Consider the following 115,343-nt stretch of genomic DNA (forward strand, 5'->3'; position numbering starts at 1 on the left):
TTTTTACGCTAATCAGTAAAAGGCTAACAAATATAATGGAAAAAAACATACTTCTCATATTATTCCGGCTGTCAGCAAATAATGAAATTTGAAGGCCTCTATTCTAAAGAGAGGCTCTATGCGCTATTGTCCGGTTAAAAATAAGGAGTGAGCAGCTTCAAAGGCTGTGGAGATTTCCCGTTTTTGATGCCCAGCAAGGCGCCAGTAAATTTTCAATACTACCTGGGAAGCCAAACCCGCATTGTCACCCTTTCATGCTTTTCCCATGATTTTCATTTTCCAATATGAAGTTAGAAAAAGTTTTGGTGATTCACAACAAGTTGTGTTTTTGATTTGATAACAATATGTGTGGCAATGGCAATATGGCCTGTTTATGGTTGATGGGGCGCTTTGTTTTTTTATAAAAGATTTTCATGCTACGCATAAGCGAGTTATATTCGCAGAAAATATTTACTGACTACTATTCGTATGGGACTAAACAATAGAACGGAGATGTCGTTTCTCGATCATCTTGAAGAGTTGCGATGGCATATCATCCGCTCCTTTGCGTCGATTATCGTATTTGCTGTTTTGGCGTTTGTATTTAAAAGTTTTGTGTTTGATGTGGTAATTCTTGGGCCAAGCCGTCCCGATTTTTTTACCAATCAATTTTTGTGCAATTTGTCTGCTACTTTTAATATGCCGGTACTTTGCATCAATCAGGTGCAGCTAAAGTTTCAGAATATTAACATGTCAGGCCAGTTTACAATGCACATCTGGATTGCTTTTGTGGCCGGAGCAATCGTATCTTTCCCATACATTTTCTGGGAGTTCTGGCGATTTGTTAAGCCAGCATTGTATGAGAATGAGGTGAAGCACAGCCGTGGAGCTATTTTCGCTGCCAGTATGCTGTTCTCGCTGGGTATTTTGTTTGCCTATTATTTGATAGCTCCTTTGTCGGTCTATTTTTTGGGTAACTATCAGGTTAGTGAAAGCGTCGAAAATATTATAAACTTTGGGTCGTATGTGTCCACCATCTCATCCATTGTACTTGCCAGCGGTGTGATGTTCGAATTGCCGGTGTTCATCTATTTTCTCAGTAAGGTAGGACTCGTCACCGCCTCCTTTCTTAAAAAGTATCGTCGGCATGCCATTGTTGTAGTGCTGGCTCTGGCGGCTATCATTACACCGCCCGATGTGATAAGTCAGATTATGGTATGCCTTCCGCTTATTGTTTTGTATGAGGCTGGTATAATAATTGCTAAAAGAGTAGAGAAGAAGAAAAAGCGCGAAATGGAATCCTAGCGTTGTGCGCTATTGAGTGCACAATGGTATAATATATCTTCAGAATGGAAAAGGATGGAATGTTGCTCTATACCAAAGATTTGGTTAAACGGTATAAAAACCGAACTGTGGTTAAGGGTGTCTCTGTTGAGGTAAAACAAGGAGAGATAGTGGGTTTGCTTGGCCCTAACGGCGCCGGTAAAACAACTACTTTTTACATGATGGTAGGGCTGATAACGCCCAATGCCGGAGAGATTTATCTGAATGAGGATAAGATTACCCGCGAGCCGGTTTACCGGCGGGCACAAAAAGGGATTGGTTATCTGGCTCAGGAGGCCAGCGTGTTTCGCAACCTCAGTGTAGAGGATAACATCAAGGCGGTGCTTGAGATGACAGATTTCTCAAAAGAGTATCAACGCCACAGAGTGGAGGAATTGCTCGAAGAATTTAGTCTTACACATATCCGAAAAAGCAAAGGCATACAACTTTCAGGTGGTGAGCGGCGACGCACCGAAATAGCCCGTGCTTTGGCAATAAATCCCAGATTCATCTTGCTCGATGAGCCGTTTGCAGGGGTTGACCCAATTGCCGTACGCGACATACAGGAGATTGTGGCTAAGCTTAAGTTTAAGAACATTGGCATTTTGATTACCGACCACAACGTACACGAAACGCTTTCAATTACCGATCGAGCCTATTTGTTGTTTGAGGGGAACATTCTTAAGGCCGGTACAGCCGAAGAGCTTGCCGAAGACCCCGATGTTCGCAGGGTTTATTTGGGTGACGATTTTATTCTACGCCGTCGTACCTTTGATGTAGAGAAGTAATTCTGACATCGCGAAACAATAATTTTGCTTTTTTGTAGATTTTTTTTGCCCGGATATTGTGAAATAACAAAAATGATTTTACCTTTGCACGGCGTTTTTGAGCGGACGTGGCGTAATTGGTAGCCGCGCCAGACTTAGGATCTGGTGCCGTAAGGCGTGGGGGTTCGAGTCCCTTCGTCCGCACAAATAAAATAAGGAAAACCGCCTGGCTAACGATGTATATCGAAAGTGAGGCGGTTTTTAAGTATAAAACGGTGAAGTGAAAGTTTGACGTAAGGTGTTGTGACATTGTAAATGCTTCATTACCTTTGCGGTGACTTTTATCAGCGTTTTGTTGTTTCAGGATTACTGAAACAACGGCTTGACAAAAGGTTCAAAAGCCTCCCGGTGGAATTGTCGGAATCGATACATACGGGTTAGGCATACTTGAAGCAGATTTGATTCCACATTTTTTTCACGGATTACATCAGTAGCCAATTAATTTATTTACTTAATTCTCATGAATATCACTAGGGAAAACATCGACGAGCTGAATGCGGTTATTAAGCTGACCATTGAGAAAAGCGATTATGAAACACGTGTGGCCGACGTTCTTAAATCTTATCAGAAGAAGGCGCAGTTGCCTGGTTTCCGCCCCGGAAAAGTACCTGCCGGACTTCTCAAAAAGATGTACGGCAACGCTATTTTGGTAGATGAAATCAACAAACTTGTTTCTGAAAAGCTTTCTGGTTACCTAACCGAAAATAAGTTGGATATTCTGGGTGAACCTCTGCCAAGCGAGTCGCAAGAACCTATTGATTTCGATACTCAGGATAGTTTCGATTTTGCTTTTGATATTGCACTAAACCCTGCTATCGAAGTAAAACTTTCAAAAAGGGATAAAGTGCCATATTATACCATACAGATAACTGACGACATGCTCGATGGTCAGGTGAAAAGCATGACAAGTCGTTTTGGAAGCAGCCAAAAGGTTGAGGTTGTAGGCGCTGAGTCATTGGTTAAGGGTGATTTTATTCAACTCGATGGCAACGGAAACGTACTCGAGGGAGGAATCGTGGCCGAAGACGCTGTGATGTCACTTGCCATTGTGAAGGATGAAGCTGAAAAAGGCAAACTACTCGGTAAAGCCGTAGGTGATGAGGTTGTGTTCGAACCCAAAAAATCATTCCCCAACGATACTGAGATATCATATTTGTTGAAGATTACCAAAGAGCAGGCCGCTGAAGTTTCAGGCGAGTTCCGCTTTGTTGTGAATGAAATAACCGAGTTTGTAGATCCCGAGCTTAATCAGGACCTTTTTGATAAGCTTTTTGGGCCAGGCGCTGTGACTTCAAAAGAAGAGATGGAAGCGAAAGTAAAAGCCGATCTCGAGAAAAACTTTGTGATGGAGTCAGACTATCGTTTTTCGATGGATGCGCGTGAGAAACTCACAAGCAAGATTGATGTTGCCTTACCCGAAGCATTTCTTAAGCGTTGGATGAAAGCAACCAACCAGGGCGAGAATAAAGTTACCGATGAGGACATCGACAGAGATATGCCAAAGTTCCTGGAGGACTTGAAGTGGCAACTTGTTAAAAATGAGATTGTAAAATCAAATGATATCAAGATTGAGCAGCAGGATTTGGTCGAATTTGCCAAAAAATCTGCCCGTCTTCAGTTTATGCAGTATGGCCTCTCCAATTTACCCGATGAGCATATCGAAAGCTATGCCATGGATATGCTGAAAAATCAGGAGCAAGGTCGTCGTTTCGCTGAGGGTGCCATCAACGAAAAGGTAATGGCATTCATTAAAGAAGCTGTAAAATTGGATGAGAAAGAGGTAACCCGCGACGAATTCAATAAATTGTTTGACAATAATTAACGTGGGAAAGGGTAGGGTAACCCAATGTTTTTAGTAAATTGGGTTTTGCTAACCAAAAAACAATTACAATGACTGATCCAAAAGATTTCTATAAGTACGCTACCAAACACATGGGCATCAATAGCATGATGATGGACAAATATATGTCTGTCGCTAACAGCTATATATCCCCAACCATTATTGAAGAGCGTCAGTTGAATATTGCCACCATGGACGTGTTTTCGCGTTTGATGATGGATCGTATCATCTTCCTTGGCTTACCCATCGATGATTATGTTGCCAATATCATACAGGCGCAGTTGTTATATCTTGATTCAAGCGACCCCTCAAAGGACATTTCAATCTATTTCAATACGCCTGGTGGTTCAGTGTATGCCGGTCTCGGTATATATGACACCATGCAGTACATTTCATCTGATGTGGCCACAATTTGTACCGGAATGGCTGCTTCGATGGGGGCAGTGTTGTTAACAGCGGGAACCAAAGGTAAACGCTCGGCTTTGAAGCATTCACGAATAATGATTCACCAGCCAATGGGCGGTGCGCAGGGGCAATCTGTTGACATTGAGATTACTACCCGTGAAATTGTGAAGTTGCGTAAAGAACTCTATACCATTATTGCAGATCATTCAGGCAATCCTTACAAGAAAATCGAAAAGGACTCTGACCGTGATTTTTGGATGACGGCTGAGGAAGCAAAGGCTTATGGCATGATTGATGATGTGTTGGTACGTGAGAAGAAGAAGTAAGGTTTTTTAATTGATAAAAGTTATGCAGAACCCGGTTGTTATGGCCGGTTCTGCATAATCTGTTATTTGAAGTAGAGTAAATTATATGGATAAATGTTCATTTTGCGGGCGTAGCCGTAAGGATACAAATCTGCTGATTGCCGGTGTGTCTGGACATATTTGCGACAGTTGTATTGAGCAGGCAAATGCCATATTGGAAGAGGAATTCAAGAAGAAGGACTCTTTTGATATGAAAGAAGTTGCACTGTTGAAACCTGCTGAAATCAAGAAGTTTCTCGATCAGTATGTTATCGGGCAGGACGAAGCTAAAAAGTATCTTTCAGTGGCCGTTTACAACCATTACAAACGGTTGATTCAGCCCGCTACATCAGACGATGTGGAAATTGAAAAATCCAACATCATTCTGGTGGGTGAAACCGGAACTGGAAAAACATTGCTGGCGCGCACCATCGCACGTATGTTGCATGTGCCTTTCACCATTGTGGATGCCACTGTACTTACCGAAGCCGGATATGTGGGAGAAGATATAGAGAGTATTCTTACACGACTGCTTCAGGCTGCTGATTACAATGTGGAAGCTGCCGAAAAAGGGATTGTATTTATTGATGAGATTGATAAAATTGCCCGCAAAGGCGATAACCCATCGATAACGCGCGATGTGTCGGGCGAAGGCGTGCAGCAAGGATTACTTAAACTTCTGGAAGGTGCAATTGTGAACGTTCCCCCGCAAGGAGGCCGTAAGCACCCTGAGCAGAAGATGATTCCTGTCAACACAAAGAATATCCTCTTTATCTGCGGTGGTGCTTTTGATGGTATCGACAGAAAGATTGGCCAGCGACTCAACACCAGAGTGGTGGGCTATAAGGCTGGCGACAACCGCGAAGCCATTGATCCGAGTAATTTATTGCAATACATTGCGCCCCAGGATTTAAAATCTTTTGGTCTGATACCGGAAATTATCGGTCGACTGCCCATTCTTACTTATCTGAATCCATTAGACCGTAACACTTTACGCCGAATTCTTACCGAACCAAAAAATTCAATTATCAAACAGTATGTGAAACTGTTTGAGATGGATAAAATTGAGCTGCATTTTAGCGAAGATGCACTTGATTACATTGTGGATAAGGCTGTGGAGTTTAAGCTAGGTGCCAGAGGATTGCGTTCGATATGTGAAACCATTATGATGGATCACATGTTTGAAAGTCCCGGCAAGAAGACAGGAAAACTCGAGATTACAATGGCATTTGCACGAGAAAAGATAGAAAAGGCAAATATTGCCCTGCTTAAAGCAGGATGATTTAGACTTTTGTTTTACAAATATATCAGGAAAGAGGTTGCTTTATATAGAGTAGCCTCTTTTGCATTTTGCAAATAATCTAGTTAAGAATCTCTATGAACTATATGGTGGTTTAGAATTGTGTTTTCTGTTGGCATCACATACAGTGATTATGCTGAGGCATTTTAAGAGATATTTTAGTGTTATGGCGCAATCATGTTGCCCGGGATGAGTGTTTGGCAATTTTCATGAAAAATATGCTATGATGGTAAAACCTTCCTTAACTTTATAAGTATGATAGGTAAGTTTAACCAAGATAGCATGCGGTGGATATTTAAACAGTTGTGTGTTTTTGGACTCTTGTTTTTCTCAATCGGTCTTTTGCCGGCGCAATATTTTGGGAGAAACAAGCCCTTCTACCGTACGTTTGACTTTTCTCTCGTTGAAACCTCCCATTTTCAGATATATCACTACTTCGATAATCCCTCTCAGGCAGAACAGCTTGCCGCTATGAGCGAACGATGGTATCGCTACCATGAACAGGTACTGCTTGATACTTTTAAGGTTCGCAGCCCCATCATCTTTTACGACAATCATGCTGATTTTCAGCAAACCACGGCCATTATGGGAATGATTGATGTGGGTGTAGGCGGTGTAACCGAAGGACTAAAGAACCGAGTGGTTATGCCAATGGGTTTTACATGGCAGCAAACCAATCATGTGTTAGGTCATGAGTTGGTTCATGCTTTTCAGTTTCATATGCTTATGCAAACAGAGGGTATGGGCTTGTCTGCCATGCAAAACATCCCGTTGTGGATGATCGAAGGCATGGCCGAGTATTTGTCGATTGGAAGCGTGGACGCCCAAACGACGATTTGGATGCGTGATGCTTTGATGCATAACCGGTTCCCTACACTTGAACAGCTGAGCAGTTCATATAGATATTCTCCGTATCGTTTTGGTCAGGCATTTTGGGCTTATGTGAGTTTTCGTTACGGGGAGCAGTACATTCCCCGACTTTTTAAAGCCACTGCACGACGCGGATATCGCAACGCCATTCGTGATCTCTTTTTTGTGTCGGCTGAAGAGTTTTCGGCCGATTGGGAGCGAACCATCCGGCAACATCTCTTTACCAACGTAAACGACAGTGTATACAACATCATCGGAAACCGCCTTGTTACAAAAAGGAATGGCGGTCGTTACAATTTGTCGCCATCGGTTAGTCCGGATGGTAAATACTTGATTTTTCTATCTGAACGGGATGTTTATGGTCTGGATTTATTTCTTGCCGATGCTTCGTCGGGTGAGATCATCCGAAAAGTCTTTACTTCGGCATCGCACAGCGATATAGATGCACTGAATTTTATGGAGACCGCCGGAACCTGGTCGCCCGATAACCGTTACTTTGCTTTTGTGGCTTACTCCCGCGGGCGGTCCACCATCATTATTTATGATGTAAATAAATTATCGGTTCATAAGGAGTTGGCGCCCAATTGTGTTACGGCAATAAGCTATCCGGCATGGTCACCCGATGGTCGTTATCTTGTTTTTACAGGACAAAAGGATTTGAGCAGCGACCTTTTTTTATATGATTTAAAGAGTGGCGAGTGTGAAAACCTTACCAATAGTCAGTGGGCGGCGATTCAACCGGCATGGTCGGCCGATGGACGTACCATTTGGTTTGCCACAGATGAGCCTAGCCAGTGGCAGAAATCACGTCGTGGTGCTTTTTATAACGTGGCTGAGTACAGTGTTGATACGAAGCACTCGCGTGTGCATTTCACCTTTGATGGGGCACGTAACCTTAATCCGGTGCCAACACCTGATGGACGCTCGGTGGTATTCTTATCCAATCGGGATGGCAGGCGCAACCTTTATAGCATGGAGATTGAAACCGGGTTTCTGATCCAAGTAACCGACTATCCAACTGGTATTACCGGACTCACTGAATTGGCTCCTGCATTGGGATTTGGAGGAGAGTTTCTTTTCTATACCCTGCTTTGGGACGGAGAGTTCCAGATTATAAAATCCTCTTTTCCCAATTTGCGTTCGATGGCGCGTCAGGTGTCAGATAGGGATAAAGATTACCGTGCTGCGCGGTTAATGCCCTATTCGGTTAACCTGTCGCAAGTGGAGCAGAACCTGATGACGATGTCGACCAATGGGGACTTTCATGAGGTTTTAATGGAAGAGAGGCCATTGCGTTCAAGGTTAAAAATGGATTATCTGGGCAACATGGGTGGAGGCGTTATGGCTGGACGTTTTGGTACCGGAATGGCCGGAAGCATCGAAGCCCTTTTCAGTGATATGCTTGGCCGAAACATGTTGTATTCCGGGTTGAGCATAAATGGACAGATTCAGGATTTTGGCGGGCAGGTGGCCTACATCAACCAAGAGCGCCGATTACGAAAAGGGGTCAGTCTTTCGCATATTCCCTATCGCAACGGATACTATACCGTGGAGCCGATAGAGAGCGGAGCAGATGAAAAGGAGATGGTTTTCTATTCACAGCGTTTGTTTGAGGATAAGGTGTCATTGTTTACTTTTTGGCCACTAAACAGATACCGGCGTATCGAAGGGGGGATGTCATACGCTTTTTACAGATACCGCATGGAGCGTATCCGTGGACACTCATATTACTATCCATCATACGCCTCAAAGGGTGAAAGGGTGCCTGCTCCACCATCTTTTAATGCAGGTACAATTGATGTGGCTTATGTTTCAGATAATTCAGTTTTTGGATTCACATCTCCGGTAAACGGACACCGGTTTCGTATTCAGGGTGAGCATTATTTCGATGGACTTGACTATACCGGGTTATTAATTGATTACCGAAAGTATCTGTTCATTAGACCGCAAAGCGTGGCATTCCGGTTTTACCATTACGGACGGTATGGCGAGAAAGAGTCGGACAGGCGCCTATATCGATTGTTTCTGGGTTATCCGTGGCTGGTAAGAGGATACAATTCAGGCTATTTTTATACCGATGAGACGCGTAAAGGAAGTTCAATCAGCATCAATCAGGTATTGGGTTCTCATTTGCTGGTTGCCAATGCCGAGTACAGAATGCCGTTTAGTGGCCCAACAGATTTGTCATGGTTTAGATCCGGTTTTGTTGTGAGTGAGCTATCTCTTTTCATGGATGGCGGCGTAGCCTGGGACAGCGAAAGTCGGCCGGTTTTAGCAATGACCAGCAACAGCGACCGCAATCGCATACCGCTCTTAAGCACAGGGTTGAGTATGCGATTTAATCTGTTTGGCATGTTGGTACTTGAAACCTATTATGCCGTACCATTTCACCAGCTTAAATTTCATAAGGCGGAGATTGGTTTTAACATTATGCCGGGCTTCTGATTTATAATGAATCCAAATTACAGAGATAGGTATAAACAAGATAAATGTTAATTTGTGTTTCCTCTTTTTTTGCTACATTTAGAATAAGCTATTCAGTACAGGATGGATTGGAGTGCCGGATAAAACTGAGTGGTTGTCAATGATACGATTTGTCAACAGTGGCGCCATTTTATAAATGGTGGTCACACACTTTATATCCTTAGTACTAACTTAACTCATCTATTATGCTTAGTTTCATTTTTGCAATTGTTCCGGCAGCATCATTACTAGCCTTAATTTTTGCCTATATTTTTTTCAGGCAGATGATGAAGCACTCAGAAGGTACAGATAAAATGAAGCGTATTGCAGAACATGTGCGCAAGGGGGCATCTGCCTACCTTAAGCAGCAATACAAAATTGTACTTGTCGTATTTATTATCATTACCATTATTTTTTCTTTTCTGGCTTATTATTTAGGCGTACAAAACAAATGGGTGCCTTTTGCATTTATTTCGGGAGGTACTTTCTCGGGACTGGCCGGCTTTTTTGGAATGAAAGCAGCCACTTTTGCTTCGGCACGCGTGGCCAACGCTTGCCGGACATCACTTAACGACGGACTGAAACTTGCTTTTAGGAGTGGCGCCGTGATGGGGCTGGTTGTTGTGGGGCTTGTGCTTCTGGATATATCCATTTGGTTTTTGGTGCTTAACCATTTTATACCCGAAATGGATGGAGGCTATAAACTAATGACCATCTCTGCAATCATGCTCACCTTCGGCATGGGTGCTTCCACTCAGGCGCTCTTTGCCCGTGTTGGAGGTGGTATTTACACCAAAGCTGCCGATGTGGGTGCCGACCTTGTTGGTAAGGTTGAGGCAGGGATTCCTGAAGATGATCCGCGAAATCCAGCTACCATTGCCGATAACGTAGGCGACAATGTAGGTGACGTGGCCGGTATGGGTGCCGACCTGTTTGAATCGTTCGCGGCATCCATTCTGGCTACAGCGTTACTAGGCGCAGCGGCATTTATGAACTATGAAGAGATTCAGCTCAATGCTGTGTTGGCACCAATGATTATTGCGGCCGTGGGTACGCTGCTGTCAATAGTTGGCGTGTTTATGGTACGTACGCGCGAGGGTGCTACGCAAAAAGAACTTTTAAGAGCCCTTGGATTTGGCGTAAATGTGAGTGCCATGTTAATTGTTGTGGCATCGTTCTTTATTCTGAGATACTTGAATTTGCCCAATAGTGTCGGCATTTGGGGATCTATTGTAGTTGGCCTTCTGGCTGGCATTGGCATCGGACAATCTACAGAGTATTTCACCGCATCGGCATATAAACCCACCCAAAGAATTGCAGCGTCGGGACAAACAGGGCCTGCAACGGTTATTATCAATGGCCTCGGAACGGGACTTATATCAGCCGCTATTCCTTTAATTATTATCGTTGTCGCAATTACGCTGGCATACTCATTTTCAACAGGTTTTGATTTTGGAATGGGTAACCTGAACAAAGGCCTTTATGGTATCGGCATTGCAGCCGTTGGTATGCTGTCGACCCTTGGCATCACACTTGCAACGGATGCCTACGGGCCAATAGCCGATAATGCAGGCGGAAATGCAGAAATGAGTGGCCTTGGTCCCGAAGTGAGGAAGAGAACCGATGCGCTGGATTCGCTCGGAAACACCACTGCTGCAACAGGGAAAGGTTTTGCCATTGGAAGTGCCGCACTTACGGCTTTGGCTCTGCTCGCCTCCTATTTTGAGGAGGTGCGTATGATGTTTGTTAAGTTTCTCGACCGACCGAATGAACTGATCAATGGCGTTCCGGCGGTGGATGCAGCGTTTATTGATTTTGTGCAGCACTATGAAATTCATTTGATGAACCCAACCGTGATTGTCGGTATGTTTTTGGGTGTAATGGCCGTTTTCGTCTTTAGTGGAATAACCATGAATGCCGTTGGACGTGCTGCTCAAAAAATGGTGGACGAGGTGCGCAGGCAATTCAAAACTATCCCCGGAATTATGGAAGGAACAGCTGAACCGGATTATGCCCGTTGTGTAGAAATATCGACCAAAGGCGCTCAGAAGGAGATGTTACTGCCTTCAATCATTGCTCTGCTAATACCGGTGATTGTGGGTATTGTGTTTGGGGTGCCGGGCATTGCCGGCTTGTTGCTTGGAACTATCTCGAGTGGCTTTGCTCTGGCCATATTCATGGCAAATGCGGGAGGGGCATGGGACAATGCCAAAAAGTACGTTGAAGAGGGCAATTATGGGGGTAAAGGCTCTGAAACACATAAGGCAACAGTAATTGGTGATACTGTTGGCGATCCGTTTAAAGATACCTCAGGGCCAAGCCTTAACATCTTAATTAAGCTCATGGTGATGGCAGCTGTGGTAACTGTTGGGGTTGCGGTGTCGTATCACCTGATTTAATTATGTCAGAAATTATGTTTTTGATTTAACCCGGAGGTGAATTGCCTTTGGATTTAATTCTTTATCAAACAATAAATTAGGTTAGAGGCCAGATGGATATGTCATCTTTCTGGTCTCTAGTCTGTTTTCAGTTAATGATATCCATTACGAATAATGAGATTACCCGATTTTTCAAATGTTGAGATAGCGCATAACCGTATTCGGCCATTCGTAAACCGAACAGTGGTAGTTGAGAGTAGCGTGATAAACCGGATGTTCAGGGGGCGCTTTTTCTTTAAATGTGAAAACTATCAAAAGGCAGGCGCATTTAAGTTCAGAGGTGCAGCAAATGCGGTATTTTCCCTTTCTGAGGAGGAAGCCAGGCGGGGAGTGGCGACGCACTCATCAGGTAATCATGCCGCAGCATTGTCGTTGGCCGCCTCATTGCGAGGTGCAGCAGCACATATTGTGATGCCGGATAATGCACCTGAAGAAAAGATATTGAACGTCAGGCGGTATGGTGGGCTGATAACATTTTGTGAGCCTACGCTTGCCGCTCGTGAGGCCGGCCTGGAAGAAGTTATTGCTAAAACGGGTGCTGTGTTTGTTCATCCATACAATAATTTTACTGTGATTTGCGGGCAGGCCACTGCTGCAAAGGAGTTGATTGAAGAGACCGGATCTCTGGATGTGGTGATGGCTCCTGTGGGTGGCGGCGGTTTATTAAGTGGAACATCGGTGTCGGTGAAGGCCATGTTACCTGATGCGCTGGTGATTGGAGGGGAACCCCTCAATGCCGATGACACCTGCCGCTCCCTCAAAGCCGGAATTATCCTACCTTCTGTTAACCCCGACACGATTGCTGATGGGCTGCGTACTTCTCTCGGAGAACTCTCATTTGCAATAATTCGGGAGAATGTAACTGATATTTTTACCGCCACTGAAACATCGATAAAGGCAGCCATGGTGTTGTTGCGCCGCCATGCAGGTATTTTGGCAGAACCGTCTTCAGCTGTGCCTTTGGCTGCAATCATGGAAAACCGCTCATTTTTCGAGGGACGGCGTACGGGCATCATCATCAGCGGAGGGAACTTTAACCCTTCACGATTCCAGTTTTGGGACGATGATTTGGTTGAAGGTGCATTATAGCAGCGGACTCACGAGTCTGGCAAACGACTCTTTAATTTTCATTACTTTGGGACGGGTAACCCATTCGTCCATAAAAATCTGGCGGCTGTTGTTTTGATCTTCCCTGAATGATTCACGTAGCTCTTTGGTGCTCTCTTCGTCAAATACAAAGGCAGTTACCTCAAAGTTTTGTTCAAAGCTTCTGAAGTCCATATTGGCAGAGCCTATCACCGACAATGCATCATCAACAATCATCACCTTGGAATGCAGAAATCCTTTTTGGTAAAAGAAGAACTTGACACCTGCCTCCAACATCTCACGGATGAATGACCGTGACGAGAGCAGTGTTACAAATGCATCGCTTCTTTCGGGGATTATGATGCGCACATCAACACCACCCAACGCGGCAGTTTTCAAGGCAAGCAAAACACTCTCGCTGGGCGTGAAATAAGGTGTAGCAATGTATACATACTTCTTTGCTGAGGCGATGGCCTGAAATATCCCCATCATTATAGCCGGCCAGTCGGAGTCAGGACCACTGGCCACTATCTGCACCATTTTTTGTCCTGTTGGCTTGCGCGATGGGAAGTATTTTGGGTCGTGCAATTCGGTTTGGCTCACAAAAAACCAGTCTATTAAAAACACAGTTTGTAGGGTGTTTACGGCATCACCTTCAATTTTCATGTGTGTGTCGCGCCAACTGCCATATTCGCTGCTGCCGTTCATGTATCGGTCGGCAATGTTTATGCCGCCCAAAAAACCTATTAAGCCATCAATCACAACAATTTTACGATGATTGCGGTAGTTTACTTTACTTGTCAGGTTTGGGAAACGCACTTGTAGAAATGAGTAGGCCTGTATGCCGGAATCCCACATCTCCTTAAAAAAGGGTTTTTTCAGTTCCCAGCTGCCTACGTCGTCAACTATGAGACGCACCTCCACACCTTCTGCTGCTTTTCTTTTCAGAATACTGATGATGCGTCTGCCTATCACATCATCGGCAAAAATATAGTATTCGAGATGGATAAATATCTTGGCATTTTCCAGTGCATCGAGAATGGATTCAAATGTGGCAGTTCCATTTTGTAGTATCCTGATGCTGTTTCCAACAGTTACCACTGCATTGCTGTTGTTTAGGAGCAGGGTGATGAGGTTGCGTTTTTCTTCCAGTGCCTGTGTGTCAAACATTTCACCCTCAGAGAGTCTGTGTATCTGAGCATGCGCAAGGCTCGTGAGCCTGTCATGGTTTCGCAGTCCCTTACGCGCAATTATTTTCTCTTTGCGAAAGTTTTGTCCGAAAAAGATGAAGAAGATGAAACCTACAACCGGAAGAAGTATGAGCACAAGCACCCAAGAGATTGTTTTAAGAGGGTTGCGGTTTTCGAGAACGGTAAACACAACCACTATGAGAATGCTGATGACATAAACCATCAGAATTACCGGGTTGATGATGTTGATTATGGTCTGGAATGTTTCCATGTTTTACCGTGCTGAATTTTATTTCCTTAATTTAAGAAATATTACGATACACAAGAAGCTTGCTGTCCTTAAAATTTTCCTGGTATAGAGGTGTTTTTTTTATCGAGGGTGCTTTTATTCCATTTTCAAACCATTTGTTGCCGTGAAATACCCGGGCTTCATCCCATAAATCCATGTCAATGAACGCCCTTAGGAGTCTGGCGCCACCTTCAACTATTACGGATTGGATGCTGCGCTTCCACAGCTCATCCAAAATAATGGGTATGGGCGATGCGTCATCCGGAATGATTATTTTCTCTGTATGTTTACTGTCATCTTCATCTTTGCCGCAGAATAGAATGGTGGGCGCTTCTCCACTAAAAAGGGATAGATAATCGGGGAGTTTATTGTTGCGATCCAGAACCAGCCGCAGAGGATGAGAGCCACTCCAGTCGCGCACTGTGAGCGAAGGGTTGTCCTTAAGCGCGGTGACCGAACCTACCAATATGCTTTGCTCACGGCTTCTCCAAAGGTGCACTGCACGACGGGCAAATTCGTTGGTTATCCACGTGGGTCTGCTGTTGGGCATGGTTTCGCGTTCAATGTCGAGAAATCCGTCCTGCGATTCTGCCCACTTAAGTATGATGTAAGGTCGTTTCTGCTCATGAAAGGTAAAGAAACGCCGGTTAAGCTCGCGGCTTTCGCGTTCAAGTATGCCTGTAATTACCTCTACACCCGCCTCCTTAAGCATTTTTATCCCTTTGCCTGCTACTTGTGAAAAGGTGTCGACGCAGCCTATCACCACTCGTGGAATTTTCTTCTGGAGGATAAGCAGTGAACAGGGTGGCGTTTTGCCAAAATGGGCGCATGGCTCCAGATTCACATAAAGGGTGGAGCGTGAGAGCAGCTCCTGATTTGCCACTGCATTAATGGCATTTACTTCTGCATGAGGACCGCCGGCCTTCAGGTGGTAGCCTTCGCCTATTATTTTTCCGTCAAAAACCACAACTGAACCAACCATAGGGTTTGGCCAGGTTAATCCTTCGGCATGCTTAGCCAGTTCAAGGCATCGCCCCATAAAGGCGTCATGGTTTTTGTGTGCTTCAGAAAGTGACATGGGACTACGAATTATCAATCTCTTATCCGTTATTAAACAGCATTGTTTCCTGTTTGGCTAAGATAATGTTTATTTTTACATCGATATAGGTGTTTGCTGATGTTTAGAAGGATTATAACAACTCTTTTGTATGGCGCAGTAACCAACAAACGACTTCTTTTTTATGTCCCTCTAATCTCGTAAAAGGAATTCAGATGCTTTATAAATCTGGTACTCCTTTATCTAAATCATAAGTCCTAGTAAATTAGTAGTTTAGTTCTTTTTTTGTTCTCATATAATGGCCGAAACAGTAGGTGACTATTTAGTTAGAATTGATGTTGCGCTCGAAGGTGTTGTTGATAAACAAGAACGCCGGCAGTTTGCGCTATTGCTTTTTGAATTTTTGCGGGGATATTCGCGAGCCGATTTGGTGCTCCGGGAGCATGAAATATTAACCGACCAGGAAATTTATTTTCTCAATGATGCCATAGTCCGATTGAAGGCTAATGAACCAGTTCAGTATATTATTGGGCGTACCGAGTTTATGGGACTGCCCTTTAATGTTGACAAGCGGGTGCTTATTCCCCGTCCCGAAACCGAAGAGTTGGTGTTATGGATTTTGGATGAAGGCTGTGATGAAAAAATCGACTTGCTCGATATTGGCACAGGCAGCGGATGTATTCCCATCACTTTGAAAAAACATTGGCCCAAAGCTTATGTGGAGACGTGGGATATTTCAGAAGATGCGCTGGAACTGGCCGCCTCTAATGCCCGGCTTAATGAAGTGGAGGTTCAGTTCAACTGCAAGAATGCCCTTGCGGAGGTTGCTCCACCTCAATCTTTTGATATAATTGTAAGCAATCCGCCATACGTAACAGATAAGGAGAAAACGTTAATGGCGGACAATGTGTTGGATTTTGAGCCTCATTTGGCGCTGTTTGTTGCCGATGACAAACCGCTCATGTTTTATGATGCGATAGCATTATTGGCCACACATGCCCTGCGTAAAGGCGGCAGGCTCTATTTTGAAATCAACGAAGCCTACGGATCAGAGACTGTGAATATGCTGAAACGTCTTGGATTCTCAGATATTGAACTCCGTAAGGACCTGTTTGGAAAGGACAGAATGGTTCGGGCTATATGGCCGGGCGTTTCATAAACCACTCTTCGTTCAGGAACTCCTGACTCATTTGAATGGCTTCATCAAAAAAGAGGAAGAATAGATTCTGAAGATAATCATAATGATGCTCCAACTGCTCCATCGCCCAGTTGCTGTGGTCGGGTAAGGAGGAGTGACCTGCCATGATGTGTAACGTCTTATGAACGCCTTCCATTTTACGATAAAATTCCATCATCCTGCTTTGTATCAAAAAGGGGAGAAACTGTTTTACAACGCCGGGTAAGGTGAAATAATTCGTCATCAGTATGCGGTGCGATTGCGATACAAAATGTTTGAGTGTGTCATCTGAATAACGCTCCCAGTTGGAGGCCAGAAAATGATCGTAAATCACATCCGTTACCACGCCAGAATAACGTTTGTACATCGGTTTAAATATTGTCCCGCTCTCTTTTGATGATGGATGCTTGTCGGTGAATGCATCGATTTGCCGATGCAGAAGAATGCCTTTTTGTATGGGTGATGAATATCGAAGGTAGTTGCGTCCTTTTACATAGTCGCCTATAAAATTGCCAACTTTTACGCCCGGATTGGTACCTGAAAGATATAGATGTGCAAGATAGTTCATGGTGGTTCTGCGGTATGCAAATTTATAAATATATGAAAAAAAAATGTGCCGGCATGTAGCGAATTAACTGTTTCTTAACAGGTTGATTTATGACAAAAACAGGTGATTGCTTTAAAAGGTTTTGGTAACTTGGTTAAAATGAACACAGACAGAAGGATAAACGCCTCGGTGTTTTCCGTAATGTATGATTGTTGTCTGTGAATGATAAACCAAAATAAACTTTTATGAGAAAGGCAATAATTATAGGGGCTGCCGGAAGGGATTTTCATAATTTCAACACCTTCTTCCGCAACAACAATGACTATCAGGTAGTGGCTTTTACCGCTGCTCAAATCCCTGACATAGATGGTCGAAAGTATCCGGCCGTGCTTGCTGGTAAGTTGTATCCCAATGGCATTCCAATTTATGCAGAGAGTGATTTGCCGAAGCTAATAAAGGAATATGGCATTGATGTATGCGTATTTTCATACAGTGATGTACCCTATTCAAAAGTGATGGCTGTTTCGGCGGTGGTAAATGCTGCGGGCGCCGGTTTTATGTTGCTGGGGCCTAATGATACGATGCTGAAGAGCACCAAGCCGGTGATAGCCGTTTGTGCGACGCGCACCGGATGCGGCAAAAGTCAGACATCACGCCGTGTAATAGAGTTGTTAATGGCTCGTGGACTCAAGGTCGTGGCTGTGCGGCATCCCATGCCTTATGGCGATTTGGCCAAACAAAGTGTACAGCGATTTGCTACGGTTGATGATTTGGAACTTCACCATTGCACCATCGAAGAGATGGAAGAGTATGAACCGCATGTGGTTCGAGGCAATGTGATTTACGCAGGCGTGGATTATGAAGCCATTCTGCGCGAAGCAGAACGCGACCCCGATGGTTGTGATGTCATTCTTTGGGATGGCGGAAACAATGACTTTCCGTTCTACAAGCCTGACCTGATGATTACCGTAGCCGACCCACACCGTCCCGGTCACGAAATGTCCTATTATCCTGGAGAAGTAAATCTGCGCATGGCCGATGTAATTGTCATCAATAAAATTGACAGTGCCGACGCTGCTGGTATCGAAACGGTGCGTCAGAATATCCGCATTGCCAACCCTTCTGCATTGGTAGTTGATGGGGCATCACCCATTCGCATCGACCACCCTGAACTGGTTACAGGTAAACGTGTGTTGGTAGTGGAAGATGGCCCAACGCTCACGCACGGCGAAATGAAAATTGGAGCCGGTATGGTGGCTGCACAGAAGTTTGGAGCTTCAGAAATTGTTGACCCACGTCCATACGCCGTTGGTAAACTGGCAGGCACATTCAGGCAGTATCCCGAAATTGGCGTCCTTTTGCCTGCCATGGGCTATGGCAAAGAGCAGATCAAAGACCTGGAAAAAACCATTGAGGCTACACCGTGCGACAGTGTCATCATTGGCACACCAATCGATTTGTCGCGCATTTTGAAGATAAACAAGCCTGCTACGCGAGTGCATTATGATTTACAGGAGATTGGTCAGCCTGATCTCACGCACGTGCTCGATGATTTTCTCAAAAGGATGGGCTGAAAAGCAGATGTTTTTATCTTTTGATTCTTTGGCAAATTGTCTTATTTTTATCCTTGCTGAATTGAGGCAGGATAAATAATAAAGATATGTAGTGATGCCTTTGGCAGAAGTGTACTACTTCTGTTAAAGGCATTTTTTAATGTTGTTGAAGAATGAGTCCAATAATGATGTTTTTGGTAGTTGTAGTGGCCGTTGCGCTTCTTCTACTTCTTGTGTTAAAGTTGAAAATCAATGCATTTATTGCATTGCTCATCACGGCAATGTTTGTTGGCGTGGCTACTGGTATGCCGCTCAATGGGGTTATTCAAAGCATCCAGAAAGGCATGGGCGGCACCTTGGGCTTTGTGGCTACGGTGGTTGGTCTGGGAGCTATTTTTGGTCAGATGCTCGAAAGTTCAGGTGGGGCAGAAGCGCTTGCCCATTATCTGGTAAAAAAGTTTGGACAGAAACGGGCGCCGTATGCCATGGTACTGTCTGGATTCTTCATTGGCATACCGGTTTTTTTTGATGTGGGCTTCATTATCCTTATTCCCATCGTGTATGCTTTGGCCCGAGACACTAAAATGTCGTTGCTTTACTATGGCATTCCGCTTTTGGCCGGATTGGCCGTAACGCACTCATTTATCCCACCCACGCCAGGTCCTGTGGCTGTAGCTGAAATTATAGAGGCACAATTGGGGTATGTCATTTTCTTTGGTTTTCTTCTGGGCATTCCGGTAGCACTGCTTGCTGGGCCTGTTTTTGGCCGGTACATCAGTCGCAAGATTATGGTGTCGCCACCCGAAGTGTTTGAGGAGAACGATTCTCTCACTCAAAATCAACTGCCCAATTTTGGCCAGGTGATACTCATCATCCTTATTCCTTTGGTTCTGATTCTGATGGCAACGGTCACAGGTGTGCTGGTGCGAAAGGAGGTAGTCGCTGAAGGATTACTTCCGGAAATAATTGGCTTTATCGGGCATCCCTTTTCGGCGCTTATCATTGCCACATTAACTGCCATTTGGTTTTTGGGTATCAGGCGTGGTTTTCAGCGGCGCGAAATACTTGATTTAAGCACCAAAGCACTCGGTCCAGCAGGAGTTATCATTCTGGTGACGGGCGCCGGAGGTGCACTAAAGGAGGTTTTGGTTGACAGCGGCATTGGTGAAATGATTGCCACCACGCTGGCCGGTTCGTCATGGTCGCCCGTGCTTTTGGCATGGACGCTGGCCGCACTGGTCCGCATTACACAGGGATCGGCCACCGTGGCTATGATTACTGCTGCCGGAATCATGGCGCCGATTATCGGTGCTTTTGAACTTAGCGAAGCGCACCGTGCACTGGTGGTGTTGGCCATATCATCCGGAGCAACCATTCTTTCGCATGTGAACGACAGTGGCTTTTGGCTCGTGGGGAAATATTTCGGAATGGATGAAAAACAGACATTGCAATCGTGGACGGTGATGGAAACCATTATTGCTGTGTCGGGATTGATATTGACTCTGATTGTGAGTTTCTTTGTGTAGTATTTCTAACATAAAATCTTCTAATATGATTCTGTTAATTGTGATTGCCGTTGTAGCATTGATGCTCATCTTGTTATACAATGGGCTTATTCGGAAAAAGAATGAAGTTGACAATGCTTTTGGAGGAATGGATGCGCAACTTAAGAAGCGCTATGACCTGATTCCAAATTTGGTGGCTACCGTGAAGCAATATGCGGCTCACGAAAAGGAGTTGCTCGAGAAGGTGACTCAGTTAAGGTCAAAGGCTTTGGGCGGTAACCTTTCTGCCGATGACAAAGTGGATATTGACAATGAGATTTCAGGCGCTTTGCGAAGTATTATGGTGGCTGTGGAGAACTATCCCGTCCTTAAAGCCAGTGACAATTTCATGAATCTACAGCGAACGCTCAACGAGGTGGAATCGCAGATTTCGGCTGCACGCCGTGCCTATAATGCGGCTGTTACCGATTACAATAATGGCATTGAAACGTTTCCCGGCAATATGATGGCAGGTATGATGGGGTTGCAGCGCAAACATGTGTTCGAGATTCCTGAGGCTGAGCGTCAGAATGTTAATGTAAAGGATTTGTTTAATGGATAAGTCTCAGAGTCACTCTGATTTGGAGCATCTGTTTGAGCAACGCATACAACCAAACATCTCAGAATTGGTCGGATTGCGCGATAAGGTAAAATCGATGTGGTACATTGGTGTATCTTTAGTTTTACTGATTGTCCTTTCTATATGGGGATTGGCTGAGAGTGGTGGAGCTGTTTTGATAATTTTGCTCGTAGCGCTGATTATTGGTTTGGTCGTTGTTATCTCGAAGGGCTACTCCGCCTGGAAAAAATATCGGACCGAGTTTAAGCTCAAGGTTGTGGCTGAAATTGTTAAAGTCATTAACCCTGCGTGGAGTTACGCACCCGATGGCTTGATAAGTGAGCAGGTGTACCATCAGAGCAATCTGTTCAGAACGCGTTATGACCGCTATCAGGGTGATGATTTGGTTAAAGGTGTGTTAGACAAAACCGACTTTGAATGTTCTGAACTTCATACCCAGTATAAAGAGGTGACAACCGACAGTAAAGGCCGACGGCGGGAGCGTTGGGTGACGATTTTCAGAGGACTGTTTTTTCATGCCGATTTTAACAAGGATTTTATCGGGCGCACCTATGTATCGCCCGACGTGGCTGAGCGGTTGTTGGGCCGACTGGGGCGAAAGTTGCAAAAGGTTTCCGGTCCAGCTCCTCTGGTGGTGCTCGAAAACGTTGAGTTTGAGAAAGCGTTTGTTGTTCTCGCTACAGATCCAATCGAGGCGCGGTATATTCTCACACCGGTGATTATGGAAGCAATGCTTAACATTCGTCGAATTTACAATTGCGAGGTGCATTTCTCATTTATCGGGTCACGGGTTTATTGTGGATTGTCCATGAATAAAAACCTTTTTGAGCCACGCTTGTTTGGGCCTGTGGTAAATCTTCACGATGTGGCCAATATGCATCATCTTTTTAGGGTGAATGAAACCATCATTCATGAACTAAACCTGAATACCAGAATTTGGACAAAGAATTGATACAGTGCATGGTTAGCAACTCAACACTGGTTTTGTATCTGTTTTTACGGATGTGCACTGAGCATAATATTTTGATTTTACGGGTGAGCATATCCGCTTATCAGGGTTAACCTTATCTAACAGCGTAAGTTGCTGCATTTGCCCTTGCTGCTCTTAAACACAAACCTACTATTTCTAATATGGAAAAAAGGCAGTAATTTTGCGGCCTGTAAACTAGAAATATAAATCGGTTACATTATGGCAGATAAATCAAATCAACCGCTGTTTAGCGAATTCCCACCCGTGTCCACGCAGGCATGGATGGATAAAATTACAGCGGACCTCAAAGGAGCTGATTTTGAAAAAAGGCTTGTCTGGAGGACCAATGAAGGATTCAGTGTACGTCCTTTCTACCGTCAGGAAGATTTGGAACCACTGAAATACCTGGATTCACTTCCCGGTGAATTTCCATTTGTACGCGGCACAAAAACCTGCAACAAATGGTTTGTACGTCAGGACATCGTTGTGAAAGATGCCGCGGCTGCCAATGCCAAAGCATTGGTGTTGCTTACAAAAGGAGTTGACTCCCTGGGTTTTGTTTTTGAGGATGAAGCCCTGGTTACTGCGGAGAACATTAAAACCCTTTTGAAAAACATCCTTTCAAACGATGTGGAATTGAACTTTAAAACCCGTCATGGCAACAAGAAACTGTTGCAACTGGTAACTGAAGAGTTCAAAGCCCAAAACCGCAAGACGGATGAAGTTAAAGGTTCTGTTGATTTCGACCCCATCGGCAATCTGACCATTGGCGGTAAAATCTGTGAAACCATTGAGAAATCTATGGATTATGTGGCTGAAATAGTTACCGAAGGAAAAAAGTTGCCCTTGTTCCAGGTGGTAAACGTAAATGGCCGCTATTTTGGTAATGCTGGTTCTTCTATCGTACAAGAGCTGGCATTTTCCTTGTCTGTGGGTAATGAATATTTGAGTCAGCTCACCTCCCGTGGCATCTCTGCCAACGATGCAGCAAAAACCATCCGCTTCAATCTTGGCGTAGGTTCAAACTATTTCATGGAGATTGCCAAATTACGTGCCGGACGTATGTTGTGGGCTGCCATCGTAAACGAGTACAAGCCCGCCGGTCGCGAGGCCTGCAAAATGGTGGTGCATTGCGAAACCAGCGAGTTCAACAAGACTGTTTTCGACCCCTATGTGAACATGTTGCGTACGCAGACCGAAGCCATGTCGGCTTCTATTGGTGGTTGCCACTCGCTTACTGTTCAACCTTTTGATAATGTATTCCGCGATTCCAATGAAACTGGTGAGCGCATTGCACGCAACCAACAACTTCTGCTTAAGGAGGAATCGTATTTTGATAAAATAGTGGATCCTTCGGCCGGTAGTTACTACATCGAAACATTGACCGACAGCATTGCCACTGAAGCATGGAAACTTTTCCTTGCCGTAGAAGAAAAAGGCGGCTACCTGAGTGCGCTTAAGGAAGGATTTATTCAGGCACAGATTAAGGAGTCGGCTTCTCAAAAGAGTAAAGCTCTGGCAAGTCGTCGCGAAGTGCTGCTTGGCACCAACCAGTATCCCAACACATCGGAGGTTATGGCTTCGGCCATCGATGCTGCCAAAATCAGCAAACAAACTCCTGCTGCTGGTGATGTTGAGCCAATCCGCCTTATGCGTGGTGCCGAAGAGTTTGAAGCATTGCGTCTTGCTACCGAGAAAGCATCCAAACGTCCAAAAGTATTCATGCTAACCTATGGCAACCTGGCCATGCGTTTGGCACGCTCACAGTTCTCTGGTAACTTCTTCGGATGTGCCGGTTATGAGATTGTGGACAATCTGGGCTTTGCCACTGTTGAAGCCGGTGTGGATGCAGCCATCAATGCCAAAGCCGACATCGTGGTGCTTTGTTCTTCAGACGAAGAGTATGCCGATGCAGCTCCTGTGGCATTTGAGAAACTTGGCAATAATGCAATCCTTGTAGTGGCCGGCGCTCCCGCATGCACCGACGACCTAAAGGCTAAAGGTATTGAGCATTTCATCAACGTGAAAAGCAACGTACTCGAAACGCTGCAAGGCTTTAACAGTTTACTAAAGATTTAAACGCAGAGACGCCAAGACGCGGAGTAATTATGACCAAAGACCAACTTAACGAACTCTCTACCTTGATTATTGGAGCTGCTATTGAGGTTCATAAGGAAATGGGTCCCGGATTACTGGAATCTGTTTATGGAGCTTGTTTGGTTAAGGAACTTAAAGGAAGAGGTCTTTTTGTTGAAGAACAGGTTATGTTGCCACTTATGTATAAAGGAGAGGCATTAAGTAAAGAATTTGTTCTTGATATTTTGGTTGAAAAAGAGATAGTTATAGAGTTAAAGGCCGTGCAGGAAATTCATCCAGTACATGAGGTTCAGCTAGTTACTTATTTAAAATTAGCTGGGAAAAGATTGGGATTATTAATTAATTTCAATGTTCCGGTACTTCATCAAGGTATTTGCCGTAAGGTTAACAAGCTTTAGATTAATTTTCTTTGCGACTCTGTGTCTTTGCGTTAAAAGAAAGTATGTTATGAGACCAGATTTTAAAAACATCAGTATAAAAAAAGAAGCCTGTGCGGCCAATGGTGCCGAGTGGGCTCAAAAAAACGGGATTAAAAAGGACTGGGTAACGCCGGAACGCATTCCCGTGAAAAGAGCTTATACCAAGGATGACCTGGCTGGGATGGAGCATTTGAATTATGCTTCGGGTCTGCCGCCATTCCTGCGTGGCCCTTACTCAGGTATGTACGCCATGCGCCCCTGGACCGTTCGTCAGTATGCCGGTTTCTCTACTGCTGAGGAATCAAATGCGTTTTACCGTCGTAACCTGGCAGCCGGACAAAAAGGGCTTTCAGTGGCATTTGACCTCGCCACCCACCGTGGATACGACTCTGACCACGAGCGTGTGGTAGGTGATGTGGGTAAGGCCGGTGTGGCCATCGACTCAATCCTCGATATGAAAGTTTTATTCGATGGTATTCCTTTGGATAAGATGTCGGTATCGATGACCATGAACGGAGCTGTTCTGCCTGTGATGGCGTTTTACATTGTGGCCGGTCTGGAGCAGGGATGCAAACTGGAAGATCTCTCCGGAACCATCCAGAACGACATCCTCAAGGAGTTTATGGTGCGTAACACCTATATCTATCCGCCTGAATTCTCCATGAAGGTGATTGCCGATATTTTTGAATATACTTCTAAGTATATGCCCAAATTTAACAGCATCTCCATTTCTGGATACCACATGCAGGAGGCGGGTGCTACTGCCGACATCGAGCTGGCATACACCCTTGCCGACGGACTGGAGTATCTTCGCACCGGTGTAAATGCCGGATTGAGTGTGGATGCTTTTGCGCCGCGTCTCTCTTTCTTCTGGGCCATCGGTATGAACCATTTTATGGAGATTGCCAAGATGCGCGCTGCCCGTATGTTGTGGTCAAAAATAGTGAAGCAGTTTGGACCAAAGAATGAGAAGTCTCTGGCTTTGCGTACCCACTCACAAACGTCTGGTTGGTCACTAACCGAGCAGGATCCGTTTAACAACGTAGGTCGCACATGTATTGAGGCCATGGCGGCTGCTTTAGGTCATACCCAGTCATTGCACACCAATGCATTGGATGAGGCCATTGCGCTGCCTACCGATTTCTCGGCACGTATTGCCCGAAATACACAAATCTACATCCAGGAAGAGACTCAGGTTTGTAAGGCCATTGACCCATGGGCAGGCTCTTACTATGTGGAGTCATTGACTAAGGAGTTGGCCGACAAAGCATGGGCGCTTATTCAGGAAGTGGAAGAGATGGGTGGTATGGCCAAGGCCATTGAAACCGGTATTCCAAAAATGCGCATCGAAGAAGCTGCTGCCCGTACGCAGGCTAAAATCGACAGTGGTAAACAAACCATCGTGGGTACCAACCGCTACCGCCTGGAGAAAGAAGATCCCATCGACATCCTTGACATCGACAACACAGCAGTGCGTAAGTCGCAGATTGAGCGTCTTCAAAAGCTGCGTGCTGAGCGCAACGAGGAGGAAGTGCAGGCCGCACTTAAGGCCATTACCAAGTGCGTGGAAACAGGTGAGGGTAACCTGCTAGAGCTGGCTGTGGATGCCGCTAAGAAACGCGCTTCTTTGGGTGAGATTTCTTATGCTTGTGAAACCATTGTAGGAAGATATAAAGCCGTGATACGTTCAATAAACGGAGTTTACTCATCAGAGGCCGGCAATGATGGCGAGTTTGAAAAAGCTCAGCAACTGGCTCGTAAGTTTGCCGATATGGAAGGCCGTCAGCCAAGGATTATGATTGCCAAAATGGGTCAGGACGGACACGACCGCGGTGCCAAAGTGGTAGCCACCGGTTATGCCGACATCGGCTTCGACGTGGATATGGGACCTTTGTTCCAGACACCGGCTGAAGCTGCAAAACAGGCTGTTGAAAACGACGTGCATGTGTTGGGCGTATCTTCATTGGCTGCCGGACACAAAACACTCGTGCCACAAGTTATCGAGGAGCTGAAAAAACTTGGACGCGAAGACATCATGGTGATTGCCGGTGGTGTGATTCCTGCTCAGGATTATCAGTATCTTTATGATGCTGGTGTGGTTGGTATCTTTGGTCCTGGTACTTCAGTTGCCAAAGCCGCCATCGACATACTGAACCTGCTGCTTGAGGCGCACAGCGCATAATTTTCCTTAAAGATTTATTTATAAAACCCCCGTTTGCAGGTTAATGCAGACGGGGGTTTGCATTTGTCTTACGGTAGTAAATTGTAATTCGCTTTGGCTTAATTGACATTCTCCCAATATTTTTTACGATTTTTGTGGGAAAGAGCTAGAAACCGGTAGCGTATGACTACGAAATCATCTTCAAAAAGGCCTGTAAGAGCAGTGGTCATCTCGGATGCCCACCTGGGAACCTACGGCAGTAAGGCGGAACAGTTGCATGCTTACCTAAAAAGCATCAGACCACAAACGCTTGTTCTTAATGGCGATATTATTGATGCCTGGCGGTTCTCTCCGGGATATTTTCCTGCCGCCCATCTTAAAGTGGTTCGGTATTTGTTTAAAATGCTGGAAGAGGGAACGGAGATTATCTACATCCCCGGCAATCATGATGAAATAGCCCGCCGTTTTACCGGGATAGATTTTGGCCGGTTTAAGATAGACAATAAACTGTTGCTTACACTTGACGGCCGTTCAACCTGGATATTTCATGGTGATGTGTTTGATGTGGTGATGCACCACTCCAAATGGCTCGCAAAGATGGGGTCTGTGGGATATGGCATTCTGACCGGCATCAACCGCATGGTAAATGCCATTTTGGTTTTCTTTGGACGAAAGAAAATTTCGCTGGCCGGAAAGATAAAAGATAAGGTGAAAGGCGGCAATAAAGAGACCGTTACCAAATTCGAAGCGATGGTAGCTCGTCTGGCCATCCGTAAAGGATACCATTATGTGATTTGCGGACACATACACCGTCCGGTGAAGAAGCGCATAATGACCCCAATTGGCATTGTGACCTATCTGAACTCAGGCGATTGGGTGGACAACATGACCGCTTTGGAGTTTGAAGCTGGTGACTGGCACCTTAAACATTGGGATGCGTCAATGCTTGGCGTGGTGGAGGATTCAACGGTAGAGGAGATTGTTTCGGAAACCACCGAAGAGATTTTTCTCAGGGCTTTTAAAGAGATATTGAAGAGTTGATAAACTTTGCGTTATGATTAGCTGTTGAGTATGCAGTGAATCATAAACCAAATAGATATAATGGAATATAGCGAAGATTTGTGGGATGAGATGGTGCTCAGAGTGAGCAAACATTTTAATGTGACAGCTGATTTTGACTTTATGCTGTTCGTAATAGGCATTCAGGAGTTGGGTACCGGAATGACCAAGTATACCCGTGACGAGAAGTGGGACATCATCAACCTTGGGAAATGCAGACTCTTTGCCAACCTGGGATATCTGGAGCAGTCCGGCAAGGATGAAGACGGATGGCCCTGTTTCACAGAAGTGAAAAGTGTCAAAGGGTTAACCCCTTCCTTTCAAAACCATATCCTTAAAAAAGCGATGTTGGAATATTTTTCAGAAGTATTAAATTGATTGTGTAATAGTTTTAATGAGATAGAATGAAACGTCTTTTGTTTGTTGTGATGATGGTTGCGATGTCGCAACTCTTAGTTTTTTGCCAGTCGGCAACTGCTACCACAGGCTCTTCTTTGGTGCTGATTGAAACGCCTTACGGAGAGATAAAAATCAGATTGTATGATGAAACACCGCTGCATCGGGATAATTTTTTGAAACTGGTGAATCAGGGTTTTTATGACGATTTGCTATTTCACCGGGTCATCAATGAGTTTATGATTCAGGGTGGAGACCCGCAATCACGTGATGCCGCTCCATCGGCCCGACTTGGTGCCGGCGACCCGGGGTATAAGATAGATGCAGAAATTATTTACCCTCAGTTATTTCATAAAAAGGGTGCCCTGGCAGCAGCCCGTCAAGGCGATCAGGGGAACCCGCAAAAGCGTTCGTCTGGCTCTCAGTTTTATATTGTTCACGGAAAAGTTTTTTCACCCGAAGAGCTGGAACAGATGGAAAGTGCCATGACCGACCGACAGTACCAAATGTTGATGATGCGCTACATGGAACCTTTCAGACAGCGGTTTATGGAACTTCAGCAAGCTGGCGATCGTGAAGGATTTCAGGCTCTGATGCAAAAAATATCGGAAGATGCAGCTGCCGAAGCTGAGGCAATGCCCTCTTTTCAGTTCTCCGATGCGCAGCGTGAGGCATACACCACCATTGGTGGAACACCGCAGTTGGATGGTGAATATACTGTGTTTGGCGAGGTTGTTGAAGGACTTGATGTGATTGATCAGATTGCTGCCGTTGAAACAGGTTTGATGGACAGGCCAGTAAAAGATGTAAAGATGAAGATAAAACTGATTAAGGAGTAGTGCGTATGAAGCATTGGTTGACGTGGGTTGGTGTTTTTTTGATGATGTGGGGATGGTTTGAACCATCACTTGCGAACGAGCCTGTGCATTATGTGACCATAAAAACCAATATGGGCAACATGAGGGTGATGCTATATAACGAAACACCTCAGCACAGAGATAATTTTCTGAGATTGGTGGCAAGCAAACACTTCGACGGTACGCTTTTTTATCGCGTGATTGAGAATTTTGTCATACAGGGTGGATCGCAGGATTCACGAAATGCCCCACCTGGAAGACATATTGGCTACGGTAGCAAGTCGGAAGTGATAAGTTCGGAGTTTGTTAAAGAGCGATTTCATAAAAGAGGTGCCATTTGTGCACCTCGCCAGCCCGAGCACATCAACCATTTTCGTATGTCCGACATCTCGCAGTTTTATATTGTGAAGGGGCGCGTATTTACCAATGATGAGTTGGATATTCTCGAAAAGCGGGTGAACAACCCCATCCTTAGAGACTTGCGAGAGAAGTATTATGTGCCGCATGTGGAAGAGTTAAATAGACTTAGAGAAGAGGAGCCGCGTGCATTCAACGAGTTAATAAGAGAGATTCGCGCAAAAATTGATTTGGAGTTCAGCCTGGCTGACCATCTGAAATTTACCGATGCACAGCGCGACGCATATACTACTATTGGCGGACTTCCAGATTTGGATGGTGATTACACCGTATTTGGTGAGGTAGTTGAAGGACTGGATGTCATCGACCGCATTGCTGCTTTAAAAACAGACCGAAACGACCGGCCGCTGACCGATGTGGTCATTACCATTGAACGCCGTTAGTTGATGAAACCATAGATATGATAAAGTATCTCTATCTGCTTTTTTCCTTTTTGGTGCTGTGGGCCTGCAAGCCTTCGGGACAGAGCCAGCCTGCCCAGCAGGAAATTCAAAAGCTGCGAGGGTCCTATACCGACAACGTGGCTGCAATGGTTGATATACATACTTTTGATCATTATACCAGAGCGTTACAGCGTGGATTTGGGTTTTATATTGGCTCAGAAACTGTTATAACCAATCTGAGCCTGATTCAGGGTGCCTATCGTGTGCGTATGGCCTCGCCCGGAACACAACAGTTTTTTGATGTGGATGGGTACACAGCTTATGATTTAGCCAATGATCTGGTGGCACTTAAGGTACGCCGCAAGAACAGTAATTATCTTCAGCCAGTTGAGCCAATCACCGGAGTGGATACACTTTATACTTTATTAAGGCCTGCCGGAGATTTGCTGGTTCGCTGTGTTGCTGTGGATGGTTATGTGAATCACGACAGTATCGGCTATTACCAACTGGCTGCCTCCATGGAGATTGGTAAACCTGCTTTTTACGAAGATCATGGTTTGGCAGGTATTGTGCTGATTCAAAACATAAATGGGAATGATGGCCAATATATGGTAATGGATGCCAAATTACTCAACCGGTTTTTGGCTTTACAGGATAGTCCCCGGCCGGTTATCGAGCTTAGCAACAAGAGCGATCGTGTGTACCCCTCGCACACAGCCATTAGTGGTTTCCGAATAGTTACCAATATGGGCAATATCAATATCAGGCTGTATAACGAAACGCCTGAATACCGTGACAACTTCATTCGCCTGGTGACGGATAATTATTTTGACAGCCTGACTGTACACCGCGTATTGAGAGGTTTTCTTATCCAGACGGGTGCTGCCGATACGCGTGATGCCGGACCAAATGATGTGGTGGGCTGGCAGGGGCCGGGATACACATTGCCAATGCGCATTGTGCCAGGGATTTTTCACAAACGTGGCGCCATTGCATCTTCAAAACTTCCCGGTGCACGCAATCCCAAAGACGAATCAGATGGGTCGCAGTTTTACATTGTTTCGGGTCGCATCTATCGCCCCGAAGAGTTAGATGATTTGGAGATACAGAAACGTATAACGTTTACTGCCCGCCAAAGGGAGGTTTATACCACACTCGGCGGGGCGCCGCATCTCGACAATGATTATACAGTTTTTGGAGAAGTAACCTCCGGAATGGAATTGGTTGATCGCATCTCAATGCTCGAAACCTACCAGGGAGACCGCCCTGTGAAGGACGTCCGCATATTGCGTGTGGAAACCATTTGGCGTTAACTAGTCTGCCAGATCTATTTCATCCGACGATTTCAGCACTTCAATTATCGAAGGATAAGTGTTCGCTTTGAAATCACTCAGCGAGGATGGATTCGCCCAGAAAACCGACTCTATATTCTCAGATGTTTGTGGCGACGGGGTTTCTGTACCCTTATAGCTCATCTCAAACCATTTGGTCTCTTTGAAAATGTGTTGTTCTCTAAGGTGATAAGTGTGATAAGTAGAGGTTAGCTTTTTAATGATTGTAACACCCGATATCCCGCACTCTTCTTCAACTTCACGTATGGCAGCAGCCTCAAAGGTTTCATCCGGCTCAACTTTGCCTTTGGGCAAGTCATATACCCCCAGGCGTTTGATTGCCAAAAAACGGTTGCCTTCTGCATTCCATACCAAACCCCCTGCTGCCGGCAGATTCTTAAAGCACAATCTGAAATTTTGCAATAGTTCAAATACGTTGTGGTGATATATGAACGCTTTACCTATGGATGTATCTCTGTCAAAATTGGCAATAAACTGTAAAAGTTCTCCCTGATTGGCATATTTTAGAATGCTGCCGAAGTCATCGGTCAGGTCAATATCTATCCGGTTCGTAAGATAAATGAGCCTATCCTTGAAAAAGATTTTATACATTTGCGTAATGAAATAGAGTGTGAATTTTTATTGCCATCAGACGATTCGATTTAATCAAATGTCTGGTTTCCGCAAAGAATTACGTAAATATTAGATTCATTCCTAAATATCCGTCTTGTGAAAACAACAGAAGCTACCATTGCCGCTCAGCTATTGCAAATAAAAGCAATTAAATTGCAACCCGCAAACCCCTTTACATGGGCATCCGGCTGGCTGTCGCCCATCTATTGCGACAACCGCAAAACATTGTCCTATCCCGAAGTGCGTACTTTTATCCGTGATGGATTTGCCGAGTTGATACGTGAGAAGTTTGCCGGTGCCGATGTTATTGCCGGTGTAGCAACCGGAGCCATTGCTCAGGGCGCTCTTGTGGCCGATGTGCTAGGAAAACCCTTTGTGTATATTCGTTCATCACCCAAGGGACATGGGCTTGAGAACTTAATCGAGGGTGACCTGAAACCCGGCCAGAAAGTGGTTGTGGTAGAGGACTTGATTTCAACCGGCGGCAGCAGTCTCAAGGCTGTACAGGCCGTACGCGATTTTGGTGGCGAGGTGATGGGAATGGTTGCAATTTTTACTTACGGGTTTAGTGTGGCGGCCGAGAATTTTGCCAAAGAAGGTGTTGAACTCCACACGTTAAGCAATTATCAGACACTCATAAATGTGGCTGTTGAGACAGGTTATGTGAGTTCCGATGACTTGGATGCATTGGATGCCTGGAGACAGAACCCCGCTCAGTGGAATAAGTAAATCAGAAAAATGACAACATTTGAAGGACCTATACAAACTATACCACATTCTTCGGATGTGGTATTTAGTTTTTTGTCCGATTTCAACAATTTTGAATCGCTTTTACCTGCCGGGAAGGTTTCCGGATGGGAAAGTACTGGCGATACTTGCCGCTTTAATGTGGAGGGTATAGGGGAAATTGGGTTGCGAATTGTAGATAAAGATGCGCCCAAAGCCATTAAATATACCGCAGATGGTAAAACGCCTTTTAACTTCTTCCTTTGGGTGCAATTAAAGCAAGTTGCAGACGCCGATACGCGTGTGAAGTTAACCATTAAGGCTGATCTCAATCCTATGCTAAAGATGGTCGTAACCGCTCCGGTAAATAAGTTTCTGGAGGTTGTCACAGGCGCCATTGCCAGCTATCCCTACCAGACAACGGGATGAGTGGTTTACTTTGAACGGAGCCTAAAGTATGAATGAAACTTCTTTGAAAGCGTATCTGCGAATCTCATTCGTTTCAGTGGCTAAAAGAAGGTGCCCATCCGGTTCAATGGTGTGTATGGATGCCATAAATTCACCTGTTGCATCTTTGAATCGATACGTGCCACGGCTACGGTATAGTTGCCCGAAGTAGTCATCCGTCAGAACCGCATCGCCCTCTTCCAGCCATTGTGCGTACCGGTTGATAAAACAATTCATATAATCGTTCATCATCTGGTTGATGTCATAGCTGACGCCGGTAATCTGTTTGAGCGATACCGGATTTGGGGCTTTGGATGTGAACTCCTCCTGATTTAGGTTTAACCCAATGCCGATGATGGAGCTGTTGATGTGATTCCCAATTAAGCTATTCTCGATTAATATGCCTGCTACTTTTTTGTCGCCGGCGTAGATGTCGTTGGGCCATTTAATTGAAAAGCCCTCTGCCACTGTAGAAAGAAGATCCATCATGGCCACCGTGACAACCTGAGTAATCCGAAACTGCTCTCGTACATCCAAAAAATCGGGGCGAATGATAAACGAAAATGTGAGATTCTTACCTTTTTCACTCTCCCATTTATTGCCTGGCTGACCACGACCTGCGGTTTGGTGGTCTGTAATAACCACTGAAAACTCAGGTAAGGCGTTGTCGTCGTTGAGCTGTTTCAGCATCAGGTTGGTCGACTCAATGCTGTCAAAGCGCAGTATCTGTGGATTGTCGTTCATCAATCGTAATTCTTGAAAAGTATAGCGTGGGTCAGATATGTTTTCATCGTCGAAAATAGGTAATAAAATCTTTGGAAAGTGTTATCTTTGAACGTTTTTTTACTTGTTTCCACCTGTTTGGGCATAAGTGAGGTGAAACAATGTGAGATTGAAAACTAATTTATTGTAAATCTGTTTATAAAGGAGTAGCAAAAACATAATGATAGAAAATCAGGAAAATCTGACAACAAAACAGCTTGTTGACGCCATTGTTGAAGGGATACAGGATAGAAAAGGCGGCAATATCACCGTTCTCGACATGACAGTTCTTGAGAACACCATCACCAGTTATTTTGTGATATGTGACGGTACAAGTAATGTGCAGGTGGATGCCATTGCCGATTCGGTCGAAGAATATGTTCGTGAGAATCTTGGCGAGAAGCCGTTTCATGTGGAGGGACGTACAAATGCACAATGGATACTGCTTGATTATTTGGATGTTGTGGTGCATGTGTTTCAGCGTCCGGTGAGGGAGTTTTATAGTCTCGAATCGCTATGGGCGGATGCCCCTCGTACCGACATCCCCAACTTGGACTAGGTGCCCTTTTGGTGAGTTTTGATTTGTAGATGACACTGTAATCCGACGAGATGGATGAGTACGGTTTTTAGTTGCTGTTTATTTTAGATGAAGATATTTAGATGCGAAGTCATGCGTAATCCCGGGCATCGGAATAAAGCAAAATAACACTTGATGATTTCCACCGCTCCTGGCCTGCCATTTAAATCCACTTTGTCTAAACGCTTAACTGCTTAACAGTTTGTTAACTAAATGGTTGCTTGATCTGATGTTTCGTGATAGTCTATCAGAAGGATGTCATTTTACGACTTAGGCGTACAAGTTGTGTAGTTTGCATTAAAAATCTGCGCTGATAAAACGTTAAGAATTAAATACTAGAATAATAATGGCAGAAGAGAAAAAGAATCCGGATGGGGAAAAATCCGGACCCAAGTTGCCTCAGTTCAACGCTTATTGGATATATGGCATTATCCTGATTTCCCTGGTTGCGATTAGTCTTTTCAACATGGGACAAAGCCCCCAGAGTGTGCCCTGGAGCGAGTTTGAAAGCAAAGTATTGCCCGGAGGTGATATTAAGCGGGTGGCAGTGATTTTGAATGAAGGAAAAGCAGAGATTACATTTAAAGAGGAGAGCCTCGAAAAGTATAACGAATTCTTCAAAGATCAGCAATCGGTGCCGCGTACAGGCCCTCACATGGTTGTGAAGATTCCATCGGTTGATAAGTTTGAAGAGGCCCGCAAACGGGTTGAGACCGAATTAAATATTGCGGTGCCCATCGAGTACGAAGAGAGAACCAATCTTTTCAGAGATTTCTTTGTAATGATGTGGCCCATTTTATTGATTGTGGCTATCTGGATATTTATTTTCCGACGAATGGGCGCACAAGGCGGTCCCGGGGGGGGAGGTAACATCTTCAACGTTGGAAAATCCAAGGCACGCATGTTCGATAAGGAATCGGGCGTAAATGCTACCTTTCAGGATGTGGCTGGTTTGGCAGAAGCAAAAATTGAGCTCGAAGAGATTGTCGAGTTCCTCAAAAAGCCTGAGAAGTTCACGGAGTTGGGTGGTAAAATACCCAAAGGCGCATTGCTTGTTGGCCCTCCCGGAACCGGAAAAACACTTCTGGCACGTGCGGTGGCCGGCGAAGCCAATGTCCCATTCTTCAGCATGTCGGGTTCCGACTTTGTGGAGATGTTTGTGGGTGTAGGTGCATCACGCGTGCGTGATCTCTTCAAAAAAGCCAAAGAGAAAGCGCCTTGTATTGTTTTTATTGATGAAATTGATGCCATTGGCCGGGCGCGTGGAAAAAATGTGAATTTCAGCGGTAATGATGAGCGCGAGAATACCCTCAATCAGTTGTTGACCGAGATGGACGGGTTTGCCACAAACAGCGGTGTAATTATTCTAGCGGCTACAAACCGTGCCGATATATTGGATCGCGCGCTTATGCGTGCAGGTCGGTTCGACAGACAGATAAGCGTGGAGTTGCCCGATTTAAATGAACGTAAGGCCATCTTTGAGGTGCATTTGCGACCATTGAGATTGAACGAAGATGTGAAATCGGAATTTTTAGCCCGTCAAACTCCTGGCTTTTCAGGTGCTGACATCGCAAATGTATGTAACGAGTCTGCCTTGATTGCTGCCCGAAAAAACAAAAAACTTGTTGAGAAAGAAGATTTTCTTGATGCAGTTGATCGTATCGTGGGCGGTTTGGAAAAGAAGAATAAAATCATCTCTAAAGATGAAAAAAGGGCTGTTGCTTTTCACGAAGCCGGCCATGCAGCCATAAGCTGGCTCCTTGAGCATGCACACCCATTGGTGAAAGTTACAATTGTTCCGCGCGGAAAAGCGCTCGGTGCAGCATGGTATCTGCCTGAGGAACGCTCGCTTAATACCGTGGAGCAGATGCTTGATGAGATGTGTGCCACCCTCGGAGGTAGAGCAGCTGAAGACCTGGTTTTTGGACGTATCTCCACAGGTGCACTAAATGATTTGGAAAAAGTTACCCGTCAGGCTTATGCAATGGTTTCTTATTTTGGTATGAGCAAACGCATTGGTAACCTCAGTTACTTTGATTCATCAGGGCAGAATGAGTATGCCTTTAACAAGCCATACAGCGAGCGCACAGCTCAGCTTATCGATGAGGAGGTTTCTCGTATTGTAGAAGAGCAATATGAAAGGGCTAAGCGTATTCTCGCCGATAATTCAAGTAAACATGTGCAGTTGGCCGAGTTGTTGCTTGAGCGCGAAGTGATTTTTAGCGAAGATTTGGAGCAGATATTTGGCAAGAGGCAATTGAGCGATCATGTCATTCAGGAAGATTCAAATGGGAGCCGCAAGCCTGCTGAAAAACCAGTTGCAGATATCGAGCCCAAAGAGGACAATAATAGTCAGGCATAGTATTTTGATTACGATGTATGACGAAGCCGAATTCCAGAGAACGTATCCTGAGTAGATTACGGCAAACCAATGACTTTGCATGGGAGGCGCCATATGTGGTGCCTTCACCTGTCATTGATGTGATGCCTGCACCGGAGAACCTGGTTTCTACATTTAAGCAAGAGTTGGACTTAATTGGAGGTGAGGCTTTTTTGGTGGAAAATCAAAAGGATATGTTGTCCGGTTTGACAGAAGTTCTTAAGTCAGCAAACATTGCATCAGTTTGCTGTGAAGATGCGCATATTGGTGAAATACTCAGTGAAGCCGGAATTTTGGTAAATCAGGATTATTCTAGTTTGGTGGCCGTTACCGGGTGTGATTTCCTCGTGGCCAGAAGCGGTTCGGTGCTTGTAAGCAGTCTCAGTGGTAAGGGACGGAAGGTTCATGTGTCGGCTCAAACACACATCGTCTTGGCTGGCGCATCACAAATTCGCCCTTTTATCCGCGATGCCATCGCTTCTTTTAAGATGAAGTATGAGAATTTGCCATCCTGGTTTACGCTTATTACAGGCCCTAGTCGTACTGCCGACATCGAAAAAACACTTGTGACAGGCGTTCACGGCCCCAAAAGGTTGATAGTTTTCATAGATGTTGCATCTTAAATTTTTAAAAGTCAATCTTTGTGTTAATTTTGCACCTTTCAGAAAGGTTGTTATATTTATTGTTTAAATGATTGTCTTGCCGGAATGTTGCTGGCTTTTAGTGCGTATGATGCAAGAAGGATCATGACATAATTCTTTCTGGTTTCAATATATTTCAGGTAAAATGAGCAATTTCTGGCAGCGTACTTTAACAGGAGTGATTTTTGTAGTCGCAATCATCGGTGGGATGTGGTGGCACGCTTATTCATATTTGCTCATCTTCTTCACCGTTGTGCTACTAGGCATGCTCGAGTTTGTTGAGATGGTAAAAGCACGACCTGTAAGTGCCCAAATTGGATGGGCTCTTGTTCTTGGGATATTCTGGTATGTGACCTCCTTCTTTGTGCTCTCAGGCGATATCTCGGCCCGTTGGCTTATGTTTGTAGTGCCAATGATAATGGGGGTATTCATGACCGAACTCTTCCGAAATTCAAACACGCCATTACTTAATATTGCCTGCACGTTGATAATTCCATTCTACGTGGCATTGCCCTTCTCTTTTTTGCATTTTCTGGTTTTTAAATCAGGGGTTTATGATTACGGGTTATTGCTAGGATTTTTTCTCCTGATATGGGCCAATGATTCTGGTGCCTATCTGGTAGGTGTTAACTTTGGAAAGCACAAGCTTTTTCCGCGTATTTCACCTAACAAAAGCTGGGAAGGCGCCATTGGAGGGTTTGTGTTTACGCTGATAATAGCATTTATACTTTCGCATTTTGATAGTGACTTAATGGTAATTCACTGGTTAATAATCGGTGTTATTGTTGCAATAATGGGTACTTTTGGCGATTTGGTAGAGAGTATGCTCAAACGCAGTGTCAACGTAAAAGATTCCGGCTCACTGCTCCCGGGTCATGGTGGCGTACTGGATCGTTTCGATGCCGTCATTTTTGCCGCGCCTTTGGTTTGTGGATACTTTATCCTTATCCGGTTTTTATTTAACTAAAATCATTTAATACTTTAATTTATATGACAATCCATAAAGAGGGATTCAAGATCCTGGGCTTTACTTTCATTTTGCTGGCGCTAATAAATTTGGCGTTGGCGTGCATTTTTGCGACACCGGTAAGTGTGTTGCGCTGGTCATTGCCATTGTCTTTTTTACTCTTCTTTTTTGTTTTGAATTTTTTCCGCAGTCCCAAGCGCGAAGGATATTTGCATGAGAATGCCATTATTGCGCCAGCCGACGGAAAAATTGTTGTGATTGAAGAAGTAGAGGAGAATGAAGTTCTGAAAGGGAAAGCCATAATGGTTTCCGTATTTATGAATGTTTTTAACGTACATATCAACTGGTTTCCATTGAGCGGTGTGGTTAAGTATTTTCGCCACCACAATGGTCGTTTCATGTCAGCTTGGTTGCCAAAAGCGTCTACCGAAAACGAACGTACTACTGTTGCCATTGAACACCCAAGTGGTAAAACCATTGTGGTTCGTCAGATAGCCGGAGCTGTGGCACGACGCATTGTGTGTTATGCAGTTGAATCGGAAAAGGCACAACAAGGAAGCCAGATGGGTTTCATTAAGTTTGGCTCACGTGTAGATGTGTATCTGCCTGTTGGTACCCGTATTGATGTTAAACTTGGCCAGAAAGTAAGAGGTAAACAGACCATTTTGGGCTGGCTGGAGTAGTCGCATTATATAAACGTATTTTTTGCCACAATGACAACTCTTCGAGGGTAGTCATTGTGGTTTTCTTTTGTAGTAATTTTTTGTATTATATTTAAAAGTGAAGATATGTTGAAAGAAGTATGCCCGAAAGATGTTGCTGAAGTTTATGAAACATCAATTGTACAGCAAACTGCTTTCTGGTCCGAAGTGAAACGCAACATGGGCGTAGAGTCGATGGCTTTTAATTTTAAATTCAGCAAAGATGATTTTCTCAGGGTTGAACATACCTCTGACACTGATGTGTCGGATATTCTGGTTGTTAATCAGCGCTTAGACAAAAATCACTCTATTGCCTATGTGCCTTATGGCCCCGAACTTGAGCCTGTGGATGGCGCCGAAGGTGTCTTTATCGAAGAGTTATCTGAATGTTTACGTGAATATTTGCCATCCGATACCATAATGATTCGTTACGACTTGTCGTGGGAGTCTTTCTGGGCACGCGATCCGGATTATTATCATGATGATGGCATTTGGGCTGGGCCACCGGATGTTCCAATGCAGGAGCTACGGTTTAATTTCGACACTGTGAATTGGAATATTAAAAAGGCACACACCAATATTTTGCCGGCACACACCATTTTCCTTGATTTAACCCTACAGGAGGATGAGCTTATGGCATCCATGAAGCCCAAAACCCGTTACAACATTGGCTTAGCTCAACGCAAAGGAGTGACAGTGCGTGAATTGGCGATGGAGGATTTGGATGTTTGGTATGAATTGTACCGGCAAACAACAATTCGAAATGGCCTGTTTCTTCATCCGCGTGACTACTTTGAGGCGGTTCTATTGGCGCGTGCCAACAATACCGCATCTCCTGCACAGGTGAAGTTGCTGCTTGCCGAGGCTGAGGGTATGCCCTTATCTGCAATGTTTTTGGTACTTTCGGGTAAACGGGCAACATATCTTTATGGTGCATCTGCCACGGTGAATAAAAACTTTATGGCAAGTTATGCGTTGCAAAAAGAGGCCATGCTCATTGCCAAAGCACACGGATGTAAGGAGTACGACCTTTTTGGTGTCTCCCCCGGACCCGATGAATCTCATCCAATGTATGGTTTGTATCGATTTAAAACAGGTTTTGGCGGCAGGATGTTTCATTCGCTTGGTAGTTGGGACTATCCATTTGATGAAAAGGTGTACGGGTTTTATACGGCTCATGAAATGACGGCTGCAGGTTACCATATCCGATAAAAGTGCGTTTCTATGGTTGATGGTTTGTTGATACGAAATACCGATGGCTCCAGTAGTGAACTGGAACAGGCTGTTGCGCTCCTTAATTCAGGTTTGGGAGAGGGGTATTATACACTTAACCATATAAGTGCTGCGCTTCTGAATGAAAAGGGTTCTTTCTTGCTTGTAGCGATGTTAAATGCCGATCTGGCAGGTGTTTTTTTCGGCGAAGTATCTCAGCCTGATAAAGAATCACCGGTAATTACCAAAGTGCGCAATGCAGGCTTCGTTTTACCCACCTGCTACATTGGGTTGATGAGAGGGCTTGTAGTATCTGCAAAACATCGCAATGCCGGCGTTGGTAACGCTTTGTTTGTATCGTCAATAACTGAGTTTGTAAAACGGGATGTCCAATGTCTTGTTGGCACTCTTTGGAATCATCCCCAAAATGCCGTGGAGACGTTTTTTTTGAATACTGGATTTGCTTTTTTGGGACAAGTCACACGTTTTTGGTGGGCAGATAGTGTTCAATACCAATTTGCATGCCCTGTTTGCGGAAATCCATGTCAATGTTCTGCTTCGATATATTTGAAGCAGAACATTGAAGCAGGTTAAATTTTAATGCCGATAAAAACTACATCGTCCACTTGTTCCTGTTCGCCTTTCCAATTGAAGAAGGTTGCACGGATGATTTTCATCTGTTCCTTCATTGGCAGATGGTGAATGTTTTCAAGCATTTTCCGGACATTGGCAGTCATGAACTTCTTTCCGTCGGGACCGCCAAACTGGTCGGAATAACCATCAGAGAAAATGTATAAGGTGTCGTTAGGCGCAAGTTTGTACTCTATATCTACAAATTTGCTCTCGTCCTCCATTATCGAATCACCGATGCTACGTCTGTTGCCTTTGTAAGTAACCATTTCACCATTAATAAATAGGTATACTGGTCGTTTGGCCGAGGCAAGGCGTACTTTTCCGGTGTGTCTGTCTATCTCAACCATAGAGATGTCCATTCCATCGCGAGTGGTGTCTTTCAGGTTTTTCTGGAGCAGGATTTTTATCTCCATATCCAGAAGTGTGAGTATTTGAGATGGCGCGTGCACATCGTTGCGCTTCACAATGTCGTTAAGCAAAGTTGACCCAATCATCGACATAAAAGCACCCGGCACACCATGACCGGTACAGTCGGCAGCACACACCAGATATTTATCTCTGAATGGATGGAACCAATAGAAGTCGCCGCTTACAATGTCTCGCGGTGCAAAAAACACAAACGAGTCGTTGAATTGCTCTTCAAGCAACTCTATTGGGGGCAGAATTGAAGATTGTATGCGTTTGGCATAGTTGATACTATCGGTGATGTCTCTGTTTTTGCGTTCAATCTCTGCTTTTTGCAGTCTCAGAATAACGGTCTGTGAGTTTACTTCACGTTGCAGGGCTTCTTTCTGCCTGCGCAAATTTCTTTCTCTGATTACGATTATAAGGTAGACCGAATAAGAGAGTACGAACAGAACTATCAGATAGAACCAAGCTTTTTTCCAAATTGGTGGCGCAATAACAATGCGAATAGAGAGTGGATCCCGGTTGTAAATACCATCGGAGTTTGATGCCCGTATCTGTAACAGGTATTCTCCGTCCGGCAGGTATTCATATTCACGGAAGGTGGTATTGCCCAGATTGACCCATTCGGCAGGAGCCGAGTCGCCTTTGCGTTGCAGCTTGTACTGGTACGTTACATCTTTGGGATTCTTAAAGCTTATGCCGATAAACTCGAAACGAAACTTATATCTCTCACCATAAGGATAGGGAAGATCAATTAAATCCGTTGCGACATGCTCAACACCTGATACCTTGATGGAGGTGAAATTGAGATTTGGTGCCACCCTGTTTTCAATATCTTTTTCGGGAAGATAGTTGATTACGCCCTGGCTGGATGCAAACCATAGGTTTTGGTTCTCATCGGCAACAACCTGATAAAAGTCGGCACCAAGTTCCTGTTGGTAGTCAAAAACACGGATTCTTCCGGTATTGAGGTCGATACAGCTTAATCCCGGGAAATGCGTTACCCATAAACGGTTAAATCTATCCGGTACAATGCCATAGCAGAAGTTTTTGGCGAGTCCTTCCGGCACACCCAGATGTGTTTGTGAGTCTTCGGTGTATTTTATAACGCCTTTACCGTGGGTAGCCAGCCAGATGTTTCCATTGTTGTCAAATGTCATTCCATACACATCGGTGGGTGTGTCGGTGATGCGGTGTACTTCAATGTTGTTGGATTCGATGCGGCAAACACCGCTGTTTTTTGGGCCTATCCAGATGTCTCCGGCAGGCGATTTGTAAACAAAATTGATGTTGTTATGCGGGAGGCCGTTTTCAGTTGTGAGATGTGTCACGGTTCGCTGTCGGGTATCCAGTTTGTAAAAGCCTCCTATTGTTGCCAGCCATATTTCATCGCCATCACCAGATATTCCATTGATTTTTTTACCTGTTAGTGTGGACGAGTAGTAGTATGAACTAAAACTGAAAGCTCCTTTTTTTCTAAAGAAAAGGCCATTGTTGCCTGTGGCTACCCAAATAGTGCCTTGCTCATCTTTATAAAAACCAGTTATTTCATCACGTGGGAGCCCCATTGCCACGTCGTAAAACTCAAAATCGGTAAAGCAGTATGGGTCGGCCAGAAGGAGTCCGTTCTCCAAACCAATCCATAGCTGACTGCCATCCAGAAAAACGCTTCTGGCTTTGTTGTCCTGAAAGCCAATTACCGACAGGTCATAGAATATCATGCTCTCGTTTGTAAGCGAAGATACACCGCCACCGTAGGTTGCAAACCAGTAGTTTCCCTCTGTGTCGGAAAGAATGCGCTTTACAAAATTGTTGCTAAGTCCGTTGGTCGACGAAAAGGTGAAGGAGTCGGAAAACTCCTTTTTTACGGGGTCATAAAAGAGTTGAATTACGCCATTACCCCAAGTTGCCAATAAGAGGTGCCCTTCGTCTTTCTCTTCAATGTCCTGAATGTTTTCATATTCGAGGTTGAAATGGATACAAAGGTCGTTGTTGATAATGTGAGATGCTTTTGAAACTCCGGGGATAAAGTGAAAGAAACCTTCATCTTCTGTTCCTATCCAATATTCACCTGTAACACCTTTACGCTGTTTAATTACCGTAATTGTGGTGGAGGGTATTTCAAAAAAGCGCTCTATACTTTCAATTTTACCATCGTTGGTAACGTTTAGTTTTAGAAGCCCATCGGAGGTGCCAAGTAATACCTGATTGTTATCGAGCGGAAAAATGCTGTAATAAAGCGTGTAATCCAACTGACCCATGTCAAACCATGTGGTTATGTTCATGTATCGGTCAATTTTCACAAATCCACTATTCTGAATAACTGCCCAGATGTTGCCATGGCTGTCCTGGTTCATGTTGCGGATGGGGCTGTTGGTACCTGGAATCTCAATGGGGGTGAAGCGTCCGTTGTTAAAAACAGAAATGTTCCCATTGTTATGCCCAATCCATACTTTCCCATCGCGAGCTACTAAAAGGGACATGATGAAATCATCTGCCAGCGAATCTCTTTTGGTGAACGACTCAAAACGGATACCGTCATACCTCACCAATCCTTCGCCAGTGCCAATCCAGAGAAAACCATCCTTGCCCTGCTCCAGTGAATAGATGAAATTCTGGGGCAGACCCATATATGAGTCGTAGTGTTTGAACTGAAACGTCTGTGAATGCGCGTTCCAGTTCATGAAAATGCTTAACAATACTGTTAATAGAAAAAACGTCACCTTTTGGGGCTGGTATATCATCTTACAGGTGTTTTCGGTTTTATACCTATGCTGTATTTATATTTTGGGATTCCACCAATTGGAATACTGTAAAACGGCATCAATTCTCCATATTGGTTTTCCAGATAAATGACCACGTTATTGTTTTTGATATTGGCACGGCGGTCTTTTATCATTTGTATGTCGAGTGAGCTGTTAATGTCGTCTTTTGTAATTTCATGGGTGCTGGTAGCCCAATTGTTGTCGCCCGATACGGCCATGCGTTCACCATTCTTTGATGGTGAAATGATGCGGATGATGCCGTCATTGTCCCAGTCGAAATTGCTTTGTTTGATTGCTACCACTCTGTCGTCAATATACGGGTAAATGTGTGAAACTTCATTTACATTGTCGTGCAATCTGAACTTGTATTTGAAATAAAACGCAAAAGCGCCTTCTATCGCTCTGTTTTCGGTGTTGCTCGTGCTAAGAAACAGGCGGTATAAATTGCCGTCGTCGCCTTCAAGGCCTTCCACCACCAACTTGAATACATAGCCACCATATTCGGGTAACAGCTCGCCCTCGGAAGGGTTAAAAGGGCCAAAAGTAAACCATCTGCCATCCCAACGGGCATCGTTGCCGAAGGTTCGCGAACCCAACAAGGTTCCGCTGCGGAAATTTCCGTCACGTTTGATTCTTCGTGCATCCTCGTGCGAACAGGCTTCCTTTCCGCCATAAACAGAAAAGTTTGTTCGGGTGTTCCATTCTCCTTTTTGCTCGTCGAGTGTGCCCCCCACATCGGGGTCAAATACCCGGATAAAGATTGGCTGAGTAAATGTTTCTGGCACCGAGAAGAAGATGATTTGAATGAAGTCGTCATCGCCCCAGGCTTTATCCCCGTCTCTTCCAAAGGTGACCAGGGCGGGGATGTTTTCATCTACCGCCGGAACCGGCTGGGCACGTAACAACGGTGCAGCTATAATTATCAGAAATAAAAGAAGTTTGTATCTTGCTTTAATCATCTGGTCTCTTGTTAGTTTACGATTATTGTGCGGTATGAACAGATTTGGTTTCCGTCCCAGTATGCTTCACATTTCACCCTATACTCTCCTCTCTTACGGAAAATATGATGTACGGTTTCCCCTCTGCGTCGTTCTCCATCACCAAAATCCCAAAAATATTGTACATCGGAAACATCACCAAAGCCCGAAAGTGTTGCTTGAAGGGTGATGGATTCGCCTTGTTTGGTGGTTTCAGGGAGCGTGAAGTAAACCTGCTGAGCCAGATCGAGCATCAGTTCGTAATTGGCAACAGAATAGAGTTCCTCACGTGTGACAGAGTCAATCACGTTTAACGATATCTCAAAAAAGCCCGGACCGGGGAAGCAGTGATCCACCGACTCGCCAAACCCTACGTGTCCGTCGCTAAATTCCCAGCGATACTCCACCGCAACAGAATCATTGTCGATGGCGCTCTCCTCAAAAAAGGTGAAGCAGAAAAGATCTTCGACTACCTCGGTTGGATTGACGCAAAAGAGAATTTCATACTGAAAATGGTATATGTTGTCGATTCCGCTTCGGTTGGATGCAAAATATCCTGAGGTTTCATCATTCATAATGAAACAACTGAAATCGTCAAATTCACTGTTGATGGGGGCATTCATTAGAACGGGAGTTGACCACCCCTCTTCCTGGCGTATGGTATAGAAAATATCCATTCCGCCAATGCCTGCATGCCCGTTGGATGTAAAATATAGTTTTCCGGATGGATGATAGAATGGGAACAATTCTCGTCCGGGTGTATTAACTGTTTCGCCCAAATTTTGTGGCTCGCTCCATCCGGCGTTTGTTCTGCGTGCAAAATAGATGTCGGTTTCTCCATAACCGCCTCTTTTGTTTGAAACAAAAAAGAGCATGGTACCGTCGCTGCTCAAGGAGGGTTGCCCAACGGAATATTCGCCAATGGATAATGGTATTTCAGCGGGAAGACTCCAGCCGGAAGCGGTCTTTTCAAGCAGGAAAAGTCCCAGTTGAACCTCTCCGGAGGTTTTTCTGGCCTGCCGTAGCGATTGGTTTTTTCCAAGAGTTGATATCATCTGCTGGCCGTTACCTGAAATGGTTACCGACCCGGCAGTAAGGGCTTGATTTCGAAAGGCATCAAACGGTGTGACTCTGCCGGTTTTGCCATTTGGCAGTATGGGACTTTGATATAGTTGATAAAGATGCTCGTTGTTTTGGTTGAAAACGTTTACAAACACGCTGCTCTTCCGGTTGGATATGAAATAGATGGTTGAATCGTGCACAAAAGGAGCAATTTCGCTTGAGGTTGCAGAATTGAGCTTCAACGGTGTGATGGAAATGTCCTGTGCAGCAACTGTATTACTTGTCAGCAGACCGATGAACAGTATAAACAAGGTGTAGTATATGGTTGAATTGGTCATGGTCGGTCAATTAAAAGAACTTAGGACTCACGGTTTGTATCTTATAGCCAAAATCAAACTGGATGGATACTTCATGGCTGCCATTGTTCAGAAATCCTAAATCACCCGTTGGGTAGTCGTAGCTGTAGGCAACTCTGAATTGTGGTGACACCTGCCATCCCAAATGGGCAATCCATTCCTGATTGGTGCGATAGGTCAGACCTGTCCACACTAGTTTGTGTATGATGATGCTTGCGGACAAATCGAGTATGGTAGACTCTTCTGAGTTGAATCTTAGCAATGCCGATGGCTGAAATGATACCGCTTGTTCGGGAGCAAATAGGTATCCGGCAGTGATGAGAAAATCGGTTTTTGAAGGTTCGAAAAATGGAGACTCTTTCTCGAATGCACTTTTGTAAAAGAGGTCCGAAACCGAAAAACCAGCAAAGAATCGACTGTTATACCACGCTACACCAAATCCGGCCTGAGGGTCAATTTGGGTTTCATTCTCTCCAAAGGCGTCATCGCCGGGCTCTAATAGCATGATGTCATCCCACCCCGATTTTGACGAAACAAATCCTGCATTGATACTAAATGCCAAGCGAGAGTTGTTTTCCATTCGAATACGATAGGTATATGCAGCAGAAAATCCGGTGTTTTGTGCTATGGCAAATTTCTCGTTGAAGAGAGTGAATCCCAAAGCGATATTGTCGTTTTTAAGCGGGGCATGAGCCGAAAGGAAGTGGGCATAAGGTGAATTTGGCACGTTTATCCACTGTTTTCGGTAACCGGCAAACATGGTCATTGTTTCTCGGGAGCCAGCAAATGCCGGGTTTATGGCAAACTGATTGTGCATATACTGACTCATGGGCAGCTTTTTTTGAGCGTATCCATCCGTCTGTAACAGAATCAGGAGCAATATGGTTATGGTTAGGATGTATTTCATGTTGTCCTGTTTATCTTAATGAACGTTTAATCACGAGGAAGTCCTTTATTGGGGTAATTCCATCGCCTTGAAAGATGAAATAGTAATAACCATCGGGTACTGGTCTGTTGTTCAAATCGTTGCCATCCCAATTGTCAAAGTCACGCGTTTTGTAAACTACTTCACCGGCCTGGTTAAAGACTATCAGTTCGTTGTTTCGGATAGATGAGGCGCCTAATATGGTAAAAGTATCATTTGTACCATCGTTATTTGGCGAAAAGCCGGTAGGGTGTTTTAAGCCTTTCACCACTATGGTGATTTCATCTGAAACTGTTGGGCAATTGCCATTGGTAAGGCTCCAGCGTAAAGTGGTAGTACCAAATGTAAGATTCTCCACAAGGCTTTGCGCATCGTTTGCATTCACCACGGAGCCATTACCGCTAATAACAGTCCATTGTCCCTGCCCAAAAGAGGGCTCTTTGGCGTTGAGGTATTCAGAAAATTTATGATAGAGTTCCATGTCTGAGCCAGCATCTGCGTCTGTCTGTAACGGGCTTTGGTAGAAGGTAATCGTTGTCTCATCAAAAGCGGTGCACAAACCGTTTGTTTCAGTCCAACGAAGTGTTATCGCCTGGTGACCTAAAATATTATTTACAGTAAAGGTGGATAGGGGCGATGTGGCATCACTGAATTGGTCTGTGTCAGAATCGCCTGATTGTATCGTCCAGATTCCGGCATTCAGAGGTGTGGATGCTGCAAGGGTAGCCTGAATACCACAGATTTGCTGGTCGGCACCAGCATTTGGGGCAGGCATTTTATCTACCGAGAGCAAAAACGTCAGGTTATCGAAACTGGTGTTACAGCCGAATTTATCAGTGATTTTGGTTAATGCATAAGTAGTTGTAGCCAATGGCGAAAGGGTTTTGGCCTGATTGGGCGTAGCGGTGTTGATCTCTTCAAACGAACTGTTGTTTTCGAGACGGATGATCCATGGGGCATGCTGAGAGTTAGTGGATATGTTTAAAATGGCGCTGTTTCCTTCACATATCTGGCTGGTCGATAGTGTTGCATGCAAATCAGGCTCATCTACAAATTGAATAGTGACCTGATCAGATTCAATACAACCATTGTTGTTTACTTCCCATGTGAAAGTATGAAATCCGGAGCCGGGAACTGTAACTGTGCTGTTGGGCAGGCCTGCCGATGCAAACTGCACCAGGGCGTTGGTGCTTTTCCATGTGCCGTTGCCAGTAGAAGGTGCTTCTGCGTTCAAGGTGTGCGATAATCCGCAGGCATGCATGTCGATTCCCGCATTTGCTTCCGGCTTAAGGTTTACCACAGTTGCTGTGCCATGCATCCGCTCAGATGGAGCCTCGCAGTTGTTGTTATCACTTACTGAAACGAGTGTGAATGTGGTTTGTCCGATAACGTTTCGGGGAATATTGATGTTGCTGTTAGCCTGGTTAGTAAGTGGGAAATTGCTGGTGCCGTCGGTATAAACCACATTCCAGGGGCCGAAGCCTTCTAATACGATGTTTATTTCAGCCATTCCTTCACGGCATATTTCAGATGAAGTGCTGATTGTAGCGGCAGGTGATCCGTTAAAATTGATGGTTACATCGTCATGACTCTCGCAAGCACCATTGGTTTGGATAAACCGTAATGTGAAACTGCCTGCAATGGAAGCGGTTATTGTTGCATTTGGGTCGTTTGAGTCGCTAAAGGTAAGCCCTGCAGGCACACTCCAGTTATAGGTGTTGCTAAGTGAAGATGGGCTCGCCAACAGATTGGCAGAGAATCCGCACACAGTTTGATCAACACCTGCATTGGGTACCGGTGTTTCATCAATAGTGAGTATGGCTGTTCCGGTTACGTTTGTAGAAAAAGAGGGTGAAGGATAGCTGCTGTTTCGCGCTGCAACAATTCTTATATTTACCTTATTGCTGTGTGAGATGCGGTCGAAACTTCGTGAAAGGGTATAAACCCCATCCACCAAATCCTGTTCGTAAATGCCTGATATGGATATCCATCCTCTCTCTATTAGTTCGTTATTTCCATTTGTATATAAAATTTCTGCATTGAATGGACCCGTTCCATAGAACCGTATTTTTACCTCAATATTACCACTTTCACACACAGATTTGTCTGCTGTTATTAGCTCAGCCACAGGATTTTCTTGAGCCTTCAGGGTGTGGACGCCTGAAAGTAAAAAGAATACTGTGATAATTATAAGTCGCTGCCACATCGGATTGTCCATTGAATAATACAAGCTAGCCCTTATGAAATCAAGTTTCAGAAGGGTTAAAAATTAGTTTTAAAAAGCTGGGATAGGAGGGTAAGGTGATATAAATAACGGCGCTACAAATGAATTATTATGTAATCATTTGCGCCTATCACATTTATACTGCGATGTAATTTTATGAATTTTTAACTTGAAAAAAAAGCGTATGCCACAAAATAAGCGGTGAACGTTATTGTAATTATGGTGAGCATTATCTTTTTTATGACAAACGACGGTAAAAAGAATACTACCATCTAAAGATGGAACGCTCGCGTGGCGGGTTTCTACGCAGTTCTTCGCGCTGAAATGACCTAAGCCGGTCAACAAAAAGTTCTCTGAAGTTTTCTTCAGGTGCAGGCGCTGGCGAGAGGGATAGTTTTCCGTTGGGATCTATGAGGTAATATGCCGGAACAGCCTGAATGTTATAATCGAACAGAACCCGGGGCGATGCACCGAAATGCAGAAAATCCCATTTGTATTGCTTGTTATTTTTCAGAAACAGCTCCATGTCCTCATAATGATCATCGATTACAATGGTTACAAGTTGCAGTTCTCTTCTAAAGACGCGCTGAAACTGTTCCAAAGTTTGTAAATCGCGCAGGCAATTGAAACTTTTGGTATGTACAAAATTGAGATATACAAACTTTCCTTTAAAATCCTCAAGTTGTCTGCGTTTTCCATCCTGATCAATCAGGCTGAAATCTGGTGCATCGGTACCGGGACGCAGCAACGCCATTTTTCTGTAGAACTGAGTAGCCAAAGCTCTTGTGTTGGCGGTGGATGCGTAGTCGCGCGCTGATGCCGTAATGGCCAAAATGGTGTTTTCTGCCAAATCCTTTCGATAAAATGCCTCGTACAGTGCAAACAACACCACCGATTCGTTCAGTTCTCTGTTGTTGGTAAACAATGTGTCTTTGGCAGCGTTATTGGCAATGGAGTCAAATCGCTCCCTGTTGCGAATGCTACTCAGAAGTGACTCTCTGGCATCGTCGGAATATTTTCCGGGAAAGAATCCGGTGAAAAGGGTTGTGAAAATGTCCCAGAATGCGGGCAAGTTGTAGTTTATGGGGCTATGGCTCAGATATTCGGATATGAATCGTCTGTCTTGCCTTCTAAGCGTCATGTGCCACAATTTCAAATACCTTAACTCTTTGTGCCGGTCAAAGGTGGGGTGACTGAAGGTAAAAAGCGTGTCGAGCCGGGTTTGTATTTCTTTTGCTTTGTCGGCATTGGAATGCACGAACAATTCAACAGCATTGCCATGAAACAGGTAATCAAACATTGCATCAAACTCGGTGATGTTTCGGTTGAGCAGCTGTGCTTCCCGGTTGGCTATGCCAAGCATGACCTCTTCGGGCTGAAAATGCGGATTTATTCTTTCGGATTGCGTACGCGGCTGAAAAGGTGGAAATACAAGTTGGTAGCTCTTACCCGGTTCTATGTATGCCGATGCTCTGAATCTTCCCAAATCGGCAAAAATATAAGTGGGTTCGGCAAGTGCAAATGTGAAATCAAAATGGCCATTGTCATCAATACGCATCGATGCCACTGGAACTGACTCCGGAATGATGAAGTTGGAATAACGTTCGAACACCAGATTGATACCGGCATACTCAGGCTGATGGCCTGTGAAACGCACGCTGTCGGCAGGCACATCGGTAGTTGCCGAAGCCTGCGCCAATATCAATAGCATTAGTCCGCACAGTATTCCGCTCTTTCTCATTATTTATTTTTTGATGCGATAATAAGACGGTAAATGATGTCGGGAACAAACTTGGAAGCATCGCCGCCATGCATAATGATGTCTCTTACAATAGATGAGTTTACCGGCGTATGTTCGGGGGTTGTAAGCAGGAAAACCGAATCGATACCGGTCATTAGCCGGTTGGTTTGTGCGATGGCACGCTCATACTCAAAGTCGGCCGCTGTGCGTATGCCCCGAAGAATGAAATCAGCGTTTTTCTCCTTGGCAAATTCAACGGTTAGGTTTTCGTAAGGCTCTACAAGAACACGTTTTTCATCGGCAAACTGGGCCTTGATTAACTCCACGCGCTGTTCAATATTGAAGAAATACCTTTTTGTGGTGTTGTGTCCCACTGCAATGATGATTTTATCAAACATATTAAGGCCTCGGCGAACAATGTTCTCATGCCCTACAGTGAATGGATCAAACGATCCGGGAAATATGGCTATTTTATCCATTACATGTGATTTTAATTGGAATGGTAAAAATGGGAGAAATTAGTTGAATGAGCAAGTAGTTTTATCATCTGGCAATATTCTTAGTTTTTACTATTTTTATTTCTCCTATCCGAAATTAATCTGAAATTAAAACTTATACCACTTTGGTAAGATTAGAAGACTTCAGATTAAAGTGTTGATTGTAACATGTTTTTGGTTATAAGGTTTTGATACATCACTGTTACATTTTTGTGTGGTTAGGTTGATAATTATCTGAAAGGTAAATGAATTAAATACTTGTTTTTTAGTGTTATGGAGCAACTTACATTAACAACACCTGCGCTATTGTTTTCGGCCATTTCTCTGATTATGCTGGCTTACACCAATCGGTTTTTGGCTTATGCAGCACTGGTTCGAAGTTTGCACGACAAGTTTATCCTGTCGCCCGACGACAATATAAAGGCGCAGATTACCAACATGCAGAAGCGTTTGCAGTTAACCCGCATCATGCAAATACTAGGCATCTCCAGCTTGTTGCTGTGCGTGTTATGTATGTTTTTGGTGTATGTGGAGTGGCAGATGTTGGCAGAGGTGGTTTTTGGAGTGGCATTGGTTCTGCTCATCCTCTCGTTGGCTTATAGTATCAGGGAAATTCAGATTTCGGTTAAAGCGCTTGACTTGCACTTGAGCGATATGGAACGAATGGCGTAAATCGTGTTTGAATGTTGCAAGAAAACGCCGTGTATGGCATTTTCTTGCATACATTATATTACAATACACCTTTGGTGCTTGGCAGCTGGTTGCTGAAGGGGTCTTTGCGGATGGCTGCTTTGATGGCTTTGGCAAGTGCCTTGAAGATGCCTTCAATTTTGTGATGCTCGTTAGCGCCTTCGGCTTTGATGTTTAGGTTGCTGAGCGAGGTGTCGCTGAAGCTCTTAAAAAAGTGGTGAAACATCTCCGTAGGCATATCGCCAACTTTTTCGCGCTTAAACTCTGCATCCCAAACCAACCAAGGGCGGCCACCAAAATCGATGGCCACTTGTGCCAGCACATCGTCCATTGGCAGGCAAAAACCATAGCGATCGATGCCACGCTTATCGCCCAGCGCCTTTTTAAAGGCTTCACCCAGCGCCAGACCTGTATCTTCAATGGTGTGGTGCTCATCTACATGTAAGTCACCGTTCACCTGTATGGTGAGGTCGCATCCTGAGTGGCGTCCAATCTGTTCCAGCATGTGGTCGAAAAAATGCAGTCCTGTGTTGATGTTGCATTTGCCGGTACCATCCAAATCAAGTTCTATGTGGATGGTAGTTTCGGATGTGCTGCGATCTACCACTGCCGTGCGGTCGGTGCGAAAGAGGAATGCGGTAATTTCATCCCAGTTGTTGGTAATCAGTTGACAGTGTTCCGATAATCCAGACGTTTCCAGCATCTGTTTTCCCTGCTCGGGTGATTGCACCAGAATGGCTTTGCTGCCGAGGTTTTTGGCCAGTTCCACATCGGTGAGCCTGTCGCCAATCACAAAGGAACCGGCAAGGTCATACGCATCGGTGAAATACTCCGTTAACATGCCGGTTCGCGGTTTTCTGGTGGGTGCGTTCTCTTCCGGAAATGAGCGGTCGATGTGAATTTTTTCAAAATGAATGCCTTCCCCTTCCAGTGTCTTCAGCATTTTGTTGTGTGCCGGCCAAAAGGTCTCTTCCGGAAACGATGGCGTTCCCAGACCATCCTGATTGGTTACCATCACCAGCTCAAAATCGAGGCGAGATGCTATCAGGTGCAGGTTGCGGATTGCTTTTGGGTAGAACTCCAGCTTTTCAAGACTGTCAATCTGAAAGTCGGTAGGGGGTTCTATAATAATTGTGCCATCGCGGTCGATGAAAAGGACTTTTTTTTGCATGGTGTTATTCTGATAAGATTCTTGATTTTAGCCAAATTTCCAGATAGTTTATCCAGTATGCAACGGGAGAAGCCGGTCGGAATCCATATCCGTGTCCACCTTCGGGCAGGATGATTTTGGTTACATCGGCTCCTGCTTGGTGCATGTTACGTGCAAACAACTCGCTGTTGTCAACCGGTACGCTTTTGTCATCAAAAGAGTGAATCAGTAATGTGTTAGGCATTTCCCCACCGACCTGTTTCTCCAGAGAAAATTGTTGGATGAGGTTTGCGGATGGTGTCAGGCCCAAAAGTCGCTCCCGGCTTCCTGCGTGGGTATGTGACTCTTCCATGGTTATCACCGGATAGACGAGTATGGAGAAGTCAGGGCGTACATTAGAGGGCTTCAGGTGGGTGTTTACCGGAGAACCAAACAGCGTAGCAACAGAGGCTGCCAGATGCCCGCCTGCCGAAAAGCCCATGATGCCTACTCTGGCCGGATCTATGTTGAATTCTGCCGCATGGCTCCTCACATAATGAATGGCTTGCTGACCATCCATCATTGGCACAAACGACCGGTTGTCAACAATCTCCGGGTCGGGTAGCCGGTATTTAAGCACAAATGCTTCAAAGCCTAATCTGGTGAACCATTCTGCTACCATTGTTCCTTCGTGACTAAAAGCCTGACGGGAATAACCACCGCCCGGTACAATGATGATTGCCGGCCTGGGTTTGCTGCTTTCCACAGCGCTAAAATGGTAAAGTTCAGGAATTGAAACGTTAGAAACGTTGTTGCCGTCCCACATCTCATTTTTGTTGTTCTCCGGTCTGTTGTAGGGCGGCACATCATCCCATAACGGAATTCTTGTCTGGGCGCTTGTTGTCATCGCTATAAATACTATGATGCATGTGGTGAATAGTTGTTTCATGCAAAATGGATTGGTTCTTTTAGATGTCTCAACATTTCCGGCTTGCAAACTGAAATTGCATTTTTTAATTAAAGTTTAATCAACTACTGTAGGCTTTTAGCGCTTTAAGCAACGTGTTGTTCTCATCAGGAGTGCCCACAGTGATGCGCAGACAACCTGCACATAGCGTAACCGACGAGCGATCGCGTATGATGATTTTCTTGTCTGTGAGGTAGTTGTAAATCTTTTTTGGCTCAGCTGTTTTAATGAGCAAAAAGTTGGCATCCGACGGATAGATGTGCTCAACCAATTCGAGTTTAACAAGTTCATTGGCCAATGTTTGGCGCTCCTTAAGCAACAGCGTAACCCACTCATCGGTTTGGTTTTTGTGTTCTAAAAGTTCCAACGCTTTTTTCTGAGTAAGGATGTTCAGGTTGTACGGGTACTTAATCTTGCTCAACACTTTGATTATTTCCGGGCTGGCAAAAGCCATTCCTAACCGAATACCTGCCATTCCCCATGCTTTTGAGAAGGTCTGTAATATCACCAGATTTTGATACTGGTTCAGTTTCGAAAGAAAACTCTTTTCCGGAGCAAAATCAATGTAAGCCTCGTCAATTACTACTATGCCATCAAATTTGTTAAGCAGGGATGTAATGTCTTCTTCTTTGAAGCAATTGCCGGTTGGGTTGTTGGGCGAACAGAGCCATATTAATTTGGTGTGCTGATCAACTGCTTGTAGAAGCTCCGTTACATTTAGTTGGAAATCAGCAGTAAGCGCAACTTTTTTTACTGATATGTGGTTGATGTCGGCGGCAACCTGGTACATACCGTAGGTTGGGTCAATGGATACCACGTTGTCTATCCCTGGCTCGCAAAAGGCTCGATAAAGCAGATCGATGGGTTCATCAGACCCGTTTCCCAGAAAAATAGTGGACGGATCTACCTGTTTCAGTTTGCCAATTACAGCTTTTAGCTTACGCTGATACGGGTCGGGGTAGCGGTTGTAGGGTTCATTAAATGGATTTTCGTTGGCATCCAAAAAAATTCCTTCGCTTCCGGTATATTCATCACGTGCCGATGAATAGGGTTTTAAATTTTGTATGTTGGCGCGCAATAATTGGTTGAGCGGCTTCATTCGTTTGTGTTTTAGGTTGTTATGTTTTGAGCGCAGTGGTTATCTGTGCTCGGTTATTTTAGGCTTTCAAGTCTGATGGTCACGGCATTTTTGTGAGCTTGCAGCAGTTCTGCTTCGGCCATTTTTTCAATTACAGGACCCAGTGATTTCAGCCCCTCTTCCGTTATCTCCTGAAAGGTTATTTTGCGGATGTAACTGTCAAGATTTACCCCTGAAAAGGCTCGTGCATGACCGTAAGTTGGCAAAGTGTGATTGGTTCCCGAAGCATAATCACCGGCACTCTCAGGTGTGTAGTGCCCAATGAATACCGAGCCGGCATTTATCACTTTTTCTGCCACCCCGGCAGCATTTTTTACCGATAGGATAAGGTGCTCGGGTGCGTAGAGGTTGCTCATCTGCATCATCTCGTCGAGGGATGTAAGCAGGATGGCACGGCTGTCGTTAAGTGCACCACTTGCTCCGGCCTCACGGGGCAGAACCTTGAGTTGATTTTCCACCTCCACAAGGGTTTGGTCGAGCAGTTGTGGACTGGTGGTGAGCAGTATTACCTGACTGCCGGCGCCGTGTTCGGCTTGCGATAGCAGGTCGGCTGCTACAAAGGCTGGATTGGCTGTTTCATCTGCCATCACTAGCACTTCTGATGGGCCTGCCGGCATATCGATGGCAGTGTCTTTAAGGCTCACCAATTGTTTGGCTGCTGTCACGTAGCGATTGCCCGGGCCAAAAATTTTATAAACCTTTGGAACCGAATCGGTACCATACGCCATGGCGCCAATGGCTTGGATGCCACCAATTCTGAACACCTGCCTGATACCTGCCAAAGAGGCGGCATACAAGATGGCCGGATTTATCCTGCCGTCTTTATCGGGAGGTGTGCATAGCACTATCTCTTTACAACCTGCAATTTTAGCCGGTAGCCCAAGCATCAAAACCGTTGAGAAAAGGGGTGCAGTTCCTCCGGGCACGTATAATCCTACTTTTTCGATGGCTACACTTTTTTGCCAGCAGGTAACGCCCGGTTGCGTTTCTACCTTGGTTTGAAGCTGCCACTGGCTGGCATGAAATTTCTCCACATTGCCCGCCGCCACCTGAATTGCAGATTTTAGCTCATCGGAAAGAAGCGTCTCAGCCCTTTCAATTTCCTGTGGCGTAACCAGCAGGTCGCCACCGGCATAACCGTCAAATTTCTCGGTGTATCGCCGCACGGCCATGTCTCCATCCTTACGTATCTCTTCAAGGATGGAACCTACACTCTCATAAAGCCCTGATACATCACTCTCCGGACGTTGAAGTATCGTGGCCCACTCGGATAGTGGCGGGTTTACAAATCGTTGCATCTCAGTTTGGTTTTAGAGAATCATTTTTTCGATGGGGATAATCAGAATGCCTTCGGCACCATTGGCTTTGAGCTGGTCAATAACCTCCCAAAATTTGTTTTCCTGAATAACGGAGTGGATTGAACTCCATCCCTCTTCGGCCAGTGGTAGTACAGTGGGGCTTTTCATACCCGGTAAAATGTTTACAATTTGACTTACCTTGTCATTGGGGGCATTAAGCAGAATGTACTTATTGGAGTTGGATGCCTGAACTGCATTAAAGCGGAAGATAAGTTGATCAAGTAACGCCTTCTTCTCGGCGGATAGCTTCTTATTTGCCACCAGCAATGCCTCGGATTGCATCACCACTTCAACCTCTTTCAGGCTGTTGGCTACGAGCGTACTGCCTGAGCTAACGATGTCAAAAATGGCATCTGCCAAACCAATACCAGGAGCAATTTCCACTGAGCCGGCAATCTCATGGATGTCGGCCGAAATGCCTTTCTCCTTGAAGAATTTTTTAAGAATCTCAGGATACGAAGTGGCAATTTTCTTGTTGTTGAACCACGTTAAGTCGGTGTAATTTTCGCTTTTGGGGATGGCCAGAGACAATCGGCATTTGCTAAAACCAAGACGCTTCACAATTTCCAGTTCAAAACCCTTCTCAGCATATTCGTTCTCGCCAACTACACCCAGGTCTGCCACGCCATCGGCTACCGTTTGTGGTATGTCATCATCGCGCAAAAAGAGCGCTTCAACCGGATAACCTGTGGCTGATGCAATCAAGCGGCCGCTGCCAAGGTTGAACTTTATACCTGACTCCTTCATCAGAGCCATACTGTCGTCGTGTAATCTTCCTTTTTTCTGTAAAGCAATTCGTAATGTTGTTTCCATGTGTCAGTTATTGGTATATTTTATAAACAATTACAAAACAAAAAAGGCTCACCACAGCGGGCAAGCCTTACGTTATATTATGCACACAACAAGCCCACCCCTTAAGTAAGGAGATGATGATGAGCGTTGATGTGATGTGTAAAAATCATAGGTTCAAATCTTGAATCATTGCAAAACTATGATTTTTGCTTTGTAATTCCAATTTTTTCTGTCGCAAATCTGACAGTTTTTTATGAGAATGTGTTTTGATAGTCTGATTTTCGCATCACCTATTTTTCTGAATGGTGTTTTGTGTGCCAAGAAATGATGCGATTTTGTCAAAGTGATATGAAATTTTATCAAAATGCAATTAGTCAGCTTTTTACTGATGTATCGAATTGGAATTAATCGTATTTTAACTTGTTGAAATATCAGTTATGAAGCAGTTATTTTTAATTCTAATTTCTTTCATTGTGGGCTCGTGTATAACCAAACCTGGCGCAAATGATTCGTTGAGGTTACTCGTTTTTACCAAAACAAACGACTACCGTCACGAGGTAATTCCCTTAAGCATCGATGCCATGCGGGATATATGTAAAAACAACGGTTGGCTGATGACCCCTACTGAGGATTCTCTCATGTTTAGCGCTAATGCTCTTGAAGCTGTTGATGTAGTGGTGTTTATGCACACTTCCGGCGATGTGTTGGGGGAAGCTGAACGCGAGGCTCTGAAAAATTTCGTAGAGAGGGGTGGCGGATTGGTAACGATTCATTCGGGAACGGCAACACAAAACAGCTGGAGCTGGTATGTGAATGCTGTGGGAGCCATCTTCACAGGCCATCCGCCGGTGCAACCCGGCAAATTATTCATTGAAGACAGAACGCATCCCGCTACCTCATTTCTACCTGATTCTGTATGGATTCTGGAAGATGAATGGTATAGTTTCGACCGCAATCCGCGAAACAATGTGCATGTGCTCATCTCCATTGATGAAACATCTTACGATGTGGATGACAATCGCTGGTTTCCGGATGCCCAACAACGTATGGGTGACCATCCTTTGGTCTGGTGTCAGGAAGTTAAACAGGGCAGGGTGTTTCAAACTGCTTTGGGTCATGAGCCGGCTCTATATGCCAATCCGTTGTTTTTGAAACATCTTGAAGGTGGTGTTAAATGGGCTGCCAATCTGGTAGATTAAGCATTTCAAGTGTCCTTAGGTTTTATCGTTACAACAACCAAATTTTAATCTATATGAAAATCACAATTACACATTTTTTTGTGTTTCTAATTTTATCAATTATGGTGTCCTGCACAAAAATGTCAGACCAAACGCCTGTGGTGATTGAATTAAACGAAGGATGGACTTTCGCACAATCAGGGACAGAGCATTGGATGCCTGCTTCGGTGCCTGGTACAGTACATACCGACCTGATGGCCAATGAGGTGATTGACGACCCTCACTACCGTTTGAACGAGAATGATGTGCAGTGGATTGAGAAGGAAGACTGGATTTATAAAACTGCCTTCGATGTTGAGGAGTCTCTTTTGTTGAACAACCGGCTTGAACTGCACTTCGATGGTTTGGATACTTATGCAGATGTGTACCTTAATGACAATCTGATTCTTGAGGCCGACAATATGTTTGTGGGTTGGCAGGTAGATGTGAAAGAATTTGTTCAGGCTGGTAGAAATGAACTGAAGATTTATTTCCATTCGCCGGTGCAGCGTGGATTGACCAAGCTACAAGCGCTGGACTATCTGATTCCCTCAATTAACGAGCAGGCGCCTGTTAATGAGCGTACCAGTGTATTCACCCGAAAGGCCCCATTTCACTATGGATGGGATTGGGGACCTCGCTTGGTTACTTCCGGAGTGTGGCGCCCGGTAAAGCTAAAAGCCTGGCACGATGCGATAATTCAGGATGTGTACATAGAAACACGCGCTGTTTCTAAAGAGCTGGCATCGCTTTCCGGTAAAGCAACGGTTGATGTGGAAGTTCCCGGTCGATACACGTTGTCATTATTAATCAACGGCAAGTCATCAGGTGTAAAACAAAAATTAAGCCTCGACAAGGGCATTAATGAATTCAACTTCGATTTTGACATTAAAAATCCCAGCTTGTGGTGGACAAATGGTCTTGGCGAAGCTTATATGTATGATTTTACTTTCAGTCTGGAGGGTGTTAACCTCGTGGCCGACAGGTATAACCTCGCTTATGGTGTGCGCACTTTACATCTGGTGCAGGAGCCTGACGAGGCTGGTCGTAGTTTCTATTTTGAACTGAACGGTGTCCCGGTGTTTATGAAGGGTGCCAACGTGATTCCTTCCGAAACGTTAACGCCATCTGTTACCCCTGAGCGATACAAACGATTGATTCAGGATGCCGTGGATGCCAATATGAATATGTTACGCGTTTGGGGTGGCGCCATTTATGAAGAGGATTACTTTTATGAGCTGTGTAACCGAAACGGTATTTTAATCTGGCAGGATTTTATGTTTGCCTGTAACCTTCAACCAGGTGATGAGGCACATCTTGACAACATCCGTAAGGAAGCAGAATATAACGTAAAGCGATTGCGCAACAATGCCTGTCTGGCTCTTTGGTGTGGCAACAATGAGAACCTGCACGGCTGGTTTGACTGGGGTTGGAAGGATATGTATGCGCCTGATGTTCGCGAGTTTATGTGGCGTACTTATGAACGCATTTTTTATGAGATTTTACCCGAAGTGGTGGCTAAGTATGATCCCAAAAACAGCTACTGGGCATCATCTCCGTCTTCTCACGGTAATGGATTGGCCGACCGCAAATCGGGTGATGAGCACGACTGGACAATCTGGTTTGGAGAAAAGCCTTTTTCGGCATACGGTGAGAATTTGCCCCGCTTTGTAAGTGAGTATGGCATTCAGGCATTTCCCGGTATGCATACCATTCGTGACTTTTCAGTGGAAGGTGATTGGGATATGAACTCACAGGTGATGCGTCATCGCCAACGTGGAGCAATGTCTTATATCGCCCCTGGTTTTGATGGCAACGATATGATTAAGAGATATATGGGTCGATATTACAACGTGCCGGATAGTTTCGAGCATTTTGTTTACGTGAGCCAGTTGCTGCATGCAAAATGTTATCGCACAGCCATTGAAGCACACCGACGTAATATGCCCCATTGCATGGGATCTCTTTATTGGCAGTTAAACGACAGTTGGCCAACCATATCATGGGCCACAGTTGACTATTATGGCCGTTGGAAAGCTGCGCACTATGCCGTTCGCAAAGCCAATGAAGAGATAATTGTTTCGGTTGAGGTGAAAGATGATCATGCGCGAATTTTTGTGGTGAGCGACAGGCTTACATCCGTGGGGAATGCAAGGCTGCATGTTCGCCTGATGGATTTCAGCGGCCGGGAAATTCACTCCATCAATCAACCTGTAAAAATAGAGGCCAACACATCTGCTGTGGTGATGGAGAGTGGATTGCAGGAGCTAAAGCAGCATTTTGCACTTAATTCGGTGTTTGCACATATAGAATTAAAGGAGGGCGCTGAAACTTTAGCCGACAATATTGTCTATTTCTGTGAGCCGAAGGAGATGGTTTTGCCCTCTGCCAAAATATCTTCAAGCATAGAAAAAACGACTGATGGATACACCCTTACATTCACGTCAAGTGTATTGGTGCGCAACTTATTTGTAGACACCCCTTATGCCGATGTGTTTGCTTCGGACAACTATTTTGACCTGGTGCCGGGCAAACCAAAAACCATAAGGCTTGTAACCAATCGTGTACTTCATGTGGATGACGACATTTTCTGGCTTTCGCTAAACGATTTGCAGTAGTTTCCTCATTAATAATGATTGAAAAAGTGGCGCCCCTGTAAGGATAACTCCAGACAGGGGCGTTTTTTTGCAGATGTTTTTTGTTCGGGTATCTTTTTGAGGTATTTAGTTTTTGTCAGGTGCAAACTGCATGTCTTCCGTTTTGATATGATGGGTTATCCAATCTTTTATAAAGTTGGTCACTTCTACCGAGATTAACAGTTTGCCTTCAGATATTTTCTGATAAAACGCCTCTGCCTTCTCCGCAAATGCCCGGTGTTCCTTTATATGGTTATCAATGTTCTTAAAACCGGAAGCGATGTTACTTTTGGGCCACGAAGACAGCGTATTGTTTGTCCTGTGTCTTGATGTGATTGGTGATCCAGTTCTTTATAAAGTTGGTTACTTCAACAGATACCAAGAGTTTACCCTCTTTTATTTTTGACTGAAACGCTTCCACTTTTGAAATAAACTCCCGGTGTTCGTTTAAATGGTTTTCAATACCCGGGAAACCTATTTTTTGCATGTATATCTCCTCGTTGGCAAAATGTGTTTTGGTGTAAAACACAAGGTTGTCAATCAGTTTTCCCATGCTATCACGGGATGCGTTTTGCCGCAGACCTTCGTAAAAATCGTTAAGTGCTGTAAATAGCGACTGATGTTCATTGTCGATGGCGTCATTGTTAACGCTGAATTCGTTGTTCCACTGTATCATATTACTATTATATTAAAAAAAATGGATGGCTATTTGCCATCCACGAAATTTGCATATTGTTGGTCAACGCCTTTAATGTGGTTGATGAGCCAGGTTTTTAAGAAGTTGGTTACCTCAAGTGAGAGTATTAATTTGCCCTCTTTAATTTTTTCCTGAAACCCGGTGAGTTTGTCAATGTAAAAGGCGTGTTTCTCTTGATGGTCGGCCAGATCAGGATAGTTGATGGAGCGCATGAAGGCTTCTTCGCTGGCAAAATGATAGTTGGTGTAATCCAGCATCTCCTGCACCAGTCCTTCGAGTTTTTCTTTTGACTTGCTCATCATCAATCCATCGTAGAAGTTATTCAGGATGGTTATCCATTTTTGATGTTCTTTGTCCAGGTTTTCGTTTCTTACCGAAAGATCCTGATTCCATTGAATTAGCATAGCGTATGTTTTAGATGTTTGTAAAGATACTGAAAAGGCTGATTTCGAAAATGCGCAAATGTCATTTTTCATCATGTGGCAACTTTTCTTTCGTATTAATTCACTGCTTATTTTCCATATAATTGGTGGGCTGAAGATATAAAACATGCACTGTTTCGGATAATTTAATCATAAACCATTAGTTTTGTAGCAAATATTCTGAATCATGCGAATCACTCGTTACATCCCCAATGCGCTTACCAGTGCAAATTTGTTTCTAGGTGCTGTTGGCACATATCTGGCAATTGCAGGCAGACCCGACTTAACTGCCTGGTGCATTCTTTTGGCAGCATTGTTCGATTTTATGGATGGATTCGCCGCCCGATTGTTAAAAGCATACAGCGATATAGGCAAAGATTTGGATTCACTTGCCGATTTAATCAGCTTTGGTCTGGCGCCGGCTGCGGTATTATCTTCTATGTTACACTTTTATTTCACCGGTGTTTGGGGTGGGTTGTTTTTTGCGTTGAGCCAAACGCAACAACTGATACTGCTGTTGCCATTTATACTCACCGTTTTTGCCGCACTTCGATTGGCAAAATTCAATAACGACACACGCCAAACCGAAAACTTTATAGGCCTTACAACCACAGCAACCGGTATGTTCACCGTATCACTGGTTTATCTTGTTTACGGTGCCGATGGATGGGTGCTTATCTTTACCAATATGTGGGTTGTGTTAGGATTGGTAGCCCTTTTTTCGGCATTGCTTGTCAGCGAAATTCCCATGTTCTCACTCAAATTTAAGAGCTTTGGTTGGCGCGGAAATCAGAATCGTTATCTATTGCTTCTTGTTTCTCTGGTGGCTTTGGCTTGGTTGGGAGTAGGTGGTCTGGCAATAATAATACCTGTTTATGTGCTCTACTCTGCCATATTGATGTTTGTGAAGTAGACAAAAATAAGCCCTGAAATTTTCAGGGCTCGTATTATACTTACATATCAGTTCTGTGAAGCTTTTTCTTCTGCTTCCGTTACCTCTTTCCACTTTCTGTCAAAATAACGGATGGCCCAGGCCGATGCATAATATCCGGCTACAATCACCACTCCCCAGACAGAATACCATATCAATGCTGTTAAATAACTCATTTGGCTTGGTTTGTACGTTAATAAATATGAGAGTCACCAGATGTGAGCTCCTCCTTGCTTATCTTTTGCTTATTGATAGCGCGCCATGCATACCAAATGTAGGCAATCACAAAAGGCACCATCAGCGAAACATAGCTCATTGCAGTTAGTGTGAAATGGCTGGATGAGCCATTCATGATGGTTATGGAGCTTTGAATGTCATAGCTTGATGGATAAAATGCCGTGTTGTTGAATCCTGCTACCAGAAATAAAGCAAATACTGTCAGAATTACACCGGGGCCTGTAAACCAGATGCCATTGGATGTTGGCGTTAACAAGGATAGGCCAATGCCGTAAAGCACCAGAACAACTCCAATCAGGAAAAGGATAAGCACAACAGGCATTTCGATGAAGTTCAGGAAATACTTGTTTGCCTGCATAAATATCTCTCCAGTTTCCGGATTGATGGCATATCCTTCGCTAAACATCAGCCAAATCACAAATGTCAGGAAAAACACCACAAACGGAATGGCATTTTGCCAAAGTGATTTGGTGATTCGTTGCTCCAGAGCAGGTTCGTCCACGCTGTTTTTGAAATAGAGCAATCCCAGCGTGCGGGCCAGAAACAGCACCGCCAGTCCCAGCGAAAGGTTGTGTGGGTTTAGCAGTAATTCAAGCCCTCTTGAGGAGGCTTCCCAACGCGACTGGTTGTACTCGTTTATTGAAAATGGTGAGCCGGTGAAAAATGTGGCCACCACTACACCCAGAAGAAAAGTGCCTACCGCACCATTGATAAAGAGAAATACCTCATAGGTGCGTGCACCAAGGAAATTCCCCGGACGCGACCTGAACTCGTACGAAACAGCCTGTATGATGAAGGCGAACAGAATCATCATCCATACCCAATAGGCGCCACCAAAACTGGTGCTGTAAAAGAGCGGGAACGATGCAAACATGGCGCCTCCAAATACCACAAGCGTGGTAAACGTGAACTCCCACTTGCGTCCAAGCGTGTTAATGAGAAGGGTGCGTTCAACTTCCGTTTTTCCCAAGGATAAGAAAAGTGTTTGGCCGCCCTGAACAAACATTAGGAAAACGAGTGCTGCACCAAGGATGGATACAATCATCCACCAATATTGTTGTAATGCAAGATGCGATAGTGTTTCAAACATTATTTGGGTCCTCCTTTTTTTTGGGTCCTATTTTAATTTGCGTTACCATAATCTTGATTTTTGCGATGAACAATATTACGAAGATGGCTGCAAACAAGAATGAGGTGATCATTACAGCCTTTGCATCAATATGTGTCACTGCGGTCATTGTGGGCATCAGATCCTGAACAACCCAAGGCTGACGACCCACTTCGGCTACTATCCAGCCCGATTGGGAGGCTACATAAGCCAATGGTATGCTCCATACGGCGGTCCAGAGTAGCCAGGTCTTGGTATGTAATTGATTGCGCATCACCAGAAACAGGAAAACGGCAAACAAGACAAGAAAATAACCTCCCAGGATTACCATTATGTGAAAAGCATAAAAGGTAAGGGAAATGGGAGGCACCATTTTAAAGGCATTTTTCTCAAGCTGAACCGGATCGGGATCATAGAAACTGCCGTAGCCGAAATATCTGAAATAATTGTCGATGAAGTCCTGATCCCTGAACTTAGCCTGTAAAAGTTGAAACTCTTCACCGTTAGGGTCTGCCTTTTGAGCCTCTTTGTAAGCCGAAAGCATTTGCTGCGCTTCATAACCGCGACGAATTTTTTCGCGGTATGGCATAATGCCATGCTCTTCGTTGCCCATGATGAGGTCCTTAATGCCCGCTACATAGCTGTTTGGGTCGCCATAAGCCAGAAATGAAAGCATCGATGGAATCTCAACTTTTAACCAGAACTCGGCATGACTGTCCACATCCAGATGTTTGTGCAGGTCTTTTCCCTTAAGCACTCCAAAGGCCACAAGCGGGGCATTGGTGCGTCCCTCGTAAAGCGCCTCCATGGCTGCAAACTTCATGGGCTGTGTTTTTACTATCTCCTTGGCGGAGCTATCACCCGTGCCAATCAGAAACAATGTGCTGATAAGCCCAAATACCGAGGCTATTACAATGCTCCGTTTGGCAAAAAGCTGTTCGCGCTTTTTAATCAGAAACCAGCTGCTGACACCTATAACAAACAAGCCTGCCAGTACGAATCCGGATGTGATAGTATGCAAAAACTTGTTTACGGCCGTCTCAGAAAACAGAATGGCCCAGAAGTTGACCATCTCATTACGCACTGTTTCGGGGTTGAACATGGTGCCCACAGGGTTCTGCATCCAGGCATTGGCAACCAAAATCCAGACCGCCGAGAGGCTTGCCCCAATAGCTGTGAGCCAGGTTGCCGTAAGGTGGAAGCGCTTACTCACTTTGTCCCACCCAAAAAACATTATTGCAATAAAAGTACTCTCCAGAAAAAAGGCCATGATACCTTCGATGGCGAGTGGAGCGCCAAAAATATCTCCCACAAACCAGGAGTAGTTGCTCCAGTTTGTTCCGAACTCAAATTCGAGGATGATACCGGTGGCCACACCAATGGCGAAGTTGATGCCGAAGAGTTTCATCCAGAATTTTGTGATTCTTTTCCACTCTTCATCGCCGGTTTTGTAATAAATGGTCTCCATGAAGGCCAGCATATAAGCCAAACCCAGAGTTAGTGGTACAAACACCCAGTGAAACATAGCCGTGAGCGCAAATTGCCCGCGCGACCAGTCAACTAGTGTAAAGTCAATGTTCTCAAGCATTGTATAAAGATTTAAGGATTGGTTGAATTTTTAATGAAACAATTGGCTCCATCAGTACCAGGGATAAACATTGGTTTTATCGGATATCGAAGGTGCAGGCTACCGATGAGCACACTGGTGTGTATTGCTGCAGCAGTAACCCAGATGGAGTGAATCCACTCGGTCATTTTATTAAATCCGTGTATGAAAAAATCAAAAATGCGTTTAAATATGGACATGAATTGATTTTTTTAAGCAAAATAGGAAAAAATCCCGATTATTAAGGCTGTTTTACAGCAGCATCTCGAGTCGCAAAATAAATAATTATTTCGGTAATAGGATACTTAATTGAGAGTTTTCTGTAACCTATAATTCAATATTGGTCAATTTGCAGCATACTCTGTCCGAAGTGAAAATGGCGAGAAGTTATTCTAAGTCTCTGGGAACGTGAGTGTGTTGACAGTTTACACCATTCGTCTTATTATAAGATGTCCTTTCTGTACTCAATCCGTTTAGCCGGTATGTCGTAGATCTCGGTAACCCGCGTCTCTTCGTTGTAGCCATGTTTTTGGGAGAATCTCAGCATAGCCGGATAAACTTTAAAGATGCCTACCATCACCGAAAGGGCGCCTTTGTAAGAAAACTCAGTGACGAGATAGTCACCATGCGGAATTATTTCAATTTTATATTTCTCACCTACTGAAGCGAGTAGCGCGCTGTCAGCCGTTTCAATGATGCATCCGATGTGCGATCGCAGTTTCTCTTTTGAGGTGGTTCGAGGATTGTCATAATAAATACCACAGCCTTTGAAGGTTTCAATATGGAAATTGTTTAACAAGTCATAGTAAACTCTATCCATCACCTCAGGCGTTTGCTTGTAGTCGCCTGTTACCTCTTCGTAAACGAAAATTTCACCACCCGCTGGCAGACGTTTGACTTCAATTTTTTTGAATACATCGAAATAGGCAAAAAATGCAACGATGACAACAATAGCTATAATGACGATAATGAGTAACGTTTTCATATCCGGAGTTAATTTTGTGGTGTGTGGCTGTGAATTGATTTATAGTATGGATTCAAGAATGCCGACAGCGCTTTCGACGCAGGGTGAGCAAATTTTATTTTTTAAGTCTTCGTCTTTAAATTTTTCTTGACCTTCCGGTGTTCGAAGGCTGCATCCCAATAGTTCCAGACAGCATGTGGTATGATGTCTGGCTTTGAAAGCGGTTTCGAAGTTCTGAACGAGGGTGTAGGTGCATTCCCTCGAGTTGCCATCGTCCGGAGCTTCTTGCCCATGTTTTAAGCCAATTACCATATAGGCGCCGGTAACTGCCCCACAGGTTTCGCCCAATCTGCCCATACCTCCGCCAAAACCACATGCAAGTTTTAATAGTTTCTCCTTGGGCACATCAGATATGTCGGCAAAAGCTGCCACAACTGACTGGCTGCAGTTGTAACCGTTAAAAAAGTGATGAATGGCAATACTTTTTTTGTCTGGCATTGGGTTGGATTTAATTGTATCGGTGTTTTGTGTCGCAGATTCTTTTTAGTGTGTTAAATTTACGCAATTTAATTTTCTGGAAACAGTATGAAGCTGTTTAATTTATGTCTGTTTTCTTCATTTGATTATTGTATAAAATGATGCTCGGCCAGATTAGTCGATGATATGCTTTACTGTTTGAAAGTTAGCTTTAATCAGCGGTTGTCTGGCGCAGTTTAAATCACACAAAAACCATTGTATGATGTGCAAAATTTGTTATCTCTTTAGTATGCTTCTTTTGGTTGGCTTTGTTGCTTCATGCGGCTCATCGCAAGTTCAGGATACTACTGTGCCTCTATATATTGGCACATACACTTCCGGCAGTTCGGAGGGTATTTATATGGCCCGGTTTGATACGGTGAGTGGCAAGGCTGACAATCTCCAATTGTTGGCATCTGTTGACAATCCAAGTTTTTTAACGCTTGATGCGAATGGGAAGCTACTGTTTGCCGTTAGCGAACATACCAACAATAAGCCAAATCTCTACAGCCTGCATCGGGGGCGTAGCTGGGAACTGGCAGATAGTTTGGCCACCGGTGCACTCGCTTCATGCTATGTAAGCATTGTAGGTAAAGAGATGCTTGCCATTGCCAACTATGTATCGGGCGATGTCTCTTTTGTGTCGTTTAATAACAAAGGACGTTTTATTGATGAGGTTGCTGTGTTTAAGCATGTTGGTTCAGGTGCCAATGCGGCACGTCAGGAAGCTCCGCATGCGCATGCCATTGTGGCCGATAAGGAAGGGCGATTTGTCTATGCTGCCGATTTGGGCATCGATAAAGTGATGATTTATGAAAGAGTGGCTGATACATTTGTGCCGGCAGGTGAGCTGGTGGCTGCTCCCGGTGCCGGACCACGACATATTGCTGTGCATCCGCAAGAGAAAATTTTGGCCGTGATAAATGAGTTAAATCTCACCATCGACTTTTACCTTAAGGATGAACGTGGCGCTTTTACCATCTATCACAGCACGGTAAGTCTGTTGGGCGATGAACATGACAATGGCAATTCAGCAGCAGACATTCATTTCTCTCCCGATGGCCGTTTTTTGTATGGTTCAGTGCGCGGTGCCGATAAAATTGTGATTTTTCAGGTGTTTGATGGGGATGATTTAAATGTTCGCCATCGTGGCGATGTGAGCGAAGGCATCAATTGGCCTCGCAATTTCACCATCGATCCAAATGGCAGATTTTTACTCGTAGCCAATCAGAACGGAAACAGTGTGGTTGTGCTTCACCGCGATGCCGAAACAGGCATGCTAAGGCCGTCAGGGCATCGCCTCGAAGTGTCTATGCCGGTTTGCCTGAAGTTTTAATGTATAGTCGGCTGGTGTTGAGTGATGGTGTTTAGCTGTGTGGATATCTTTGCACCGAAGTTATCTTATCAATATCTTTGCCCTCCGGTATGAAAGAAAAGGAAAAAGACGATGGATTTTTGCAGCAGTTTAAATCTGAAGCACAAAACAAAGCGCGTGAGAACAAATTGTTTCTCGAGAAGTTGAGAAAGAAAAAGCCTGCTGATTTGGATCTCACGGCTGAATCCTTGCACATAGCGGTTTTTGAAAAGCTTGATTGTTTGCAATGTGCCAACTGTTGCAAAACCACAAGCCCCATCCTCATAGATCGTGACATCGACCGCATTGCCAAGCGGTTGAGATTAAGGCCTTCCCAGTTGATAGAACAGTTTCTCAGACTGGACGAGGATGGCGATTATGTGTTCAGGGAGGCTCCCTGCCCGTTTTTGTTGCCCGATAACTATTGTCTCATTTATGAGGACCGTCCCAGAGCCTGTCGTGAATATCCGCATACCGACCGCAAAAGATTTCACCAGATTCTTAACCTCACCTACCGCAACACTTTGGTGTGTCCGGCTGTTTTACAGGTTGTAGATGGGTTGAAGAAGAAATATTCCAATCTTTAAGTGGGCTTGTTGACAATGAAATTTTATTTTTGTCGTTAATCAATTTGTGTAGTCGCATCGATTTTGTAAACAATTAATAGCCACATTGAAAAATAAGTTTCTATATACCATCCTTTTGCTGGTGTTTTCACTTACTCAGGCAGTAGCACAGCGAGGAGGTGAATCATTGTTTGGAATCCTTCATCTTACACATTCGGCTCGCATGGCTTCCCTGGGCGGTAACCAGGTTGGTTTGGATGGACATGATTTATCGATGCTCATTCACAACCCGGCAATGCTTAACTCCGGATTTTCGCGTAATGTATCGTTAAGCTATGTGCCCTATATGGCCGACATAAACTATGGCTTTGGTGGCATTGCATGGGATTTTGAGGGTGTGGGTACTTTTGCGTTGGGATTTCTTCACGTTGGATATGGTTCTTTTGTAGCTGCCGATGAGTCCGGTATCATCACCGGCACTTTTTCTGCCGGCGAATCAGTCATGCAGATAACTTATAGCCGCCCGCTGTCGGAGCGATGGACTGCTGGCTTCTCTGTAAAGCCTCTCTACAGTCGTTTGGAAGCTTATGACTCTTGGGGTATTGCTGTGGATGGGGGGCTCTTTTATCGCAACCCCAATGGCTTATTCACCTACGGTATGGTGATTCGTAACTTTGGCCGTCAACTTACTTCATACCATGATGGCCCGCTTGAAAATTTGTCACCCGATTTGCAACTTGGCGTTTCATATAAGCTCGAGCACGCGCCATTCAGATTCTCGATGACCGTGCAGGATTTGTTGTCAGGCTCACTCGATTATGACATTCCGGATTCGGGTAACAACAGAGTGGTTTTTGGTGATGGTTCAAACGATGATGACTTGCTCGATAAGATGGTAAAGTATCTGACCCTTGGTGTTGAATTTGTGCCAACCAACAATTTTTATGTGGCCGCAGGGGTGAACCCCCGCCGCAGGCAAGAGCTTAGAGTCGAAAGCCGAACCTCAACCGTAGGTTATACATGGGGGTTTGGATTTAAAATATCCAAATTCAACTTTTCTTACGGCTCGGGTCGTTACCATTTGGGTGGCTCATCAAATCACTTTTCCATTACCACCAACCTCTCGTCCTTTTAATTTGGCGGAAATCAATTTTTCACTGGTTGGTTTTTTTTACCTTTGTAGCTTGTTTGGCAGTCTGGCTTGTAGTATTTGGTTTTATGTGAGATGAATATGTTTAATATGGCTGTGAGTTTTTAGGCGTCATCTAACCCGCTGAAATTCTAACATATTTCCATTTTTTGATTAAACAGACTTTAGTGGAATACTCCAGGCACCAATCTTTTTGGGCAGATTTGCACCATATTTTTTAACCTCCTGATTTGAATTAGCATCAGAACTATGAGTAAAAACATAAACCAGATTATCGTGGCCATCGATGGTCACTCATCGTGTGGCAAAAGTACCGTGGCAAAGGAGATTGCCGCAAAATTTAATCTTACTTATATCGACACTGGAGCAATGTACCGCGCCGTCACCTATTATGCATTGCAAAATGGTATTATTCAGGAGGGTTTCATTGATACGGATAAACTTGCGGCTTCCATTGATGATATTCACATTCAGCTAAAAAGAGATTCTTTATCTGGCAATGTGGTGACTTACCTGAACGGTGAAAACGTAGAATCGGCCATACGTTCGCTGGAGGTTAGCAACCACGTGAGTGCCATCAGCGCATTGTCATTTGTGCGGAAACGTCTTGTACAGCTTCAGCAGGAGATGGGACAGCAGGGCGGCGTGGTGCTTGATGGTCGAGACATCGGCACTGTAGTTTTTCCCAATGCCGAGCTAAAGATTTTTATGACTGCATCACCTGAGATACGTGCTAAGCGCCGGTTTGATGAAATGACGCAAAAAGGTGAGCAGGTGGACTTTGAGAGTGTTCTGCAGAACGTTATAAGTCGTGACCACATTGACAGCACGCGCGCCGAAAGCCCGTTGAGAAAAGCTGATGATGCGCAGGTGCTGGATAATAGCCATCTTACCCGTGAAGATCAACTGCAATGGGTGATGGATAGGTTGATTGAAGGGGGATGGCTAAATAATCGGTAAGTTTATGCAGTATGGTTAAAGCTTCATCACAACAACCTTCGGTTCTCATTGAGATTGACTCCAAATCGGGATTTTGTTTTGGCGTTTCGCGTGCTGTGAAATTGGCCGAAAGTGAAATGCAGAAGGGTTCAGCGTTGGCCTCTTTGGGCGATATTGTGCACAATGATGAGGAGATTAACCGATTGAAGCAAATGGGGATGCAGTCTGTAAGCCTTTCAAATGCAGGTGCAATTCAGGAGGATACGGTACTTTTTCGTGCCCATGGTGAGCCGCCTTCTTCTTATGATGCCATGCGGCAGGCGGGTAAAAAGGTGGTTGATGCCACATGCCCGGTTGTACTTAAGTTGCAGCAACGCGTGCGCGATGCCTGGCAGCAGTTGCGTCTCGAAGGCGGTCAGCTGGTTATTTATGGAAAACAAGGTCATGCCGAGGTTATTGGTCTTGTAGGCCAGACTAATGGCGAGGCACTTGTGGTTCAAACCGAGTTTGACCTTGCGTTGATTGATAAGAGTAAACCGACAGTGCTATTTGCACAAACCACCATGAGTTATGAAGGTCTGGAAAGAATGGAAGCTGCCATCCGCAATCAATTAGTGCCTGGGGTAGCCTTTCATACACATAAAACCATCTGCGCACAAGTAGGCAACAGGGTTCCACACCTTAAAGTTTTTGCCGCCAATTACGATGTTATCTTTTTTGTGGGAGGGGAGCACAGTAGCAACGGGAAAGTGCTTTTCACGGTTTGTGAAAAAGTGAATCCCCGAACATTTTATATCTCCTCTCTTACCGATATAAATGAGAACATGCTGACACCCAGACCTCAGAAAATTGGGGTGTGTGGTGCTACTTCTACGCCCCAATGGCTTATGGAACAGGTGGCCGACAAGCTTCGTGTGATGCTTGGGCTTGCTTGAATTGCCACTCTTGTAGTTAAACATCATTGCAATCCACTTTCTGAAAGTTCGCTTGATGCACTCTATAACTTTATCAACGCGCTTAATCCTTTCATAATGGTTTATAGTCGCAGTTTTAAGATTTTTCTGTCCTGTTTTTCCGTGTTTTTTACCGTGTGCGAGAACGGTAAATTTCTTAAGTTGAATAATGGCTGTAAAGTATTGAATTGTAGAGCCTTTGTTTTTGAGTCGGTTGTTAAGAAATATTAACCTGATTATTTTTTGCACGAAATAATTCACGAATCACTAATCTGATTATATCTTTGTAGTACAAAATCCTGTTTTGAGATTGCAATCTTTAATCGCGAAGGCGTTTGAGCAAGCAGAGAGTCTTTTGGTCTCACGTTTTATTGAGGTGGCGGCTAAAGTTCAGATAGAGCGTTTTTTAGTTGGTGACAGAATGGCGCGTTTTGCCAACGTGATGGTTTAAGTATCTGAGCGCAGCATAACAGAATATGGTTGATTTCTTCTGGGCGTTATCGATAACGGGGCTGAAAATGGATTTTGTATATTGCAGAAAAACACACATACATCATAAACAGAGAATAGAAATGAAATTAAATCGTCAGACAGCAACTGCTGCAAATGTTTATCCCACAAGGATATTGCAGTTTGGTGAAGGGAATTTTTTGCGTGCATTTACCGATTGGATTGTTGACAAGATGAACAAAACCATCGACTTTAATGCAGGCGTGGATGTGGTTCAGCCTCTGGCAAATGGCATGGTCAACATGCTTAACGACCAGGATGGCCTCTATCATGTGTATCTGAAAGGAATTAAAGATGGGCAACCGGTTCAGGAGTACACGCTCATCGACTGTATCAATGCCGGTATCAATCCATATACCGAGTATGAGAAATATGAGCAGTCAATTCTTAATCCCGATCTGAGATTTGTGGTTTCTAACACCACCGAAGCCGGTATTAGCTGGGATGCTAATGACAAGCTGGATATGACCCCTCAGAACTCTTTCCCCGGCAAAGTGGCTGCTTTACTCTATAAGCGTTACAAAGCTTTTAGTGGCGATGCTTCAAAAGGTTTGATTTTTTTCCCTTGTGAGTTGATCGACCGAAATGGCGATATCCTGAAGAAGTTCGTGCTTCAGCATGCTGGAAATTGGGGACTCGAGAAGGAGTTTATCAGCTGGGTGAATGAATGTTGCTGCTTCTGTAGCACTTTGGTCGATCGCATTGTGCCCGGATTCCCAAAGGATGACATCAAACAGATTCAGGAAGAACTTGGTTTTGAAGATAATTTGGTGGTAGTGGGCGAATATTTTCACTTCTGGGTGATTGAGGCTCCCGAGTGGGTGAAGAGTGAGTTTCCTGCTGAAAAAGCCGGGCTCGACGTGAAGTTTGTTAAAGATATGACCAAGTATCGCGAGCAAAAAGTTCAGGTGCTTAACGGATGTCATACCGGTAGCTATGCGGTTTCTTTTCTTAGTGGCATAGATACTGTGCGTGAGGCATTTGAAAGTTTGGATACGGGAGCTTTCATGCGCGACCTGGTTTACGATGAGGTGTTACCTGTGCTGGATGGCACCGAGGAGGAGCTTAAATCGTTTGCCAAAAAAATTCTCGAGCGTTTCAGAAATCCATATATCCGTCACCAATGGCAAAGCATCGCGCTTAATGCCATGTCGAAATGGGAAACAAGAAACCTCCCAACGTTGTTAAACTATTACGAGAATCATGGCATGTTGCCACAAAAGTTGGTTTTCTCGCTTGCGGCAATGATTGCCTACTTTAAAGGAGAAGCCGACGGGCAAAAGTATCCTGTTCAGGATGACCAGTGGATTCTCGACTTTTATCAGGAGGCCTGGGCTGCCTGCGATGGACGCCCAATCTCAATCTATCAGCTGGTTGAAAAGGTGTTGAAGCTTGAAAAGGTTTGGAAACGTGACCTCAACGAGGTGCCAAACCTCACCATCTCGGTAAGTCATTACCTTTTCCTGATTCAGCAGGTTGGAATGAAAAAGGCGGTAAAAGGGGTGCTTAATCCCAATAACCCGCTCATGAAAATGTCTTAAACCTAATTGAATGGCAAACAAGGCAGAAAGAAGGGGTTTTTGTTTTTCTGGCGACAGTTTATTGGTGTGTTGTCCTTTTCTTTCTGCCTTGCCATTTGATGGTTCAATAACAGTGTAGATTCGCGGAAAACCCGCGTCAATTTAAAGATAATACCATGGCTAAATTTTTATTGGTAAACCCCAACGACAACGTGGCTGTTTGTCTCGAGGCAGGCAAGGCCGGTGAGCGCATCGAAGTAGGAAATTACCAGCTTAATCTGGTGGATGACGTTCCGGTTGGACACAAGGTGGCGCTCAAAACCATTGGGCAGGGTGAAGATGTGATAAAGTACGGGGCGCCTATTGGTCATGCCACCCAGGAGGTTACTGTTGGAAAACATGTGCATACGCACAACCTAAAAACAAACTTGTCGGGTAACCTGGTTTATTCCTTCAACCAAAAGTTGAATCAGTTGCGTTATGGTAAGAGAGACCTCACGTTTAACGGCTTTAAGCGGTCAAACGGCAAGGTTGGCATTCGTAACGAACTCTGGATAGTTCCCACCGTGGGATGTGTTAACGGACAGGCTCAGCAAATCATCGACCGTTTTGTGCGCGAGATGAACCCGACAGACATCGACAGTGTTGAAGTTTTCAAACATAGCTACGGTTGTTCCCAGTTGGGCGACGACCACGAGAACACGCAAAAGGCGCTGGCCGATGTGATAAATCATCCCAACGCCGGAGGTGTACTGGTGATTGGACTTGGTTGCGAGAACAACCAAATCAAACATCTTAAAAAGTTTATTGGCGATTACGATGAAAGTCGCGTTCGCTACATGGTGGCTCAAGAGGTGGAGGACGAAGTGGAAGCCGGATTGGCCATGCTCAAAGAGATTTACGCCATCATGCGTCAGGATAAGCGCGAAGCAGTGCCAGTTTCTGAACTGAAAGTAGGTCTTAAGTGTGGCGGTTCCGATGGATTTTCAGGCATAACTGCCAACCCGCTTGTGGGTGCCTTCTCCGACTTTTTGGTGGCGCAGGGTGGTACTACCATCCTCACAGAGGTGCCTGAAATGTTTGGCGCAGAAACCATCCTGATGGAGCGCGCCATCAATAAGGAGGTTTTTGAGAAAACCGTAAGCCTCATCAATGATTTTAAGGATTACTATAATAAACACAATCTGCCCATCTATGAGAACCCATCGCCCGGAAATAAGGACGGCGGTATCTCTACCCTGGAGGACAAATCATTGGGTTGTACGCAAAAAGGCGGTACTGCAACTGTGGTAGATGTGCTTAAATATGCCGAACCAATCCGTAAAAATGGCTTAAACCTGCTGTCGGCCCCCGGCAACGACCTTGTGGCTGCTTCAGCGCTTGGTTTCAGCGGATGCCAGTTGGTGCTTTTCACCACCGGCCGTGGTACGCCATTTGGTAGTTTCGTGCCTACAATGAAGATTTCGACCAACTCGGATCTTTACAATAAAAAGAAGAACTGGATCGATTTCAACGCAGGGCAGTTGCTTGAAGGCAAAACCATGGACGAGTTGCTCGAAGATTTTATTCAGTATGTGATTAAAGTGGCCAACGGAGAGAAACTTAACCACGAGAAAAGTGGATTCCGCGAAATTGCCATCTTTAAAACCGGTGTTACGCTTTAATTTAAGGGTTAGTTATAGTTGTGAAAGAGGGTTGGTGCTTATGCATCAGCCCTTTTTTTTGTCTGTTTTTTTTATGAAATTGCTTGTGATTGCGACCATATTTTAAAATGATGATTAGTTGTTAGAGCCAGAGTGGCTTGAGCACCTTCAAAGAGTCTTTTTGATGTCCTGAAAATTATTCAACTATCTATGCACAACTTTTGGCTTCCATTTGTAGCAATACTGGCCTTGGTGTTGCTGGCTTCCTGCGATCCATTTGGCACCAAACACAAGGAGTCCGATGTTTTGTACCGTACTGCACAAACTGTGAATGTGCCTGATGTCCCGGATACCCTGCACGTGATGACGTGGAACGTAAAATTTGGAGGTGGACGCATCGATTTCTTTTTTGACTGCTTTGGCGACCGGGTGGTGATGTCACAGGATGAGGTGATTCGGCATCTTACGGATGTGGCCGATTTTTTAAATGCCACCCAGCCCGATCTGTTGTTTATTCAGGAGATTGATGTGGATAGCAAACGTTCGGCATTTGTGGAGCAATTGGAGTGGTTGCTCAACCATACGCATCTCAATTATGGTGTTTATGCGTCTCAATGGAAAGCCTCATTCATCCCTTCTAATGGGTTGGGGCGGATGAATTCGGGGGTGGCAATACTCAGCAGATGGCCACTTTCCGATGCCCGACGCATTGCTCTGCCTTTAATAAAAGAGCAAAATCCTTTGGTCAGGTATTTCTACCTAAAACGGTGCTTGCTCGAATGCACCATGGATATCAATGGCGGGCAGGTCACTTTGCTAACCACACACACAGAACCCTATGCTGCCGATGGAACCAAAAAACGACAACTCGACCAGATTTTTAACCGCCTTGTGGAACTGGATGATGCTGGTGAGGCCTTTATTCTTGGCGGAGACTTGAATGCATTGCCTCCCGGAACTACTAAAGTGAAGGGTTTTCCTGACTCTGTATGTCCACCCGGAAAGTTTGATGCCGACGATTACTCTGCCGAAAGCGATTGGTTAATACCTTTTTATGAGCGTTTCCATTCTGCTGTGCCGCTCACTGTTTATCAGGCAGACAATGTTCCCTACTTTACACACACTGTGGATGGTAACGGTTTCTGGAACCGAAAACTCGATTACATTTTTTCCAACAGGTCTTTTGTCGAGGGGAGCGATGTTACCTGGCAGGATGCGCATCAGGGTGGGTATGCCACCATGCCTCTTTCCGACCATTGTGCAGTAAGTGTAAAGTGGATGTTGAAATAATCGAAGTGTTTAGGTTATTCATTGCATTTGAATAGGCAGCCTAAGTTGGTAAGAAAAAACGTTATTTCTACCTTTATCCTGATCGAAATATTTTAAACTTATTGATATGAATTATAGAAAACTCGGGAAGACCGGATTCAATGTGTCTGAAATCTCGTTAGGTACGTGGCAGGTTGGTGGCAAATGGGGTTCAGAATTTGACAATGCTTCGGCTGATAAAATCATCAATACAGCCATCGACAGGGGAGTGAATTTTATTGATACCGCCGACGTATATGAAAATGGTCTGAGCGAGAAGGCTGTGGGGCGCGTGGTACGCTCCAGGTCTGAGAAGGTTTACGTGGCCACCAAATGCGGACGACAGATCAACCCTCACGTAAATGAAGCGTATCAACCAAAAGTGTTGCAACAGTTTGTGGAGGACAGCCTTCGTCGCACGGGACTGGAGAGGCTTGATCTGATTCAGCTGCATTGCCCGCCCACAGAAGTGTATTATCGGCCTGAGATTTTCGAGATGTTTGACAGATTGAAGGAGCAAGGCAAAATTGCCAATTTGGGCGTGAGTGTGGAGAAGGTAGAGGAGGGTCTCAAAGCCATCGAGTTTCCCAATGTGACTACGGTACAGATAATTTTTAATGTTTTCCGTCAGCGCCCGGCGCAGCTTTTCTTTGGCGAAGCCGTAAAGCGCGATGTAGGTATTATTGTAAGAGTGCCTTTGGCCAGTGGCTTACTCACCGGACTATTTAACAGGCAGACAACTTTCACTCCCGGCGATCACCGCACCTTTAACCGCAACGGCGAAGCATTTGACAAGGGCGAGACTTTCTCTGGCATCAATTATGACCTTGGATTAACTGCTGTGGATGAGCTTAAAGCGCTCTTTCCAGATGTTAAGAATTTGGCGCCGGTTGCGCTGCGATGGATTTTACAGCACAGCGCCGTGAGTTGTATCATTCCCGGTGCATCAAAGGTGGAGCATGTGGATTCTAACTTGTCGGTTTATGATTTTCCGTCGCTTACCCCTGAAAAAGTCAACGAAATCAACAATATCTATAACCGATACATCCGCAACGAAGTGCACCATTTATGGTAGCCTAAACCTTGGCGGACAAATAAAAACTCCGGGAACAGCTTCAAATGAGCGCTTGTTCCCGGAGTTCTATTTTATGTCGATTGGAGACTATTTGTACTCGTCCCAGCTTTTTATGGAGATGTCATCCATACTCATTTTGCAAAATGCATTGATGAAGGCACTTGCCAACCTAGCATTAGTGATGAGCGGGATGTTAAAGTCGATGCTGCTGCGACGTATCTGGTAGCCGTTCTTCAATTCACCCTTGGTGAGGTTCTTTGGAATGTTCACAACCAAATCGAGCTTTTTATCGCGGATATACTCCATGGTGTTGGGGCTCTTTTCCGGCTCGTCGGGCCAGTGAAGCAGGGTGGTTTCAACACCGTTTTCCTGGAAGAATTTGTGTGTACCGCCTGTGGCAAAAAGGTTGTAACCTTTCTCCATCAGCATTCGCGCGGCCGATAGCAACTCAATTTTGTCGCGCAATGGGCCCGACGAAATCAACACATTCTTTTTGGGGATGCGGTATCCAACCGATAGCATGGACTGAAGCACCGCATCGTGAATGTTGTCGCCAATACAACCCACCTCGCCGGTGGATGCCATGTCAACACCCAGCACCGGGTCGGCCTTTTGAAGGCGTGCAAACGAGAACTGTGGGGCTTTGATGCCCACGTAATCAAGTTCGAAAAGACTCTTGTTGGGTTTTTCTACCGGAAGGCCAAGCATTACACGGGTGGCTATGTCGATAAAGTTGACCTTAAGCACCTTTGATACAAATGGGAAACTTCGTGATGCGCGCAGGTTACACTCAATTACTTTAATGTCGTTGTCTTTTGCCAACAGCTGCATGTTGAATGGACCGGAAATGTTCAGAGCAGCCGCAATTTTGCGTGTGATGCGTTTTACGCGACGAATGGTTTCCACATAGAGCTTCTGCGGTGGGAACACAATGGTGGCATCGCCCGAGTGCACACCTGCAAACTCGATGTGCTCCGAGATGGCGTATGCTATTACTTCGCCGTTACAGGCCACGGCATCAATTTCAATCTCTTTGGCTTGCTCAATAAATTCGGACACCACCACCGGGTATTGCTTCGACACGTTGGCAGCAAGTTCCAGAAAGTGCTGAAGTTCGTCACGGTTACTCACCACGTTCATGGCAGCACCTGACAGCACGTACGAAGGCCTTACCAGGACCGGGAATCCTACCTCGTCAACAAAAGCATAGATGTCTTCTATCGATGTCAGTTCGTTCCATCTGGGCTGGTCAATGCCAAGCTCGTCGAGCAGTGAGGAGAATTTCTGTCGGTTCTCTGCTCTGTCAATATCTTCCGGCGAAGTTCCCAATATGGGCACATTCTGACGGTGTAAGCGCATGGCCAGGTTGTTGGGTATCTGCCCGCCCATGGAGATGACCACCCCTTTGGGAGCCTCCAGATCCACGATGTCAAGTACGCGTTCCAGCGTAAGTTCGTCAAAGAAAAGTCGGCTACATACGTCATAGTCGGTGGATACAGTTTCGGGATTGTAATTAATCATTACCGAACGGAAACCTTGCTCATTCACAGTCTCAACTGCGTTCACACTACACCAGTCAAACTCCACGCTGCTCCCGATGCGGTATGCGCCTGAGCCGAGTACCACCACCGAAAGTCCGTCCTTTTCAAACTCTACATCGTGCGTGCTGCCGTTGTAGGTCATATACAGGTAATTGATCTGCGCCGGAAATTCACCCGCCATGGTGTCAATCTGTTTCACAATGGGAAGGATGTTTCTGCTTTTTCGGTGGGCACGCACCTCTAACAGGCCTTCTTCCATTTTCAGGTTGGATGTTTTTAACACCGTCCGGGCAATCTGGAAGTCGGAGTAGCCAAGTTTTTTGGCTTCAATTAAAAGTTTATCCGGCAGGCTCTCCAGGGTTTGGTATTCACCAAGTTTGTTTTTCAGGTCGGTGATGTTCTTTAGTTTCTCAAGAAACCAGCGGTCGATGCGGCTAAGTTCATGGATCTCGTCCACGCTCATGCCTTGTTCAAGCGCTTCGGCTATTGCAAAGATGCGTTGGTCGGTTGGTTCGGTGAGTTCGGTGCGTACATCCTTATCTTTTAGCGGCTGGTTGCCAACAAATCCGTGCATCCCTTGACCCACCATGCGCAAGCCCTTCTGGATAACCTCTTCAAAAGTACGACCAATGGCCATGATTTCGCCCACGCTTTTCATGCTGGAACCAATCTGGCGCGATACGCCTGTGAATTTGTTAAGGTCCCAGCGTGGTATTTTACAAACCACATAATCTAATGCAGGCTCAAAAAATGCCGATGTAACTTTTGTTACGGAGTTTTTAAGCTCATGCAGACCGTACCCGAGGCCAAGTTTTGCAGCCACAAAAGCCAGTGGATAGCCGGTGGCTTTTGATGCCAGCGCGCTTGAGCGCGACAAGCGGGCATTCACTTCAATCACGCGGTAATCTTCGGAGTAGGGATCAAGTGCATACTGAACGTTACATTCGCCTACGATGCCAATGTGACGCACAATCTTAATTGCCAGTTCACGAAGCTTATGATATTCTGAGTTGCTCAATGTTTGAGATGGTGCTACCACGATGCTCTCGCCGGTGTGGATGCCCAGCGGGTCAAAGTTTTCCATGTTACATACCGTGATGCAGTTGTTGTAGGCATCGCGCACCACTTCGTACTCCACTTCCTTCCATCCTTTGAGCGACTCTTCCACAAGAATCTGTCCTGAGTAGGAGAAGGCGTTGTCGGCTCGCATTTTAAGCTCTTCAGGGCCGGAACAGAAACCGCTGCCCATTCCGCCAAGGGTATATGCAGCACGAACTATAATGGGGTAACCAATTTTTTCTGCTGCTTTTAGCGCATCGTTTACGCTGGTAACGGCAATGCTTTTGGGTGTTTTTACATCAATTTCGGCCAGTTTGCCCGCAAATATCTCACGGTCTTCCGTGTCGATGATCGATTTTACTGGTGTGCCCAGCACCTCCACATTGTATTTTTCCAGAAGCCCCTGCTCAAAGAGCTGCACTCCACAGTTCAGTGCGGTCTGACCACCAAAAGCAAGGAGAAGTCCATCTGGCTTCTCCTTCTTAAATACTTGCTCAACAAAATATGGGGTAACTGGTAAAAAGTAAATCTTGTCGGCCAGTTTTTCCGAGGTCTGTACGGTGGCAATATTGGGATTTATTAATACCGTGTAAACGCCTTCTTCTTTTAAGGCTTTAATGGCCTGTGATCCGGAATAGTCAAACTCACCGGCTTCCCCAATCTTAAGCGCGCCTGAGCCAAGGATGACCACCTTTTTTACGTCTTTCTTCATTGTTGAGCTATGTTTAATTACAAGATTACCAATTGTATTCTCTCCGGGTTGCAAATTTACATCATCTTTGACCAAAAATCAGCATCCTGCGTGATGTTTTTGCATATTTTATGAATAAATATTTCAAATGGCGCATCTGTAAAGCATTTAAAAGCGTCTGATTTCGATTCTGGTTTGGGATGAATAACATCTATTTTTACTAATAAATTAAAAAAATGGGTCTTTTCTTTTTGAAATGCCATTTTTTGCATAATTTTGCACTTTTCCCGAATATTTATTCACTCGTGAAAATTGAGTATCTTGAAAAAATGATTATCCGGTTCAGGACGTTTACCTGTAAACAATTTGTAATCACTAATTAATACAGAATCTTCGGTTATGAAGATTAAAACTCAAAGGCTTAATGCCATCGTAAACCTGATCGAAAACCACAAAGTGGGGAGTCAGGAAGATTTATTGATACTGTTGGAGAAGGGAGGTTTTAAAACCACTCAGGCTACCTTGTCGCGCGATTTAAAGGCTCTGAAAGTGGCCAAACAACCTGATCAGGATGGTGGGTATGTATATGTATTGCCTGATAGCAACGACCAGGACGAGCCGGTGGTTACCCACGAAGAGTTTCCGCTTAGTGGTATTCTCTCAATTGAGTTTTCAGGCAACCTGGCTATTATGAAAACCCGCCCCGGGTTTGCAAATGGCGTAGCCTCCGTTATTGATAGTCATGGCCCTTTTGAAATATTGGGAACCATTGCAGGTGATGACACAATTTTAATCATCAGTCGTGAAAGTGTGTCACGCGAAGAGGTTATAGATTCACTTTCCCTGTTTGTGCCGGGAATTGGAGACAAGATAGTTTTGTAATCGGACGCACAACGCCCGTTAGTATATTTAAAAACCAGGACAATTATTATTAGTCATAAATGAACAACGAAGTAACAATTCATATTGCTTCAGAAAAGCATCTGCCTTATGTGGATGTGATACTGCATACGATTGCTGAGGCGGCAAAGGTGAGGGGAACAGGTATTGCCAAGCGGAATCCTGAATATGTGCGTCTGAAGATGGTGGAGGGCAAAGCCATTATTGCGCTTGCCGGGGAGGAGTTTGCCGGTTTCTGTTATATTGAGTCATGGGGTCACGATAAGTTTGTGGCCAACTCCGGTTTAATTGTTGCAGATAGTTTCCGTGGCCAAGGCTTGGCCCGGGATATCAAGAAAAAGGCTTTTGAACTTTCCCGCGAGAAGTATCCCCATGCAAAAATATTCGGTTTAACAACCGGGCTGGCAGTAATGAAGATTAACTCCGAGTTGGGTTACAAACCTGTTACTTTTTCGGAACTTACCGATGATGAACAGTTTTGGAAAGGATGTCAGAGTTGCATCAACTATGATATTTTGATGCGTACAAATCGCAAACACTGCCTTTGCACAGGTATGTTGTACGATCCCGAAAAGGAGGAGAAGAGCAAAAAAGCACCCATCCCTGAAAAGAAACTGAAAGTGTATGAGAGATGGCTGCAGTTTAAGCGCTTTGTATTTTTGAAAGGTCGCAAGAACACAAACGGGAAGAAGAATTTCTTCCAAAAATTGGTGGCTGTTTTTGTGTAGCCTTAATCATAATCACTTGAATTAACCACTATCAACAACATATTTCCCATTGGGGAACAAAAAAACAGGTCTCATGAAGGAAAGAGTAATTGTAGCATTCAGCGGTGGATTGGACACATCTTACTGTGTAAAGTACCTTGCCAAAGAAAAAAATCTGGAAGTGTATTCGGCAATTGCCAACACAGGAGGTTTCTCTGATGCTGAGCTCAAAGAAATTGAAAAAAATGCCTACGCCCTAGGTGTGGTAAAACACGTAACTTTGGATGTTACCGATGTATATTACAATAATTGCATCCGCTATATGGTTTATGGCAACATCCTTAAAAACAATACTTATCCTTTGTCGGTGTCGTCAGAGCGTATTTTTCAGGCTTTGGCCATTGTGGACTATGCCCGCGAAACCGGAGCTCAATATATCGCACACGGGAGCACAGGTGCAGGTAACGACCAGGTGCGTTTCGACCTTACATTCCAGATACTTGCGCCGGAAATCAAAATTCTTACCCCAATCAGAGATCAGGTGCTTAGCCGTGAGGCTGAAATAAACTATCTTAAAAACGAAGGCGTGGAGCGCGACTGGACGAAGATGGCTTACTCTATTAACAAAGGTCTTTGGGGAACCAGTGTTGGCGGAAAAGAGACGCTTACATCTGACAAAGCGCTGCCGGCCGGGGCGTATCCATCACAACCCAAAAAGGAGGGCAGTGAACGTCTTGAACTGGAGTTTGTAAAAGGTGAGCTGACAGCCGTAAACGGAAAAATATTTGCCAAAAAGGTTGATGCCATTCGCGAAGTGGAGCGTCTTGGTTCTGCCTATGCCATTGGTCGCGACATTCACGTGGGGGATACCATTATTGGCATCAAAGGACGTGTTGGTTTTGAAGCTGCAGCTCCCATTCTGATAATTAAGGCACACCACTTGCTCGAAAAACACACGCTTACCAAATGGCAGATGTATTGGAAAGAGCAGTTGGCCAACTGGTACGGCATGATGCTTCACGAAGCCATGTACTTGGAACCCGTAATGCGCGATGTGGAGGCATTTCTGGAGCACAGTCAGGTTAACGTTACCGGCAAAGTCTTCATCGACTTACACCCTTATCACTTTCAGATGGTGGGTGTCGACTCTGCGCATGATTTGATGAAGAGCGATTTTGGCGAGTACGGCGAAGTAAACAGAGCTTGGAACGGGGACGATGTGAAAGGTTTTACCACCATAATCTCCAATTCGTTGAAGATATTTAATAATGTGAACAAAGGACAATTGGATATCAAATGAAGATAAGAGTTGGGATTGCAGGTGGTGCCGGCTATACGGCCGGAGAGTTGATTCGCATTTTACTCGGTCATCCAAATGCTGAGCTTTCATGGATACTCAGCGGCAGCCATGCCGGACAGCCAATATCCAAAGTGCATACCGATTTGCTTGGCGATACCACGTTGAGCTTTTCAGAGGAGCCTGATTTTTATTCAGTAGATGTGGTGTTTCTCTGTATGGGGCATGGCAAATCGGCCGCTTTCGTAAATGACAATGCCATACCCGGAAACGTGAAAATCATTGATTTAAGTCACGATTATCGGTTAGATGCACCGGATAACGATTTTGTTTACGGGCTGCCCGAGATGAGCCGCGATAAAATCAAGAAAGCCAGCCGGGTTGCCAATCCCGGATGTTTTGCCACGGCCATACAGTTGGCATTGTTGCCGCTGGCCGCAGCTAATTTGCTCAATGAGGTGCATGTACATGCCATTACCGGCTCAACTGGCGCGGGACAAGCACCATCTTCCACAACCCATTTCAGTTGGCGTAACAGTAATATTTCTATATACAAAGCCTTTGAGCATCAACACTTAAAGGAAATAGGGCAATCGCTCAGGAGATTGATGCCTGGTTTTGATAAAGCGCTGAATTTTGTGCCATTGCGAGGCGATTTCACGCGTGGCATACTGGCGTCCGTTTATCTGGATTGCAACTTGTCCATCGATGAAGCACGCCAGATGTTTGACGATTATTATGCAGATGCACCGTTTACTGTGCGATCGGATCAGGACATTGACCTGAAACAGGTGGTCAATACCAATAAGTGTTTGCTCTATCTTGCTAAATATGAGGGTAAACTACATATCACCAGTATCATCGACAATCTTACCAAAGGGGCTTCAGGACAAGCGGTTCAGAATATGAATCTGATGTTTGGACTGGACGAAAAGGCTGGATTGTATCTGAAGCCATCGGCTTTTTAAGGTTGGCTCATTTCTGTTTTTATTGTTTGATTTTTTGATGAAGTCTGAAATGCAATTATTTGATGTATATCCACTCATGAACGTAACACCCGTTAAGGCTGAAGGATGCCTGGTATGGGACAATGCCGGAAATGAGTATCTTGATTTATACGGCGGTCATGCTGTTATTTCTATCGGTCACTCGCATCCGCATTATGTGAAGCGGATGACTGACCAGCTCAATAAAATTGGTTTCTATTCCAACTCGGTACAAAACCCAATGCAGGAGGAGCTGGCTTTGAAATTGGGACAGGTGAGCGGTCTTGTGGATTACAGTCTTTTTCTTTGTAATTCTGGTGCCGAGGCCAACGAAAACGCGCTTAAACTGGCATCCTTTCACAATGGTAGAAAACGTGTGGTGGCTTTTAGTAAGGCGTTTCATGGTCGCACATCTGCGGCTGTTGCTGCTACCGATAACCCGAAAATTCAGGCTGGTGTAAACAAAGGGCACGAAGTTGTTTTTCTTCCGCTCAACGACATTGAAGCTGTAAAAAGTGAATTGGCCAAAGGTGATGTGTGTGCCGTAATCATTGAAGGCATACAAGGCATTGCTGGCATTGTGGTACCCAATACCGATTTTCTGAAAGCACTAGAGACGCTTTGCCGGGCGCATGGTGTGGTTCTGATTCTGGATGAAATTCAATCAGGATATGGTCGTTCGGGGTCATTCTTTGCTTTTGAGGAAGCTGGCATTTTACCTGACCTTATCACAACGGCTAAAGGAATGGGCAATGGTTTCCCCATTGGCGGACTACTTATTTCACCTGCTTTTGAGGCATCACATGGCTTGCTGGGAACCACATTCGGAGGTAATTACCTAGCTTGTGCCGCCGGTTTGGCTGTCCTCGAAGTTATCGAAAACGAGAAGCTTCTCGAGAACGCTCAAAAAGTTGGTGATTATCTCATTTCTGAATTGAAGAATTTTGACAAAATACGGGAAGTACGCGGGCGAGGCTTGATGATTGGTCTTGAGTTTGACCAAAGTGTGGCACCCATTCGCAAAACGCTTGTCGATGAAAAACGAATCTTTACCGGGGTTTCATCAACCAATATTATCCGGTTGCTGCCTCCATTAACATTAACACAAAACATGGCGCAACATTTTCTCGAAAGTTTAAATGATGTGCTGAAAAAAGTATAATATAGATAACTTTACCCTCAAACCCTGCTCAAAATGATTAAATCTTATTGGAATGAAGAATGGCGGGAAATTGATTTTCCTTCCGGCGCCCTTCGTAAAAAGTATGCCATTAGTAGTTACGGCCGCGTGATTAGCTATAAGGATGTGATGGCCAATGGCGAATTTGTAAAAGGAGGTTGCCTTAAAGGCTATAAAACGCTGCCGCTAAGGCCATTTGGAAAGTCAACAACCTATTACGTACACAAACTTGTAGCCGAGTATTTTCTTGAACGTAACGGCGAGCATCAAAAGTTTGTGATTCATCGCGACTTCAACAAAGCCAATAACTTTGTTGATAACCTCAAATGGGCCGATAGCGAAGAGACCTTTGCCCATCAGCAAAAGAACCCGATGGTGATCGAAGGCCGCAGGAAAAACAAGGAACGCAAGCCCACCGAAGGGCCTAAGCTGACTGCCACGCAGGTTATGCGACTAAAAAAGAAACTGCTGGATCCGGAGCGCAAAACAAAATTACGAATTATTGCACGTCAGTTTGGCGTAAGTGAGATGCAGTTGCACCGCATTCGCAAGGGCGAAAACTGGGGGCACGTTGAGGTTTCCTGCAAAGATAAAGAGGACCCAATTCCCGGGTGGGAGTAAAGTTTTGGGTAAAAAATTTTGATAAACCGGGCACTTTAACTTTTTTAGAGTGTTATTGTTGCTTATTGATATTTAACGACATGATTGACGGAAAAATAGCCATTGTTGGAGGGGGAAACCTGGGCTCAGCCATTGCTAAAGGATTGGTTTTTACTCAGTCGGTAAAACCGGAATCAATTTGGGTTACACGCAGAAGGGCTCAGCTGCTTTCTGGTCTGACTCAGTTAGGCGTCACAACAGGGGCGGATAATCTTGCGGCTGTTAAGGATGCTCAAATCATATTTTTGGCTGTTAAGCCTTATCAGATGCGCGAGGTAATATCCGAAATAGAACCTGTAATTGCATCTGACGCAATTATCATCTCTCTGGCTACCGGAATCGACAACCGCACCCTGCTTGAGCTTACTGGTGGCCGAAACGCTGTTTACCGTGCCATGCCTAATACTGCAGTGGCCATTGGTCAGTCAATGACTTGCCTTTCGGGATTAAATGCTTCTGCACAACAGGATGAAAAGGTGAAAGTGCTGTTCGAAAAACTTGGCAGCGTGCTTTTCATTCCCGAAGAGCTAATGGCCGGAGCTACTGTGCTGGCAGCATGCGGAATTGCTTTTGCGCTCCGCTTTATCAGAGCAGCAACGCAGGGAGGCATCGAAATAGGTTTTGGTTCCGAGTTGGCACTTAAAATTGCATCCCAAACGGTAAAAGGTGCTGCACATCTTATTATCGAAGGTGGCACACATCCCGAAGCCGAAATTGATAAGGTTACCACACCGCGCGGAATTACCATTTCGGGATTGAACGAGATGGAGCATCAAGGGTTTAGTTCGTCTCTTATAAAAGGGCTGATGACATCCTTCCAGAAGATTGAAAACAGTAGTAAATAGTTAACTAAACTGCGAAAACAAGGGCGTGTATAAGTCGATTACCATAAAAATAGGTTCAAATGTGTTGACCCGTCCCGACGGGAAACTGGATCAGCTGCGCATCGGTCATATTACCGACCAGATTGCGTATTTGCATAAAAAAGGCGTGAAGGTGATTCTTGTGTCATCGGGAGCTGTGGCTTCCGGACGCAGCATGGTTCCTTGTCCGCCCAGAAAGGATCCGGTCTCCGAACGCCAACTGCTCTCATCGGTTGGGCAGGTTAAGTTGCTTTCCATTTATTCAACATTGTTTGAAGCACATGACATCACCATAGCGCAGGTTTTGGTAACCAAAGAGGATTTTCGTACCCGGGAGCATTATCTTAACATGAAAAACTGTCTCTCGGTGTTGCTCGATAACAACATTGTTCCCATCATTAACGAGAACGATGCTGTATCGGTTACTGCGCTTATGTTTACGGATAACGATGAGTTGGCAGGTCTGGTGTCCACAATGATGAATACGCAGGCATTCTTTATTTTGAGCAACGTGGATGGCGTATTCAGCGGCGATCCTAAGGATAAGGACTCTTTTCTCATCGAAAAAATTGAAAGTGCTGCTACCGACCTTTCGGCCTATGTTACTACCCAGAAGAGTAATTTTGGACGGGGAGGTATGCTTACCAAAGGCAGAGTGGCACAAAATACCGCTGCTGCAGGTATTGCCGTTCACATAGCCAATGGCACCCGCGACCATGTGATTGCCGATCTGGCCGAAAACAACGAGAACGTACCTCATACCCGTTTCATACCGGGAACACCACGCCCGGCAGTGAAAAAGTGGATGGCCTACTCCGCAGGTTTTACCAATGCCGAAGTTCACATCAACGAAGGTGCCCGCAACGCGCTCTACTCGCCAAGAGCTACCAGTTTGCTCTTAGCTGGCGTGGAGAAAATGTTAGGTGATTTTAAGAAGGGTGATCTATTGCGAATAATCGATCACAATAAAAAACTCATCGGCATTGGCAAGGCACAGTACGACCGTAAAAAGGCTGATGAGCATATAGATGATCATAAATACAAGCCTTTGGTGCATTACGATTATTTATTTCTGTTTCCTTAAGTACGCAAGTATAAGTTTTTTTTGATATTACATACAATGAGCACATTGTCACAAATAGTTAAAGCAAGGGAGTCGGCTCAACTGATGGTGCGAGTGGATAATGAAGCCAATCGAAAGGTATTGCTGGATTTGGCTGATAAAGCCGAGCAGAGTATTCCGGAATTGCTTAAAGCCAACAAGTTGGATTTGGATAAGATGCCTGCAACTGATCCGCGCTTCGATCGCCTGAAGTTAACTGAAGAACGTATTAAAGGCATTGCCTCAGATTTGCGCAATGTTGCCAATATGAACTCACCCATTGGCGATGTGCTGGAGCAACGTTCCATGCCAAATGGACTTGAACTGAAAAAAATACGTGTGGCCTTGGGTGTGGTGGGTGTTATTTATGAAGCGCGCCCCAACGTAACATTCGATGTGTTTGCGCTCTGTTTTCGCACGGGCAATGTGGCAGTGCTAAAAGGTGGGCAGGATGCATGGAATAGCAATTGTGCCATCACCAAATTGATACATGAATGTCTCGTCTCAAATGGCATCTCTCCTGAAGTGGTTCAGCTGTTGCCGCCCGAAAGGGAAGCTGCAACCGTGCTAATGGAAGCAGTGGGTTTGGTTGACGTGTTAATACCCCGTGGCTCACAAGGACTCATAAACTCTGTGCGCGACAACTCAAAGGTTCCTGTTATCGAGACTGGTGCAGGTGTGGTTCATACCTATTTTGATGAGTCAGCCGATTTGGAGTTGGGTAAAAAGGTGATTTACAATGCCAAGACCCGGCGCGTTAGCGTTTGCAATGCGTTGGAATGTCTGGTAATACACAGCAGTCGTTTGAATGACCTTGCTGCTCTGGTGGCTCCAATGGCCGATAAGTCGGTTTTAATCCTGGCCGACAACAACGCTTTCGAAGTACTTAACGGGAACTATCCGGACAATTTGTTGCAGCCTGCTTCATCCGACGCTTTCGGAAAGGAGCATCTGGATTATAAATTATCGGTTAAAACGGTGGATAATATGGATGAGGCGCTGGCACACATAGCTAAATACAGCACCAAACACAGCGAGGCTATAATTACCACAAGCCAAACCAATAAGGATCGCTTCTTTAAAGAGGTTGACGCTGCGGCGGTATATGCAAATACATCAACGGCTTTTACCGATGGGGCGCAATTTGGCATGGGTGCCGAGATAGGCATCAGTACGCAAAAACTGCATGCCCGTGGACCTATGGCATTGCCCGAACTTACTAGTTATAAATGGTTGATTGATAGTGACGGTTTAACCAGACCATAAAAAACATCTCCTATGAAAAGATTTTTAACTCCTGCCGACCTGGGCGACCTTCGCAAGGCACTTGAGGATGCTAAGAGCGTAAAGAACAACCCCTATGCCGATCAGGCTCTGGGACGTAATAAAACCTTGTTGCTGATATTCTTTAACTCCAGCTTACGTACCCGTTTGAGCTCGCAACGTGCCGGGTTTAACCTTGGTATGAATGTAATTGTTCTCGACATCAATAACGACGGATGGAAACTCGAAACAGAGTTTGGGGTAGTGATGGATGGCGATAAGCCGGAGCACATACGTGAGGCAGTGCCTGTTATGGGACAATATTGCGACATTATTGGTGTGCGCTCTTTTGCCCGTTTCGAGAGCAAGGAGGATGATTACAGTGAGAAGATTCTGAATCAGTTTATCGAACTGTCGGGAAAACCTGTAATCAGCCTTGAGTCTGCTACGAGGCATCCGCTCCAGGCTTTTGCCGATCTCATCACCATCGAAGAGTATAAAACAAAACCTCGCCCCAAAGTGGTACTCACATGGGCACCTCACCCCAGAGCGCTTCCGCAGGCTGTTCCAAACTCTTTTGTGGAATGGATGAAAATTGCGGATGTGGATCTGGTTGTTACCCATCCCGAAGGCTATGATTTGGCGCCTGAATTTATGGAAGGTGTAACGTACGAACCCAATCAGCAAAAGGCTTTCGAAGGCGCTGATTTTATCTATGCTAAAAACTGGGCGAGTTTCAACCAGTATGGCCAAATACTTAGCAAGGATCGTTCATGGACGGTGGATGAGGCTAAGATGGCGCTTACAAACAATGCAAAATTTATGCACTGCTTGCCGGTTCGCCGAAACATGATTGTGACCGATGGGGTAATTGAAAGCCCTAACTCCATTGTGGTTCAGGAGGCGGCTAACCGTGTGGTGTCGGCACAGGTGGTTTTAAAGCGGATGCTCCAGACCATTGCTGAGGCTTACGATTAAAACTGTTTTTGTTGATGGCACTGTTTTGTGTGAAACAAAGTGTGGCCTTTGCTTAGTGCTCAGACTTGCACTGCCTTATGGTGTTCTGAAGAATTATACATCAAAGATTTCTATTCGATGCAGGATTTAACAATAGTAAAAGTTGGTGGAAAGGTTGTGGAGGAACCGGAAAGCCTGAAAAAGTTACTCAAGGATTTTTCGGCCATGCCATCACCCAAAATTCTGGTTCATGGCGGTGGACGTTCGGCAACAGCTATGGCTGCCCGTCTGGGTATTGAAACAAAAATGGTAGAGGGGCGAAGAATCACCGATGAAGCTATGCTCGAAGTGGTTACCATGGTATATGGTGGTTTGGTGAACAAGAACATTGTGGCCGGACTTCAGGCTCATGGGCAAAATGCTCTCGGCATGACTGGCGCCGATATGAATATCATTCGCTCTAAAAAACGGGAAAAAGGTGACGTTGATTATGGGTTTGTGGGCGACATAGAGTCGGTGGATGCCAACGCCTTTGCCACTCTGCTCACAAGTGATGCGGTACCTGTGATTGCGCCGCTTACCCACAATGGAGAAGGACAATTATTGAATACAAACGCTGACACAATGGCCTCGGCGATTGCTTCAGCTCTGGCAGGTACTTTTCGGGTTACTCTGGTGTTTTGCTTCGAACTTAAAGGTGTGATGATGGATGTAGCGGATCCGTCATCGGTAATTTCACTAATCACTCCGGAGAGTTATCAGAATTTAAAGACCGCAAAGATTGTGGTTGATGGTATGATACCCAAGTTGGACAACGGCTTTGCGGCATTGCAGAAGGGCGTTTACCAGATTCGAATTACCAACACCGATGGACTAGCTGATGGGCCGGAACAGGGCACCTTTTTGCGGTTGAAGTAGTTGGTTGTGACGTGATTTGTTTCTGTTGCCAACATGGCCATCTTCCAATTTTTATTGTTTAAGGGTGTGCAATTTCATAAAATGCATGTTATAATATAATTGCTTAATTCAATGACCATAGATCAACTCCATAAAGATGCCGTTGAGGTGCTTACAAGGCTAATCTCAACGTCTTCCCTGAGCCGGGAGGAGGGCGATGCTGCGGATTTTATGGAGGCGTCATTAAAGCAGATGGGGTTTAATCCCAAGCGAAACAATCACAATGTATGGGTGGTTGCCCCGGCGTATGATCCACAGCGACCTACCATATTGCTCAATTCGCATCTGGATACTGTTAAGGCCACAGAAAACTGGCTGTTTGACCCGCTCACACCTCACCTTGAAGATGGCAAACTCACCGGTCTTGGCAGTAATGATGCCGGAGGGCCATTGGTGGCACTTATGGCCGCTTTCAGATACTTAGCAGCCCGCCCTCAGGCATATAACCTGATTTTTGCCGCAACAGCAGAAGAGGAGGTGTCAGGCGCAAACAATGTGGCGTCTATTCTGCCGTTTCTGGGTATAATTGACCTTGGCATTGTGGGTGAACCCACTCGCATGCAGATGGCTGTTGCTGAGAAAGGTCTGTTGGTTGTGGATGGTGTGGTTTATGGCAAATCCGGGCATGCTGCTCGCAACGAGGGTGTTAACGCCATAATGGAGGCTTTGCCAGTCCTCGATTTTTTCCGTAATTATCGATTCGAGAAAGTCTCTCCTTTTCTTGGAGAGGTGAAGATGACGATTACCGGCATCAATGCAGGTACGCAACACAATGTGGTGCCCGACAGATGCACTTTTATGGTCGATATCCGGGTGAACGAGTGCTATACCAATGAGGAGGTGTTTAACATTCTTAAAAGCCAGCTTAACTGTGAGTTGAAAGCCCGCTCATTTCGCCTGAATTCATCCTCAGTGGCTCAAAACCACCCTGTGGTGCTGCGTGGACTTGATTTGGGGTTGGAGGCATTCGGGTCGCCAACAACATCTGATCAGGCGGTGATGCCTTTTGATACGCTTAAAATTGGCCCGGGCGATTCGGCCCGCTCCCATACGCCCAACGAGTTTATCATGCTCGATGAGATTTATCAGGGCATCGACTTGTATATTCGCCTGCTCGACGGATTGCAGTTTTAAAACTAATGATAACCACAGCACCCTGTATATGGGTGTTTAATATTTGGAGATGACAAAACTTTGGGATAAAGGCACTGCCGTTAACAAGATGATAGAGGAGTTTACCATTGGCCGCGACCGCGAGCTGGATGTGGAGTTGGCTCCTTTTGATGTGCTTGGAACCATGGCACATATTACAATGTTGTCGGAAGTAGGGTTGCTGCCTAAAAATGATTTGGCGCTGTTGTTGCCTGAGTTGAAGAGGCTTTACCAACAGGCTCTGGACGGTAATTTTTGCATTGAGGATGGTATCGAGGATGTGCACTCTCAGGTAGAGCTGATGCTTACCCGCTCGCTCGGCGACGTGGGAAAAAAGGTGCACAGTGGCCGGTCGCGTAACGATCAGGTGCTGCTCGACCTTAAACTTTATGCGCGTCAGCGAATCATGCAATTAACCGAATCTGTTTTACGACTGTTTACTGCTCTGCAAAAACGCAGCGAGGCGCATAAGGCTGATTTGATGCCTGGGTACACACATCTTCAGGTGGCAATGCCTTCGTCCTTCGGACTGTGGTTTGGGGCTTACGCCGAAAGTTTAGCCGATGATATGCATCAATTGTTGGCTGCCTGGCGCATCGTAAATCAAAATCCACTGGGAGCCGCAGCTGGATATGGAAGCTCTTTTCCGCTTAGCAGAAAACATACCACCGATTTGCTCGGATTCGATGATTTGAGCTACAATGTGGTATATGCCCAGATGGGACGCGGGAAAATGGAGCGCAGCGTAGCCATGGCAATGGCATCTATCGCCTCAACTGTAGGGAAATTTGCAATGGATGCCTGCCTTTATATGAGCCAGAATTTTGGTTTCATTGGCCTGCCCGATGAACTCACCACAGGATCCAGCATCATGCCACATAAAAAAAATCCCGATGTATTTGAGTTGATACGTGCCAGGTGTAATAAGTTACAGGCAATGCCTCAGCAAATCATGATGATAACTGGTAATTTACCTTCTGGTTATTTTCGCGATTTACAAATCATTAAAGAGGTGTTTATTCCGGCTTTTGAAGAAATGCTGAGCTGCCTCGAACTGGCTACTTTCTCGGTAGAGAACATGACGGTGAAGCAAGATTTAATGAAGAATCCTATCTATAAGTACGCTTTTAGTGTGGAAGAGGTAAATAACAGAGTGTTGCAGGGTGTTCCTTTCCGAGAAGCCTATAAACAGGTAGGTTTGGAGATTGAAGCAGGCACATTTAAAGCACCGGACAACATCTCCCATACTCACGAAGGTTCCATCGGAAATCTCTGTAACGACGAGATTAAACGAAAAATGGACGAGATTCTATCTCAATTCTCGTTTGGCAAAATGAATGACGCAATCAGAAACTTAATCACATAACTTAACGAAAAACAAATGGCAGTAGTTGAAAAACTGGCGAAAGCCGCAGTGCAATCAAGCAGGATTGATAAGGAGTTATACAATACTTACAACGTAAAACGCGGATTGCGAAATGCTGATTTCTCAGGTGTATTGGTCGGCCTTACCAATATTGGTGACGTGGTGGGGTACAAAAAAGATGAGAATGGAGTCATTCAACCCAAACATGGGGAACTCTATTATCGGGGATACGAAATCACTGAGCTTACCCGGGGCTTTCAGGCCGACGGTCGTCACGGTTTTGAAGAAACTGCCTATCTCTTGCTTTCCGGAAAATTGCCAAACAGCAGCGAGCTAAAAGAGTTCACTGACCTCATTAAACAGGAGCAGGAATTGCCCTTCTCCTTATCTAAAAACCTTATCCTTTCTCTACGCGGCAAATGCATCATGAACATGCTGGCGCGTACAGTACTTGGCTTATACACCGATGACGATGAGGCTGAAAATTATTCGCCTGAAAACCTTATTCGTCAGTCTATCAGTCTTATCGCACGCTTCCCTGTCATTGTGGCTTATGCCTACTTTGGAATGCGACACTCTTTTCAGCGCAGGTCTTTGATTATTCGTCATCCGCGGCCAGAGCTAAGCATAGCTGAGAACTTTCTGTATATGCTTAAGGGTGACAGATATACCAGGCTTGAAGCCGATTTGCTCGACCTTGCCCTGGTGCTTCATGCCGAGCATGGTGGTGGTAATAACTCTACTTTTACAACCCGAGTGGTTAGTTCGGCGCAAACAGATACCTATTCGGCCATAGCAGCGGCATTGGGATCCCTTAAAGGTGGATTGCACGGTGGGGCCAATATTAAAGTCATCGAAATGATGAACAATATTAAAGATAACGTAAAGAACTGGAGCGACGAGAACGAAGTAGACTCTTATCTGGATAAAATGTTGAACAAGCAGGCATTTGATAAAACAGGTAAGATTTATGGTATTGGTCATGCCATCTATACATTGTCTGATCCACGCTGTGTTTTGCTCAAAGAGCAGGCCAGACAACTTGCCAAGGAAAAAGGTCGCGAGGACGAGTACAATCTCTATGCATCCATTGAGAAACTGGCGCCCAAGGCTTTCTATCGCTTCAAAGGTGCCAATTCCAAAACAATTGCCGCAAATGTGGATTTTTATTCAGGGTTTGTTTATCAATGTCTCGATATTCCGGAAGAGCTCTATACTCCTATTTTTGCAATTGCTCGGGTGCCCGGGTGGGCAGCTCACCGTATTGAAGAAGTTACATCTACCAGTGCCCGTATCATCAGGCCTGCCTATAAGAATGTTTGCGAGCGCCATCCATATAGACCGCTTAGCGAACGATAACAGATTTTTAAACCGGTCCATGTGGCCGGTTTTTTTTCATCCCCGCATTAGGAATTGTATTTTTATGCAACACATGTCACATCTGTATTTTTCATGCGGATGTTGGATTGTGATTGATGTCTTATGGTTTGCATCAAGTGTGGTTGTTGATGGTTGCTGTGTGTAGAAATACTTTATGGGATATTTATTCATTTTTCACAAATGCCCTTGTTTTTAATTGATGATTATTCTTAAATTTGCATTCGAAATAGTTTTACCTGATTAATTATAAGCTGTATGCCTGAAGCTAGAGAGATTAAACTGGTGTTGGAAGACGGTTCCGTCTTCGTTGGGAAATCATTTGGTTGCCACAAGTCGGTAGCCGGCGAAGTGGTTTTTAACACGGCAATGACCGGGTACCCCGAGAGTTTAACCGACCCGTCCTACAAAGGGCAGATATTGGTCTCAACTTATCCTCTTATCGGAAATTACGGGGTGCCTTCCAAAGAAACGGAGAACGGCATCCCGAAATTTTATGAGTCTGACCGTATTCATATTTCCGGTTTAATTGTATCTGACTACTCATTTGAGTTCAGCCATTGGAATGCCGGACACAGTCTCAGTGAATGGCTTGTTCAGAATGAAGTTCCCGGTATCTTTGACATTGATACACGCGAACTCACCAAACTGCTGCGCGACAAAGGGCCGCTTCTTGGTAAAATTGTGGTAGAGGGTGAGGATGTTGCTTTCTACAACCCCGACAATGACAACCTTGCCGCGATGGTTTGCACAACAGAGCCTCAAGTTTATGGTAACGGTAAGCACAAAATTGTTTTGGTAGATACCGGGGCCAAGTACAACATTCTCAGATGTCTGCTCAAAAGAGACACCACCGTTGTTCGTGTGCCATGGGATTATGATTTTACCAAAGATGATTACGATGGCATAATGCTTTCAAACGGACCGGGTAACCCTGCGGTATATACGCAAACCATTGAGAATATTAAAAAAGCACTGCAAGGAGATAAACCAATTTTCGGTATTTGTTTGGGAAATCAGCTGATGGGAATTGCTGCCGGAGGATCAACGCATAAGCTTAAATACGGGCATAGGGCACATAACCATCCGGTACGTAAAGTTGGTACCGATACTTGTTATATCACCAGCCAAAACCATGGATTTGTTTTGGATACCGATTCGTTGGCAAAAGATTGGGAACCTCTGTTTGTGAATATCAACGACAATACCAACGAAGGGATTCGTCATAAAAGCAAACCATTCTTTTCAACGCAGTTTCACCCGGAAGCTTCCAGTGGACCTACCGATACCGAGTTTTTGTTCGATGAGTTTATTGGGCTGATTGAGGATTATAAGAATAAGTAACAGCAAGAATCTGTTAAGATTTTAAGGCTCGGCGTTCCCCGGGCCTTTTTTGTTATGTGATGAAACGCCGCGGTTTCTTAATGGCTTAAGTTAAAAGAAAAGGCAAAACAGCCCAAAGATATTCTCTTTGTGCGGCTTTGCCTTTTGTGTTAACGTATGTCAGAAAGGTATTCTGACTATGCTTCTTCTTTTACGCTTGCGCTGCTCTTGGATACAACAGCTTTGATAATACCTCGTTGTGAACCTTTGATAAATTCAACAATCAGGTCTCTCTCTTCTGACGGCTCCAGATAGGTGTTGATGTATTCTACAGCCTGACTGATATTAAGTCCTCTCTGGTATATGGCTCTGTACACTTCATGGATGGCAGCGGTCTGCTCCTTGCTAAATCCCCGGCGTTTTATGCCAGTGTAGTTAATACCCATGTAAGCAGCAGGAACGCCAAAAACTTTGGTAAATGGTGCCACATCCGAAAGTACACCGGCCATTCCTGAAACCATGGCGTGTGTTCCAATACGGCAAAACTGGTGGATTGCACTGGAACCACCAATCACGGCCCAATCTTCGACGATTACTTCGCCGGCAATTTGCACGCTGTTGGCTATCACACAATTGTTGCCAACTTCGGTGTCATGCCCCAGGTGTGTATAGGCCATCAACAGGGTGTTGTTACCAACTTTGGTAAATCCTTTGGATGCAGTACCACGGTTGATGGTTACATATTCTCTAACGGTGGTGTTGTCTCCAATCTCAACAGTACTGTATTCTCCTCTGAATTTCAAGTCTTGTGGCACGGCTGCGATTACAGCGCCAGGGAAAATTTTACACTCTTTTCCGATGCGCGCTCCCGGGTAAATGGTAGCATTGGCGCCAATCCAGGTGCCTTCTCCAATTACCACATCTTTGTCAATCTTAGCAAATGCTTCTATTACTACATTCTTTCCTATTACTGCTTCGGGGTGAATCTCCGCACGCGGTGAAATCAATTGCTCCATTCGTTTTAGTTAGATGTACAACAAATAGCCGGGCTTGGGTAAATACATTCCCAAACCGGCTAAAGGTTAATTCTTTTTGTATGTCATTCCTTAGTATGACAATCTTATCTAAGGTCACACGTACGCCAATTGCAATTATTTTTAAATTATTTTAGTTTGTCTCACTTACACTGGTTTGTTATATTGTAGTTTATATAACTTCTTTCGGCTTGTTGTACGAATCCAATTGTGTATGAGGTTTTTTTGTCTTTTGCCATTTTTGTTTTATTTTATCGAGGCTTCAAAAGGTCAGATTGTATCTCGTCTGCGTGGTGAGGTTCAGTATGGTTTTATTATTTCGCATGCTCCTGACTTAAGGCCTCTTTCTGCAAATTACCCATACGGTTTTTCCCTTTCCTATCAGCAAATGGCAACAAGCCAAAGGCATTGGAATGCCTGTAATTGTTTTCATTATCTGGGTGCAAGGTTTTCATATCTCAATTTTGGCGATTCCCAATCGTTGGGAGAGGCATATTCCATTTCAGCTATTTTCGAACCCCTCTTGTGGCGAAGTAAAGGTTTGTCGTTGAGTCTGCTAAGTGGTGTTGGTGCAACATGGCTCACACGCGTTTACCATCCCGATAACAACCCGTTGAATCAATTTTTTAGTGCAAGGATGAGTTTTCTTTTATCCGTGGCACCGGTAATACAGTATAATTTTTCGCCGGACTGGAGTCTACAATTGGCACTCAATTATAACCACATAAGCAATGGGGGGCAGCGACAGCCCAATAGAGGAATGAACTTTCCGCAGGTCGGACTTGGAGTGGGTTATAATCTTAAGAAGTCTGTTCTACCATCCTACCCAAAGCTTGAACCTGATGGTGTATGGCATGGCTGGATTGAAGCGGGATACACCACACTTAAAACCGGTGATGCACATGTGCGTCGTCCCGTATTTTCCATTGCAGGAGGATTTTATCACCCGTTTACCAGCATCAATGCAGCAGGCTTTGGTGTCGAGTTTTCTGATGATTATTCAATCCGTTCAAATACCAGTGATAAAAAGTACACGCTGGCACCCTTTGTTTCGCATCACTTATTGCTCGGCAGATTTGACTTTTCTCAGCGATTGGCTTATTATGTGATAAAACCAGATGATGTAGCCAGTTATGGTTGGTATCAGCGTTACGCACTGCTATTTAATGCCACAAAGCGCTTAAATATTGGTTTTTCCATGAAGACGCACGGGCATGTGGCAGCAAATCTGGATTTGAGAGTGGCCTGGCTGTTTTAGGAATGGTTTTTGCTTGACATACAAGGCGTTCAGTAATTTTCAACTTAATTCTACGGCCATGAAAGCGTTGATTTTTTTAGCCATTGTTGCTCTGTTGTTTAATTCATGTGGTTCAACTAAACCTGTTGACGCGCCCAATCAACTGTTAGAGGTAGCTGCCAGCGACAGTCTGGAGTATGAACTGATTATTTTTGACCCTGGTTTTGAAGCGTTTCTTGCCACCAAGCCATCAGCGGAATTCTATTCTCAACACTATTATGAATCATGGAACCACAGATACGTTCTTGAATGGAATATCCGTCACCAAAACCCCCTTCGCTACGGCGATTTCTACCAGACTCAAATTCATTATGATCCGCATGTGGATTATGGACTCGAATTAAACTACAGATTGTACAACTATTTTCAGTACATCGACGAAAAGTATGGTATAAGGCTTATTCGGCGCCGAGGGCGTTAATGTCTTTGCCCAATTGTTTTGAATGGTTTGATTCACAATTCTGTATCTGGAGTTGGCGATTCCCGTTTCAGGTTGCCCCTGTAATATGAAAACCATATTCCTGCGGCGGCAATGGTTGTAAATACCAGGAAAGTAGATGCCATACTTCTTATAAAAATATGGTCTGCCACTGTCGAAATTTGTGTTTTTCCTATATACAAAGCAAAAAACAGAGAGACAATGGTCATACTAACCATTTGACCTACCACCCGCATGGTAGCCGATATTCCCGATGCCAATCCATATTGATGTTTCTCTACGCTACTCATTATGGTATTCATGTTAGGCGAGGAGAACAGTCCAAAGCCAATACCCATAAAAACAAGATTCAATATTATGATGTAGAGCGAGGTTGACGCGGTTAAAAAACTGAAAACCAAAAGCCCTGCGGTGCAAATGGCCATGCCTGTGGTGGCTAGTATTCGGGGCTGAATCCGTTCAGACAACCGGCCGGCAATTGGCGAAACAATGGTCATCATTATGGGTTGAAAGAGAATTATCGTTCCTGCCTGCTGTGGCGTCATATCTTTGATTTTCTGAAGATACAGACTCAGCAGAAATACAATGGCAAATGTTGCGCTGTAATTGATGAGGGCCGCAATGTTAGAGTATGTAAACAGCTTATTTTTCGTAAATAGTCTTAACTCTATTACGGGATGTTTTACGTTGTTTTCGATGATGGCAAACAGTACCAGTAAAATTGTTCCCAGCGCCATCAATCCCCAACCGGTCACATCAGGAATCCGCGATGTTCCGGCAACAAGTGAGATTAATGAGAGGGCATAAACCAATGAGCCTGATAGATTTATTTTTCTTGGCGTGGATGAGGGTTTATCACTACCCAGATAAAGGAAGGTGATAATGGACGCAAATAGTCCCAGTGCCGATGAGAAAATAAATATGGATCGCCAGCCAATCTGTTGGGTTAAAACTCCTCCTGCAAAAGGCCCCAGTGCCAAACCCATGTAAACCGATGCCACAGAAATACCCAATACTCTGCCACGTTGCATGGGTGGAAAAATTGATACCAGTATGGCAGGCCCTGTGGTCATGGTCATGGCACCTCCAATGCCTTGAAGAAACCGAAATAGTATCAGTACGGTGCCAGACGGAGAGAGTCCGCATCCCAAAGTTGTAATGGTGAAAATTACAACTCCGATTTTAAAAATGCGCCTTACACCTGTAATGTCTGCCCATCTGCCCATGGGCAGCAACAGAATGGCCGACGACAGCAAAAAGGCTGTGACAATCCAGCTCAGCGCAAGCGCGTTCATCTGAAAAGCCTGCTCAATTGCAGGGAGTGCTACATTTACAGCGGATATCAGGAAGGGCCCTAAAAAAGATGTGATGACAGCAATTCCCAGAGCTGTCTTTTGTGTTTTATCCCAACTCATTCTTAATTATTCAAAAGGTTCCATCGCCCGTTTGTATATTCCATGTATCCAGGCTATTGCCATGCCATAGTTGGTTACGGGTACACCTGCATCAATTGCAGGTTTTAATCTGTTGGTTAACTGCCGTCGTGTAATCATGCATCCTCCACACTGTATCACAAGTGCATAATCGGTAATAGGATGTTCTATGTTATCCAGTCCTGAAACCATGTGGAAGCTGATGTTCTTACCTGTATAATTTGTGAGCCAGCGTGGTATTTTTACCCTGCCAATATCGTCGCAAGTTGTGTGATGCGTGCATGATTCAAGTATCAACACTTTGTCACCATCTTTCAAGCTCTCTATTTTTGGAGTGCCTGCTTTGTAGGCTTCAAAGTTTCCTTTGTGGCGGGCAAGCAACACACTAAATCCGGTGAGCAGTATGTTAGTGGGCACAATGCGGCTCACCTTATCAAAAAGCTGGCTGTCGGTGATGGCTAATTTTGGCAGGATGGTTGTTTTCTGAAAGAAAGCCTCCAGTTCGCTCTCTTTGAGAACAATGTTGATGGCATGGTTATCCAGTACATCCCGAATGACTTGTACCTGCGGAAGAATCATTCTGCCTTCGGGTGCTTCTGTATCAATGGGAGTGATAAGTAACACAAAATCACCTTGCTCAATAATGTCGCCCAATAGCGAGGGGTTTACATATGCCGTTTCAGGTATCGATTTTTGAATGGCACTCAGAATTTCTGTATTTGATTCTCCCTGAGCGTATTCCAGGAACAGCGTTGCACCTGAGTCAATATATTTTTTGCGGGTAGCGGGCGTGGCAGCCTCTATATCTCTCTTGTTATGAATTACTATAAATGGCAGCTCCAGAGATTTAAATCTATCTATCAAATTGTGCTCCCACGAATCAAAAGTGTTGGATGTTACAATGAGTATTGCCAAATCAATCTGTTCAAGCACGCGCAAGCTTTTGGCAGTTCTTTTCAGCCCCAGGTCTCCGCTGTCATCAATACCCGCCGTATCAACCAACACAGCCGGACCCACACCGGGTATCTCCATCGATTTTTTTACAGGGTCGGTTGTAGTGCCGGCAATGGGTGAAACGATGGCAATATCCTGACCTGTAATACAATTTATTAAGGTGCTTTTGCCATTGTTGCGTTTGCCAAAAAAACCGATGTGGGGTTTTTTGTCCCGTGCCATATTGGGCGTATTAGCTGAGAATCATCATAAACTCACTTTCCAGAATATCTGCCTCTTCTTTAGATGGTATCCAAACTTTCCAGTTGATGAGGTATTTTTTCAGGATGAGGAAGAATGTAAGCGGGAACTCATCGTTTTGCCAATTTTGGTGATAATTTAGCAAGCCTAACCGCTTAATAAAGAGATCCAACTCGATGATTATTTGTAAGTAAAACTCCTGAAGCGGCAATTTTCCTTCAATTTTCACCGGGGGTATCTCAGCACCGAATGGAGCCGAGCTTTTTGTAAATGTAAAGTGTATTTTTTTTCCATCCGGAGACGATATTTCAAGCACAAAAATGCAATCTTCGCTGTACCATTCAATGGCAACGCTGTTCTCTTCTCCCCACAGGTGTGATGGTTCATGTATCAGGTTCACCATTGCTTTTAGCATGTCCGCCAACGGGTTGCATACATTTAACGCATCAAAATGCAGTTCTTTTTTTCCAAATGCGAAATATCCGATTGCTTTTCCGGTTTCTGGGAGGTCGTATTTGAATTTGAACTTTGAACTCATATTGCGTAGTATGTTTTTACTTTCGGCAAAGTGATGAAATTGCCATCACAATCAATACTTATTACTGCCAGGCCACGTTATGCAAGGCTTGGAAGTTTCGTCGGGTTAATATACCGACGATAATTTATACCCGTGAAAGTATGAAAAAATGATATATGTACCAGATGTTTTAAAACATTTTTTATTTGACGGTGCCTCATTTCTTGATTGTTACTGTGCGATACACTGCGTTTATTAACTTCGAATCTCTTTTAAATCTACGTGGAAAAATTATTTAGGTTGTTAATGTAACAAGATTATTGTTTATTGGTATAAGATAGCTAGCTAACATTGGGTTCATGAGGAATAATCTTGTCGTAGTTTCTTTCTTTTTGTTCTTTTATTCATCCTTGGAGGTGAATGCACAGTTGCGATATAACAGCGATCCGGCCAGTTTTCTCTTGCCCGAAGAGCCACCTGTTACCGCACGTATTTTCGCTTCCGGGTTAATTTCAACTGGTCTCGATGAGGTGAATGGCTCGTTTTCTCCCGATTTCCATGAGTTTTATTTCACGGTGTTTCATCGAAACGATATTTCTGCTGTTTTGGTAACCCGCTACTCAGGTGGCGTGTGGCGGTATCCGGAAGTCGTTCAATTCTCAGGCATTTACCGCGATGCCGACCCCCATGTTAGTCCGTGTGGCACACGTATCTATTTTTCGTCTACACGGCCTGTTGAAGTTGGAGGCAGAGATGATGTCTGGAATTTATGGTATGTGGATCGTTTAGGTGACGACTGGTCGAAACCCGTGCCCATCGTTCTGGATTTAAATCGTCATGAGCGTCATCCCACAATAAGTAACTCCGGCATTTTGTGTTTTCAGGCAGATTATGGCACCTCACTCGTGACCTTCGATTTTCTGGCTACCAATATTTATACTGCATTGCCTAATGTTTCGGGTTGGGATGCACCACTGAAAATGCAGGCTCCGGTAAATAGTGAATTTGCCGACTACTCACCTTTGATCTCTCCCGATGAACGTTTTCTCATTTTTGCATCGAACCGACCAGGTGGTTTTGGAAACAGCGACTTATACATCTCATATAAAAATGAAGATGGAAGCTGGGGCGAAGCCCGAAATTTGGGAGGTGGTGTCAATTCGGCCGAAAACGATCATTATCCCTCATTAAGTCCTGATGGAAGATTTCTGTTTTTTGCCAGCAATCGTAAACTGGAACAACCCATTCCGGCAGGAAGAATCAACTACACCTATTTCAAACGTGTTGCCTTGGGTGCCGGAAATGGTTTGAACGATATCTATTTTGTAGGAACTTCGGTGCTTGATTTGTAAACCTGTTATCTACCAAACCGGGGCAGCGTAGGCTTTCACCTCTTTGGCTGTTATCTCGTTGCTACACAATATTATCAGTCGCTCAATCACATTGCGGAACTCTCGGATATTTCCTGTCCACTTGATGGACTGAAGCGCTTCAATGGCTGATGCATCAAAAGTGCGCAATGGAACAGCAAGCTCTTCGCAAATTATCTTATTGAAGTGTTCGGTGAGCAGAGGAATGTCTTCTTTGCGTTCGTCTAATGCCGGAACATGAATCAAAATAACGCTTAAGCGGTGATATAAATCTTCTCTGAAAAGACCCTTTTTAATCTCTTCCTGAAGGTTTTTGTTTGTGGCTGCCAGCACGCGCACGTCTACTTTGATGTCCCTGTCGCTGCCAACTCTCGAAATTACATTTTCCTGAAGTGCTCTTAATACTTTAGCCTGTGCTGTAAGGCTCATATCACCTATCTCATCCAGAAAGATGGTGCCTCCATGGGCTTGTTCAAACTTTCCTTTTCGTTGTTTTATTGCCGATGTAAAAGCCCCTTTTTCGTGACCAAACAGCTCACTTTCAATTAATTCGGATGGGATAGCAGCGCAGTTTACTTCCACAAAAGGTTGGTCAGCTCGGTTGCTTTTATCATGCAGCCATCGTGCCACAAGTTCTTTCCCTGTGCCGTTGCTTCCTGTAATCATTACGCGTGCATCGGTAGGAGCCACCTTATCAATCATCTCCTTAACAGCCATAATGGCCGGAGACTGACCAATCATGTCAAGCGATTTGCTGATTTTTTTACGCAGCACTTTTGTCTCCGTCACCAAATCTTTTTTCTCAATGGCGTTTCGGATGGTCACCAGCAACCGGTTCAAATCAAGTGGCTTCTCAATAAAATCGTAAGCGCCTTTCTTAATGGCGTCAACCGCCGTGTCAATGTTGCCGTGTCCCGAAATCATGATAACGGGTATATCCAGTCCTTTTTCCACGATTTTCTGTAGCACTTCAATGCCATCCATCTCCGGCATTTTGATGTCGCAAAGAATGATGTCAAATTTATCCTCATCGATGAATTGAAGACCCTCCGGACCATTTTCGGCCAGCACTACTTCATTCCCTTCATACTCCAAAATCTCCTTGAGTGTTTTCCGGATGCTCCGTTGATCGTCAATTACCAGTATTTTTGACATATCCTAAACGTCTGATGTGTTTGTGTGAAGTTGTTTGCTACAACTCGCTGTTAATGATTTGCATAATGGCGCCCTCTTTCAAAGCAAAAGAGCATTGCCAAACCTCTTCAGGTTTGATGTGATTTAAAACCCACTGAACGATGATACTTGCCGGAACAATGTTATTCACACGCTCCCTGTCCATTCCCGGGATGGTTCTCCGGTAGTCTGCATCGTTGGTGATGAGTTGGTGATGCACGTTTGCGAGCTGCTCCTGATTGAGTTTGAATGTTGTGACTTTTGACAGGTCAAGCAAAGGGTATTCTCTCTTAGCTATAATGCCTGCCAGTGTGTCGAACGAGCCTGAAGAGCCTACCACTTTATGTATGGCATATTTATCAACTGCATCCAGCAAAGGGCCTAATTTAGACGAAAGATGCTTCTCGATGGTATCAATTTCATCCTGCTTAATGGGGTCGGAGGGGGTAAACTGCTCCAATAGTCTTGCAACTCCCAGATTATAGCTGTCTTTCCATGCAATGCCATTTTTGTTGGCGATGATAAATTCAACGCTTCCTCCACCTATATCTACCACCAGCGAGTATTCGTTGCCCATGGGCACCACTTGTTTTACGCCGTCAAAGATGGTCTGAGCTTCTTCATCGCCCGGAATTACCCGTATGGTAAGTCCTAATTCCTGTTTTACTCTTCGCACAAAATCGTTGCCATTGGTGGCACTGCGTATGGCGGAAGTGGCAAAACAGAATATGCTTTCCACCTGATATTCCGATATGGTAATGAGATGTGAGGTTAGCGCTTCAACGCCACGCTTCATTGCCTCCGGTGTTATCGTGGCTTTGTGAATTCCGCCTTCGCCAAGTTTGGCCGGATATTTTGATTCAACAAGGATGCGATAGGAGTTATGCTCCACCTCAGTGATGAGCAGATTAAATGTGTTGGTTCCTAAATCAATGATGGCAACTCTGGTTTTTTCCATTTCCCTGATGCTTATAGTAACTTCAAAGTTATAAAAATTAATGGCATTACAAGGAGTATGCAGGCATTACGCGTATGTTACCTGGTCGAATACCTGAACCACTTCCATAATTCTTTGTAATTCACTTTTTTACCGTACATAAGTATGCCTGTTCTGTATATTCTGGCTGCAAACCATGTGGTGAATAAAAAGCCTGCTACCAGCAGCGCCATGGATAGCGCAACCTGCCACATAGGCACGTCAAACGGAATTCTGGCCATCATTACAATTGGAGATGTGAATGGTATCATGGAGAACCAAAATACCAGTTCACTGTGCGGATTGCGGAAAGCGGCCATGGCAACATACAATGCAATAATGATGGGTATTGTGACCGGAAACATAAACTGTTGGGAGTCTGTTTCGTTGTCAATGGCTGAGCCAATAGCTGCAAAAAGCGATGCATAGAGCAGATATCCACCAATAAAGTAAAAGACGAAGAGAATGAGGGTGGTGACCGGATTCATGGTGTTAATCATTTCCATGATGCGGCCGTAATTAAACCCGGTTGACGCTGCAAGCTCTTCCATCTGGGCGGTTGTGTCTTGCGAACCGGCAATGGCTTCGATGCCATCAAGTCTTGTTGGCATAGGCGCATCGGTGAAAACCACAGTTTTTAATACTGTGAGGATTAAAAAGGTGAAAACAATCCATAGAACCACTTGGGTAAGCGCTACCAGTGCAATGCCAATGATTTTTCCCATCATCAACTCAAATGGTTTAACCGATGAAATAATAACCTCCACTATGCGGCTTGTTTTCTCCTCCATCACGCCTCGTAAAACCTGCGTGCCATAAATGAAGATGAAAATATAGGACATGAAGGCAAAGAGCATACTCACTATCATGGCTATTTCGGTTGAGCTTTCCTTCTCAGTTCCATCCTGACCTAATTTTAGTGTGGTAATGTTAACCCGCACATTGTTTATTTCGCCCATGATGTGGTCCAACCCTTCCAACTCAAAGGATTTGAGCTTCTCTTCCCTTAGAAAGTCTCGCAGGCTCCTTGAAATGTGGTCTCTTACATCAATGGTTATTTGGCCATCAGAAAACAGGCGGATGGCGTCAGGACGCTTCAGCAAATCGTCATCAATCGAAAGAAATGCGTAATATCCAGTAGATCCGAATTCGTTGCGTAGTTTGTTCTCTTCGGATGCGGGCAAGTAGCTGAAAATTAGAAGGTCGCTGTTTTGTATGCGCCCCTCGTAAAGGCCTGAATGGTCGATTATTGCAATGTGCTTCTCTTTTGTGTCTTCCAACAGGTGCATCAATGCCGGTATTGCGAACATGGCAGCGAAGAGTATCGGCCCCAAAATGGTCATGATGATGAAACTCTTCTTTTTAACTCGTGTGAGATATTCGCGTTGGAGTATTAATGGTATTTTACTCATGATTCGTCAGGGTTTGAGTCATTTTTTATTCTCGTTCACAACCTTAATAAAAATATCGTCCATGCCCGGCAGTATCTCCTGGCAGCCGTGGATGTCGCAATGGTTAATAACCAGTTTCAGAAGGTGGTTTACATCCATTTCGCGCGGCATTCTTATCTGTAAAGATTGGTTTCCGTTGACCGACTTTGTACTCACAATTTCTGCTTTCTCATTAATGAGCGTGTAGGCCTGTTCTAAATTGCCAGAGATGTCCAGTTGAACAAGATTTTCTTTGTACTGGTAACGCACATCGGATACTTCACCGGTAAGTATTGCTTTGCCGCGATTTATCAGGGTGATGTGGTCGCAAAGCTCTTCTACCGAACTCATGTTGTGCGTCGAAAAGATGATGGTTGCACCCTCTCTCTTCAGGTTTAGAATCTCTTCCTTTAATAGATTGGCGTTGATAGGGTCAAAGCCGCTGAATGGTTCGTCAAAAATGAGTAACGATGGTTTGTGCAGTATGGTGATGATAAATTGAATTTTTTGTGCCATACCTTTGGATAGCTCTTCAACTTTTTTGTCCCACCACGGCTGTATTTCGTATTTTTCAAACCAGAATTTCAAACGCTTCAGGGCGTCTGCACGCGACATTCCTTTAAGTTGTGCCAGGTAAAGAGCCTGTTCGCCAACTTTCATTTTTTTGTACAAACCGCGTTCTTCGGGAAGATAGCCAATGCGACTGATATCGCTGCTTTTGAGCGGTCGTCCGTCGAAGAGAATTTCGCCCTTGTCAGGCCCGGTAATTTGGTTGATGATTCGGATGAGTGTGGTTTTGCCAGCACCGTTGGGGCCTAACAAACCAAAAATGGTGTTGTGCGGTACGGCCACATTCACATGGTCGAGTGCCAGATAACCCGAATAATCCTTTACTACATTTCTTGCTTCTAAAAATGACATAAAAACAGGATTAGGATACTTGTTTTATCAATATCAAAGCAAATGTAGGCAAAAAATGCTAATTTATTCAGATGAGACGGTTCAACACCGCATCTCCATCAATTATTTTTTTTGCAAGGGTGTTTATTGTAGTTTTTGTGGCGAGATCCTGATATTGGTTTCTTATAATAGCGTACTGGTTGTGTATTGGGCATGGATTTTCATCAGAGCATTTGCTCAGGCCTATGCCACAACGTGTAAAAAGTTTATAGCCCTCAATGGCATTGATGATTTCAATTAATGGCAGTGGTTTGCTTTGTGGGTCGAAGAAGAAGCCTCCACCGCGACCTCTTACTGACATGAGCAGTTTTTGGCGTACTAGTGTTTGTAAAATTTTGGCTGTAAACTGTTCGGGTGCTTCAATTTCCCGGGCAATTTCGCGATAACCGGGACGCAGTCCGTCCCGGTTTTTTACAGCGATGTAAACGAGTGATCGGATGGCATATTCAGAGGCCTTAGATAGCATACTTATATTTTTGCCGACTAATTTACTACTTTTTTCTCCAATTCGAGGGCTTTTGGAAAAAGGATGTTGTTTTCCAGATGAATATGGCGGTGGAGGTCGGCTTCAAAGGCTTTTAATTTTTCCAGTCCTACACGGTATGTGTTACAACCATCGGCCGGAACGGTGTAATTGTTGGTGAGTTTTGCAATGTTGCGGAAACGCTCTCCTTCACCATCGTGTTCATCGTTCATGGTGTCGATAACATCCTCAATGCTTTTTGGCGCCAGTTTGGTTGTTTTTTTGTTTGTGCGTTCTGCCTCTTCAAGACGCTTTACATAAGGGAAGAGTATCTCCTCCTCATCTTTCAGGTGACTGGAGAGTGCTGCTACAGCCCCATTAAACAAGGTGTTAACTTCAACCAGTTCGGGGTGGTTTGCACCATGCACTTCGGCCAGCTTTTCAAGATATTGTGGTATGGCTTGGATGTTCTCTCGCACAAATGTGTGATGCACTTCAATGATATGCTCTATCAAACTTGAAAGTGGCAACCGGTTTATCAGGTCAGATTCCGGATCTTTGCCCTGTACAGCTTTTTCGAGGTTTGCCAGTAATTGCGCCAACTCAACACCATATTTTGATGCAGCGTTTTCCAATGTAATGTTTCCTCCGCAGCAGAAATCAACCCCAAACTGGCTAAAAATGTCCGCTGTTTTGTAGTTCTGTGCTACCAATGCACCTACCGTTATGTTTTTGTCGATTGCCATAATAACTTGTTTAAAGTGGATAAAAATATCTTTAATAGTGCAAATATATCGGTCGGGGTGGTTATATGCAAATAATAAAAGACAAAAACATCTTTAATTAAGTTTTTTTACTTTTTAAAGGCCTAACACCATTTGGTTGAGTGTTTTCCTGATGCTATATTTTCTATAGGTTTGAACCGTTCGTCAGTTTACTTTTTGCTTTTGCCCATTAGTGGTTAGATTAGGATTTAATAACATTACTTATACTTAGATGGAGTTTGTAGTTCTAAATGTATTAACTGATTTTTATAATTTTGTACCGTATGATTGAGATACTTATCGATAAATATTACCCGAAGCATCGTAAGGTTCGTTCCATTTTGCTTTGCCATAGCAACTTGGTGAGGGATAAATCGTTGCTTATTCCGCAAAACCATCCGGAACTTAGCGCGAACGTTCATTTGCTTAATGATGGGGCAATGGTGCATGATATAGGAATTGTTTTTACAAACGCTCCAGGGATTGATTGCTTTGGGGATGCGCCATATATTTGTCATGGAATTCTTGGAAGAAAAGTTCTTGAAGAGAATGGTTTGGAACATTTGTCGTTGTTTGCCGAGCGACATACAGGTGCGGGTTTGTCTCTGCATGAGATAAAGCAACAGGAGTTGCCTTTACCTGCCAGAGATATGGTGCCTGTTTCTATCGAAGAACAAATTGTATGTTTTGCAGATAAGTTTTTTTCGAAAGGTGCAGATATGGAGCGTGAGAAATCTCTGTCACAGGTGCGAAGGGAATTGGCTCGCCATGGCATCGAACAGGTTAAGCGTTTTGACAGATGGTGTGAAATATTTTTATAAAAATGATGCAAGAGGAGAAAAATGAGGATAGGGGGGCAGCATATTTCTATCATCACCCGGATTTTAAGTTCAATTGTGCTCAGGCAATAGTACACTATTTTGGTGGCGATGCGGATGCCGTGGAGCGTATGCGCAAATGTGGAGGTGGAAGAGCCAATCTTGGCAATTGTGGCGCATTACACGGTGCTCTGGAGATTTTGAAGGATTCTTCCTGGCATCGTGAATTGGTATACAAAAAATTTGTTGAAAGGGCAGGTTCTCCATTATGCCACGAGATTCGTAAAGGTAAAGGTGTGTCGTGCAAAAATTGTGTGGAAATTGCAGAAGCGATTCTGGTTGAGATGGATGTAAAACCCAAACACATCTCAGAATAGGTTTAGTCGTTCTATTGCGAGCCAGATGTTAATACCATCAGATATATGACGCAAAAATGAGGTGGAGTGATTCGCAGGAAAACAGCTTCTTAGCTATTTGAATCATTAACCTCTGGGTCGATGAATGCAAATGTATGGTTTTGTGCGGAGGTTTTTGTCATTTTGGTAATTCAACAAAAAATCCGTTGTCATTTTATTCTGCTGTTACCATTACTTCGTTCAAAATTAGCTTGAAGTTTATTAATAGTAGTTTTCATACGATATTTATCGCTATCGTTACAAATACTGATACGTGTCAAATGTTTTGATTAACAATGAACTGTCAGTGTTTTATGTATGACATTCATTACTGTCGTTTTTTATTTTTACTCCTAAATCTTCTAAAATTCGCATTGATATATGAACAAGTTGTTTATGATTCCATAGGTAGCTTAGGTATATAAATCCAAATAAAACAGACCAACACACTATCCACAAAATTCCAATCTTTAAAATTCCATTATATGAATTGAAGTATTCAACTATTAATAAAGGTAACGTTAGAAAAAGGAAAATAGAAAAAATGAATACTAACCCGTATTTAATGTAAGTTTCGATGTCTATTATAATTTTTGAATTACTTTCAGATGCTTTAAATTCAAATGTTATAGTCCCTATTCCACGAAAAGGATTAATTAATGAGGGAAATTGGTCAAGACTAAATTTATCTATTGAAGTTTTTATTTTTCTATAATCAACAGCATCTGATGCACCCAAAAAGCCTTTTTCTTTTTGTTGAGTTTTAAGTAATTCTAGTTTTGAAAATACTTCGCTTGTACTCGTACCTATTTGGTGTTCATATTTCATTCTAGGCAAGTTTGTTAATCAAGGTTTTTTATTGATGCGCCCAACTTTTCGATGAAAATAATATTAGCAAATTATTAGCCAGCTCAATTTATTTCCTCAACAATCTGGAAATGCTGTCTACCAAACTGTCGAAACGTTCAATGTTTTCGCTTAAAAAATCCAGGTGAGACGGGTTGCCAAAATCATTTAGTACTGCCTCTTTGAATCCATACTGACGCGGATAAATGATAATGAAGTTATTCTTCTTCACATACTTTTTGAGATATTTTGGTATGCGCGACATGGTGCTGTGATATGAGACGGCATTTTTACGACTCATAACCACGATTAGTCCATCGTCGGGTCCAGTCTCCGAGAGCAGAATCAGAATATCTTCATAGTCGTCGAACCGCCTGAAGTCAACCGGTACGGGGTGCTTTTTGTGCAGTTTGTCAATCACTTTTAGGGTGTTCTCCGTGCCAAAAAACACCAATTTTACACCCGTATTTTCAGCCAGTTTCCATATTCTGGTGAGCCAAAACGCAAATCCGGGCTCTTTTTCGCCGTCGGGTGGCACAATAATTAAGAAGCGTTTATTGGTAGCCAATGGTTGAAAAACGCGGTAGATGTATATTGTAGCGTGACATTTTGAAAGCAGACCTTCGGCAATGCTGCCTAAAAGTGAGCCGGCCAATTTACTTTTATGGTGCAGCCCCATAAAAATGTCTGTAATTTTCTGCTCTCTCACCACATTGGTAATTCCATTTACCACGTTTAAATCGTAACGGAGCAGCTCATTCAGATGGGTATCTGTTGCGGCAGCCACCGTGGCTGCTCTTTGCAGTGCTTTTTTTGCGTTGCGTTCCTCGGCGGGGTCAAAACCTTCTTGTGCAATCACATTTAACCCGTAAAAGGCCGCGTTACTTTTTGCTTTGGAGGTGATGGCAAGGTTTACCAGCTCTTCGATGGTGTCGGGGTGACTGATGGTGATCAGAATACGCTCCTGATTTAAACCTTTATTTTTTTCTGAATCACTGCTGGAGGCGGTTCCTCTTGCAATGTTTTGTGCGCCTTTTTGTGCTACAAACGAGGCGATGGTGCAGGTTATCAGAATCATGAGGATGGTGCCATTCAGGATGTTCTCGTTCAAGAGTCGGATTGGCGCTCCAGTCTCTGTCTCCCCAATAATCACGTTGTAGCCAACCAATACCGCGGCCAAAGTGGCTGCAGCCTGAGCATTGCTCAATCCGAATATGATGCGGCGTTCGTCGGTTGTAAAACGGAAGGTTTTTTGCGTGAGCCAGGCGGCTGCAAACTTTGAAAATGTAGCTGTTACAGTCATAACAATAGCTACCAATATGGCTTCCAGATTTGTGAAGAGTATCTGAAAATCGATGAGCATGCCTACGCCTATCAGGAAGAATGGAATAAAGAGTGCATTGCCAACAAACTCTACACGGTTCATCAATGGCGACGTGTTGGGTACGAGTCTGTTCAGCGCCAGACCTGCCATAAATGCACCTATAATGGCTTCAACACCTGCTACTTCGGCTAAAAATGCTGAGATAAATACTATGGCAAGTACAAAAATGTACTGCGAAACCTTATCATTTATGCGCTTAAAAAACCATCGTCCGAGGAGTGGTACCAGAAAGGCTACTGCCGCAATAAATAGCGACAGTGAGATACTTAGTTTTATCCAAAAGCCAGGCCCTATTTCGCCTCTGGTCATCCCTACCACTACCGCCAGCACTATCAACGCCAGTGTATCGGTAATCATGGTGCCGCCCAGGGTGATGCCTACCGCTCTATTTCTGCTTATGCCGTATTGGCTGATGACCGGATAGGCTACCAGGGTGTGTGATGCAAACATACTTGCTAAAAGCACCGAGGTGAGAAGAGAAAAGCCCATGACGTAAAGGCCTGCCAA

103 protein-coding genes and 1 tRNA gene (1 of these 104 cut by a window edge) are annotated in these 115,343 nt (G+C 44.6%); 65 read left to right on the top strand and 39 right to left on the bottom strand.

Annotated elements, in window-relative coordinates:
• Positions 1-492: 492 nt before the first annotated feature.
• From tatC to ALKIM_RS18245, 9 genes are all read left to right on the top strand, one after another.
• Entirely contained in the window at positions 493-1,284 is a 792-nt protein-coding gene (gene tatC, locus ALKIM_RS0110280) for a twin-arginine translocase subunit TatC (RefSeq protein WP_235714404.1), read from the top strand.
• A 44-nt stretch (positions 1,285-1,328) separates the two neighbouring features.
• On the top strand, positions 1,329-2,090 hold the full coding sequence (lptB, locus tag ALKIM_RS0110285; protein WP_026474571.1) for an LPS export ABC transporter ATP-binding protein: 762 nt from the start codon (positions 1,329-1,331) through the stop codon (positions 2,088-2,090).
• 101 nt (positions 2,091-2,191) lie between these two features.
• Positions 2,192-2,273: transfer RNA gene (locus ALKIM_RS0110290), tRNA-Leu, on the top strand.
• Between the two features lie 316 nt (positions 2,274-2,589).
• On the top strand, positions 2,590-3,951 hold the full coding sequence (tig, locus tag ALKIM_RS0110295; protein WP_026474572.1) for a trigger factor: 1,362 nt from the start codon (positions 2,590-2,592) through the stop codon (positions 3,949-3,951).
• 68 nt (positions 3,952-4,019) lie between these two features.
• The gene (gene clpP, locus ALKIM_RS0110300; RefSeq protein WP_026474573.1) at positions 4,020-4,700 is read left to right on the top strand and encodes an ATP-dependent Clp endopeptidase proteolytic subunit ClpP; all 681 of its coding nucleotides are present in this window, start codon (positions 4,020-4,022) and stop codon (positions 4,698-4,700) included.
• A gap of 85 nt (positions 4,701-4,785) precedes the next feature.
• Positions 4,786-6,000, top strand: coding sequence for an ATP-dependent Clp protease ATP-binding subunit ClpX (gene clpX, locus ALKIM_RS0110305; RefSeq protein ID WP_026474574.1), 1,215 nt, complete (start codon positions 4,786-4,788; stop codon positions 5,998-6,000).
• A gap of 300 nt (positions 6,001-6,300) precedes the next feature.
• Positions 6,301-9,333 carry an eIF2A-related protein gene (locus ALKIM_RS0110310; RefSeq protein WP_052345655.1) on the top strand — a complete coding sequence of 1,011 codons (3,033 nt, stop codon included), beginning with the start codon at positions 6,301-6,303 and terminating at the stop codon, positions 9,331-9,333.
• A gap of 224 nt (positions 9,334-9,557) precedes the next feature.
• The gene (locus tag ALKIM_RS0110315) at positions 9,558-11,750 is read left to right on the top strand and encodes a sodium-translocating pyrophosphatase (protein WP_173400719.1); all 2,193 of its coding nucleotides are present in this window, start codon (positions 9,558-9,560) and stop codon (positions 11,748-11,750) included.
• Positions 11,751-11,903: 153 nt separating this feature from the next.
• The gene (locus ALKIM_RS18245) at positions 11,904-12,878 is read left to right on the top strand and encodes a pyridoxal-phosphate dependent enzyme (protein WP_044117878.1); all 975 of its coding nucleotides are present in this window, start codon (positions 11,904-11,906) and stop codon (positions 12,876-12,878) included.
• On the opposite strand, the gene cls is transcribed toward ALKIM_RS18245, so the two are convergent.
• The gene (gene cls / locus ALKIM_RS0110325) at positions 12,873-14,336 is read right to left on the bottom strand and encodes a cardiolipin synthase (RefSeq protein WP_026474577.1); all 1,464 of its coding nucleotides are present in this window, start codon (positions 14,334-14,336) and stop codon (positions 12,873-12,875) included. The two genes, ALKIM_RS18245 and cls, sit on opposite strands and share 6 nt — an antisense overlap.
• Positions 14,337-14,367: 31 nt before the next feature.
• Positions 14,368-15,432, bottom strand: a complete 1,065-nt coding sequence (ribD, locus tag ALKIM_RS0110330; protein WP_084555862.1) for a bifunctional diaminohydroxyphosphoribosylaminopyrimidine deaminase/5-amino-6-(5-phosphoribosylamino)uracil reductase RibD — start codon at positions 15,430-15,432, stop codon at positions 14,368-14,370.
• Positions 15,433-15,709: 277 nt separating this feature from the next.
• On the opposite strand from ribD, the gene prmC reads away from it, so the two are divergent.
• Complete coding sequence (gene prmC, locus ALKIM_RS0110335) at positions 15,710-16,570, top strand: peptide chain release factor N(5)-glutamine methyltransferase (RefSeq protein WP_026474579.1); 861 nt, start codon at positions 15,710-15,712, stop codon at positions 16,568-16,570.
• Here the strand turns inward: prmC and ALKIM_RS0110340 are convergent.
• Positions 16,548-17,156 (bottom strand): acyl carrier protein phosphodiesterase, encoded by a 609-nt coding sequence (locus tag ALKIM_RS0110340; RefSeq protein WP_026474580.1) that lies wholly within the window; start codon positions 17,154-17,156, stop codon positions 16,548-16,550. The genes prmC and ALKIM_RS0110340 overlap by 23 nt on opposite strands.
• A gap of 224 nt (positions 17,157-17,380) precedes the next feature.
• On the opposite strand from ALKIM_RS0110340, the gene ALKIM_RS0110345 reads away from it, so the two are divergent.
• From ALKIM_RS0110345 to ALKIM_RS19320, 12 genes are all read left to right on the top strand, one after another.
• Entirely contained in the window at positions 17,381-18,709 is a 1,329-nt protein-coding gene (locus ALKIM_RS0110345) for a cyclic 2,3-diphosphoglycerate synthase (protein WP_026474581.1), read from the top strand.
• A gap of 152 nt (positions 18,710-18,861) precedes the next feature.
• Positions 18,862-20,214, top strand: coding sequence for a GntP family permease (locus tag ALKIM_RS0110350; RefSeq protein WP_026474582.1), 1,353 nt, complete (start codon positions 18,862-18,864; stop codon positions 20,212-20,214).
• A 25-nt stretch (positions 20,215-20,239) separates the two neighbouring features.
• Entirely contained in the window at positions 20,240-20,794 is a 555-nt protein-coding gene (locus tag ALKIM_RS0110355; RefSeq protein WP_026474583.1) for a LemA family protein, read from the top strand.
• Positions 20,787-21,764, top strand: coding sequence for a DUF3137 domain-containing protein (locus ALKIM_RS18250; protein WP_052345519.1), 978 nt, complete (start codon positions 20,787-20,789; stop codon positions 21,762-21,764). The genes ALKIM_RS0110355 and ALKIM_RS18250 overlap by 8 nt, the downstream gene beginning before the upstream one ends.
• A 237-nt stretch (positions 21,765-22,001) precedes the next feature.
• Complete coding sequence (mutA, locus tag ALKIM_RS0110365; protein WP_026474584.1) at positions 22,002-23,861, top strand: methylmalonyl-CoA mutase small subunit; 1,860 nt, start codon at positions 22,002-22,004, stop codon at positions 23,859-23,861.
• Between the two features lie 29 nt (positions 23,862-23,890).
• Positions 23,891-24,277, top strand: coding sequence for a GxxExxY protein (locus ALKIM_RS0110370; protein ID WP_026474585.1), 387 nt, complete (start codon positions 23,891-23,893; stop codon positions 24,275-24,277).
• Positions 24,278-24,326: 49 nt separating this feature from the next.
• Entirely contained in the window at positions 24,327-26,480 is a 2,154-nt protein-coding gene (gene scpA, locus ALKIM_RS0110375; protein ID WP_026474586.1) for a methylmalonyl-CoA mutase, read from the top strand.
• A 162-nt stretch (positions 26,481-26,642) separates the two neighbouring features.
• Positions 26,643-27,500 (top strand): UDP-2,3-diacylglucosamine diphosphatase, encoded by an 858-nt coding sequence (locus ALKIM_RS0110380; protein ID WP_026474587.1) that lies wholly within the window; start codon positions 26,643-26,645, stop codon positions 27,498-27,500.
• A 60-nt stretch (positions 27,501-27,560) separates the two neighbouring features.
• Positions 27,561-27,896 carry a hypothetical protein gene (locus ALKIM_RS0110385; RefSeq protein WP_044117879.1) on the top strand — a complete coding sequence of 112 codons (336 nt, stop codon included), beginning with the start codon at positions 27,561-27,563 and terminating at the stop codon, positions 27,894-27,896.
• A 26-nt stretch (positions 27,897-27,922) separates the two neighbouring features.
• Positions 27,923-28,753 (top strand): peptidylprolyl isomerase, encoded by an 831-nt coding sequence (locus tag ALKIM_RS20340; RefSeq protein ID WP_026474589.1) that lies wholly within the window; start codon positions 27,923-27,925, stop codon positions 28,751-28,753.
• 5 nt (positions 28,754-28,758) lie between these two features.
• On the top strand, positions 28,759-29,571 hold the full coding sequence (locus tag ALKIM_RS0110395; RefSeq protein WP_026474590.1) for a peptidylprolyl isomerase: 813 nt from the start codon (positions 28,759-28,761) through the stop codon (positions 29,569-29,571).
• 17 nt (positions 29,572-29,588) lie between these two features.
• Positions 29,589-30,884, top strand: coding sequence for a peptidylprolyl isomerase (locus tag ALKIM_RS19320; RefSeq protein ID WP_052345520.1), 1,296 nt, complete (start codon positions 29,589-29,591; stop codon positions 30,882-30,884).
• Here ALKIM_RS19320 and ALKIM_RS0110405 read toward each other — a convergent pair whose 3' ends face one another.
• Positions 30,885-31,514, bottom strand: a complete 630-nt coding sequence (locus ALKIM_RS0110405; RefSeq protein ID WP_044117881.1) for an NUDIX hydrolase — start codon at positions 31,512-31,514, stop codon at positions 30,885-30,887. It lies immediately after the preceding gene.
• Between the two features lie 117 nt (positions 31,515-31,631).
• Between ALKIM_RS0110405 and pyrE the strand changes: the two genes are divergently transcribed.
• Together pyrE and ALKIM_RS0110415 are read left to right on the top strand one after the other, a co-directional pair.
• Complete coding sequence (gene pyrE, locus ALKIM_RS0110410) at positions 31,632-32,264, top strand: orotate phosphoribosyltransferase (protein ID WP_026474593.1); 633 nt, start codon at positions 31,632-31,634, stop codon at positions 32,262-32,264.
• A 9-nt stretch (positions 32,265-32,273) separates the two neighbouring features.
• A complete protein-coding gene (locus tag ALKIM_RS0110415; RefSeq protein ID WP_026474594.1) occupies positions 32,274-32,690 on the top strand; it encodes an SRPBCC family protein in 417 nt (138 codons plus the stop codon).
• Positions 32,691-32,711: 21 nt separating this feature from the next.
• Here the strand turns inward: ALKIM_RS0110415 and ALKIM_RS0110420 are convergent, their stop codons facing one another.
• Positions 32,712-33,452, bottom strand: a complete 741-nt coding sequence (locus ALKIM_RS0110420; protein WP_026474595.1) for a biotin--[acetyl-CoA-carboxylase] ligase — start codon at positions 33,450-33,452, stop codon at positions 32,712-32,714.
• 199 nt (positions 33,453-33,651) lie between these two features.
• On the opposite strand from ALKIM_RS0110420, the gene rsfS reads away from it, so the two are divergent.
• The 7 genes from rsfS to ALKIM_RS0110460 all read left to right on the top strand — a co-directional run bounded on the left by rsfS (position 33,652) and on the right by ALKIM_RS0110460 (position 40,542).
• Positions 33,652-34,029, top strand: a complete 378-nt coding sequence (gene rsfS / locus ALKIM_RS0110430) for a ribosome silencing factor (RefSeq protein ID WP_026474596.1) — start codon at positions 33,652-33,654, stop codon at positions 34,027-34,029.
• A gap of 364 nt (positions 34,030-34,393) precedes the next feature.
• Complete coding sequence (ftsH, locus tag ALKIM_RS0110435; protein WP_026474597.1) at positions 34,394-36,409, top strand: ATP-dependent zinc metalloprotease FtsH; 2,016 nt, start codon at positions 34,394-34,396, stop codon at positions 36,407-36,409.
• Positions 36,410-36,426: 17 nt separating this feature from the next.
• The gene (locus ALKIM_RS0110440; RefSeq protein WP_026474598.1) at positions 36,427-37,050 is read left to right on the top strand and encodes a LutC/YkgG family protein; all 624 of its coding nucleotides are present in this window, start codon (positions 36,427-36,429) and stop codon (positions 37,048-37,050) included.
• Between the two features lie 163 nt (positions 37,051-37,213).
• Entirely contained in the window at positions 37,214-38,035 is an 822-nt protein-coding gene (locus tag ALKIM_RS0110445) for a phosphatidate cytidylyltransferase (RefSeq protein ID WP_026474599.1), read from the top strand.
• A gap of 23 nt (positions 38,036-38,058) precedes the next feature.
• The gene (locus ALKIM_RS0110450; protein ID WP_026474600.1) at positions 38,059-38,718 is read left to right on the top strand and encodes a phosphatidylserine decarboxylase family protein; all 660 of its coding nucleotides are present in this window, start codon (positions 38,059-38,061) and stop codon (positions 38,716-38,718) included.
• Between the two features lie 105 nt (positions 38,719-38,823).
• Positions 38,824-39,948 carry a lipid II:glycine glycyltransferase FemX gene (locus tag ALKIM_RS0110455; RefSeq protein ID WP_026474601.1) on the top strand — a complete coding sequence of 375 codons (1,125 nt, stop codon included), beginning with the start codon at positions 38,824-38,826 and terminating at the stop codon, positions 39,946-39,948.
• Positions 39,949-39,960: 12 nt separating this feature from the next.
• Positions 39,961-40,542 carry a hypothetical protein gene (locus ALKIM_RS0110460; protein ID WP_026474602.1) on the top strand — a complete coding sequence of 194 codons (582 nt, stop codon included), beginning with the start codon at positions 39,961-39,963 and terminating at the stop codon, positions 40,540-40,542.
• Here ALKIM_RS0110460 and ALKIM_RS0110465 read toward each other — a convergent pair.
• From ALKIM_RS0110465 to coaD, 7 genes are all read right to left on the bottom strand, one after another.
• Complete coding sequence (locus tag ALKIM_RS0110465; protein ID WP_026474603.1) at positions 40,539-43,733, bottom strand: ligand-binding sensor domain-containing protein; 3,195 nt, start codon at positions 43,731-43,733, stop codon at positions 40,539-40,541. The two genes, ALKIM_RS0110460 and ALKIM_RS0110465, sit on opposite strands and share 4 nt — an antisense overlap.
• Positions 43,730-44,713 carry a hypothetical protein gene (locus ALKIM_RS0110470; RefSeq protein WP_026474604.1) on the bottom strand — a complete coding sequence of 328 codons (984 nt, stop codon included), beginning with the start codon at positions 44,711-44,713 and terminating at the stop codon, positions 43,730-43,732. Before ALKIM_RS0110470 ends, ALKIM_RS0110465 begins: the two co-directional genes overlap by 4 nt.
• 11 nt (positions 44,714-44,724) lie before the next feature.
• Positions 44,725-46,131, bottom strand: a complete 1,407-nt coding sequence (locus ALKIM_RS0110475) for a PKD domain-containing protein (RefSeq protein ID WP_026474605.1) — start codon at positions 46,129-46,131, stop codon at positions 44,725-44,727.
• 10 nt (positions 46,132-46,141) lie between these two features.
• A complete protein-coding gene (locus ALKIM_RS0110480) occupies positions 46,142-47,056 on the bottom strand; it encodes a PorP/SprF family type IX secretion system membrane protein (RefSeq protein ID WP_026474606.1) in 915 nt (304 codons plus the stop codon).
• Positions 47,057-47,066: 10 nt separating this feature from the next.
• A complete protein-coding gene (locus ALKIM_RS0110485; RefSeq protein WP_162148810.1) occupies positions 47,067-49,280 on the bottom strand; it encodes a gliding motility-associated C-terminal domain-containing protein in 2,214 nt (737 codons plus the stop codon).
• A gap of 283 nt (positions 49,281-49,563) precedes the next feature.
• Positions 49,564-51,039, bottom strand: coding sequence for a TlpA family protein disulfide reductase (locus tag ALKIM_RS0110490; protein ID WP_026474608.1), 1,476 nt, complete (start codon positions 51,037-51,039; stop codon positions 49,564-49,566).
• On the bottom strand, positions 51,039-51,518 hold the full coding sequence (gene coaD, locus ALKIM_RS0110495) for a pantetheine-phosphate adenylyltransferase (RefSeq protein WP_026474609.1): 480 nt from the start codon (positions 51,516-51,518) through the stop codon (positions 51,039-51,041). The genes ALKIM_RS0110490 and coaD overlap by 1 nt, the downstream gene beginning before the upstream one ends.
• A 291-nt stretch (positions 51,519-51,809) precedes the next feature.
• On the opposite strand from coaD, the gene ALKIM_RS0110500 reads away from it, so the two are divergent.
• A complete protein-coding gene (locus ALKIM_RS0110500; RefSeq protein WP_026474610.1) occupies positions 51,810-52,208 on the top strand; it encodes a DUF2721 domain-containing protein in 399 nt (132 codons plus the stop codon).
• A gap of 58 nt (positions 52,209-52,266) precedes the next feature.
• Here the strand turns inward: ALKIM_RS0110500 and hisB are convergent, their stop codons facing one another.
• The 5 genes from hisB to hisG form a co-directional block, all read right to left on the bottom strand.
• Positions 52,267-53,397 (bottom strand): bifunctional histidinol-phosphatase/imidazoleglycerol-phosphate dehydratase HisB, encoded by a 1,131-nt coding sequence (hisB, locus tag ALKIM_RS0110505; RefSeq protein WP_026474611.1) that lies wholly within the window; start codon positions 53,395-53,397, stop codon positions 52,267-52,269.
• Positions 53,398-53,401: 4 nt separating this feature from the next.
• Positions 53,402-54,304, bottom strand: a complete 903-nt coding sequence (locus ALKIM_RS18260) for an alpha/beta hydrolase (protein WP_044117882.1) — start codon at positions 54,302-54,304, stop codon at positions 53,402-53,404.
• 79 nt (positions 54,305-54,383) lie between these two features.
• Positions 54,384-55,421, bottom strand: a complete 1,038-nt coding sequence (hisC, locus tag ALKIM_RS0110515) for a histidinol-phosphate transaminase (protein WP_026474612.1) — start codon at positions 55,419-55,421, stop codon at positions 54,384-54,386.
• A 53-nt stretch (positions 55,422-55,474) separates the two neighbouring features.
• Positions 55,475-56,758 (bottom strand): histidinol dehydrogenase, encoded by a 1,284-nt coding sequence (gene hisD / locus ALKIM_RS0110520; RefSeq protein WP_026474613.1) that lies wholly within the window; start codon positions 56,756-56,758, stop codon positions 55,475-55,477.
• 12 nt (positions 56,759-56,770) lie between these two features.
• The gene (gene hisG / locus ALKIM_RS0110525) at positions 56,771-57,631 is read right to left on the bottom strand and encodes an ATP phosphoribosyltransferase (RefSeq protein ID WP_026474614.1); all 861 of its coding nucleotides are present in this window, start codon (positions 57,629-57,631) and stop codon (positions 56,771-56,773) included.
• Between the two features lie 416 nt (positions 57,632-58,047).
• Here hisG and ALKIM_RS0110530 point away from each other — a divergent pair, with 416 nt between their 5' ends.
• Positions 58,048-58,809, top strand: coding sequence for a ThuA domain-containing protein (locus ALKIM_RS0110530; protein ID WP_026474615.1), 762 nt, complete (start codon positions 58,048-58,050; stop codon positions 58,807-58,809).
• Between the two features lie 53 nt (positions 58,810-58,862).
• A complete protein-coding gene (locus tag ALKIM_RS0110535) occupies positions 58,863-61,445 on the top strand; it encodes a beta-mannosidase (RefSeq protein WP_157363888.1) in 2,583 nt (860 codons plus the stop codon).
• Positions 61,446-61,746: 301 nt separating this feature from the next.
• On the opposite strand, the gene ALKIM_RS0110540 is transcribed toward ALKIM_RS0110535, so the two are convergent.
• Complete coding sequence (locus ALKIM_RS0110540; RefSeq protein ID WP_026474617.1) at positions 61,747-62,139, bottom strand: bacteriohemerythrin; 393 nt, start codon at positions 62,137-62,139, stop codon at positions 61,747-61,749.
• A gap of 29 nt (positions 62,140-62,168) precedes the next feature.
• A complete protein-coding gene (locus ALKIM_RS0110545) occupies positions 62,169-62,564 on the bottom strand; it encodes a bacteriohemerythrin (RefSeq protein ID WP_026474618.1) in 396 nt (131 codons plus the stop codon).
• A 205-nt stretch (positions 62,565-62,769) separates the two neighbouring features.
• Between ALKIM_RS0110545 and ALKIM_RS0110550 the strand changes: the two genes are divergently transcribed.
• A complete protein-coding gene (locus tag ALKIM_RS0110550; RefSeq protein WP_026474619.1) occupies positions 62,770-63,495 on the top strand; it encodes a CDP-alcohol phosphatidyltransferase family protein in 726 nt (241 codons plus the stop codon).
• A 47-nt stretch (positions 63,496-63,542) separates the two neighbouring features.
• Here the strand turns inward: ALKIM_RS0110550 and ALKIM_RS20085 are convergent, their stop codons facing one another.
• The 6 genes from ALKIM_RS20085 to ALKIM_RS0110580 all read right to left on the bottom strand — a co-directional run bounded on the left by ALKIM_RS20085 (position 63,543) and on the right by ALKIM_RS0110580 (position 67,926).
• A complete protein-coding gene (locus tag ALKIM_RS20085) occupies positions 63,543-63,689 on the bottom strand; it encodes a hypothetical protein (RefSeq protein ID WP_173400720.1) in 147 nt (48 codons plus the stop codon).
• Between the two features lie 17 nt (positions 63,690-63,706).
• Complete coding sequence (gene cydB, locus ALKIM_RS0110560; protein WP_026474620.1) at positions 63,707-64,840, bottom strand: cytochrome d ubiquinol oxidase subunit II; 1,134 nt, start codon at positions 64,838-64,840, stop codon at positions 63,707-63,709.
• The gene (locus ALKIM_RS0110565) at positions 64,833-66,446 is read right to left on the bottom strand and encodes a cytochrome ubiquinol oxidase subunit I (RefSeq protein ID WP_026474621.1); all 1,614 of its coding nucleotides are present in this window, start codon (positions 66,444-66,446) and stop codon (positions 64,833-64,835) included. Before ALKIM_RS0110565 ends, cydB begins: the two co-directional genes overlap by 8 nt.
• 11 nt (positions 66,447-66,457) lie before the next feature.
• The gene (locus ALKIM_RS0110570) at positions 66,458-66,664 is read right to left on the bottom strand and encodes a hypothetical protein (protein ID WP_026474622.1); all 207 of its coding nucleotides are present in this window, start codon (positions 66,662-66,664) and stop codon (positions 66,458-66,460) included.
• Between the two features lie 242 nt (positions 66,665-66,906).
• Positions 66,907-67,449: a GyrI-like domain-containing protein gene (locus ALKIM_RS0110575; RefSeq protein ID WP_026474623.1), complete on the bottom strand. Its 543-nt coding sequence runs from the start codon at positions 67,447-67,449 to the stop codon at positions 66,907-66,909.
• A 39-nt stretch (positions 67,450-67,488) separates the two neighbouring features.
• Positions 67,489-67,926 (bottom strand): C-GCAxxG-C-C family protein, encoded by a 438-nt coding sequence (locus ALKIM_RS0110580; protein WP_026474624.1) that lies wholly within the window; start codon positions 67,924-67,926, stop codon positions 67,489-67,491.
• Positions 67,927-68,164: 238 nt separating this feature from the next.
• Between ALKIM_RS0110580 and ALKIM_RS18265 the strand changes: the two genes are divergently transcribed.
• The 10 genes from ALKIM_RS18265 (at position 68,165) to ALKIM_RS0110630 (ending at position 78,962) form a co-directional block, all read left to right on the top strand.
• Positions 68,165-69,280, top strand: a complete 1,116-nt coding sequence (locus tag ALKIM_RS18265) for a lactonase family protein (protein ID WP_084555863.1) — start codon at positions 68,165-68,167, stop codon at positions 69,278-69,280.
• 89 nt (positions 69,281-69,369) lie between these two features.
• Positions 69,370-69,885, top strand: coding sequence for a YkgJ family cysteine cluster protein (locus tag ALKIM_RS0110590; protein WP_044117883.1), 516 nt, complete (start codon positions 69,370-69,372; stop codon positions 69,883-69,885).
• A gap of 85 nt (positions 69,886-69,970) precedes the next feature.
• The gene (gene porQ / locus ALKIM_RS0110595) at positions 69,971-70,999 is read left to right on the top strand and encodes a type IX secretion system protein PorQ (protein ID WP_044117884.1); all 1,029 of its coding nucleotides are present in this window, start codon (positions 69,971-69,973) and stop codon (positions 70,997-70,999) included.
• Positions 71,000-71,263: 264 nt separating this feature from the next.
• A complete protein-coding gene (gene cmk, locus ALKIM_RS18270; RefSeq protein WP_084555864.1) occupies positions 71,264-71,974 on the top strand; it encodes a (d)CMP kinase in 711 nt (236 codons plus the stop codon).
• Positions 71,975-71,985: 11 nt separating this feature from the next.
• Positions 71,986-72,888 carry a 4-hydroxy-3-methylbut-2-enyl diphosphate reductase gene (locus ALKIM_RS0110605; RefSeq protein WP_026474627.1) on the top strand — a complete coding sequence of 301 codons (903 nt, stop codon included), beginning with the start codon at positions 71,986-71,988 and terminating at the stop codon, positions 72,886-72,888.
• 328 nt (positions 72,889-73,216) lie between these two features.
• Positions 73,217-73,357, top strand: a complete 141-nt coding sequence (locus tag ALKIM_RS19910; protein WP_157363890.1) for a hypothetical protein — start codon at positions 73,217-73,219, stop codon at positions 73,355-73,357.
• 121 nt (positions 73,358-73,478) lie between these two features.
• A complete protein-coding gene (locus tag ALKIM_RS0110615; protein WP_026474628.1) occupies positions 73,479-74,957 on the top strand; it encodes a tagaturonate reductase in 1,479 nt (492 codons plus the stop codon).
• Positions 74,958-75,112: 155 nt separating this feature from the next.
• Positions 75,113-76,600 (top strand): UxaA family hydrolase, encoded by a 1,488-nt coding sequence (locus tag ALKIM_RS0110620; RefSeq protein WP_026474629.1) that lies wholly within the window; start codon positions 75,113-75,115, stop codon positions 76,598-76,600.
• Positions 76,601-76,789: 189 nt separating this feature from the next.
• Positions 76,790-77,869, top strand: a complete 1,080-nt coding sequence (locus ALKIM_RS0110625; protein ID WP_044117885.1) for an endonuclease/exonuclease/phosphatase family protein — start codon at positions 76,790-76,792, stop codon at positions 77,867-77,869.
• Positions 77,870-77,975: 106 nt separating this feature from the next.
• Positions 77,976-78,962, top strand: coding sequence for an aldo/keto reductase (locus tag ALKIM_RS0110630; RefSeq protein WP_026474631.1), 987 nt, complete (start codon positions 77,976-77,978; stop codon positions 78,960-78,962).
• Between the two features lie 87 nt (positions 78,963-79,049).
• Here ALKIM_RS0110630 and carB read toward each other — a convergent pair whose 3' ends face one another.
• Complete coding sequence (gene carB, locus ALKIM_RS0110635) at positions 79,050-82,274, bottom strand: carbamoyl-phosphate synthase (glutamine-hydrolyzing) large subunit (protein ID WP_026474632.1); 3,225 nt, start codon at positions 82,272-82,274, stop codon at positions 79,050-79,052.
• Positions 82,275-82,330: 56 nt separating this feature from the next.
• A complete protein-coding gene (locus ALKIM_RS0110640; RefSeq protein WP_157363892.1) occupies positions 82,331-82,516 on the bottom strand; it encodes a hypothetical protein in 186 nt (61 codons plus the stop codon).
• Between the two features lie 136 nt (positions 82,517-82,652).
• Between ALKIM_RS0110640 and ALKIM_RS0110645 the strand changes: the two genes are divergently transcribed.
• The 15 genes from ALKIM_RS0110645 (at position 82,653) to carA (ending at position 98,364) form a co-directional block, all read left to right on the top strand.
• Positions 82,653-83,135 (top strand): arginine repressor, encoded by a 483-nt coding sequence (locus ALKIM_RS0110645; protein WP_026474634.1) that lies wholly within the window; start codon positions 82,653-82,655, stop codon positions 83,133-83,135.
• A gap of 59 nt (positions 83,136-83,194) precedes the next feature.
• Positions 83,195-83,881, top strand: a complete 687-nt coding sequence (locus tag ALKIM_RS0110650; RefSeq protein ID WP_026474635.1) for a GNAT family N-acetyltransferase — start codon at positions 83,195-83,197, stop codon at positions 83,879-83,881.
• A 73-nt stretch (positions 83,882-83,954) separates the two neighbouring features.
• On the top strand, positions 83,955-85,160 hold the full coding sequence (locus ALKIM_RS0110655) for an argininosuccinate synthase (RefSeq protein WP_026474636.1): 1,206 nt from the start codon (positions 83,955-83,957) through the stop codon (positions 85,158-85,160).
• Positions 85,157-86,125, top strand: coding sequence for an N-acetyl-gamma-glutamyl-phosphate reductase (argC, locus tag ALKIM_RS0110660; RefSeq protein ID WP_044117886.1), 969 nt, complete (start codon positions 85,157-85,159; stop codon positions 86,123-86,125). The genes ALKIM_RS0110655 and argC overlap by 4 nt, the downstream gene beginning before the upstream one ends.
• Positions 86,126-86,174: 49 nt before the next feature.
• Positions 86,175-87,305: an aspartate aminotransferase family protein gene (locus ALKIM_RS0110665; RefSeq protein ID WP_026474638.1), complete on the top strand. Its 1,131-nt coding sequence runs from the start codon at positions 86,175-86,177 to the stop codon at positions 87,303-87,305.
• 33 nt (positions 87,306-87,338) lie between these two features.
• Positions 87,339-87,944 (top strand): NUMOD4 domain-containing protein, encoded by a 606-nt coding sequence (locus ALKIM_RS18275; RefSeq protein WP_044117887.1) that lies wholly within the window; start codon positions 87,339-87,341, stop codon positions 87,942-87,944.
• 80 nt (positions 87,945-88,024) lie between these two features.
• Positions 88,025-88,828 carry a pyrroline-5-carboxylate reductase gene (proC, locus tag ALKIM_RS0110675; protein WP_026474639.1) on the top strand — a complete coding sequence of 268 codons (804 nt, stop codon included), beginning with the start codon at positions 88,025-88,027 and terminating at the stop codon, positions 88,826-88,828.
• Between the two features lie 25 nt (positions 88,829-88,853).
• Positions 88,854-89,930 carry a glutamate 5-kinase gene (proB, locus tag ALKIM_RS0110680; protein ID WP_026474640.1) on the top strand — a complete coding sequence of 359 codons (1,077 nt, stop codon included), beginning with the start codon at positions 88,854-88,856 and terminating at the stop codon, positions 89,928-89,930.
• 36 nt (positions 89,931-89,966) lie between these two features.
• Positions 89,967-91,214, top strand: a complete 1,248-nt coding sequence (locus ALKIM_RS0110685; RefSeq protein ID WP_026474641.1) for a glutamate-5-semialdehyde dehydrogenase — start codon at positions 89,967-89,969, stop codon at positions 91,212-91,214.
• A gap of 12 nt (positions 91,215-91,226) precedes the next feature.
• Positions 91,227-92,189, top strand: coding sequence for an N-acetylornithine carbamoyltransferase (locus ALKIM_RS0110690; RefSeq protein ID WP_026474642.1), 963 nt, complete (start codon positions 91,227-91,229; stop codon positions 92,187-92,189).
• 117 nt (positions 92,190-92,306) lie between these two features.
• Positions 92,307-93,086 carry an acetylglutamate kinase gene (gene argB, locus ALKIM_RS18280; protein WP_044117889.1) on the top strand — a complete coding sequence of 260 codons (780 nt, stop codon included), beginning with the start codon at positions 92,307-92,309 and terminating at the stop codon, positions 93,084-93,086.
• Positions 93,087-93,197: 111 nt separating this feature from the next.
• On the top strand, positions 93,198-94,259 hold the full coding sequence (locus ALKIM_RS0110700) for a M20 family metallo-hydrolase (RefSeq protein WP_026474643.1): 1,062 nt from the start codon (positions 93,198-93,200) through the stop codon (positions 94,257-94,259).
• A gap of 49 nt (positions 94,260-94,308) precedes the next feature.
• Positions 94,309-95,643, top strand: a complete 1,335-nt coding sequence (gene argH / locus ALKIM_RS0110705; RefSeq protein ID WP_044117890.1) for an argininosuccinate lyase — start codon at positions 94,309-94,311, stop codon at positions 95,641-95,643.
• Positions 95,644-95,658: 15 nt separating this feature from the next.
• Complete coding sequence (locus ALKIM_RS0110710) at positions 95,659-97,002, top strand: citrate synthase (RefSeq protein ID WP_026474645.1); 1,344 nt, start codon at positions 95,659-95,661, stop codon at positions 97,000-97,002.
• Positions 97,003-97,278: 276 nt separating this feature from the next.
• Positions 97,279-98,364, top strand: a complete 1,086-nt coding sequence (gene carA, locus ALKIM_RS0110715; RefSeq protein WP_026474646.1) for a glutamine-hydrolyzing carbamoyl-phosphate synthase small subunit — start codon at positions 97,279-97,281, stop codon at positions 98,362-98,364.
• A gap of 176 nt (positions 98,365-98,540) precedes the next feature.
• Here the strand turns inward: carA and lpxA are convergent, their stop codons facing one another.
• Positions 98,541-99,359 carry an acyl-ACP--UDP-N-acetylglucosamine O-acyltransferase gene (lpxA, locus tag ALKIM_RS0110720; protein ID WP_044117891.1) on the bottom strand — a complete coding sequence of 273 codons (819 nt, stop codon included), beginning with the start codon at positions 99,357-99,359 and terminating at the stop codon, positions 98,541-98,543.
• 232 nt (positions 99,360-99,591) lie between these two features.
• On the opposite strand from lpxA, the gene ALKIM_RS0110725 reads away from it, so the two are divergent.
• Together ALKIM_RS0110725 and ALKIM_RS0110730 are read left to right on the top strand one after the other, a co-directional pair.
• Positions 99,592-100,635, top strand: coding sequence for an acyloxyacyl hydrolase (locus tag ALKIM_RS0110725; RefSeq protein WP_026474648.1), 1,044 nt, complete (start codon positions 99,592-99,594; stop codon positions 100,633-100,635).
• A gap of 58 nt (positions 100,636-100,693) precedes the next feature.
• Positions 100,694-101,095 carry a DUF6146 family protein gene (locus ALKIM_RS0110730; RefSeq protein ID WP_026474649.1) on the top strand — a complete coding sequence of 134 codons (402 nt, stop codon included), beginning with the start codon at positions 100,694-100,696 and terminating at the stop codon, positions 101,093-101,095.
• A 32-nt stretch (positions 101,096-101,127) separates the two neighbouring features.
• Here ALKIM_RS0110730 and ALKIM_RS0110735 read toward each other — a convergent pair whose 3' ends face one another.
• Genes ALKIM_RS0110735 through ALKIM_RS19325 form a run of 3 tightly spaced genes read right to left on the bottom strand, consistent with a single transcriptional unit; the run spans position 101,128 to position 104,278 of the window.
• Positions 101,128-102,528 carry an MFS transporter gene (locus tag ALKIM_RS0110735; RefSeq protein ID WP_026474650.1) on the bottom strand — a complete coding sequence of 467 codons (1,401 nt, stop codon included), beginning with the start codon at positions 102,526-102,528 and terminating at the stop codon, positions 101,128-101,130.
• Between the two features lie 6 nt (positions 102,529-102,534).
• Complete coding sequence (gene hydF, locus ALKIM_RS0110740) at positions 102,535-103,722, bottom strand: [FeFe] hydrogenase H-cluster maturation GTPase HydF (protein ID WP_026474651.1); 1,188 nt, start codon at positions 103,720-103,722, stop codon at positions 102,535-102,537.
• A 10-nt stretch (positions 103,723-103,732) separates the two neighbouring features.
• A complete protein-coding gene (locus tag ALKIM_RS19325) occupies positions 103,733-104,278 on the bottom strand; it encodes a hypothetical protein (protein ID WP_026474652.1) in 546 nt (181 codons plus the stop codon).
• A gap of 338 nt (positions 104,279-104,616) precedes the next feature.
• Between ALKIM_RS19325 and ALKIM_RS0110750 the strand changes: the two genes are divergently transcribed.
• Positions 104,617-105,609, top strand: a complete 993-nt coding sequence (locus ALKIM_RS0110750) for a TolB-like translocation protein (protein WP_026474653.1) — start codon at positions 104,617-104,619, stop codon at positions 105,607-105,609.
• 9 nt (positions 105,610-105,618) lie between these two features.
• Here ALKIM_RS0110750 and ALKIM_RS0110755 read toward each other — a convergent pair whose 3' ends face one another.
• The 6 genes from ALKIM_RS0110755 to ric all read right to left on the bottom strand — a co-directional run bounded on the left by ALKIM_RS0110755 (position 105,619) and on the right by ric (position 111,375).
• On the bottom strand, positions 105,619-106,782 hold the full coding sequence (locus tag ALKIM_RS0110755) for a sigma-54-dependent transcriptional regulator (RefSeq protein WP_026474654.1): 1,164 nt from the start codon (positions 106,780-106,782) through the stop codon (positions 105,619-105,621).
• Between the two features lie 37 nt (positions 106,783-106,819).
• Entirely contained in the window at positions 106,820-107,758 is a 939-nt protein-coding gene (locus ALKIM_RS0110760; protein ID WP_026474655.1) for a Ppx/GppA phosphatase family protein, read from the bottom strand.
• A 77-nt stretch (positions 107,759-107,835) separates the two neighbouring features.
• The gene (locus ALKIM_RS0110765; protein WP_026474656.1) at positions 107,836-109,188 is read right to left on the bottom strand and encodes an ABC transporter permease; all 1,353 of its coding nucleotides are present in this window, start codon (positions 109,186-109,188) and stop codon (positions 107,836-107,838) included.
• 18 nt (positions 109,189-109,206) lie between these two features.
• Positions 109,207-110,127 (bottom strand): ABC transporter ATP-binding protein, encoded by a 921-nt coding sequence (locus ALKIM_RS0110770; protein ID WP_026474657.1) that lies wholly within the window; start codon positions 110,125-110,127, stop codon positions 109,207-109,209.
• Positions 110,128-110,194: 67 nt separating this feature from the next.
• Positions 110,195-110,632 (bottom strand): RrF2 family transcriptional regulator, encoded by a 438-nt coding sequence (locus ALKIM_RS0110775; RefSeq protein ID WP_026474658.1) that lies wholly within the window; start codon positions 110,630-110,632, stop codon positions 110,195-110,197.
• A gap of 17 nt (positions 110,633-110,649) precedes the next feature.
• Positions 110,650-111,375, bottom strand: a complete 726-nt coding sequence (ric, locus tag ALKIM_RS0110780) for an iron-sulfur cluster repair di-iron protein (RefSeq protein ID WP_026474659.1) — start codon at positions 111,373-111,375, stop codon at positions 110,650-110,652.
• A 302-nt stretch (positions 111,376-111,677) separates the two neighbouring features.
• On the opposite strand from ric, the gene ALKIM_RS0110785 reads away from it, so the two are divergent.
• Together ALKIM_RS0110785 and ALKIM_RS18290 are read left to right on the top strand one after the other, a co-directional pair.
• Positions 111,678-112,214: a phosphohydrolase gene (locus ALKIM_RS0110785; RefSeq protein ID WP_026474660.1), complete on the top strand. Its 537-nt coding sequence runs from the start codon at positions 111,678-111,680 to the stop codon at positions 112,212-112,214.
• Positions 112,215-112,216: 2 nt separating this feature from the next.
• Positions 112,217-112,588, top strand: a complete 372-nt coding sequence (locus tag ALKIM_RS18290; RefSeq protein ID WP_052345523.1) for a hypothetical protein — start codon at positions 112,217-112,219, stop codon at positions 112,586-112,588.
• Between the two features lie 330 nt (positions 112,589-112,918).
• On the opposite strand, the gene ALKIM_RS0110795 is transcribed toward ALKIM_RS18290, so the two are convergent.
• Together ALKIM_RS0110795 and ALKIM_RS0110800 are read right to left on the bottom strand one after the other, a co-directional pair.
• On the bottom strand, positions 112,919-113,434 hold the full coding sequence (locus ALKIM_RS0110795) for a hypothetical protein (protein ID WP_026474661.1): 516 nt from the start codon (positions 113,432-113,434) through the stop codon (positions 112,919-112,921).
• A gap of 88 nt (positions 113,435-113,522) precedes the next feature.
• A protein-coding gene (locus ALKIM_RS0110800) for a cation:proton antiporter (RefSeq protein WP_044117892.1) crosses the window boundary here: on the bottom strand, positions 113,523-115,343 show its 3' portion. It continues 348 nt past the right edge of the window; the window shows 1,821 of its 2,169 coding nt (coding positions 349-2,169); the start codon falls outside the window, past its right edge — the gene reads right to left on this strand; it ends in the stop codon at positions 113,523-113,525.

Origin of the sequence: Alkaliflexus imshenetskii DSM 15055, assembly GCF_000517065.1 — a bacterium.
GTDB lineage: Bacteria > Bacteroidota > Bacteroidia > Bacteroidales > Marinilabiliaceae > Alkaliflexus > Alkaliflexus imshenetskii.

Coding starts and splice junctions, on each gene's coding strand:
- hydF (WP_026474651.1), bottom strand. CDS start 103,722: ATGGCACGGGACAAAAAACCCCACATCGGTTTTTTTGGCAAACGCAAC.
- ALKIM_RS0110730 (WP_026474649.1), top strand. CDS start 100,694: ATGAAAGCGTTGATTTTTTTAGCCATTGTTGCTCTGTTGTTTAATTCA.
- ALKIM_RS0110470 (WP_026474604.1), bottom strand. CDS start 44,713: ATGATTAAAGCAAGATACAAACTTCTTTTATTTCTGATAATTATAGCT.
- ALKIM_RS0110370 (WP_026474585.1), top strand. CDS start 23,891: ATGACCAAAGACCAACTTAACGAACTCTCTACCTTGATTATTGGAGCT.
- ALKIM_RS0110785 (WP_026474660.1), top strand. CDS start 111,678: ATGATTGAGATACTTATCGATAAATATTACCCGAAGCATCGTAAGGTT.
- ALKIM_RS0110620 (WP_026474629.1), top strand. CDS start 75,113: ATGGCTAAATTTTTATTGGTAAACCCCAACGACAACGTGGCTGTTTGT.
- lpxA (WP_044117891.1), bottom strand. CDS start 99,359: ATGGAGCAATTGATTTCACCGCGTGCGGAGATTCACCCCGAAGCAGTA.
- ALKIM_RS0110750 (WP_026474653.1), top strand. CDS start 104,617: ATGAGGAATAATCTTGTCGTAGTTTCTTTCTTTTTGTTCTTTTATTCA.
- ALKIM_RS0110475 (WP_026474605.1), bottom strand. CDS start 46,131: ATGACCAATTCAACCATATACTACACCTTGTTTATACTGTTCATCGGT.
- ALKIM_RS0110540 (WP_026474617.1), bottom strand. CDS start 62,139: ATGATACAGTGGAACAACGAATTCAGCGTTAACAATGACGCCATCGAC.
- ALKIM_RS18265 (WP_084555863.1), top strand. CDS start 68,165: ATGATGTGCAAAATTTGTTATCTCTTTAGTATGCTTCTTTTGGTTGGC.
- ALKIM_RS0110770 (WP_026474657.1), bottom strand. CDS start 110,127: ATGTCATTTTTAGAAGCAAGAAATGTAGTAAAGGATTATTCGGGTTAT.
- ALKIM_RS18245 (WP_044117878.1), top strand. CDS start 11,904: ATGAGATTACCCGATTTTTCAAATGTTGAGATAGCGCATAACCGTATT.
- hisC (WP_026474612.1), bottom strand. CDS start 55,421: ATGAAGCCGCTCAACCAATTATTGCGCGCCAACATACAAAATTTAAAA.
- ALKIM_RS18250 (WP_052345519.1), top strand. CDS start 20,787: ATGGATAAGTCTCAGAGTCACTCTGATTTGGAGCATCTGTTTGAGCAA.
- ALKIM_RS0110415 (WP_026474594.1), top strand. CDS start 32,274: ATGACAACATTTGAAGGACCTATACAAACTATACCACATTCTTCGGAT.
- ALKIM_RS0110710 (WP_026474645.1), top strand. CDS start 95,659: ATGGCAGTAGTTGAAAAACTGGCGAAAGCCGCAGTGCAATCAAGCAGG.
- ALKIM_RS0110690 (WP_026474642.1), top strand. CDS start 91,227: ATGAAAAGATTTTTAACTCCTGCCGACCTGGGCGACCTTCGCAAGGCA.
- ALKIM_RS0110310 (WP_052345655.1), top strand. CDS start 6,301: ATGCGGTGGATATTTAAACAGTTGTGTGTTTTTGGACTCTTGTTTTTC.
- ALKIM_RS0110465 (WP_026474603.1), bottom strand. CDS start 43,733: ATGATATACCAGCCCCAAAAGGTGACGTTTTTTCTATTAACAGTATTG.
- ALKIM_RS0110345 (WP_026474581.1), top strand. CDS start 17,381: ATGAGAAAGGCAATAATTATAGGGGCTGCCGGAAGGGATTTTCATAAT.
- ALKIM_RS0110650 (WP_026474635.1), top strand. CDS start 83,195: ATGAACAACGAAGTAACAATTCATATTGCTTCAGAAAAGCATCTGCCT.
- ALKIM_RS18260 (WP_044117882.1), bottom strand. CDS start 54,304: ATGAAACAACTATTCACCACATGCATCATAGTATTTATAGCGATGACA.
- coaD (WP_026474609.1), bottom strand. CDS start 51,518: ATGGATAAAATAGCCATATTTCCCGGATCGTTTGATCCATTCACTGTA.
- ALKIM_RS0110655 (WP_026474636.1), top strand. CDS start 83,955: ATGAAGGAAAGAGTAATTGTAGCATTCAGCGGTGGATTGGACACATCT.
- ALKIM_RS0110570 (WP_026474622.1), bottom strand. CDS start 66,664: ATGTCCATATTTAAACGCATTTTTGATTTTTTCATACACGGATTTAAT.
- ALKIM_RS0110500 (WP_026474610.1), top strand. CDS start 51,810: ATGGAGCAACTTACATTAACAACACCTGCGCTATTGTTTTCGGCCATT.
- ALKIM_RS0110765 (WP_026474656.1), bottom strand. CDS start 109,188: ATGAGTAAAATACCATTAATACTCCAACGCGAATATCTCACACGAGTT.
- ALKIM_RS0110725 (WP_026474648.1), top strand. CDS start 99,592: ATGAGGTTTTTTTGTCTTTTGCCATTTTTGTTTTATTTTATCGAGGCT.
- ribD (WP_084555862.1), bottom strand. CDS start 15,432: ATGTCACTTTCTGAAGCACACAAAAACCATGACGCCTTTATGGGGCGA.
- ALKIM_RS20085 (WP_173400720.1), bottom strand. CDS start 63,689: ATGAGTTATTTAACAGCATTGATATGGTATTCTGTCTGGGGAGTGGTG.
- ALKIM_RS0110735 (WP_026474650.1), bottom strand. CDS start 102,528: ATGAGTTGGGATAAAACACAAAAGACAGCTCTGGGAATTGCTGTCATC.
- hisB (WP_026474611.1), bottom strand. CDS start 53,397: ATGCAAAAAAAAGTCCTTTTCATCGACCGCGATGGCACAATTATTATA.
- ALKIM_RS0110775 (WP_026474658.1), bottom strand. CDS start 110,632: ATGCTATCTAAGGCCTCTGAATATGCCATCCGATCACTCGTTTACATC.
- ALKIM_RS0110550 (WP_026474619.1), top strand. CDS start 62,770: ATGCGAATCACTCGTTACATCCCCAATGCGCTTACCAGTGCAAATTTG.
- ALKIM_RS0110665 (WP_026474638.1), top strand. CDS start 86,175: ATGCAATTATTTGATGTATATCCACTCATGAACGTAACACCCGTTAAG.
- ric (WP_026474659.1), bottom strand. CDS start 111,375: ATGGCAATCGACAAAAACATAACGGTAGGTGCATTGGTAGCACAGAAC.
- ALKIM_RS0110445 (WP_026474599.1), top strand. CDS start 37,214: ATGAGCAATTTCTGGCAGCGTACTTTAACAGGAGTGATTTTTGTAGTC.
- ALKIM_RS0110380 (WP_026474587.1), top strand. CDS start 26,643: ATGACTACGAAATCATCTTCAAAAAGGCCTGTAAGAGCAGTGGTCATC.
- ALKIM_RS0110490 (WP_026474608.1), bottom strand. CDS start 51,039: ATGAGAAAGAGCGGAATACTGTGCGGACTAATGCTATTGATATTGGCG.
- cls (WP_026474577.1), bottom strand. CDS start 14,336: ATGGAAACATTCCAGACCATAATCAACATCATCAACCCGGTAATTCTG.
- ALKIM_RS0110315 (WP_173400719.1), top strand. CDS start 9,558: ATGCTTAGTTTCATTTTTGCAATTGTTCCGGCAGCATCATTACTAGCC.
- carB (WP_026474632.1), bottom strand. CDS start 82,274: ATGAAGAAAGACGTAAAAAAGGTGGTCATCCTTGGCTCAGGCGCGCTT.
- ALKIM_RS0110455 (WP_026474601.1), top strand. CDS start 38,824: ATGTTGAAAGAAGTATGCCCGAAAGATGTTGCTGAAGTTTATGAAACA.
- hisD (WP_026474613.1), bottom strand. CDS start 56,758: ATGCAACGATTTGTAAACCCGCCACTATCCGAGTGGGCCACGATACTT.
- ALKIM_RS0110755 (WP_026474654.1), bottom strand. CDS start 106,782: ATGTCAAAAATACTGGTAATTGACGATCAACGGAGCATCCGGAAAACA.
- ALKIM_RS0110420 (WP_026474595.1), bottom strand. CDS start 33,452: ATGAACGACAATCCACAGATACTGCGCTTTGACAGCATTGAGTCGACC.
- ftsH (WP_026474597.1), top strand. CDS start 34,394: ATGGCAGAAGAGAAAAAGAATCCGGATGGGGAAAAATCCGGACCCAAG.
- ALKIM_RS0110405 (WP_044117881.1), bottom strand. CDS start 31,514: ATGTATAAAATCTTTTTCAAGGATAGGCTCATTTATCTTACGAACCGG.
- argH (WP_044117890.1), top strand. CDS start 94,309: ATGACAAAACTTTGGGATAAAGGCACTGCCGTTAACAAGATGATAGAG.
- ALKIM_RS0110645 (WP_026474634.1), top strand. CDS start 82,653: ATGAAGATTAAAACTCAAAGGCTTAATGCCATCGTAAACCTGATCGAA.
- ALKIM_RS0110575 (WP_026474623.1), bottom strand. CDS start 67,449: ATGAAAACGTTACTCATTATCGTCATTATAGCTATTGTTGTCATCGTT.
- ALKIM_RS0110480 (WP_026474606.1), bottom strand. CDS start 47,056: ATGAAATACATCCTAACCATAACCATATTGCTCCTGATTCTGTTACAG.
- ALKIM_RS0110795 (WP_026474661.1), bottom strand. CDS start 113,434: ATGAAATATGAACACCAAATAGGTACGAGTACAAGCGAAGTATTTTCA.
- tatC (WP_235714404.1), top strand. CDS start 493: ATGTCGTTTCTCGATCATCTTGAAGAGTTGCGATGGCATATCATCCGC.
- ALKIM_RS0110440 (WP_026474598.1), top strand. CDS start 36,427: ATGACGAAGCCGAATTCCAGAGAACGTATCCTGAGTAGATTACGGCAA.
- ALKIM_RS0110545 (WP_026474618.1), bottom strand. CDS start 62,564: ATGCTAATTCAATGGAATCAGGATCTTTCGGTAAGAAACGAAAACCTG.
- ALKIM_RS0110535 (WP_157363888.1), top strand. CDS start 58,863: ATGAAAATCACAATTACACATTTTTTTGTGTTTCTAATTTTATCAATT.
- ALKIM_RS0110450 (WP_026474600.1), top strand. CDS start 38,059: ATGACAATCCATAAAGAGGGATTCAAGATCCTGGGCTTTACTTTCATT.
- ALKIM_RS0110565 (WP_026474621.1), bottom strand. CDS start 66,446: ATGCTTGAGAACATTGACTTTACACTAGTTGACTGGTCGCGCGGGCAA.
- cydB (WP_026474620.1), bottom strand. CDS start 64,840: ATGTTTGAAACACTATCGCATCTTGCATTACAACAATATTGGTGGATG.
- ALKIM_RS18290 (WP_052345523.1), top strand. CDS start 112,217: ATGATGCAAGAGGAGAAAAATGAGGATAGGGGGGCAGCATATTTCTAT.
- ALKIM_RS19325 (WP_026474652.1), bottom strand. CDS start 104,278: ATGAGTTCAAAGTTCAAATTCAAATACGACCTCCCAGAAACCGGAAAA.
- carA (WP_026474646.1), top strand. CDS start 97,279: ATGCCTGAAGCTAGAGAGATTAAACTGGTGTTGGAAGACGGTTCCGTC.
- hisG (WP_026474614.1), bottom strand. CDS start 57,631: ATGGAAACAACATTACGAATTGCTTTACAGAAAAAAGGAAGATTACAC.
- ALKIM_RS0110385 (WP_044117879.1), top strand. CDS start 27,561: ATGGAATATAGCGAAGATTTGTGGGATGAGATGGTGCTCAGAGTGAGC.
- cmk (WP_084555864.1), top strand. CDS start 71,264: ATGAGTAAAAACATAAACCAGATTATCGTGGCCATCGATGGTCACTCA.
- ALKIM_RS18275 (WP_044117887.1), top strand. CDS start 87,339: ATGATTAAATCTTATTGGAATGAAGAATGGCGGGAAATTGATTTTCCT.
- ALKIM_RS0110630 (WP_026474631.1), top strand. CDS start 77,976: ATGAATTATAGAAAACTCGGGAAGACCGGATTCAATGTGTCTGAAATC.
- ALKIM_RS0110700 (WP_026474643.1), top strand. CDS start 93,198: ATGACCATAGATCAACTCCATAAAGATGCCGTTGAGGTGCTTACAAGG.
- ALKIM_RS0110685 (WP_026474641.1), top strand. CDS start 89,967: ATGAGCACATTGTCACAAATAGTTAAAGCAAGGGAGTCGGCTCAACTG.
- prmC (WP_026474579.1), top strand. CDS start 15,710: ATGGCCGAAACAGTAGGTGACTATTTAGTTAGAATTGATGTTGCGCTC.
- lptB (WP_026474571.1), top strand. CDS start 1,329: ATGGAAAAGGATGGAATGTTGCTCTATACCAAAGATTTGGTTAAACGG.
- clpX (WP_026474574.1), top strand. CDS start 4,786: ATGGATAAATGTTCATTTTGCGGGCGTAGCCGTAAGGATACAAATCTG.
- scpA (WP_026474586.1), top strand. CDS start 24,327: ATGAGACCAGATTTTAAAAACATCAGTATAAAAAAAGAAGCCTGTGCG.
- ALKIM_RS20340 (WP_026474589.1), top strand. CDS start 27,923: ATGAAACGTCTTTTGTTTGTTGTGATGATGGTTGCGATGTCGCAACTC.
- ALKIM_RS19320 (WP_052345520.1), top strand. CDS start 29,589: ATGATAAAGTATCTCTATCTGCTTTTTTCCTTTTTGGTGCTGTGGGCC.
- ALKIM_RS0110760 (WP_026474655.1), bottom strand. CDS start 107,758: ATGGAAAAAACCAGAGTTGCCATCATTGATTTAGGAACCAACACATTT.
- ALKIM_RS0110395 (WP_026474590.1), top strand. CDS start 28,759: ATGAAGCATTGGTTGACGTGGGTTGGTGTTTTTTTGATGATGTGGGGA.
- ALKIM_RS0110615 (WP_026474628.1), top strand. CDS start 73,479: ATGAAATTAAATCGTCAGACAGCAACTGCTGCAAATGTTTATCCCACA.
- ALKIM_RS0110460 (WP_026474602.1), top strand. CDS start 39,961: ATGGTTGATGGTTTGTTGATACGAAATACCGATGGCTCCAGTAGTGAA.
- proC (WP_026474639.1), top strand. CDS start 88,025: ATGATTGACGGAAAAATAGCCATTGTTGGAGGGGGAAACCTGGGCTCA.
- ALKIM_RS0110625 (WP_044117885.1), top strand. CDS start 76,790: ATGCACAACTTTTGGCTTCCATTTGTAGCAATACTGGCCTTGGTGTTG.
- ALKIM_RS0110530 (WP_026474615.1), top strand. CDS start 58,048: ATGAAGCAGTTATTTTTAATTCTAATTTCTTTCATTGTGGGCTCGTGT.
- argB (WP_044117889.1), top strand. CDS start 92,307: ATGCAGGATTTAACAATAGTAAAAGTTGGTGGAAAGGTTGTGGAGGAA.
- ALKIM_RS0110580 (WP_026474624.1), bottom strand. CDS start 67,926: ATGCCAGACAAAAAAAGTATTGCCATTCATCACTTTTTTAACGGTTAC.
- ALKIM_RS0110355 (WP_026474583.1), top strand. CDS start 20,240: ATGATTCTGTTAATTGTGATTGCCGTTGTAGCATTGATGCTCATCTTG.
- ALKIM_RS0110640 (WP_157363892.1), bottom strand. CDS start 82,516: ATGGCATTTCAAAAAGAAAAGACCCATTTTTTTAATTTATTAGTAAAA.
- clpP (WP_026474573.1), top strand. CDS start 4,020: ATGACTGATCCAAAAGATTTCTATAAGTACGCTACCAAACACATGGGC.
- ALKIM_RS0110605 (WP_026474627.1), top strand. CDS start 71,986: ATGGTTAAAGCTTCATCACAACAACCTTCGGTTCTCATTGAGATTGAC.
- argC (WP_044117886.1), top strand. CDS start 85,157: ATGAAGATAAGAGTTGGGATTGCAGGTGGTGCCGGCTATACGGCCGGA.
- ALKIM_RS0110485 (WP_162148810.1), bottom strand. CDS start 49,280: ATGTGGCAGCGACTTATAATTATCACAGTATTCTTTTTACTTTCAGGC.
- mutA (WP_026474584.1), top strand. CDS start 22,002: ATGGCAGATAAATCAAATCAACCGCTGTTTAGCGAATTCCCACCCGTG.
- ALKIM_RS0110590 (WP_044117883.1), top strand. CDS start 69,370: ATGAAAGAAAAGGAAAAAGACGATGGATTTTTGCAGCAGTTTAAATCT.
- ALKIM_RS0110350 (WP_026474582.1), top strand. CDS start 18,862: ATGAGTCCAATAATGATGTTTTTGGTAGTTGTAGTGGCCGTTGCGCTT.
- tig (WP_026474572.1), top strand. CDS start 2,590: ATGAATATCACTAGGGAAAACATCGACGAGCTGAATGCGGTTATTAAG.
- ALKIM_RS0110340 (WP_026474580.1), bottom strand. CDS start 17,156: ATGAACTATCTTGCACATCTATATCTTTCAGGTACCAATCCGGGCGTA.
- rsfS (WP_026474596.1), top strand. CDS start 33,652: ATGATAGAAAATCAGGAAAATCTGACAACAAAACAGCTTGTTGACGCC.